This window comes from Polaribacter sp. 2305UL8-11, assembly GCF_058147165.1.
On record NZ_JBYVJW010000007.1, the window covers coordinates 1 to 115,343 of the forward strand.

The 115,343-nt window shown below is 29.5% G+C and carries 104 protein-coding genes and 1 tRNA gene (1 of these 105 running past the window's edge); 36 read left to right on the top strand and 69 right to left on the bottom strand.

Translation table 11 applies throughout. The features are described from left to right. The 15 genes from ACY2RW_RS07760 to msrB all read right to left on the bottom strand — a co-directional run. Window positions 1-240: DUF423 domain-containing protein (locus tag ACY2RW_RS07760; protein WP_490122146.1), on the bottom strand; the 240-nt coding region annotated here is incomplete at its 3' end. A 6-nt stretch (window positions 241-246) separates the two neighbouring features. Beyond that, window positions 247-3,951, bottom strand: a complete 3,705-nt coding sequence (locus tag ACY2RW_RS07765) for a metallophosphoesterase (protein WP_490122147.1) — start codon at window positions 3,949-3,951, stop codon at window positions 247-249. After that, entirely contained in the window at window positions 3,938-4,549 is a 612-nt protein-coding gene (locus ACY2RW_RS07770; protein WP_490122148.1) for a nucleotidyltransferase family protein, read from the bottom strand. Before ACY2RW_RS07770 ends, ACY2RW_RS07765 begins: the two co-directional genes overlap by 14 nt. A 1-nt stretch (window position 4,550) precedes the next feature. Then, window positions 4,551-5,573, bottom strand: a complete 1,023-nt coding sequence (locus ACY2RW_RS07775; protein WP_490122149.1) for an XdhC family protein — start codon at window positions 5,571-5,573, stop codon at window positions 4,551-4,553. A gap of 3 nt (window positions 5,574-5,576) precedes the next feature. Continuing rightward, window positions 5,577-7,727 (bottom strand): xanthine dehydrogenase family protein molybdopterin-binding subunit, encoded by a 2,151-nt coding sequence (locus ACY2RW_RS07780; protein ID WP_490122150.1) that lies wholly within the window; start codon window positions 7,725-7,727, stop codon window positions 5,577-5,579. Between the two features lie 3 nt (window positions 7,728-7,730). Further along, a complete protein-coding gene (locus ACY2RW_RS07785) occupies window positions 7,731-8,204 on the bottom strand; it encodes a (2Fe-2S)-binding protein (protein ID WP_490122151.1) in 474 nt (157 codons plus the stop codon). Window positions 8,205-8,220: 16 nt separating this feature from the next. After that, entirely contained in the window at window positions 8,221-8,853 is a 633-nt protein-coding gene (locus ACY2RW_RS07790) for a hypothetical protein (RefSeq protein WP_490122152.1), read from the bottom strand. Window positions 8,854-9,037: 184 nt separating this feature from the next. Further along, the gene (locus ACY2RW_RS07795; protein ID WP_490122153.1) at window positions 9,038-9,310 is read right to left on the bottom strand and encodes a hypothetical protein; all 273 of its coding nucleotides are present in this window, start codon (window positions 9,308-9,310) and stop codon (window positions 9,038-9,040) included. 230 nt (window positions 9,311-9,540) lie between these two features. After that, on the bottom strand, window positions 9,541-10,758 hold the full coding sequence (locus ACY2RW_RS07800; protein ID WP_490122154.1) for a bifunctional alpha/beta hydrolase/OsmC family protein: 1,218 nt from the start codon (window positions 10,756-10,758) through the stop codon (window positions 9,541-9,543). 14 nt (window positions 10,759-10,772) lie between these two features. Beyond that, a complete protein-coding gene (locus ACY2RW_RS07805) occupies window positions 10,773-11,291 on the bottom strand; it encodes a peptide-methionine (S)-S-oxide reductase (protein ID WP_490122155.1) in 519 nt (172 codons plus the stop codon). Further along, window positions 11,282-12,226, bottom strand: a complete 945-nt coding sequence (locus ACY2RW_RS07810) for an aldo/keto reductase (protein WP_490122156.1) — start codon at window positions 12,224-12,226, stop codon at window positions 11,282-11,284. The genes ACY2RW_RS07805 and ACY2RW_RS07810 overlap by 10 nt, the downstream gene beginning before the upstream one ends. 144 nt (window positions 12,227-12,370) lie before the next feature. Then, window positions 12,371-13,933 (bottom strand): protein adenylyltransferase SelO, encoded by a 1,563-nt coding sequence (locus ACY2RW_RS07815; protein WP_490122157.1) that lies wholly within the window; start codon window positions 13,931-13,933, stop codon window positions 12,371-12,373. Between the two features lie 40 nt (window positions 13,934-13,973). Continuing rightward, window positions 13,974-14,216: a glutaredoxin family protein gene (locus ACY2RW_RS07820; RefSeq protein WP_490122158.1), complete on the bottom strand. Its 243-nt coding sequence runs from the start codon at window positions 14,214-14,216 to the stop codon at window positions 13,974-13,976. Between the two features lie 40 nt (window positions 14,217-14,256). Beyond that, window positions 14,257-14,793 carry a peptide-methionine (S)-S-oxide reductase MsrA gene (gene msrA, locus ACY2RW_RS07825; protein ID WP_490122159.1) on the bottom strand — a complete coding sequence of 179 codons (537 nt, stop codon included), beginning with the start codon at window positions 14,791-14,793 and terminating at the stop codon, window positions 14,257-14,259. Window positions 14,794-14,891: 98 nt separating this feature from the next. Continuing rightward, window positions 14,892-15,338 carry a peptide-methionine (R)-S-oxide reductase MsrB gene (gene msrB, locus ACY2RW_RS07830; RefSeq protein ID WP_490122338.1) on the bottom strand — a complete coding sequence of 149 codons (447 nt, stop codon included), beginning with the start codon at window positions 15,336-15,338 and terminating at the stop codon, window positions 14,892-14,894. Between the two features lie 226 nt (window positions 15,339-15,564). Here msrB and ACY2RW_RS07835 point away from each other — a divergent pair, with 226 nt between their 5' ends. Next, complete coding sequence (locus tag ACY2RW_RS07835; RefSeq protein WP_490122160.1) at window positions 15,565-16,767, top strand: Pycsar system effector family protein; 1,203 nt, start codon at window positions 15,565-15,567, stop codon at window positions 16,765-16,767. Here ACY2RW_RS07835 and ACY2RW_RS07840 read toward each other — a convergent pair. Then, the gene (locus tag ACY2RW_RS07840; protein WP_490122161.1) at window positions 16,764-19,151 is read right to left on the bottom strand and encodes a GAF domain-containing protein; all 2,388 of its coding nucleotides are present in this window, start codon (window positions 19,149-19,151) and stop codon (window positions 16,764-16,766) included. The genes ACY2RW_RS07835 and ACY2RW_RS07840 overlap by 4 nt on opposite strands. A 77-nt stretch (window positions 19,152-19,228) precedes the next feature. Then, window positions 19,229-20,539, bottom strand: coding sequence for a ribosome biogenesis GTPase Der (der, locus tag ACY2RW_RS07845; protein WP_490122162.1), 1,311 nt, complete (start codon window positions 20,537-20,539; stop codon window positions 19,229-19,231). Window positions 20,540-20,621: 82 nt separating this feature from the next. Here der and ACY2RW_RS07850 point away from each other — a divergent pair, with 82 nt between their 5' ends. Further along, window positions 20,622-21,146, top strand: a complete 525-nt coding sequence (locus ACY2RW_RS07850; RefSeq protein ID WP_490122163.1) for a GTP-binding protein — start codon at window positions 20,622-20,624, stop codon at window positions 21,144-21,146. Here the strand turns inward: ACY2RW_RS07850 and era are convergent. Beyond that, window positions 21,143-22,027 carry a GTPase Era gene (era, locus tag ACY2RW_RS07855; RefSeq protein ID WP_490122164.1) on the bottom strand — a complete coding sequence of 295 codons (885 nt, stop codon included), beginning with the start codon at window positions 22,025-22,027 and terminating at the stop codon, window positions 21,143-21,145. The two genes, ACY2RW_RS07850 and era, sit on opposite strands and share 4 nt — an antisense overlap. 109 nt (window positions 22,028-22,136) lie before the next feature. Between era and ACY2RW_RS07860 the strand changes: the two genes are divergently transcribed. Then, window positions 22,137-22,209 (top strand) — tRNA-Met (locus tag ACY2RW_RS07860). 104 nt (window positions 22,210-22,313) lie between these two features. On the opposite strand, the gene ACY2RW_RS07865 is transcribed toward ACY2RW_RS07860, so the two are convergent. After that, a complete protein-coding gene (locus tag ACY2RW_RS07865; protein ID WP_490122165.1) occupies window positions 22,314-23,231 on the bottom strand; it encodes a hypothetical protein in 918 nt (305 codons plus the stop codon). 282 nt (window positions 23,232-23,513) lie between these two features. After that, window positions 23,514-24,659, bottom strand: coding sequence for a hypothetical protein (locus tag ACY2RW_RS07870; protein WP_490122166.1), 1,146 nt, complete (start codon window positions 24,657-24,659; stop codon window positions 23,514-23,516). Window positions 24,660-24,751: 92 nt separating this feature from the next. Between ACY2RW_RS07870 and ACY2RW_RS07875 the strand changes: the two genes are divergently transcribed. The 4 genes from ACY2RW_RS07875 to ACY2RW_RS07890 are packed head-to-tail and all read left to right on the top strand — an operon-like array spanning window position 24,752 to window position 30,126. Further along, on the top strand, window positions 24,752-25,261 hold the full coding sequence (locus ACY2RW_RS07875; protein ID WP_490122167.1) for an RNA polymerase sigma factor: 510 nt from the start codon (window positions 24,752-24,754) through the stop codon (window positions 25,259-25,261). Window positions 25,262-25,315: 54 nt separating this feature from the next. After that, complete coding sequence (locus ACY2RW_RS07880; protein WP_490122168.1) at window positions 25,316-26,218, top strand: FecR family protein; 903 nt, start codon at window positions 25,316-25,318, stop codon at window positions 26,216-26,218. Then, the gene (locus ACY2RW_RS07885) at window positions 26,218-28,782 is read left to right on the top strand and encodes a TonB-dependent receptor (protein WP_490122169.1); all 2,565 of its coding nucleotides are present in this window, start codon (window positions 26,218-26,220) and stop codon (window positions 28,780-28,782) included. Before ACY2RW_RS07880 ends, ACY2RW_RS07885 begins: the two co-directional genes overlap by 1 nt. 33 nt (window positions 28,783-28,815) lie before the next feature. Further along, entirely contained in the window at window positions 28,816-30,126 is a 1,311-nt protein-coding gene (locus ACY2RW_RS07890) for an APC family permease (protein WP_490122170.1), read from the top strand. Here ACY2RW_RS07890 and ACY2RW_RS07895 read toward each other — a convergent pair. From ACY2RW_RS07895 to ACY2RW_RS07915, 5 genes are all read right to left on the bottom strand, one after another. Then, window positions 30,123-30,509 (bottom strand): VOC family protein, encoded by a 387-nt coding sequence (locus ACY2RW_RS07895; RefSeq protein WP_490122171.1) that lies wholly within the window; start codon window positions 30,507-30,509, stop codon window positions 30,123-30,125. The genes ACY2RW_RS07890 and ACY2RW_RS07895 overlap by 4 nt on opposite strands. A gap of 7 nt (window positions 30,510-30,516) precedes the next feature. Continuing rightward, window positions 30,517-30,900 carry a cupin domain-containing protein gene (locus ACY2RW_RS07900; protein ID WP_490122172.1) on the bottom strand — a complete coding sequence of 128 codons (384 nt, stop codon included), beginning with the start codon at window positions 30,898-30,900 and terminating at the stop codon, window positions 30,517-30,519. A 3-nt stretch (window positions 30,901-30,903) separates the two neighbouring features. Continuing rightward, on the bottom strand, window positions 30,904-31,350 hold the full coding sequence (locus tag ACY2RW_RS07905) for a DoxX family protein (protein WP_490122173.1): 447 nt from the start codon (window positions 31,348-31,350) through the stop codon (window positions 30,904-30,906). Window position 31,351: 1 nt separating this feature from the next. Continuing rightward, window positions 31,352-32,479: an alkene reductase gene (locus tag ACY2RW_RS07910; RefSeq protein WP_490122174.1), complete on the bottom strand. Its 1,128-nt coding sequence runs from the start codon at window positions 32,477-32,479 to the stop codon at window positions 31,352-31,354. A gap of 417 nt (window positions 32,480-32,896) precedes the next feature. Further along, entirely contained in the window at window positions 32,897-33,712 is an 816-nt protein-coding gene (locus ACY2RW_RS07915; RefSeq protein ID WP_490122175.1) for a polysaccharide deacetylase family protein, read from the bottom strand. Between the two features lie 266 nt (window positions 33,713-33,978). Here ACY2RW_RS07915 and ACY2RW_RS07920 point away from each other — a divergent pair, with 266 nt between their 5' ends. From ACY2RW_RS07920 to ACY2RW_RS07930, 3 genes are all read left to right on the top strand, one after another. Then, a complete protein-coding gene (locus ACY2RW_RS07920; RefSeq protein WP_490122176.1) occupies window positions 33,979-34,824 on the top strand; it encodes an AraC family transcriptional regulator in 846 nt (281 codons plus the stop codon). A 428-nt stretch (window positions 34,825-35,252) separates the two neighbouring features. Further along, the gene (locus ACY2RW_RS07925; protein WP_490122177.1) at window positions 35,253-35,672 is read left to right on the top strand and encodes a hypothetical protein; all 420 of its coding nucleotides are present in this window, start codon (window positions 35,253-35,255) and stop codon (window positions 35,670-35,672) included. A gap of 49 nt (window positions 35,673-35,721) precedes the next feature. Then, window positions 35,722-36,231 (top strand): hypothetical protein, encoded by a 510-nt coding sequence (locus ACY2RW_RS07930; protein ID WP_490122178.1) that lies wholly within the window; start codon window positions 35,722-35,724, stop codon window positions 36,229-36,231. Window positions 36,232-36,445: 214 nt separating this feature from the next. Here ACY2RW_RS07930 and ACY2RW_RS07935 read toward each other — a convergent pair whose 3' ends face one another. The 4 genes from ACY2RW_RS07935 to ACY2RW_RS07950 form a co-directional block, all read right to left on the bottom strand. Further along, a complete protein-coding gene (locus tag ACY2RW_RS07935) occupies window positions 36,446-36,808 on the bottom strand; it encodes a response regulator (RefSeq protein ID WP_490122179.1) in 363 nt (120 codons plus the stop codon). A 129-nt stretch (window positions 36,809-36,937) separates the two neighbouring features. Continuing rightward, window positions 36,938-37,585 (bottom strand): response regulator, encoded by a 648-nt coding sequence (locus ACY2RW_RS07940; protein ID WP_490122180.1) that lies wholly within the window; start codon window positions 37,583-37,585, stop codon window positions 36,938-36,940. Further along, on the bottom strand, window positions 37,582-41,055 hold the full coding sequence (locus ACY2RW_RS07945; RefSeq protein WP_490122181.1) for a PAS domain-containing sensor histidine kinase: 3,474 nt from the start codon (window positions 41,053-41,055) through the stop codon (window positions 37,582-37,584). Before ACY2RW_RS07945 ends, ACY2RW_RS07940 begins: the two co-directional genes overlap by 4 nt. Window positions 41,056-41,388: 333 nt before the next feature. Then, window positions 41,389-42,075, bottom strand: coding sequence for a Crp/Fnr family transcriptional regulator (locus ACY2RW_RS07950; RefSeq protein ID WP_490122182.1), 687 nt, complete (start codon window positions 42,073-42,075; stop codon window positions 41,389-41,391). Between the two features lie 103 nt (window positions 42,076-42,178). Between ACY2RW_RS07950 and ACY2RW_RS07955 the strand changes: the two genes are divergently transcribed. The 12 genes from ACY2RW_RS07955 to ACY2RW_RS08010 all read left to right on the top strand — a co-directional run bounded on the left by ACY2RW_RS07955 (window position 42,179) and on the right by ACY2RW_RS08010 (window position 54,396). Further along, window positions 42,179-44,551, top strand: coding sequence for a heavy metal translocating P-type ATPase (locus ACY2RW_RS07955; protein WP_490122183.1), 2,373 nt, complete (start codon window positions 42,179-42,181; stop codon window positions 44,549-44,551). A gap of 5 nt (window positions 44,552-44,556) precedes the next feature. Next, the gene (locus tag ACY2RW_RS07960) at window positions 44,557-44,907 is read left to right on the top strand and encodes an AraC family ligand binding domain-containing protein (protein ID WP_490122184.1); all 351 of its coding nucleotides are present in this window, start codon (window positions 44,557-44,559) and stop codon (window positions 44,905-44,907) included. Between the two features lie 6 nt (window positions 44,908-44,913). Next, window positions 44,914-45,612, top strand: a complete 699-nt coding sequence (deoD, locus tag ACY2RW_RS07965) for a purine-nucleoside phosphorylase (protein ID WP_490122185.1) — start codon at window positions 44,914-44,916, stop codon at window positions 45,610-45,612. Window positions 45,613-45,691: 79 nt separating this feature from the next. Continuing rightward, the gene (gene hemN, locus ACY2RW_RS07970; protein ID WP_490122186.1) at window positions 45,692-47,056 is read left to right on the top strand and encodes an oxygen-independent coproporphyrinogen III oxidase; all 1,365 of its coding nucleotides are present in this window, start codon (window positions 45,692-45,694) and stop codon (window positions 47,054-47,056) included. A gap of 82 nt (window positions 47,057-47,138) precedes the next feature. Beyond that, window positions 47,139-47,315: a cbb3-type cytochrome oxidase assembly protein CcoS gene (gene ccoS / locus ACY2RW_RS07975; protein ID WP_490122187.1), complete on the top strand. Its 177-nt coding sequence runs from the start codon at window positions 47,139-47,141 to the stop codon at window positions 47,313-47,315. A 10-nt stretch (window positions 47,316-47,325) separates the two neighbouring features. Further along, window positions 47,326-49,524, top strand: a complete 2,199-nt coding sequence (ccoN, locus tag ACY2RW_RS07980; RefSeq protein WP_490122188.1) for a cytochrome-c oxidase, cbb3-type subunit I — start codon at window positions 47,326-47,328, stop codon at window positions 49,522-49,524. A gap of 4 nt (window positions 49,525-49,528) precedes the next feature. Continuing rightward, window positions 49,529-49,696: a CcoQ/FixQ family Cbb3-type cytochrome c oxidase assembly chaperone gene (locus ACY2RW_RS07985; RefSeq protein WP_490122189.1), complete on the top strand. Its 168-nt coding sequence runs from the start codon at window positions 49,529-49,531 to the stop codon at window positions 49,694-49,696. A 13-nt stretch (window positions 49,697-49,709) separates the two neighbouring features. Beyond that, entirely contained in the window at window positions 49,710-50,570 is an 861-nt protein-coding gene (locus tag ACY2RW_RS07990) for a cbb3-type cytochrome c oxidase N-terminal domain-containing protein (RefSeq protein ID WP_490122190.1), read from the top strand. Between the two features lie 46 nt (window positions 50,571-50,616). After that, window positions 50,617-52,038 carry a cytochrome c oxidase accessory protein CcoG gene (gene ccoG, locus ACY2RW_RS07995; protein ID WP_490122191.1) on the top strand — a complete coding sequence of 474 codons (1,422 nt, stop codon included), beginning with the start codon at window positions 50,617-50,619 and terminating at the stop codon, window positions 52,036-52,038. 102 nt (window positions 52,039-52,140) lie between these two features. After that, entirely contained in the window at window positions 52,141-52,587 is a 447-nt protein-coding gene (locus ACY2RW_RS08000; protein ID WP_490122192.1) for a FixH family protein, read from the top strand. After that, a complete protein-coding gene (locus ACY2RW_RS08005; protein ID WP_490122193.1) occupies window positions 52,587-53,285 on the top strand; it encodes a sulfite exporter TauE/SafE family protein in 699 nt (232 codons plus the stop codon). The genes ACY2RW_RS08000 and ACY2RW_RS08005 overlap by 1 nt, the downstream gene beginning before the upstream one ends. A 127-nt stretch (window positions 53,286-53,412) precedes the next feature. Further along, complete coding sequence (locus ACY2RW_RS08010; protein ID WP_490122194.1) at window positions 53,413-54,396, top strand: PorP/SprF family type IX secretion system membrane protein; 984 nt, start codon at window positions 53,413-53,415, stop codon at window positions 54,394-54,396. Here the strand turns inward: ACY2RW_RS08010 and murI are convergent. From murI to ACY2RW_RS08050, 8 genes are all read right to left on the bottom strand, one after another. Further along, the gene (gene murI / locus ACY2RW_RS08015; RefSeq protein ID WP_490122195.1) at window positions 54,393-55,190 is read right to left on the bottom strand and encodes a glutamate racemase; all 798 of its coding nucleotides are present in this window, start codon (window positions 55,188-55,190) and stop codon (window positions 54,393-54,395) included. The two genes, ACY2RW_RS08010 and murI, sit on opposite strands and share 4 nt — an antisense overlap. A gap of 65 nt (window positions 55,191-55,255) precedes the next feature. Beyond that, window positions 55,256-55,762, bottom strand: coding sequence for an OmpH/Skp family outer membrane protein (locus ACY2RW_RS08020; protein WP_490122196.1), 507 nt, complete (start codon window positions 55,760-55,762; stop codon window positions 55,256-55,258). 13 nt (window positions 55,763-55,775) lie between these two features. Next, a complete protein-coding gene (locus ACY2RW_RS08025; RefSeq protein ID WP_490122197.1) occupies window positions 55,776-56,567 on the bottom strand; it encodes an OmpH/Skp family outer membrane protein in 792 nt (263 codons plus the stop codon). A 66-nt stretch (window positions 56,568-56,633) separates the two neighbouring features. Next, complete coding sequence (gene bamA / locus ACY2RW_RS08030; protein WP_490122198.1) at window positions 56,634-59,132, bottom strand: outer membrane protein assembly factor BamA; 2,499 nt, start codon at window positions 59,130-59,132, stop codon at window positions 56,634-56,636. A gap of 7 nt (window positions 59,133-59,139) precedes the next feature. Further along, on the bottom strand, window positions 59,140-59,883 hold the full coding sequence (gene uppS / locus ACY2RW_RS08035) for an undecaprenyl pyrophosphate synthase (RefSeq protein ID WP_490122199.1): 744 nt from the start codon (window positions 59,881-59,883) through the stop codon (window positions 59,140-59,142). 4 nt (window positions 59,884-59,887) lie between these two features. Next, complete coding sequence (porG, locus tag ACY2RW_RS08040; RefSeq protein WP_490122200.1) at window positions 59,888-60,565, bottom strand: type IX secretion system protein PorG; 678 nt, start codon at window positions 60,563-60,565, stop codon at window positions 59,888-59,890. 106 nt (window positions 60,566-60,671) lie between these two features. Further along, the gene (locus ACY2RW_RS08045) at window positions 60,672-61,571 is read right to left on the bottom strand and encodes an NAD kinase (protein ID WP_490122201.1); all 900 of its coding nucleotides are present in this window, start codon (window positions 61,569-61,571) and stop codon (window positions 60,672-60,674) included. Between the two features lie 28 nt (window positions 61,572-61,599). Continuing rightward, the gene (locus ACY2RW_RS08050; protein ID WP_490122202.1) at window positions 61,600-62,253 is read right to left on the bottom strand and encodes a CBS domain-containing protein; all 654 of its coding nucleotides are present in this window, start codon (window positions 62,251-62,253) and stop codon (window positions 61,600-61,602) included. Between the two features lie 66 nt (window positions 62,254-62,319). On the opposite strand from ACY2RW_RS08050, the gene ACY2RW_RS08055 reads away from it, so the two are divergent. Beyond that, entirely contained in the window at window positions 62,320-63,033 is a 714-nt protein-coding gene (locus ACY2RW_RS08055; RefSeq protein ID WP_490122203.1) for a pyridoxine 5'-phosphate synthase, read from the top strand. A 77-nt stretch (window positions 63,034-63,110) separates the two neighbouring features. Next, the gene (locus ACY2RW_RS08060; RefSeq protein ID WP_490122204.1) at window positions 63,111-63,917 is read left to right on the top strand and encodes an HAD family hydrolase; all 807 of its coding nucleotides are present in this window, start codon (window positions 63,111-63,113) and stop codon (window positions 63,915-63,917) included. A gap of 165 nt (window positions 63,918-64,082) precedes the next feature. Here the strand turns inward: ACY2RW_RS08060 and ACY2RW_RS08065 are convergent, their stop codons facing one another. Both ACY2RW_RS08065 and ACY2RW_RS08070 read right to left on the bottom strand, forming a co-directional pair. Then, window positions 64,083-65,033, bottom strand: coding sequence for a carbon-nitrogen hydrolase family protein (locus ACY2RW_RS08065; protein WP_490122205.1), 951 nt, complete (start codon window positions 65,031-65,033; stop codon window positions 64,083-64,085). Between the two features lie 75 nt (window positions 65,034-65,108). Next, complete coding sequence (locus ACY2RW_RS08070; protein WP_490122206.1) at window positions 65,109-65,900, bottom strand: DUF2797 domain-containing protein; 792 nt, start codon at window positions 65,898-65,900, stop codon at window positions 65,109-65,111. A gap of 70 nt (window positions 65,901-65,970) precedes the next feature. Between ACY2RW_RS08070 and ACY2RW_RS08075 the strand changes: the two genes are divergently transcribed. Next, window positions 65,971-67,479: a GH3 auxin-responsive promoter family protein gene (locus ACY2RW_RS08075; protein WP_490122207.1), complete on the top strand. Its 1,509-nt coding sequence runs from the start codon at window positions 65,971-65,973 to the stop codon at window positions 67,477-67,479. 31 nt (window positions 67,480-67,510) lie between these two features. On the opposite strand, the gene ACY2RW_RS08080 is transcribed toward ACY2RW_RS08075, so the two are convergent. The 6 genes from ACY2RW_RS08080 to ACY2RW_RS08105 all read right to left on the bottom strand — a co-directional run bounded on the left by ACY2RW_RS08080 (window position 67,511) and on the right by ACY2RW_RS08105 (window position 75,338). Then, entirely contained in the window at window positions 67,511-69,391 is a 1,881-nt protein-coding gene (locus ACY2RW_RS08080; RefSeq protein WP_490122208.1) for a hypothetical protein, read from the bottom strand. Between the two features lie 61 nt (window positions 69,392-69,452). Next, on the bottom strand, window positions 69,453-70,430 hold the full coding sequence (locus tag ACY2RW_RS08085) for a polyprenyl synthetase family protein (protein ID WP_490122209.1): 978 nt from the start codon (window positions 70,428-70,430) through the stop codon (window positions 69,453-69,455). A 63-nt stretch (window positions 70,431-70,493) separates the two neighbouring features. Beyond that, complete coding sequence (locus ACY2RW_RS08090) at window positions 70,494-71,705, bottom strand: NAD(P)/FAD-dependent oxidoreductase (protein ID WP_490122210.1); 1,212 nt, start codon at window positions 71,703-71,705, stop codon at window positions 70,494-70,496. A 3-nt stretch (window positions 71,706-71,708) separates the two neighbouring features. After that, entirely contained in the window at window positions 71,709-72,749 is a 1,041-nt protein-coding gene (gene rlmN / locus ACY2RW_RS08095; RefSeq protein ID WP_490122211.1) for a dual-specificity RNA methyltransferase RlmN, read from the bottom strand. A gap of 233 nt (window positions 72,750-72,982) precedes the next feature. Next, window positions 72,983-74,032 carry a tRNA preQ1(34) S-adenosylmethionine ribosyltransferase-isomerase QueA gene (queA, locus tag ACY2RW_RS08100; protein WP_490122212.1) on the bottom strand — a complete coding sequence of 350 codons (1,050 nt, stop codon included), beginning with the start codon at window positions 74,030-74,032 and terminating at the stop codon, window positions 72,983-72,985. Window positions 74,033-74,108: 76 nt separating this feature from the next. Continuing rightward, window positions 74,109-75,338, bottom strand: a complete 1,230-nt coding sequence (locus tag ACY2RW_RS08105) for a 3-phosphoshikimate 1-carboxyvinyltransferase (RefSeq protein ID WP_490122213.1) — start codon at window positions 75,336-75,338, stop codon at window positions 74,109-74,111. A 56-nt stretch (window positions 75,339-75,394) separates the two neighbouring features. Between ACY2RW_RS08105 and ACY2RW_RS08110 the strand changes: the two genes are divergently transcribed. Together ACY2RW_RS08110 and ACY2RW_RS08115 are read left to right on the top strand one after the other, a co-directional pair. Further along, the gene (locus tag ACY2RW_RS08110; protein WP_490122214.1) at window positions 75,395-78,502 is read left to right on the top strand and encodes a VPS10 domain-containing protein; all 3,108 of its coding nucleotides are present in this window, start codon (window positions 75,395-75,397) and stop codon (window positions 78,500-78,502) included. A gap of 250 nt (window positions 78,503-78,752) precedes the next feature. Beyond that, entirely contained in the window at window positions 78,753-79,364 is a 612-nt protein-coding gene (locus ACY2RW_RS08115; RefSeq protein WP_490122215.1) for a hypothetical protein, read from the top strand. Window positions 79,365-79,372: 8 nt separating this feature from the next. Here ACY2RW_RS08115 and ACY2RW_RS08120 read toward each other — a convergent pair whose 3' ends face one another. The 8 genes from ACY2RW_RS08120 to ACY2RW_RS08155 form a co-directional block, all read right to left on the bottom strand. Beyond that, window positions 79,373-79,621, bottom strand: coding sequence for a hypothetical protein (locus ACY2RW_RS08120; RefSeq protein ID WP_490122216.1), 249 nt, complete (start codon window positions 79,619-79,621; stop codon window positions 79,373-79,375). A gap of 1 nt (window position 79,622) precedes the next feature. Continuing rightward, on the bottom strand, window positions 79,623-79,949 hold the full coding sequence (locus ACY2RW_RS08125; RefSeq protein ID WP_490122217.1) for a nucleotide pyrophosphohydrolase: 327 nt from the start codon (window positions 79,947-79,949) through the stop codon (window positions 79,623-79,625). Window positions 79,950-80,346: 397 nt separating this feature from the next. Further along, the gene (locus ACY2RW_RS08130) at window positions 80,347-81,120 is read right to left on the bottom strand and encodes an alpha/beta fold hydrolase (RefSeq protein ID WP_490122218.1); all 774 of its coding nucleotides are present in this window, start codon (window positions 81,118-81,120) and stop codon (window positions 80,347-80,349) included. A 116-nt stretch (window positions 81,121-81,236) separates the two neighbouring features. Next, window positions 81,237-82,265 (bottom strand): LacI family DNA-binding transcriptional regulator, encoded by a 1,029-nt coding sequence (locus tag ACY2RW_RS08135; protein WP_490122219.1) that lies wholly within the window; start codon window positions 82,263-82,265, stop codon window positions 81,237-81,239. Window positions 82,266-82,323: 58 nt separating this feature from the next. Next, complete coding sequence (locus ACY2RW_RS08140; RefSeq protein ID WP_490122220.1) at window positions 82,324-83,682, bottom strand: MptA/MptB family glycosyltransferase; 1,359 nt, start codon at window positions 83,680-83,682, stop codon at window positions 82,324-82,326. Next, a complete protein-coding gene (locus ACY2RW_RS08145) occupies window positions 83,682-85,172 on the bottom strand; it encodes a cellulose synthase family protein (RefSeq protein ID WP_490122221.1) in 1,491 nt (496 codons plus the stop codon). Before ACY2RW_RS08145 ends, ACY2RW_RS08140 begins: the two co-directional genes overlap by 1 nt. Then, window positions 85,172-85,864, bottom strand: coding sequence for a glycosyltransferase family 2 protein (locus tag ACY2RW_RS08150; RefSeq protein WP_490122222.1), 693 nt, complete (start codon window positions 85,862-85,864; stop codon window positions 85,172-85,174). The genes ACY2RW_RS08145 and ACY2RW_RS08150 overlap by 1 nt, the downstream gene beginning before the upstream one ends. After that, window positions 85,864-86,325, bottom strand: coding sequence for a toxin-antitoxin system YwqK family antitoxin (locus ACY2RW_RS08155; protein ID WP_490122223.1), 462 nt, complete (start codon window positions 86,323-86,325; stop codon window positions 85,864-85,866). Before ACY2RW_RS08155 ends, ACY2RW_RS08150 begins: the two co-directional genes overlap by 1 nt. A gap of 267 nt (window positions 86,326-86,592) precedes the next feature. Between ACY2RW_RS08155 and ACY2RW_RS08160 the strand changes: the two genes are divergently transcribed. After that, window positions 86,593-87,462: a hypothetical protein gene (locus ACY2RW_RS08160; RefSeq protein ID WP_490122224.1), complete on the top strand. Its 870-nt coding sequence runs from the start codon at window positions 86,593-86,595 to the stop codon at window positions 87,460-87,462. Window positions 87,463-87,490: 28 nt separating this feature from the next. Continuing rightward, entirely contained in the window at window positions 87,491-88,492 is a 1,002-nt protein-coding gene (locus ACY2RW_RS08165; RefSeq protein ID WP_490122225.1) for a fasciclin domain-containing protein, read from the top strand. Window positions 88,493-88,663: 171 nt separating this feature from the next. On the opposite strand, the gene ACY2RW_RS08170 is transcribed toward ACY2RW_RS08165, so the two are convergent. Next, window positions 88,664-90,286: a 4Fe-4S binding protein gene (locus ACY2RW_RS08170; RefSeq protein WP_490122226.1), complete on the bottom strand. Its 1,623-nt coding sequence runs from the start codon at window positions 90,284-90,286 to the stop codon at window positions 88,664-88,666. Between the two features lie 6 nt (window positions 90,287-90,292). Next, on the bottom strand, window positions 90,293-91,642 hold the full coding sequence (locus ACY2RW_RS08175) for an NAD(P)/FAD-dependent oxidoreductase (RefSeq protein WP_490122227.1): 1,350 nt from the start codon (window positions 91,640-91,642) through the stop codon (window positions 90,293-90,295). 166 nt (window positions 91,643-91,808) lie between these two features. Here ACY2RW_RS08175 and ACY2RW_RS08180 point away from each other — a divergent pair, with 166 nt between their 5' ends. The 6 genes from ACY2RW_RS08180 to ACY2RW_RS08205 all read left to right on the top strand — a co-directional run bounded on the left by ACY2RW_RS08180 (window position 91,809) and on the right by ACY2RW_RS08205 (window position 98,262). Then, on the top strand, window positions 91,809-92,681 hold the full coding sequence (locus tag ACY2RW_RS08180) for a hypothetical protein (protein WP_490122228.1): 873 nt from the start codon (window positions 91,809-91,811) through the stop codon (window positions 92,679-92,681). A 27-nt stretch (window positions 92,682-92,708) separates the two neighbouring features. Then, the gene (locus ACY2RW_RS08185; protein ID WP_490122229.1) at window positions 92,709-93,713 is read left to right on the top strand and encodes a glycoside hydrolase family 113; all 1,005 of its coding nucleotides are present in this window, start codon (window positions 92,709-92,711) and stop codon (window positions 93,711-93,713) included. 81 nt (window positions 93,714-93,794) lie between these two features. After that, entirely contained in the window at window positions 93,795-94,628 is an 834-nt protein-coding gene (locus ACY2RW_RS08190; protein ID WP_490122230.1) for a universal stress protein, read from the top strand. Window positions 94,629-94,636: 8 nt separating this feature from the next. Further along, complete coding sequence (locus ACY2RW_RS08195) at window positions 94,637-96,037, top strand: hypothetical protein (RefSeq protein WP_490122231.1); 1,401 nt, start codon at window positions 94,637-94,639, stop codon at window positions 96,035-96,037. Next, window positions 96,037-97,311 (top strand): BamA/TamA family outer membrane protein, encoded by a 1,275-nt coding sequence (locus ACY2RW_RS08200; RefSeq protein WP_490122232.1) that lies wholly within the window; start codon window positions 96,037-96,039, stop codon window positions 97,309-97,311. Before ACY2RW_RS08195 ends, ACY2RW_RS08200 begins: the two co-directional genes overlap by 1 nt. A gap of 219 nt (window positions 97,312-97,530) precedes the next feature. Beyond that, window positions 97,531-98,262, top strand: a complete 732-nt coding sequence (locus ACY2RW_RS08205) for a metallophosphoesterase family protein (protein WP_490122233.1) — start codon at window positions 97,531-97,533, stop codon at window positions 98,260-98,262. Window positions 98,263-98,418: 156 nt separating this feature from the next. Here the strand turns inward: ACY2RW_RS08205 and ACY2RW_RS08210 are convergent, their stop codons facing one another. Next, on the bottom strand, window positions 98,419-100,506 hold the full coding sequence (locus tag ACY2RW_RS08210; protein WP_490122234.1) for a S46 family peptidase: 2,088 nt from the start codon (window positions 100,504-100,506) through the stop codon (window positions 98,419-98,421). A 181-nt stretch (window positions 100,507-100,687) separates the two neighbouring features. Further along, window positions 100,688-101,575, bottom strand: coding sequence for a sterol desaturase family protein (locus tag ACY2RW_RS08215; RefSeq protein ID WP_490122235.1), 888 nt, complete (start codon window positions 101,573-101,575; stop codon window positions 100,688-100,690). 81 nt (window positions 101,576-101,656) lie between these two features. Between ACY2RW_RS08215 and dcm the strand changes: the two genes are divergently transcribed. Continuing rightward, on the top strand, window positions 101,657-102,901 hold the full coding sequence (gene dcm, locus ACY2RW_RS08220; protein ID WP_490122236.1) for a DNA (cytosine-5-)-methyltransferase: 1,245 nt from the start codon (window positions 101,657-101,659) through the stop codon (window positions 102,899-102,901). Here the strand turns inward: dcm and ACY2RW_RS08225 are convergent. The 12 genes from ACY2RW_RS08225 to ACY2RW_RS08280 all read right to left on the bottom strand — a co-directional run. After that, window positions 102,874-103,638, bottom strand: a complete 765-nt coding sequence (locus ACY2RW_RS08225) for an Eco47II family restriction endonuclease (protein WP_490122237.1) — start codon at window positions 103,636-103,638, stop codon at window positions 102,874-102,876. The genes dcm and ACY2RW_RS08225 overlap by 28 nt on opposite strands. A gap of 145 nt (window positions 103,639-103,783) precedes the next feature. Then, window positions 103,784-104,617, bottom strand: coding sequence for a 3'(2'),5'-bisphosphate nucleotidase CysQ family protein (locus ACY2RW_RS08230; RefSeq protein WP_490122238.1), 834 nt, complete (start codon window positions 104,615-104,617; stop codon window positions 103,784-103,786). Further along, the gene (locus tag ACY2RW_RS08235) at window positions 104,617-105,570 is read right to left on the bottom strand and encodes an oxidoreductase family protein (RefSeq protein WP_490122239.1); all 954 of its coding nucleotides are present in this window, start codon (window positions 105,568-105,570) and stop codon (window positions 104,617-104,619) included. The genes ACY2RW_RS08230 and ACY2RW_RS08235 overlap by 1 nt, the downstream gene beginning before the upstream one ends. An 18-nt stretch (window positions 105,571-105,588) precedes the next feature. After that, window positions 105,589-106,407: a purine-nucleoside phosphorylase gene (locus ACY2RW_RS08240; protein WP_490122240.1), complete on the bottom strand. Its 819-nt coding sequence runs from the start codon at window positions 106,405-106,407 to the stop codon at window positions 105,589-105,591. Window positions 106,408-106,523: 116 nt separating this feature from the next. Continuing rightward, a complete protein-coding gene (locus tag ACY2RW_RS08245) occupies window positions 106,524-107,225 on the bottom strand; it encodes a DM13 domain-containing protein (protein WP_490122241.1) in 702 nt (233 codons plus the stop codon). A 7-nt stretch (window positions 107,226-107,232) separates the two neighbouring features. Next, window positions 107,233-107,862, bottom strand: a complete 630-nt coding sequence (locus ACY2RW_RS08250) for a TIGR04282 family arsenosugar biosynthesis glycosyltransferase (RefSeq protein ID WP_490122242.1) — start codon at window positions 107,860-107,862, stop codon at window positions 107,233-107,235. A gap of 106 nt (window positions 107,863-107,968) precedes the next feature. After that, entirely contained in the window at window positions 107,969-108,385 is a 417-nt protein-coding gene (locus tag ACY2RW_RS08255; protein ID WP_490122243.1) for a hypothetical protein, read from the bottom strand. 77 nt (window positions 108,386-108,462) lie between these two features. Then, the gene (locus ACY2RW_RS08260) at window positions 108,463-108,954 is read right to left on the bottom strand and encodes a rhodanese-like domain-containing protein (RefSeq protein ID WP_490122244.1); all 492 of its coding nucleotides are present in this window, start codon (window positions 108,952-108,954) and stop codon (window positions 108,463-108,465) included. 84 nt (window positions 108,955-109,038) lie between these two features. Beyond that, the gene (locus ACY2RW_RS08265) at window positions 109,039-109,866 is read right to left on the bottom strand and encodes a metallophosphoesterase family protein (RefSeq protein WP_490122245.1); all 828 of its coding nucleotides are present in this window, start codon (window positions 109,864-109,866) and stop codon (window positions 109,039-109,041) included. Then, window positions 109,851-111,185, bottom strand: a complete 1,335-nt coding sequence (locus ACY2RW_RS08270) for a sodium:solute symporter family transporter (protein WP_490122246.1) — start codon at window positions 111,183-111,185, stop codon at window positions 109,851-109,853. Before ACY2RW_RS08270 ends, ACY2RW_RS08265 begins: the two co-directional genes overlap by 16 nt. Before the next feature lie 51 nt (window positions 111,186-111,236). Then, window positions 111,237-112,676, bottom strand: coding sequence for a SusD/RagB family nutrient-binding outer membrane lipoprotein (locus tag ACY2RW_RS08275; RefSeq protein ID WP_490122247.1), 1,440 nt, complete (start codon window positions 112,674-112,676; stop codon window positions 111,237-111,239). Window positions 112,677-112,765: 89 nt separating this feature from the next. After that, on the bottom strand, window positions 112,766-115,343 hold the 3' portion of the coding sequence (locus ACY2RW_RS08280; protein ID WP_490122248.1) for a SusC/RagA family TonB-linked outer membrane protein. The gene runs 617 nt beyond the window's last position; the window shows 2,578 of its 3,195 coding nt (coding positions 618-3,195); its start codon lies off the right edge, out of view; it ends in the stop codon at window positions 112,766-112,768.

Consider the following 115,343-nt stretch of genomic DNA (forward strand, 5'->3'; position numbering starts at 1 on the left):
CCTGTTCAAATTAACTTTGGGAATATAACAAATCTTGATGTAAAAATTACCAACCATTTTTTGCCACATTACCAAAATTAGCAAGACAATAGCATGATACATTTGGTATTTTACGCCTGTTTCAAAACTTTGCAATTGCTCTTTATTTAATTTTTTCTTTAATAAATGTGCTCCAAAAGCACCTAAAATAATAGCAGTACCACCCAATAAACTTCCAAAAATTAATGCTGTTTGATACATAATAATTTAAAAATCAAAACCAAAGTTAAATGTTAATAGTGTTCCATCATCACTTTTAAAATATCCAATTCCACCAGAAATCATATTGGCTGCATTAAAAAAGAAACCACCACCATAAGAGGTGTTAAAATTATTGATATTTGAGTTTGGTATTGTAAAAAAGCTTTCTGGTGTTCCCCAAACTTTACCATAATCAAAGCCACCATAAATACCTAAATTTAGTGGTAGTAAAGAGGTTTTTACTTTGGCCATATTCCATCTAATATCCGATGTTTGGTAAAAAGCATTTTTTCCTGTAAATCTTTCGTTTCTATAACCTCTTAAACCTCCTCTTCTGCCACCAATGGTAGAGGCTTGGTAAAATTCAAATTCATCACCAAATATAAATTGTCCATTTAGCTTTGTTGCTAACACTAGTTTTCCATTTGGTATTAGCTTATGAGTAATTGATAATGAAGTTTCATTGTAAGAAAAACTTCTTTTTTCATTTAAATTAGACGTATGTCCAAGTTTTGTTTCAAATGCCATTCCTAAAGTTGGAAATGCTGGGTTGTTAGAATGTTGATAATTGTAGCTAGCCTCTGTATTTACAAATTGTTGGGTGGTAAACAACCTATTATCTGCTGCAAATTGACTCTCTAAAAACCTGCCAGGAGTTCTTTCTGCATCAAAATTTTGATAATTTAAAGCTACTTTAATTTCTGCACCTAAATCTCCTCTCCATTTTACAAATGATCCTAAATTAAATTTACGAATTTTTACCCTGTTAAAATCTCTATCTTCATCTTCTTTTTTTGCTTCTGGATTTGGCGATCCATTTCCATATCCAAAAAAGTTTCTTGCAAAATTAGGACTGTTGTAATTTGCTTCAAAACCTAAATTCCAACGATCAAAAACATTGGCAAATTCGCCATAATAATTTAGCTCAAATCCACTTGTGGCAAAATAATAATATCCAGAAATTAAGTGTTTTGAAGTAAAAGGATTTCTCTCGAAATTTTTAAGTAAAAGGGTGTTTTTAAATCCAACTTTAATCCCATCATCTGGATTGAACCATATTGCTGGAGAAACTACATCTGTAGCGCTTTTTAATTTGGTGTAGTTGTAAGTGTTTGTTTTATAATCGTCTGTTATTTTTTTTCGAATATTTTTGGTGATGAAGGTGTTTTTTTTAGATTTTTGATCATAAACTTTTACATTTTGTTTTTTGTTTATTTCGTAAGTATCGTTATCAAGACCTCCAATAATTTTTAGTTTTATTGCATTATTGCCATTTACGCCATTAACAACAAAAACATCATCATCATCTAAACCATAAATCCAAATTTCTTGTGTAACTTTAAATTTGTAACGTCTTTTTAGTATTAAATCTGCTTTTTTGCCTCCTTTTATCCTATATACAGAAATTTTTGTATCACCATTTGCAAATCGTTCAATATCAAACCAATCATCTTTATTTGTGCCTTTTACTACTTGAAATTTATTTAAATATTTAAAGTATTTATCTGTAATTTTCTGAAGATTTTTTCTTCTGCCCTTTAATTTTCTTTTAATTTCATTAATAGTTTCGTCTTTTACCTCTTTAGGAAACTTTTTAAAAGCATTGTCTATTACCTCATCTGTAATTTGAGTTTGAATTCTGGCAGCTTGTTTAGTCCATACTTCTTTGCCAGATTTAGCTATTAATGTCATATCTAATGGGTAAGCAGAATAACTAAACCATTTTGGACTTTTTAAGTCTTCTTGATAAGAACGCATTCCTTTAAGTCCAGGAAGTGAATTGGTTAAAAACCGGAGTAAAAAACCGTCTCCAAAAATAGAAAAAGCTTGATCTCTATCTCTAGGTACTGGTCTGTACACAATTTTATCATCTTCTTTAAACTCTGCCCATCTCCATTGGTCTTGGTGTCTGTCCCAATCACCAATTAACATATCAAAAAGTCTTGCTCTTATGTATGTTTCTTCGTCTAAAATATACTTTTCGTCCTTTAAAAGGTTTTTTCTTAAATCGTCAGTGCTAATTAAATTGTTAGAGTATCCAAAGTTTTTCTTGTCTCCATGACCTTCATCAGTTCTTTCTTCAATCATATACAACTCATCTCCATAATCTGCATTAAACTCGCCCAAACCTTTTTGTTTTGGCACATAAAATAAGATTGGTTTTGTATGATAAATATCTATGGCTTCTGCTAATTTATCTATGGTAAAAGGAGCATAAGGATGAGAACCTGTAAAGACATCCATTAATAAATCTTCTGTTAAGGTATTGTCAAACTGCCCTTCTACATACTGATCTTTAAAAACAACAGCTTGTAAATACTGTACAGCGTTTTTTCTAAGAGCTCTCATTACATATTCTCTGCCTTTTTTATCTTTTAATCTTAAAGATTTGGATTGATGACCACCACCTCTTCTCATAGGTGTTAAACCACCATAAAGTGTGTCTAGATTAACAGTTGGTGCATCTACTTTAGTGCCAAAATATTTCCTATATCTTTCTCCCCATAAAAAAGTATAAAATTTACTTTTTCTAATTTCATTTTCTTGGTAAACAGATGCTTTTTTGTGTGTTAATTTAGCATTTGGAAAATTTTTATACTCTATAACACTATCTTTTTTGTATACATTAGCTTCAAATACAATTTTTCTGTCTTTTGCTGAGTAAAAATGTACTGTAGAGGCTCCGTCTTTGTATATATCTAACCTTGCAAAACCTTGAGTTCCGTAACCAAAAACACCTCCATTTACGTTTTTTACAGCAGTTATTTTAGAGCCAGAACCACTTACAATTTGTGGCAAATTATCTTTAACAATGTATTGTAAACTATGTTCGTGGCCAGAAACAAGAATAATTTTTTCGTTTTCTTGAGAAATTGTAATAATTCTTTTTCTAAGTTCGTTGTACTTATCATTTTGCTGATCTGTATTTGTAACACCAGCAGTTTTACGAAGTATGTTTAATAAAGATCCAAAAATTGGAACAGGTTTTACATGGCTTTTAAAAGAGTAATACCCTCCATGAGGTCCGTTAGTAAACATAGGATGATGCAATGCAATAATGGTTGTTTTCCCTTGAGATTTTTTAATCAATCCTTCGAATTCATCAAAGAATTTTTCTCTTGTTTTTATATCACAATCGTCATTTATTCCAGGATGTTTATCCCAATTAGTAACATACCAATGAGAGTCTACAACAATAATATTAATATCATCATTTACCTCAATTTTTTCTAAAGGACATCCTTTTTCTGGTTGAAAGGTGTTTTTACCCAAAGCCTTTTCTACCAATTTTTCTTGTCTTTTTAATCCTTTTAAACCATTGTACCAATCATGATTTCCAGGAATTACTAATGTTTTACCAGGAAATTTTTTACCAATATCTGTTTGTACTTTTAAACGATGTTTGGCAAGTTCATAATTTTTTGTTCCTTTTTCTGGTATTCCACTTTCATATACATTGTCTCCTAAAAAAATTAAGGTAGAGTTTTTTTTAGCGTTTAAAATTTCTTGACTCAAATAAGACAATGCAGAATCTCTTTTAAATAAATCAGAATTTCCTGCATCACCAATTAAATAAAAAGAATGCAACACTTTTGAAGAATCTTTTCTTGAAGTATATTTATGACCTTCTGCAACCTGCATTTTTATAGTTGCACAAGATGCTAAGATGGTAAAAATAGATAAATATAGTAGTAGTTTAGGTAATTTCATCTGAATGTATACTTTGTGTAAAGTTTAAAAAATCTTCTTTGGTATCTATATCTGTAAAAATAGCTGGCAAGTTACTAAAAATTATATTTTTCTTATTTTTTATTAGGAGTTCTTTAGCGCCTTTATCACCTTTTGTGTTTTTTAAATTTTGAAATTCTTCTTTTGGGAAAATTGCAGGTACTCCAACATTTCTATTATAGTTAGAAGCAATAATTTTAGAAGTATTTTTTTTGAAAAGAGAAATCATAGAAGAAAAATAGCTTGTTTTTATAGCTGGTTGGTCTGCTAAAGCAATTAAAACACCATCAAATTGATACTTGTTTTTTTCGAAATGATTGATACCAGCAGCAATGCTTGAGCTCAATCCTATATTAAAATTTGGGTTTTCTATGATTTCTATTCCTTCGAAATTTATTTTTTTTTGAATCAGACCCTTATTTGCACCTAAAACGCAAAAAATCTTGGTGTTTTCTATGTCTCTTAATTCATCTAATGTTAATTCTAAAAGATACTTATTGTTAATTTTAAGCAATTGTTTTATTGCTTTCATTCTAGATGATTGTCCTGCAGCTAATATTAAAATAGCAATGTTTATCATTTTAAGAACTATGAATTTTACCATTAAGTTTGCGCAAAGAAAAAGGTTCTTTTTGTCTAGTAACCGATAAAATTTCTGCAATAATTGAAACTGCAATTTCTTCTGGAGTTTGTGCACCAATATGCAAACCAGCAGGTGTGTAAATAGTATCTAAAAAATTTTCTGAAATGTCAGGTACCAACTCAAACAGTTCATTAAATAAACGTTCTCTTCTGCTTGGGGCTCCTAAAATTCCGATATATTTTGGTTGATATTTAGATAACTTAAGTACGTATTTTAAATCTTGCACGTAACTATGATTCATAATTACAATGGCACAGTTTTTAGAAATTTCTGAAAACTGAATTGTTTCTGGACTTTCTCCAATTACAGAATGTGCTCCAGGAAAATCGGCCAATTGTTTACTGTCTTTTGCAGATGTTATTAAGTCTATTTCCCAACCTAAATTGGAACCAATTTTACACAATTTTACAGCATCATGTTCGCCACCAATAATTAGCAAACGAAAAGCTGGTTTTAAAATTTGAGTAAATAATTCTTTTTCGTCTTTTATATTTTCTTCATTACAATTTAAAAATCTAAATTTCTGTTCATTTTGAAAAGTGACTACAGAACCAAAATTGCCAAAGCATTCATCTTCTTTTTTATAGGTTGAATCAATTTTTATGGATTGTCTATTAGAAATACTTTTTTTAAAATTGATAAGAAATGCATCAGAAATAAAAAAGGGTTCAATTAAAATATATAAAATACCTTCGCAACCCAGTCTGTATCTACCATCGTAAGTAATTACTTTTGCTTTTCCATCAGAAAAAACACTTTTTGCTCTCTGTATAATTTCTTTTTCTACACAACCACCAGAAACAGCTCCAACTGAGTTTAAATCTTCAGAAATTAACATTCTAACTCCTGGTTTTCTGTAAGAAGAACCCTCTAAATAAACTACAGAAGCCAACACGTTTTTCAATCCTTTTTGTTGATTGATAACAGCTTTACTGATAATTTCTTTGAATTCGTGAATCAAAATTTATGATAATTTTAATGGCATTTCTGTTAATCTTTTTCCTGTAATTCTTCTAACAGCATTTCCTATAGCTGCAGCAATTGGTCCTAAAGGAGGCTCTCCTACAGGTCCTGGTTTATCTATACCTTGTAACAAATGCACATTAATTTCTTTAGGAGCGTGCTTTATCAAAGCCATATCATAAGGTCCAAAAATAATGGGTTGTAATTGTCCATCTTCTATATACATTTTTTCGTGCATTGCAGCACTCATAGCCATAATCATAGCACCTTCGCACTGTGCTTTTACTTGATCTGGATTCACAGCAATACCACAATCCATTACACAAGTAACTTTGTGTACTTTTATTTCTTTGTTTGTAATAGAAACTTCTACAACTTGGGCACAAGGTGTACCTGTATCTGTAGAACAAGCAAAACCCATTGCTCTTCCATTAACAACTGCATCAGAATAATTAGATTCTTGTTGTACCTTTTTGATTACATTTTTTAATCGAATACCTTCCTCATTGTCTTTTATTTGTGCCAAACGCAATTCAATAGGATTTTTATTTCCTTTTAAAGCCAATTCATCTACAAAACTTTCTATTGCAAAGGTGTTTGCTAATAAACCAAGACTTCTCCACCAACTTGTAGCAAATGGTAAAGTTTTATGCCATTGAATAGCTCTTACATTTTTAATATTACTATAATGAATACTTCCACCTCTTATAGCACCAAAATCTGCTCCTAAAATTTTATTGGCAATATCTGGTAATAAAGCAGAATCTATGGCAACATTTCCGCTGGCAAAATGGTGTTCTAGATTTTCAATTAGACCATCATTATTTAATTTTCCTTTCATGATATGATGTGTTGGTGGGCGAAACATATCATTTTGAAATTCTTCTTGCCTCATAAAAAAATACTTTACTGGACGTCCAATTTCTTTAGACATTTTAACAGCTTGTATGGCATGATTTGTATTTAATCTTCTACCAAAACCACCTCCTAAATACGTAGGGATAATATTAATGTTCTCTTTATCTATATCTAATGCTTTTGAAATTTGATTTTGAGTAATACCCACAACTTGGGTAGATACAATTACAGTAACTTTACCATCTTTGTAAGAAGCAACAGCACCATTAGGTTCTATTTGTGCATGAGCACCTAAAGGACTTTTAAATTCAATTTCTAATATATCTTTGTCAGCATTTTCTAAAATATCTCCTTCTTTTTGAACCAACATTTCATTTCCATTTCCAACAGAAATTAGAGATCTAATATCTTCTTCAGTCCATTTTTTGGGGATGTCCCAATTCACATCAACTTCAAATTTTGCAGCTAATGCTTGCGGATATGATTCTGCAATAACACCCACCCAATCATCAATCTGAACTATTTTTACAACACCAGGCATTTTTTCTGCTTTGCTGAAGTTAGCACTTTTAAATGTTGCACCAATGTGTTGTGGTCTAATTACAACTGCGTGCAACATATCGTCCATTGTTGCATCCATGCCAAAAATGGGGTCTCCAAAAACTTTTGCATTTAAATCTATTCTTGCAACAGGTTTTCCAACCAATTTATATTGGCTAACTGCTCTTAATTTTGGAGTGTCAGGAATTTCCCATTCTGTGACATCTTTTAAAGCTTCCATGTATGATATTTTCTGGTTATTGCCAGAAACAATCCCGTCTTTTGTAGATAATTTTTCAACAGGAATATTTAATTTTTTAGAGGCTTCAATTTTAACCATTTCACGAACTGTAGCTGCCATTTCTCTCATTGGAGTCCACATAGATGCAATAGATAAACTACCTCCTGTACCTAAGCTATCTACAATTCCACTTGCTGAAGCAGCAGCAATTACTTCTATTTGATTGATATTTACATCTAACTCATCTGCAGCAATTTGTGCCAAACCTGTAAAAGTTCCTTGGCCCATTTCTACCTTAGGAGAATGTAATATTACAGTATTGTTTTTTGTGATTTCAAACCAAAGATTAGGCTCGGTTCCAGAACCTGAATAAGGAGAAACAAACGAGTCTGCAAAGTCTATAATTTGTCTTCTAATAGGGTTTCTAAAAACATAAGTACCCACAGCTAAAACTCCTAAAGTTCCTAAGCCACCTCTTACTAAAAATTTTCTACGTGATATTTTCTTGTTCATATCTTAATTTTTAGTTTGTCTTGTTAATTCTGCAGCTCTATGAATAGCTTTTCTCATTCTGTAATAGGTTGCACACCTACAAATATTTATAATATTTTTATCTATATCTTCATCTGTGGGGTTGTTATTTTCTTTTATTAATGCAGCAGTTGCCATCATAAAACCTGGTTGGCAATAGCCACATTGTGGAACTATTTCTTCTACCCACGCTTGTTGCACAGGATGTGGGTTTTTTTCATCACCCAAACCTTCTATGGTTGTAATGTTTTTACCTTCTGCAAACTTTACAGCGTAAGAACAAGAACGAACAGCAACATCGTTTACATGTAGTGTGCACGCCCCACAAGCTGCTTTACCACAACCAAATTTTGTTCCTTTTAAATTTAAAAGATCTCTAACTACCCATAAAAGAGGTGTGTTTGCATCTTCTACATTTACAGAAACTTCTTTATTATTTATTTTAAATGATATATTCATCTTTCTTTTTTAACGATTAATTTTCTGGGATTATGGCTCCGTTTGCAATCCACTCTTTGACAACTTTTTTAAATTCTTCTTCAGAAATTGGTGGTTTTTCTCTTTTAATTCCAGCTGCGTTTACACCAGGATTCCAAGCCCATAAAACCAAAGCATCTTGGGTTAAATGTTTTTCTACTCCTTTTAAATCTTTGCCTCCATTTTTATTTTTGTTGATAATAACAGCAGCAATTTCTTTTCTACTTAGTCCTTTCCAAGCCATAGATTGTGGTGCTAAACCCCAATTTGGAGCACCAGGAACTCCAGCATAATTATTGTTTTCTTTTTGATGGCAAGTAGCACATTTAGTGGCCTCAAAACCATGGTCTTTTTTACCACCTTTCATACCAAAATAATGTGGGTGACTGTCCATGCCTTGTTTTGGAACATTATCACTTGGGTGACAATTCATGCATCTTGGATGTGTTAAAACATCCATCATTTTGTTAAAATTATCTTTATTTTTTGCTAAGCTGCTTACTTTTTTATCAACTGAAATATAATTGACTTCTTTTTTTGATAAGTTGGAGGCTAATAGAATTCCACCAACTAAAAGCAATGGAATAAGATATAAGATTTTAGATTTTTTCATGTAGTTTAGTTCGCTCATCTTTGGCAAAATAGGTTGCCTAGGTTTTAAGCTAAAACTACTACAAATTATTCAAAAAAAATAATTTTAAAGATTCTGATTTTTCTTGATTTTGAAAAGCGACCTATTGATTGATGATTTTTAAAAAATGAAAAACCTTAAAACTGTAAAGATTTTAAAGCTAAAATTGTTTAAGAAGCAAATATTAGTTTTTGTAAGACATCTTACAAGTTTCACATTTATAGGAGTCTTGATTTATTTTTATACCACTAATATTGCTTTCTACGATTTTATTAATAAAGTTATTGTACTTCTGGTCGTTTCCAACCAATTTATTCCCTTTATTTAGTTTATAAAAATCTCCTTCCCATTCTTGTTTTCCCCAGCAATTTGGGCAAATTCCTTCTGGAGTTTTTACTGTTGTGTTCCCTTCTGCTTTAGTGTTAAAGTAATTCTTAAGATTTTTTATAAGATTCATAATTAATAGTTTTTTAAATGATTATAACTCGTTGTGTATTTTGATAAAATTCTGTCAATTCTGTAAAGGTTAACTAATTCGAGTGAATTTTACGATTGAAATGAGTAGAATTTGTATCGAGAATAAGAATTTTAGTTCTTAAAATAGTTCTCGATACAATTTTTCGTTCCTCAAAATCACTCGAACTGACAAAAAATGGTAATTTACATTCAAAATGCACAACAGGTTAATTATAATAAATGAGTGTCTATGATAATTTTACTCTGTAGCGTTTTGTGTACTGGGCATTTAGAGGCAATTTCTTTTAACCTGTTTCTTTGTTTCTCATCTAAATTTCCTATTAATTTTAATTTCTTTTGAAGATGGTCAAAACGAGTTGGTTTTTCTACATCAATATCTAAATCATCACTATGTTTTTTTGAATACGTAATGTAAACAAAGGCTTCTTGTAAATCCCATTTTTTACGTTCTGCATACATTTTTAAAGTCATAACTGTACATGCTGCTAAACCAGCACTTAAAAAATCGTAGGGAGAAGGACCAAAATCATCACCACCAATACTGGCTGGTTCATCAGCAATAAAAGAATGTTTTTTTGTTTGAATTGAAGTTGTAAAATTATCTTCTAACAGGTTTAAATGCCCAACTAATTGTTCTCCTTCAGTAGTAATCATAGTATTTTCTTCTGGTTCGAAATAACGATCTACCCAAGCTCCAATTATGTTACCAACATAGATGCTATCTCTTTTTTCTGATAATAAATGATTAGCATTATCTAAGCTTACAAAACTTTTTGGATGCATTGCATTATGATAAATTTGATGCGCATTTTCTATACCTACAACTTTGTCAAAAGGGGCGTGCATAACTAAAATTGGTTTTCTTAATTCTTTGATAATTTTTGGTAAATCTGTTTTGCTAAAGTCGTTCACAAAATCTTCATTTATTTTAAAAGGTCTGCCTCCAATTTGTACTTCTACTTCACCTTTTTTAGCAATATCTTTTATACCATGAGAAAATAAATGTGTTACATGATTTACTGTAGCTGGTGCACCAATAGTTGCAACCGCTTTTATATTTTTTAATTTGGATGCAGCAACTATAACAGCTGCTCCACCTAATGAATGACCTACTAATAATGAGGGGGTTTTATAGTTTTTTTCTAGATAATTATTTACGTCTAACAAATCTTCTATGTTTGCAGAAAAGTGGCTTTCTGCAAAAGCTCCTTCGCTTTTTCCTAAACCCGTAAAATCGAAACGTAAAACACCAAAACCTTGATTAGATAAAGAGCGGCTTATGTTTTTTACAGCGTTAAAATTACTATTACAAGAAAAACAATGTGCAAAAATTGCAAAATGATTTGGTTTTTGGTTTGCAGGTAACTCTAAATAAGCTTGTAATTTTAACCCTTTTCTATTTTTAATTTCTAATCTTACAGTATTCATTCTCTTTTGATTTTTTAAGTAGTCGATTTCAAGTGAAGAACTTTACTTTGGTCTATTTTGCTAGAAAACTTTTGCAATAAAAATTTTAATTTGGGTGTTATATAATTCTGACAAAAAGGTTTGTTTGGATTTGATTGATAATAATTTTGAAAGGCTTCTGTAGATGCTTTAAAAGTATTGAATTTTAAAGTTTTAGTAATTATTTTTTCTTTAAAAGCTTCTTGTAATTCTGCTATTATTTTTAAGCTTTCTTCTTTTTGAATATCTGAAAAATAATAAATTGCAGACCTGTATTTATTTCTCATAGAATGATTACTTGTGCTTTTATGAGTTAATAAATGAATTTCAATTAAGGTTTTAAGATTAATTTTTAATGTATCAAATTCAACAATAACTGCTTCAGAAAATTGTTCGTTTTCTTTAAAAGAAGAAACCCAACCTTGTTCTACTTTTTTAACACCAATTAAAGATTGAAAAACAGCTTCTGTACACCAATGACAACCACCACCAAACGCAATTTTTGTTAATTCCATTCTAGATTTTTTCTTTCATTCCAATAAGATATTGGAGTTGTTTTAAAGGAATTTAATAGTTCTAAATCTTCAAAAGACAATGTGAAAGAATTTGATTTTAAATTTTCTTTCAACTGTTTAGTATTGCTAGCACCACTTAAAACAATACTTTTAGGAATTGTTTGTGCACAATATTGTAGCGAAATTGCATCTACACCAACCTCGTATTTTTCTGATAAACTTTCTAAAACAGTATACATTTTAGAATAATGTGAGTAATTTTTGTTTCTAAAAACTCGTCCATTTGCCAAAGCTTCTTTAATAACAATTAGTTTGTTTTGATTGATTAACGCATCTGAAATTTCTCGCAAACTTTGGTCTAAAAAATTATAGGTTACTTGAAATAAATCAAAAAGTTGTTTTTCATCAACATAAACATCTAGAGCTTTTTTAATCACTTTTACTTGATTTGTACCTGTTGATGTTATTCCTATTTTTAGATTGTGTTCTTTTTTTAAAAATGCTAAGTGTTTTAAAACTTCTGTATTTTCTAAAACTCCAGTTTCTAATGTTGCAGAATGTATTTGATAAATTTTTAAATAGGGTAGTAGTTGTTTAGAAAAATTCCACTGCTCTTTTAATTTTGCTAAACTGTGCTCTTTTATTTCATGAACTTTTGTACTAGCATCAAAATTTGCAGTATATGTATATCCCCATTTTGTAGCAACTTTAATAGAATTATCTTTTTTAGTTTGTAGCCATTTTAATAATAATTCTTCTGCCAAACCATAACCTGGAGCCGTATCAAAATATCTGACTCCTAAATTATAGGCATCTTCTAAAACCTGAAAACTTTGTTTTTTAAAAGTATCTAAGTTTAAATTATCACATTTTTCTTGACGCACATTAATATATTTTGGTCTTCCTAAAGCTGCTGTTCCTAATCCTAGATTCATAATTTATTTTGTTGATTTAAAACCTAATTTCAGAGGTAATAATAATTTAGTTATATCCTGCAAGGTCTTTTTTTGACCTTGTAAGTATTTGTCATTAACTCAAAATACCTACAAGGTTTTTGAAACCTTGTAGGATTTGTTATTTTAAGAACTACAAGATAACATAGAACAACCTACCTTATTTCTAGCCCATTCAGGTCTTTTGGCAAACCATTTTTGATATTTTGGTTGTTCTTTATAAGGGTTTTTTAAAAGGTTGTAAAACTCACTAATTAAAGAATAATCACCTTTATCTGCTGTATCAATTGCTAATTGTGCCATATAATTACGCAAAACATATTTAGGGTTTACTTTATTCATTTTTTCTTTTCTATCCTTGTTAGAAAATGGTTCTAGTTGTAATCTTTCAAAATAGCTCTGAAACCATAAATTCCATTGACTTTTTACTTCATCAGAAATATCATCCAATTCGTAAAAAGCATTTTCAATAATTTTTAAACCATCACATTTATATATTTTATCAAAATCTGCGAGATTCCTAAAAAAGATGGTCATATCTGTTTCTACCAGTTGTAGATTGTCTTCTAATTTTTGAATTAGATGAATATCATTTTTATTATTGGTATATAAACCTAATTTAGACTGCATCATTCGTAAAGATTGATGTTCAAAATCAACTTTATATTGATTTAAAACTGCTTCTAAAGGAGCTACTTCCTCTATTACTGGATACAAAGCATTTGCTAATTGATACAAATTCCATAACCCAATATTAGGTTGATTTCCATATCTGTAGCGTTTGTGTTGCCTGTCTGTTGTATTAGGTGTCCAACCAAAATCGAAACCTTCTAACCATCCATAAGGGCCATAATCTATGGTTAAACCTAAGATAGACATATTGTCTGTATTCATAACTCCGTGCACAAAACCAACTCTTTGCCAATGAATAATCATATCTAAAGTACGTTCTGAGACTTCTTTAAAAAAATTGATATAGGTTTCTTTGGATGGTTTTCCTAAATGCGAAAAATGATTTTTTACTGTATAATCTACCAAGACTTTTAAATTCTTTACATCATTTCTTGCTGAAAAAATTTCATAATTTCCAAAACGTAAAAATGATGGTGAAATTCTAGAAACAATGGCACCTTTTTCGTAGGCAGGATTTCCATTGTACAATACATCACGCAAAACATCATCTCCAGATAGACTTAAAGAGAGCGATCTTGTGGTTGGTACACCTAAATGAAACATTGCTTCTGCACACAAATATTCTCTGATAGATGAACGTAAAACAGCTAAACCATCTGCAGTTCTAGAATAGGGAGTTTCTCCAGCACCTTTTAATTGCACTTTCCAGTTTTTAGAATTGTGTTCGATTTCAAATAAATTAATAGCTCTCCCATCTCCTAATTGTCCTGCCCAATTGCCAAATTGATGTCCTCCATAACACATGGCATAAGGTTTTGTATTTGGATATACTTTATTACCAGTAAAGACATTTTTAAAGAATTCAGACGTTGTTTCTTCTTCAGAAAGTCCTAATTCTTTAGCCATTTCTTGCGAAGTATGAATAACTTTTGGCGCTTTTGTTTTCTTCGGATTGACATACGAAAATACAGCTTCAGTAACCTGTCTTCTTGAGTTTTCAAGAATTGGGTCTGAAGGTAATTCTTTTATAAAAGTTTCTTTAATATTTAATTTCATATTTAAACTATACCTACAAAGTTTTAAAATCTTGCAGGATTTATATTAATTTATCAATCCATTTTATAAGGTCTTTATCTGAAGGATTTCTTAACTTTTTAGCATTTATTGTAATTGTTGGAAAATTTAATTTTCTATTTTCATACAAGTTACGTAATTCTTTAGCATTTTCTTTATTTTGTTCTACATCTAAAAACGCGTAATCTAAATTACGCGTTTCTAAAAATGTTTTATAATATTGGGTTTTATGGCATCTTTCTGCCCCATATAATTTAATTGGCATACTTTTATTGTAGATTTCTGCATGAACAGGAATGTAATTTTTATTTTAATTTATCTGAATGCAGTTTTCTTAATTTAGCCAATTTGGGTTCAATAACAAAACTACAATATCCTTGCTGGGTGTTTTCTCTGTAATAATTTTGATGTTCTAATTCTGCTTCATAGAAAATTGGTAAGGAACTAATTTCTGTCACAATTTTATCATTGTAATAAGGCTGAATTTGCTTTAAAACTTCTTCAGAAATCTTTCTTTGATTTTCATCATGATAAAAAATTACAGATCGATATTGTGTGCCTCTATCTGCACCTTGTTGGTTTAAAGTTGTTGGATTGTGAGTGGTCATAAATATGACTAAAATATCTTCAAACGAAATTACATCTGCATTAAAAGTTATTTGAATAACTTCTGCATGTCCTGTTAAACCAGAACAAATTTCTCTATAAGTTGGTTTTCCAGGAGCATTACCTCCAGCATAGCCAGAAACTACTTTTTTTACACCTTTTACTTCTTGAAATACAGCTTCTGTACACCAAAAACAACCACCTCCTAAAGTGGCAATTTGTAAGTTTTTACTCATTTTTTTTCTTTGTCTTTGTTTAAAAGAATAACCAAGCAATCTGTGCATTGTGTAGACAGATTGCTTGGTAAACTTGCAATAATTTTTTTAAACTTTAGTTATTTCTTATTTAATTGCATAGCTTCAGAATTAATGCAATAACGCAAACCACTTGGTTCTGGTCCATCAGGAAAAACGTGCCCCAAATGAGCATCGCAAGTATTACACATTACTTCAACTCTAACCATGCCAAAAGAAATATCTTTATGATATTTAATGGCATTTTCTTTAATGGGTTGTGTAAAGCTAGGCCACCCAGTTCCAGAACTAAATTTAATAGTAGAATCGAATAAAGGCGTGTTGCAACAAATACAGTTGTATTGGCCTTCATCATAAATACTACATAAATCTCCACTATGTGGTCTTTCTGTACCTTTTTGCCTTGTAATTCTAAATTGCTCTGATGTTAATTGAGCTTTCCATTCTGCTTCTGTTTTCTCAACTCTTTTGTCTGGAGTTGGATTTCCTTTTACAGAAAAATTGATTACTTCTTTCCAAGTTAGCATCATAATATTTTTTATTTTTTTAAATTTTAAGCAAAAAATATAGCACATCTTTAAAATGCACTATTTTGATTTTTCGCTCGTTTTTTTAGTCGAAAAAACAGTTGTTTCCTTACAAAAATTCATTAATTTGTAGGTTTTGAATGCAATGCCTAAATTTACATCGAATATTGAATAGAAGAAAAAAGATACTATCATTTATTTCGATTCATTTATAAAATAACTTTACATGAGTACATTACTTGTTACTGCAGAAAAATATGTTTTTAATTTACTAAATACAGAGTTAGAAAGAAAATATGTATATCATAATTTAGCACATACACAAAGAGTTGTTGAAAAAACAAAAGAGATTGTAGCTGATTTACAACTAACAAAAACAAATGTAGAAAACTTAGAAATTGCAGCTTGGTTTCATGATGTTGGTTATGTAAAAGGGGCAAAAAACCATGAAGAAGAAAGTGTAAAAATTGTTACTGAGTTTTTAAAAAAACAAAAAATTGGAGCCAAAAGAATTGAAGCAATTTCTAATCTTATTTTGGCAACAAAAATGAATTATGAGCCTAAAAATGATCTAGAAAAAATTATAGCTGATGCTGATTGTGCACATTTAAGTTCTAAAAACTTTTTTGATTATACTTCTTTATTAAGAAAAGAGTGGGAATTAACCGATTACAAAAAAATATCTGATTTAGAGTGGATTAAAGATAATATAGAGTTTTTTTCTACCCAACATCGTTACAATACAGAGTATGCTTTAAAAAACTGGACAAAAAGAAAGGAAAAGAATTTATCTAAACTTATTAAAAATAAAAAAGATTTAGAAGAAGATTTAAAAAAGTATAATCAAAAACAACAAGGGTTAGAGTTAAAAAAACAAAAAGGAGATGTGCCAGAACGTGGTGTAGAAACAATGTTTAGAGTGGCATTAAGAAACCACATTACGTTAAGTGATATTGCAGACACTAAAGCGAATATCTTATTATCTGTAAATGCAATTATTATTTCTTTGGCACTGTCTAATTTACTACCTAAACTAGACAACCCTTCTAACGAGCATTTGTTTATACCAACTATAATTTTTGTGATGTTTACAGTAGCTTCTATTGTCTTATCTGTGTTGGCAACAAGACCAAATGTAACAAGTGGTGAGTTTACTAAAGAAGATGTAGAAAATAAAAAAGTAAACTTATTGTTTTTTGGTAATTTTCATAAAATGAAATTAGACGACTTTGAATGGGGTATAAAAGAAATGATGAAAGATAGAGATTATTTGTATGGCTCTTTAACCAAAGATTTATACTTTTTAGGTTTGGTTCTAAACAGAAAATACAGCATCTTAAGATTAACTTACACAGTTTTTATGGTGGGAATTATTGTAAGTGTAATTGCTTTTGCAGTATCTTTTGCTTTCCAAGGAGTGCCTGCTTAAGCTTCTATTTGTTTAATCAAATCACTAAAAGTAATTGTATTATTTTCATTAAAACCTTTTTGATATAACACTTCTACTCTTAATGCTTTTAAGCCAGAAACTCCCTGTAAATCTTCTAACTCTAAATACTCTAATTTGCCTAATTGTTTTTTAGATTGTAAAAATGAAATGTATTTAGAGTATTCTAAAGCATCTTTTTCTTGCGAATAGACAATGGCAATTTTTCCAGGAACTGTTAAACGATCTTCTGTGCCTTTTATGTGTGCTTTGTCTATACGTTTTTTAATAATTTCATACCTAATATTATAAGCACCATCTACATCAAATTGTTTTTCGTCCATTCTAAATTTAATAGCCATAGCATTGCTATGTACTAAAATTAAAGAGGCAACACGTAAATCATTTTTCATATTCTTACGTTCAAAAAAAGCAACGTTTTCCATTTCGTAGGTAACTTGTAGTTGCCATAAACGAAGGTTGTAAAGGTATAAATTGTCAAACTTTTTAGAGTTTGTAATAGATTGACCTATATACATGTTATACTCTACACCATCTGTTTTGTATCGCTCAAAATAATGAGGAAACATAGCTTGCGCCTGCTTTTGTTTATTATCTAAAAACTTGGCTAATTTGTCATTAATACGTGTTACACTATCTTCGTATTCTTTTCTTCGTTCATAGACAACCTCTAAATTTTTGTCTAAACGATTCATGTATATTTTTACTTTGTGTGATAAATCTAGACTAATATCTTTAATATGATTAAAAACTGGATAGATTTCTCTCTTTAGAAAATCTAAAATACTTATTTCATCACCTGCATTTAAACCCTCTTTTACATCTTTTAAATATGTAGATACTCGAAACATTAACTCTTTATATATTGGTAGTTTTTCTGTTTTGCAAGCATCTTTTAAAACAGATATAGCAAGTGTTAATTGTGTGATTAAATCTTCTTTTATGGCTTTATTTCTAGCATCAGAAGAGCCTTTTATATCACTTTGCCCATATAAAGGAAAAACATCTTTAAAAATAATTTCGTCTAACTTTGCGTTGTTGTTTGTTTGACTTTCTTGATGATATTTTTCTGCAGCTTCATAAAATCGCCATTTTACAGAACTATGTATAGAGGTATAATTTTCTTGAATTGTAGCCTCTAAAACATTTTGATGTTCTTCTGATGTTCTTTTAACAGCAGCTTCAAAAACAGGAATGATGTCTTTTAATTTATTTATATTAACAGAGTTTAAATCATAAGATCTTGGTGATGCTATTTCTAATAAAGCCAAATCTCCATTAGTTGTTGCTTTTATTGGAATAATAATAATACTTTGAATACCAGAATCATATAAATTTTGATAAAAAGGATTTTTATCTGTTTTTAACCCATAATCTTCTACATCAGAAATGATAAATGTTTCATGGTTTTCAAATACTTTTTGCATAATTCTTTCGCAAAAATAGCCTGAGCCACATTTTATCTCAGCTTCTTTGTTTAAAATAATGCTGTTGGATTTTTTTACACTTGTTTCGCAAACTTTTGTATTGATATTATCAAAAATAGAATACCCTAGTTTTAAATCTTTAATACTGTAAAAATCTCTTAAGTTATTTTGAAGTTTAAAAATTAAATCATCATCACCTGCTAATAAATTTGCTTTTATAGATGAAAGCATCTCTTCTGATGTTACATCAAACAAATTAATTAGACCAAAACCTTTAAAAATATAGCTATTTGGTGGGAATTTTTCTTTCCAAACGTTAATATCTTCAAAGTTATTTAAAAGCTCTTTAAAATCATTTTTTGTTAATTTAGGAGCACTTGCTGTTGGGGTTATTTCAGAAAAATCAGCATTAAAAGCTGCTCTGTAATATTTCATTGTTCCTGTTGTTTTATCAGGAATATCAAAATAAAAAGGTCTTTTTATGTCTATATTATAACCGTAAACAAAACCTAAAATAAAAGTACATGCCATAATGTACATACTTTCATCTTCAAAATTTCTTACAACTAATTCATAATCATCACCAGCATTTTCTAAAATATTTTTAAAACGCTCTGTAAATTTAAAAGAAGTAAAAGAAAAAGGTACACTTGCAGCTTTTATCTCATTAAGTAATAATGGCTCTGGAAATAGAGGGTTTAATAGTAAATCTATTTGTTCTTTGTATTTTTCTAATAAAGAATAATCAGAAAAACCATCATTTAATTCTGGATGTTCTTTAAATAGTTTTACCATTTTTTTAGCAGAACTATGAAAAGGATGATTTTCAAAATCTTTTTGAGCATATTTTTCAAACAAAACATATACTTTTTTAAAAGAGATGTTAAGTTGAAGTGGCAATTCTATTTCTTCAATTCTATTTGATTCTATTAATTTCATTGCTCAAAATTTATTAAAAATAGCATGCTATTTTAGACGTTGAATTAAAAAGAAAGTTACAAAAAAATATTTATAACTTATTTTTGTCTAAAATAAATTGTAATTGGTGTTCCTGTAAAGTCGTAAATTTCTCTTAATTTGTTCTCTATAAATCGTTTATAAGGATCTCTAACATATTGTGGTAAGTTACAGAAAAAGGCAAATTGTGGGGTTGGAGTAGGCAATTGCATACAGTATTTAATTTTTACAAATTTACCTTTAGTAGCTGGTGGAGGATAATTTTTTATAACCTCTAACATTACGTCGTTTAACTTGCTTGTAGGTATTTTTTTATTCCTCTTTTCAAAAACTTCTACAGCAGTCTCAATCGCTTTAAATAAACGTTGTTTTGTTAATGCAGAAATAAAAACAATAGGCACATCTGTAAATGGCTCTATTTGTTTTCTAACCATTGCTTCAAAATCTCGCATTGTATTGGTCTCTTTCTCAATTAAATCCCATTTATTGATTAAAATAACAATACCTTTTCTGTTTTTCTCTGCCAACCAGAAAATATTTTGATCTTGACCTTCAAAACCACGAGTAGCATCTACCACTAAAATAATAACATCAGAATATTCTATAGAACGCACTGCACGCATTACAGAATAAAACTCTAAATCTTCTTTTACTTTAGATTTTTTACGAATACCTGCAGTATCTACAAGGTTAAAATCAAAACCAAATCTGTTGTATTTTGTATCTATAGAATCTCTAGTTGTGCCTGCAATATTGGTTACAATATTCCTATCTTCTCCAATTAAAGCATTTATAAAAGAAGATTTCCCAGCATTTGGTCTCCCAACTACAGCAAATCTTGGCAATGCCGTTTTTTCTAAATCTATTGCTTCTGGTTCTGGCATTTTAGCAGCCAAAGCATCTAATAAATCTCCAGTTCCACTTCCGTTAATAGACGCAATTGTGTAATATTCTCCCAAGCCTAGGTTGTAAAATTCTACAGCATCAGGTTCACGCATTGCGTTATCTACTTTATTAACTACTGTAAAAATTGGTTTTTTTACTTTTCTTAAAAGTTTAGCAACCTCAGCATCCATAGGTGTTATGCCATCTTCTACATTTACTACAAAAACAATTAAATCTGCTTCTTCTATGGCAAGGTTTACTTGTTTTCTAATTTCTCCTTCAAAAATATCATCAGAACCCACAATATAACCACCTGTATCTATTACAGAAAATTCTTTTCCATTCCAATCAGATTTTCCATAATGTCTGTCTCTAGTAACTCCGCTAACGGAATCTACAATTGCTTCTCTTCTTTGAACCAATCTATTAAAAAGCGTTGACTTTCCAACATTTGGTCTTCCTACAATGGCAACAATACTATTCATTTTAAGTGATAATTTTTTGCAAAGATACAATTTACTATATGATAAATAATTGTAAATTTATAGAGTTATAAAATGGGTTTTTATGAGTGATAAATCTACAGTTTTAGTTGAAAAAAGAAATAGTGAAGTATTTCTACGCCCAAGATTTACTATTGATTTAGATGAAAATTACGAAAAAGTGATTGAAAGATTTTCGAATACTTTTAATAAAAAAGAATATAATTTTTTAGGAAGTATAGTTGATGGGCATATTTTTATTTCTGTTTCTAAAAAGGATGAACATTTTTGGTCTCCACAATTGCATTTAGAAATCATAGAACAATCAAAAGAAACTTCACTTTTAAAAGGATTATTTGGCCCAAAACCCCAAGTTTGGACACTTTTTATGTTTGCGCATTTTATAATTGGAGTCTCTTTTTTAGGGTTTGGAGTGATGTTATACTCTAAAATCTCATTAAAAGAATCTGTTCTTTTTCCAACAATAATGATAATTATTTTACCTCTTATATGGATTTTACTTTATTTTTTAGGAAAAATAGGAAAAGACACAGGTAAAAATCAAATGAGAGATTTACATGATTTTATGATTAAAATAATTAATCATTAACTTTGATTGTATCCAAAACGTTTTAGTTGGTTTTTATCGCTTCTCCAATTTTTATTGACTTTTACATAGAGTTCTATAAAAACTTTTTTCTGAAAAAAACGTTCTAAATCTTTTCTTGCTTCTGCGCCAACACGTTTTATAGCGGTTCCTTTATGGCCAATAATAATTCCTTTTTGAGTATCTCTTTCTACCATAATAATAGAACGAATTCTAACAATGTTTTCTTCTTCAATAAAACTCTCTGTTTCTACTTCTACAGAATATGGAATCTCTTTTTTGTAATGCATCAAAATTTTTTCTCTAATTTTTTCATTCACAAAAAAACGTTCTGGTTTGTCTGTTAATTGGTCTTTTGGGTAAAAAGGAGGTCCTTCTGGAAGCAGTTCAATAATTTTATAAAAAACAGCATCCACATTAAATTTTTCTAAAGCAGAAATTACATAGACAAAAGAATTTGGTACTTTTTCTCGCCAATAGGCAATTTTTTCGTCAACTTCTTCTTTATTAGATTTATCTATCTTATTCAATAATAAAATGACTGGGATTTTACTATTAATAATTTTATTGAAAAAAGCTTCATTTTTAAGTTCTTTTTCGCCAACTTCTACCATGTAAACCAAAACATCAGCATCATCTAAAGCAGATTTTACAAAATCCATCATAGAAGCTTGTAGTTCATAGGCCGGTTTTATAATTCCAGGAGTATCAGAAAATACAATTTGATATTCGTCATGATTAACAATTCCTAAAATTCTATGTCTTGTAGTTTGTGCTTTAGGTGTAATAATAGAGAGTTTTTCTCCAACCAAAGCATTCATCAATGTAGATTTTCCTACGTTAGGATTTCCAATAATATTTACAAAACCAGCTTTATGTATCATTTTGCAAAGATAGTTTTTTTGTTAACTGACTACAATTTAAGAGAATAAAAAATAAATGAAATAAAGTTTGGAAAATATTTAGATTGTGTTGTATATTTGCAGTCCAAATCGCGGGATAGAGCAGTAGGTAGCTCGTCGGGCTCATAACCCGAAGGTCACTGGTTCGAGTCCAGTTCCCGCTACTAGAAAAAAAGTCAGCTTATTTGCTGACTTTTTTTTATCTAAATCATTTTGATATGATATTTTTTAAGCTGAAATAAAGAACTTTTTTAGAGAGTTCCAATTATTAATGTTGTACTCTACAAACTTTATTTTTAAATATAGTTCTTTGTTTTTGGAGTTTTGAAGCTGAATTACTTTTACCCATTAACCCAAAATTATTTCTTATATAACTACGGATTTCTGTCAACTCTTTGCTATCGTGCATTATAAGTATTTTTTCTTGCGCTTTGGTAGCTCCAGAAGGTTTATCATCATAAACAAAACTTGCAAAAACTTCTGCTATATCCTCTCCAGGAACAGTAGATGCATATTCGCTAACAAATCTATCTTTATATTTATTGTAAAAAGCTTTAGCGTCTTTTGTTGTGGTGAATTCTCCCCAAATATCTGCCCAATACCCTTGATATAATTTGTTTATATGTGATTCTTTTTTGGCACAGCCTTCAGGAGGAGAGTAATTAGTACACTTATCTTCACCAATACTAGGGTCAAGCTGAGTGTTGTTAAGCGTTAAGATATGCCCAAACTCATGTATGGCAACATATTGTAGACCATCTACACCATCTTGATCCGCTATACTTATAGAAAGCCCCAAAACAAACTTCGTTAAATCATCTTTAGAGGGTCCTGCGTATCCTGCATCACCACTTTTTTCTCCGTTAACAATTATAAACTCATCCAAAAATTTTCTATGACTAGGAGGTACTATCTTTTTTACCAACTCCCACATTTCTTGATGCTTTGCAACATCTTTTTGATATTCTAAATCTTTACCTGTTACTTTATAATCCTTGATTTTCTCAATATTATCTCCTTTTACACGGTATACAGTAATTTCTCCTCCTTTGCTATTTTGTTCGCTATTAGAATTTGTTCCTTCGTTGTTATTCATCATCATGTCATCTTCTTTACTACAACCATTAAATGATAATGATACTATGATTAAAGCTAATAACAATTTGTAAATTTTTGTCGACTTCATAATTTTCTTTTTTATTGTTTTAAAAATCGGTTTATTATAAGTGAAACAGTTTTAACAAAAAATACCCTACTTAGATTATCATTTTTTTTTAAGTTTTTTTTTTGTAATGCTATTTTAAGATGATATAAGTATAAATAAAAAACCGACAATAATAATTATTGCCGGTAACAAAAGTCTTTCCCCCAAAAGACAGTTGTCTTATATTTTAGTTACTGGGTATTTTTTTGTATATAATTTAATTATTTATATGTGCTTGTCTATTTGTTATCACTGTTAGAAAAATTATTTTAAGGATGGTACTAATTCAAAAGACATAGTGGCTTTTCCTTTGGTGGCTGCATAAAAGTTATAAATACCATTTACAGGATTTAGTGTTTTGTCTCCCATTTGTTTTATGTGCTTATCGATAAGAACAACAGAAGGGTCACTTAATTTATCATTAGTTTTATTGGTAACTAAAAGAATTAAATTTCTAAAAGATTTTTTAGATTTGGTGTAATCTGGATTACGTTTAAATATTTTAGATAAAACTTTAGGAGTATAAGTGGTTCTTTTTTTTGCTTGAAATACAGCTTTATCTCCACTTTCATCTATTTTTCCTATCAATTCTTCAAACACATCAAAAGGCTCTACATCTTTAAGAGGTATAAGACCCATTAAATAAAGTTCCATTTGCGAATAGGGAAGTGTATTACCTCCATTTGCATTTCTGCCAAAGTGTTCTACAGCATACTTATTAGCTACACCATCTACATTAGTAATAAGAGTAGATTGTTTAAAACCTCCAATTTGTCCTGCAATATTACCTCCTGTTATTCCCCAGTGAGAATTTTCAATATCTATTGAAGAAAGTTTGTAATTCCCCCATTGATGCATAATTTCGTGTAAAAACGGGCCATCTAAAATATAGTTATTGGCTGGGAAAATTAATATAGAGTTAAGATTTCCATCTGAGCCATAATCTGCTGTAAAATTATTAAGCCTTTGGTTTTCTTCTTCAGTTTCTATTCCATCTAGTAACGCACGTATGCCAAATTCATGGTAAGAAATAGAATTGTTAAGACCTGCATAATCGTAGACTTTATTAATTTCGGGGTCTTCTCCAGATACATCTAAGAGTATTGATATAAATTCAAAATCGTCTTTAAAGTACTTATAAATATCTTTTGTAACTCCTTGAACAAATTCGGGTGTAAATCCGTTTTTCTTTCTAAATTTTTGAAAATTGGCATTTGTTAATTGTACATTCACAAAAGTTTTATTTGGTGAAAGAGATAAGCCCCATTTGTTTCCTTTTAGTGTTTGTAAAACAAGATTAGAAGATGTTGTATTTGTTTGAATTGGATCTTCTTTGCTACAAGAAAATAAAAAAGCAACTAAGAGTAATGTTAGATGCAATAAAGTTTTTGATAAAAATGTATTTTTCATAACTTTAATTTTTAAATTGTTTTTATTTTTATGTTTACAGAACAGCTATCTAGAAAAATACCCTACCTTAGTTAAGTCAAGTTTTAAAAAATATGAATAAAGTATTGTCTATCTGTGATTCTAAAACTTTTGAGAAGGTTTTTAACGAACACTCTGAAATTGTTCGGAATTTTATTTTTTATAAATGTGGTGATATGAAACAGGCCGAAGATTTAACACAAGATGCTTTTGTTAAACTTTGGAATAATTGTGCTAAAGTGCTTTTAGAAAAAGCCAAATCTTTTTTGTTTACTGTAGTAAATAATCTGTTTTATAATGAATACAAACATAAAAAAGTTGTTCTAAAATACGAGCAAAGAACAACAGTAAAACAAAATGATGAAACTCCAGAGTTTTTATTAGAAGAGCAAGAGTTTATGGTAAAGTTACAAAACGCTATTGCTGGTTTAACAGAAGCACAGCGTGAAGTTTTTTTACTGAGTAGAATTGACAAAAAAAAGTATTACGAAATAGCAGATTTACTAAACATTTCTGTAAAAGCTGTAGAAAAAAGAATGCATAAAGCATTGATAAGTTTAAGAAAACAAATTAAAAATATTTAAAAAAAAAGTAGGGTAAAAGGATAAAAGTATGTTGTATTATATATTTAGATAGTTATGAATCAAAATTACAAAGACGATACTTTTTTGGCACGTTGGCTAAACAATGAATTAACAACAGAAGAACTTTTAAAATTTGAAAAATCTGAAGAATTTAAAGATTATCAAAAAATAAAGGATGCTTCAGCGCAGTTTTATATGCCTTTATATGACAAAAAAACTGCTTTTAAAAAAGTGAGAGAACAAACAATATTAAAACCAAAAGTAAAGAAACTTATACCAAATTGGGTTTACATTGCAGCAGCTTTTGTAATATTTTTAGGAGGTTATTATTTTTATATTTTTTCTAACACTAAAGTTTCTACAAATTTTGGAGAGCAAATAGCTATTAAACTACCAGATGGATCAGAAGTTTATCTTAACGCAAAATCTACACTTAAGTATAATAAAAAGAATTGGAATGATAAAAGAGTGGTAAATCTTGAAGGAGAAGCTCTTTTTAAAGTAAAAAAAGGAGAAACTTTTCAAGTAGAAACAAGCCAAGGTAAGATACAGGTTTTAGGTACTAAGTTTAATGTGATTTCTAATACGAGTTATTTTGAAATACAATGTTATGAAGGCAAAGTAAGTGTAGAAAGTGGAGGGAAAAAGGATATTTTAACAAAGGGAAAAGCTTTTAGAAATATAGAAAATAAAATTGAACAATATACTTTTAATCAAGACACTTCAACTTGGTTGTTTGGAGAATCTACATTTCAAAATACACCTTTATTGCAAGTAATAAAAGAACTAGAAAAACAATTTAACATTACAATAAAATATGAAAATGTAGATACTAAAAGAAGATATTCTGGAAGTTTTAATTATAAAAACCTTAAACTTGCTTTAAAAACAGTTTTTGTTCCTATGAAAATAAATTATACCTTTAGTGAGAAAACAATTATTCTCTTAAACAATTAATGAAATACTATTTTTGGGGTTTATTTTTTATAATTTGTGTACATTCTTACTCACAAGAAACAACTTCTTTTAATTTTAATAATGAGCCTTTAAAAGTAGTTTTAAAAAAAATTGAAAACACTTTTAATTTACGCTTTTCTTATGCAGAAACAGCTGTTAAGAATAAAAGATTTACTTTTATTAAAAACAACAGTTCTTTAGAGGGTGTTTTACATCAAATTCAGCAAAGTTCTAATTTAATTTTCGAAAAGGTTACAAAGAGGTACTACATTATAAAAGAAGCAGATCAAAAACTAAAAACAATATGTGCTTTTGTTTATGATGCTGAAAATTTTCAGGTGCTAAATGAAGCTAATGTAATAAATATACACCAAGGAACAGGAACTGTTTCTAACGAGAAAGGGTACTTTAAATTAAATAATTTAAAAGATAAAGATACTATAGCAATTCATTACTTAGGGTATAAAACAATAAAGGTTTCTGCCAAAGAATTTATAATAAAAAAATGTAAAAAAGTTTTTTTGCAAAGAGATGATGAGCAATTGGATGAAATTTTTTTAAAAGAGTTTATTACTCAAGGTATAACTTTAAAAAACGATGGAACAGTACACATAAAACCTAATACATTAGAAATATTACCTGGGTTAACAGAACCAGATGTTTTAGAGAGTTTACAATCTTTACCTGGAGTGCAAAGCCCTAACGAAACAGCTTCTGGTTTGCATGTAAGAGGAGGTACTCCAGATCAAAATCTAATTCTTTGGGATGGAATCAAGGTTTATCAAAGTGGTCATTTTTTTGGAATGATATCTGCTTTTAACCCTTATATAACCAATAATATATCTATATCAAAAAATGGCTCTCATGCTAAATTTGGAGATAGAATTTCTGGTGTGATAGATATTAGTTCTCCACATAAAATACCATTAAAAACAACAGGAGGAGCTGGTTTTAATTTAACTCATGCAGATGCATTTTTAAAAACTTCTTTGTTAAACGATAATTTAGGAATTATTATAGCTGCAAGACATTCTTTTAACAATTTGGTAAATACAATTACTTTTAATAAAATAAGTGATAAGGTATTTCAAAATTCTAGAATAAAACAAAATCAACAAGATTCAGAAGCTCAAATAACAAAAAATAATTTTTATTTCACAGATTTTAATATTAAAGCGATAGCAAAACTATCAAAAAAAGATAATGTTATTTTTAGTAGTCTATTTTTTAAAAACAAGTTAGACTATGAAACAATATTTAATTTTGAGGATACTAACGAAAGTAGTAACGATAATTTACAGATAGAGAATAATGGTTTTCAAACTTCTTGGAAAAGAAAGTGGAACTCAAATTTTGAACACAATTTTAAATTTAGTAAATCTAATTACAAATTTAGATATTTAGGATTAGATAGATTTAGCGAAAATAATTTTAAAGAATCCAGTAAAAATAACGATATTAAAGAGTTAGACTTAAATTTATCTGGTACAATAAAAATAAATAATAAAAATAAGTTAGATTTTGGCTACCAATACACAAATAGCAATATCTCATTTTTGTTAAAAAATAATACCACTTTTATTCCTGAAGATAATTACACAATAAACAATTCTGGGTTTAATAATACCCATGCTTTGTATGCTTTTTATAAATACCAAAAAACTCATAAAATTAATTTAAATTTAGGAATACGAGCTCAAAAATATTCGATATCAAATTATTTTTTAGAACCTAGAATGTATATAGAAATGTACCTTAATAAGAATTTGAAAATTAATTTTGCAGGAGAATTAAAACACCAATCTCTAAGCCAAATTATAGAGTTTGGCACTTCAGAGTTTGGGTTAGAAAATCAAGTTTGGGCTTTAGCAAACAATTTAGATTTTCCTCTCTTGTCTAGCAGACAAATAAGCTTTGGATTTAATTATAGTTATAAAAAATGGAATCTAAGTTTAGAATCATACTACAAAAAAATTAATGGACTTTCTTCTTTTACAAAAGGTTTTAATAATACTCAAAATTTTTCTCAAGGAAATAGTTTAAATTATGGTATAGATTTATTGGTAAAAAAGAAAATTAACAATTATAGAACTTGGATAAGTTATGCCTTAGGTTGGGTAGATTTTAAATTTGATAACTTAAATGGAGGGAAACCATTTTCTGGAAATTTTGACATACGCCATAGTTTTAACTGGAATCATTCATTAAAACTCAATAGCTTTAGATTTTCTTTAGGTTGGAAATTTAGAACAGGAAAACCATATACATCTTTAAATAGCTTTTCAGATAGTAATGAACAAGATTTAAATAATACCAATGATGGTAGGTTGCCTAATTATCATCGTTTAGATTTTTCAGCAACCTATCAATTTCAATTTTTGAGAAAATCAAATTGGAAAGGCAAATTAGGTTTTTCCCTTCTTAATATTTACAATAATAATAATAATTTACTAGATCGTTCTTATCAAGTTTCTCAGAGCTCTAATAATGATATAGAAATAATAGAAAATTCTCAAAATGGTATTGGTTTTACGCCTAATATTATCTTTAGAGTTTATTTTTAAAGGTTTTAATAATTTAGTACTATAAATATAAAAATGACCCAACATAGAGAAAGAAATAGAAATTTAGGATTGGCAGAATTAATCGCTATAGCATTAGGAGGTATGGTAGGTGGTGGGATTTTTACAATACTCGGAATTTCAGTTTCGTTAATCGGAAATCTCACTCCAATTGCGATAATTATAGGCGGATTTATAGCTTTTTTAGCAGCTTACTCTTATGTTAAATTAGGTCTATATTACAAAGATGAAGGAGCTACGTATTCCTTTTTTAAACGTACCTATCCAAGTTCTAATTTTTCAGCTTCTGCAATTGGTTGGTTTATCATTTTTGGATACATAAGTACTTTGGCATTATATGCTTATACATTTTCATCGTATGCTATCAGTAGTACCGATTTTGCTGATAATATTTGGGTTCGAAAAAGCATTGCAATAGGAATTATAGCAATTTTTACAATTATTAATATCTGGAGCGTCAATGGTATGGGTAAAATAGAAGACTTGATGGTATACACAAAACTTATTGTATTAACCATTATTTCTGTTGTCTTAATCAATCATGGTACTATGGGTTTTGGTTCCTTTGTAAAAAATATGTCTTTAGATTTGAAACACTCAAACACATTTTCAATTCTTATTGTTGCCTCACTAACCTTTGTTGCTTATGAAGGTTTTCAATTAGTTATCAATGCTGTAAATGAAATGAGGAGTCCAGAGAAAAATATCCCAAGAGCAATCTATGGTGCCATTGCATTAGCTGTACTCATATATGTAGTGATATCTATAGGCGCATTATTTGCAATACCTACAGAAGAAATTATTAAAAACAAAGAATTTGCATTGGCTTCTGGAGCAGGAAATATTTTAGGTTCCTTAGGTACTAATCTTGTTATATTTGGTGCAATATTGGCAACAAGTAGCGCTATTAGCGGCACAGTTTTTGGTTCATCTCGTCAAATGTCTGTTATTGCCAAAGATGGTTTTTTTCCAAAGATTCTATCCAAAAGAAAGAATAATAGCCCACAAAATGCAATTATTGCAATGGCGTTAATTTCCAGTATTCTAATTCTAATTGGTGGATTGGAATTAATACTTGAATTTGGAAGTGTTACTTTTCTTTTGGTTTCTTTATTGATGGCAATAGCAAACTTTAAAATTAGAAAACAGACAAATTCTTCAACTCTGTTGACAATATTATCAATTATCGGTTTGAGTATTGGTGGAATTTTGATTTTATATTATGAATTAACTAACAACTGGCAACAAATGTTAGCAATTGTTGTAATATATTTCCTTCTTGCACTTGGTGCTTGGAAGTTTTCTCAAAGAAAAGATAATATCTAATAATTATATTCTGGAATTTTCTCATTAAACACAGCCTCCAAAATAGGCCCTTTAGGTGTCCTGAAAAAAATGCGCCTTTCATCTAGTTCTGGTAAATCCATTAAAGAATAGGGAATATGTAAACCTTCTAATTTCTGTTTAAAATCTGCATAGCCTTCTAGTTTAATGCCAACGTGGTCGATGGCTTCTGCAGCAAAATCTTGACTTATTCCTCTGCTTCCAATTAAATGCACCAAAGGAGTGTCATTATGATATAACCAATGACCAGGTATTCTCTGAATAGCTTTAGGGCGTGGCTTTTCTTCTAAATCAAAGACTTTTAAAAAGAAATCTTTTGTTTTTTTTAAATCGGTTGTTCTTATAGTAACGTGGTCTAATTTCATTGCTTTCTTATTTTAGAAATTCAACTGTTGTAAAAAGAAGTGTTGTGTCTCCTCTATTTTCTAAGTTATGAATGAAATAATTGGTTTCACTTAAATCATCAAAGTATTTAGTGTCATCTTTATCATATGCCGTGTCTACAATAGAACCGTCATTATAGTAGGAACGTGATTTACCTGTACTCATCGCTGTCCAGAAATAACGATTGGCGTGTCTGTGAAATGGCAGACTTTTCCCTGCTGTTAAATGAATACTCCAGACTCTGAATTCATCATTTTCAAAAACTATTTTTTCGCCAACTTGGGTATTTTTTTTTGAAGCTTCTAATGCTTTTTTTAATTCTGGTGTCCATTGACTCCAATCGTTTGCCTGACTTATTACTTGTTTTTTCATTTGTTAAAATTTTAAAAGATTATCGATAACTAAGTTTCCAGAGCCCAAAATCATTACGACTATGGTTATTCCAATCATCAGTAAATTGAATTGCATTCCTTCACCTTCCATCGTATTGTGCCAATTCAAAAAATACCCATAATGACGGTGTACTTGAATGATAGCACCAATCATCAATACCATAATTCCGAACGCCATAAACCGTGAAGCGAAACCTACTATCAATCCAATAGCACCAAAGAATTCAAAGAAAATGATAAGGAAAGCAATAATGCCAGGGTAGCCCATATCTTCGGTAAAGCGCTTCATTGTTCCTGAAAAGCCTTCGCCACCGTACCAACCGAACATTTTTTGCATTCCGTGGGGAAGCATTATCAAACCGACGGTCAATCTGGCGATGGTTGCTGCCCATCCGCCCGAGGTACTGAATATTTGATTTAGAAGTTCCATCTTATTTTTCTTTAACTGTTTCACTCTCAAAAAAGGGATAATCTGTATATCCTCTTGCGTCTCCGCCTCCAAATAGTGTGTGATTGTCGCTGATTTCATTGAGAGGTGCACCGAGTTCCAAACGTTGTGGGTAATCAGGATTGGTCAAAAAGTTTCTACCGAAACCTATTAAATCCACTAGGTTGTCGTTTAACAATTGCTCGCCTTCCTGTGGTGTTTTATTTCCCGTGGCAATAATTGTATTGCTGAATGTTTTGCGCAATTCCACTCTAAAATCTGCTGGGATTTGTGGGGAATCGTCCCAATCAGCTTCGGAAAGATGTACATAAGTAATTCCTAACTTGTCCAGTTTTTCAGCAGCAATCATTATGGTGTCCAAAATCTCTGGGTCGTCCATATCCTTGAACTTGATGAATGGTGCAATTCGAATCCCTGTTCGGTCGGCACCGATTTCATCTGCAACAGCTTTGGTAACTTCCAATAAAAAACGTGTTCTGTTTTCCTTACTACCACCGTATTTATCAGTTCTAACATTAGAGTTACTTCGTAAGAACTCATCGATTAAATAACCGTTGCCACCGTGAATCTCTACACCATCAAAGCCAGCTTCTATTGCATTTTTTGCACCTTGTCTAAATTCATCAATAGCTTGGTCAATGTCTTCCTGGGTCATCGCTCTTGGTTCATCAACTGGAACAAACGTTGCATCGCCATTAGGTGCGCCGTCGAAAATATAAACACTGGTGTCTTTTGCTATTTTAGCCGATGGTGCAATGGGTTGCATTCCGTTTACCTTAGCACTTCCTACTCTGCCTACATGCCATAATTGCAAAAAGATTTTACTTCCTTTTTTATACACTTCGTCTGTAGTTAATTTCCATCCTTCAATCTGCTCTTTGGTAAAAATCCCTGGTGTTCTTGCATAGCCCATACCTTGTTTAGATACTTGTGTGGCTTCGGTAATAATGATACCCGCGGAAGTTCGTTGTCCGTAGTACTTCGCCATTAATGCATTTGGCACTTCACCATTTTCATCAGCTCTGGAACGTGTCATCGGAGCCATCAGGAATCTATTTTTTAATTCGATTCCGTTCATATTGTATGCGGTATTTAATTTTGGATATTTCATATGTCTATATTTATTGTTTTTTATTGGTCATATGGAATATCCATATCATCATTTTATATTGTGAATTTGAATTCAGACTTGGATGTTTCATTGTTTTGATTTTTAGGTTATTACTTTTTTTTAATACTACAAAGTTAAGGCAGTATACAACTCAATTTTTGGTATAAATACATCTTATATTGGTAAAAATATATTATTAAAATAATGTTAAACGTTTTATGTAATTTTAATTAAATCAAGTAGAAATAAGCTAATCGGAAATACATTTATAGAAAAATTAAACCCCACAGGTCTTCCATGGTTTGTAAACTTTAATGCTTTGACGGAATTCTAGCCCTGATTGTAGCGACATCCTTTTTTTTGTTGCATTTATGCAAAAAAAATATATAGCGGAAAGCAGGTTCTTGGCTCCTAATTTTACTTATTGTATTCTATTTCTGAATTATCGTGAGGTGTATTTGGATCGTCCTTAACCATATTCGCAATTTCATCCTTTCTCATAAATACCACGCCTTTGTGTTTTTTGGCGTACTCGATAAATTCATCAACTACGTGAACAATAGATGGTGCTCCACCGATTCTATCGTGAAGACTTATAGACATCATTCTGCGTTTGTTTGCGCCTTCAGCATACAGTTGGTCGAATTCTGCTTTTAATTGTGCTAAGAATTGGTCGGGCGACCAGTTTCTACCTTCAATATTGGCGATGTCATTATTACGAAGTGTGTATGGTATTATAACAAAATCTTTTCCGCGAACCGAGGTTATAAAAGGTTCGTCGTGGCTTAAATCGTCTATATGATATAGAAAATCTAAATCTTGCAACACCTTTAAAGTATTTGGGCTTCTGCGTAACCAATTAGCGTTATAACCTCTACCACGTTGACCTGTAATGGCTTCAACAGTATCGATTCCTTTTTTGACAAATTCCAATTCTTCTTCATAGCTCATTTTCCATTGGTCATCCCAAGCAATGCCGTGGGCAGCAATTTCGTGACCACCATCAGCAATTGCCTTTGCTACTTCTGGATATTTTATGGCTGCTTCACCAACAACGTGTGAGGTAACGTGGATGTTGTGTTTTTCCCAAAGATCTAACATTCTATAAACGCCTTCTTTTGCACCATATCTAAACCAACTTTCTGCTGGTAAATCAGGATTGCCTTTTGGTAACGGATTTCCCGAAAAAGGGCTTTCTGCGCCTTCGGGTTGCCCACCAGTTTCAAATTGCATGGAAAAAGAAATCACAAGTTGAGCGTTATTGGGCCAGTAACTTGTTTTATTTGAGACTTGTGCTTCTTTATTTGTTTCTTTTTTTATCTCATTTGTACAACTTTGTGCAAATAAGACTATGAATATTATTAGTAGTATTTTTAAATTTTTCATTGTTTTGTATTTGGCTTAATTATCAATTATTTACAGGACAAAGTTATTTATCATTTAGTTATTATTTTGGTAATAATTCATCTTATATTTGTATTTAAATGTTATAGCTAATTATGGGCAAACGTTTTTTTAGTGCATCTTCTTTTAATGTGTTCGAGTTAGATTTGGAGTCTTGGGATTACCCAAAACATAGGCACAACTTTTTTGAACTGGTTTTTATAAAATCTGGAAATGGTATTCATAAATTAAACGAAAGTAGTTTTGGATATGATGAGGGAGATGTATTCTTGTTAACACCTAATGATGAACACGAATTTGCTGTGATCAATCGTACCGTTTTTGGTTATCTTAAGTTTACAGAACAGTTGTTTCTTGAAAAGACAGAACTTGTATCTGATTTTAAGTGGCGAAAAAAGATTGATGCAATCATACTGCATTCTAATAGTATTTCGGGTTCAATTATAAAAAATGAGCAGGATAGGGAAAGTGTGTTTCAGTTGTTTCAACTTATAAAAATAGAATTTGTAAACCCATCAGCCTATGGTCGTTCAATCTTGTTGGAATTATTTGGTGCACTGCTTATGATTATTTCTAGAAACATTACAGGAAATAATCTTGTTGTTTCCTTTACTGAAAAGGATAAGGTAAATGCAATATTGACCTATGTAAGGCAGAATGTGGTGAATAATGAAAAGATTAAAATTTCTGCTATTGCAAATGAATTTAATATGTCACCCAATTATGTGAGTGTGTTTATTAAAAAACACGCAGGCATATCTATTCAAAACTATGTAATGCAGACCAAAATGAAAATGGCGGAACGTTTATTGAGACAAACAAGTTTGAATTTCTCTGAAATAGCTCTGAAAATGGGATTTACAGATTCTAGTCATTTTACCAGAGCTTTTAAAAAGTATATGGGAATGACGCCAAAGGCTTTTAGAATGAAAATTTCTTAAAAAATTATTGAAATATTTTAGTATGTCCGTTTTATGTCATAGACATATTTTAAAGCCTCATTCCGATTTTATTTCAAAATCTTATCATTAAATAAATCAAGTATTATAATGAGAACCTGAAACAAGTTCGGATTGACGAACATCTTTTATGGCTCTGTACAGATAATCAAAAAAATATTTTATTGTTCTAGAATTTTTAGTGAGTATACATGTTAGTTTGTAAAATGATTTTGTGAATAATTTAATGTAAGTTTATTTGTTGTATTAATAATTTTTGTTTTGATGTTTCCTGTTGAGTATTAATATAATTTTAAGGTATTTTTTTATAAATACCTTAAATTAAGGAAAATACCTATTGATAAAACTTTATTTCCTAGATATTTTTGTAGAGTAAAATTAATTATTCAATCATTTAAAAAAATATCATTATGAAAAAAATCCTCCTATTTTCTGTATTATCGGTTTTGAGTTTCGTTATTAAAGCTCAAGATTTAGCAATGATTTCTAAGAACAAATCAACTTATAGAACTGTAAAGCCAGTAATCACTCCTTTATTAGAAGAAGCTCAATATACTTATAGGTACAATGGAGATGACGTCCTTGTAATTTATAAAGAAAATGAACACATAGAATATTTTAACAACAAGAAATACTTTATTAAATCTAAAATAAAATGGGTTTCTAATGATGAATGCTACATGACATTACAAGAGTCTAATTTGCCAAACTTTCCTTTTAGAATGGGTACTAAATTAAACATGAAGATTATTAAGATTAAAAATGGAAAAGTGTTTTATAAATCTACATTAGGTGGGAGAAGTTGGACAGGTAAAATGAAAATTAAATAGTTCTTTTCTTATTAAATAATAAAAATTAATTCTTAAAATTCCCCCAGCTATGAAAAAAATACTATTTATAATTATTATATTATTTACTGTAAATTTTTATTCTCAAAAAAAAGTTGAAATTTCTTTACAACAAGATGTAAGATTACTTTTGGTAGGAGATCAGAAAGGAAATGATCCTCTAACAACTAACCTTCTTTCTAAACTAGAAGTACCTGTTTATAACTTTGAAAAAAGCTATTTACTAACACACCTCTCTGTAGAGTATGCAGATTTAAATGTAAAAAATTATAAGAGATATGCATTAGGAGTTGGTTATGGTATTAATAGTATTTATGGAAAAATAGGTGCAACAGCTTATGTAGATTTTGGGAAAATTTATAGGCAAACAGAAGGCTTTTTTAGCTATAGTTTTAGTGGAGAATTAAACTTTAAAATAAATAACCGTTTAAAATTTGTGTGTACTCAGCAGCTAACTTATAGAAAAGATTTAAAAGAACTTTATAATTCAAAAAATGAGTTTGTAATTAGTGGTTTTGTTGGTTTAAAATATAGTTTATAACATATTTTTTAGCAAACAAAACTTTTTGTTTAACTTAAAAGAGCTAAATCACCCTCAGTGTTTAGCTCTTTTATCATTATATTACTTTTCCTTAAAAGAGTAAAGTTCTCTTAAAATATATTTTTTATGTTACTTTTTAAAGTGTTTTTTAGAGTACAATCAATCTTTAATTTATATGAAAGTGTGTTTAAAAAAGTTAAAAATACTTTAGTAATTAAGCATTTTTAATATTTTCTATTAATTCATCAAAGCCAGTAGACTTATCAAAAAAACCTACAGCACCATATTTTAAACAAAGATCTCTTAGTTCTGTACTAGTAGAAAAAACAAAAACTTTCTTTTTTATTTGGTTTTCAGTAAACCATTTCAAAAGTTCTAAACCATTTCCGTCTGGTAAACTCAAATCAAGCGTAACTAAATCAAAATTAGTTTTATTTAAGAAAGACATTGCTTCTTTTAATGTTTTGGTTAAATGTATACTTTTTATACCATTAACTTTTTTTGCTGCGTTTACGATTTCCTCACCTATATATGGGTTATCTTCTACTACCAATAAATTGTTTGAATTAGATTTCAAATTGTATTTTCTACGGGGAAAGTTAAAACTAAATTATATACAAAAGTAATTGATTTTACTTGTAGTTAAAGTAAGCAATATGCTTATTTATTTTTTATTTATAAAATATTATAAGAAGTATTTTTCTTTTTATAAAGAAGTTAAACCTTTTTTTATAGCATATTTTGTTAATTCTGGAATTGTATAAAGATCAATTTTTTTCATAATATTATTTCTATGAACATCTACAGTTTTAGAACTTAAGAATAATACTTCTCCAATTTCTTTAGAAGAATTACCCTCTGCTATTAATTGTAAAACTTCTTTTTCTCTAGTGCTTAACTTTGCATTTTCTATTGTACCACCACTTTTAATCTTTGTAAGATATTCTTGATTGATGTCTTTTGATAAATATTTTCTTTTTTCTATTACTGTTGTAATAGCAATAATTAACTCTTCAGAATCTCCATCTTTTAATAAATAACCGTAAGCACCTGCATTAAACATTCCTTGTATAAACTGTTTGGTAGAGTGCATAGAAAGCCCTATTATTTTTGTTTCTGGATTTTCTTTTAAAATCTGTTTTGTTGCTTCTACACCATTTAAATCTGGCATTGCAATATCTATAAGGACAACATCTGGCATTAATTTTATGCATAATTTTACAGCTTCTCTTCCATTGGAAGCTTCACCAATTACTTTTAAATTAGATTTTTGTTCTATAATATTTTTTAAACCATCTCTAAGTAATTTATGGTCATCAACTAGTACAATTTTAATTTCGCTTTTATTTATCATTTAGACAGGGGGATAGATAATTTAACCTTTGTTCCTTTATTTATTTTTGATTCAATTTTAAACTCTCCATTTAAGTTGCTAATTCTTTCTTTAACAGTAAATAGCCCAAAACCTGAATCTGTATGATTGTTAATATTACTTAATTTTGAAGTATCAAAACCAACTCCATCATCATCAATAAAAATTGTAATCTGTTCATTGTCTTTTACAATGTTTAAGGTAATTGAAGAAGCATTTGCATATTTTATTGCGTTGGTAATTACCTCTTGCACACTTCTGTAAAGTATGATAGATTTTGTTTCACTAAGCTTAGCACTTAAGACCTTTGTTTTAAGTTTGAAATTAATTTTATGAATACTACCTAAATTTTCTAAAAGCCAATTTAAAGCATCAATTATACCCAATTGATATAAAATTGGTGGAGAGAGTTCATAAGTAATTTTACGACTGTTTTCTAACGCTTTAGAAATGTGAGATTCTATAAACTTTAAATCGTTGTCAATTATTTTTAATTGAGAATTCTTTTTTAATTGACTAATTTTCATTTTAGAAATTACTAGAGCCTGACTCAAGTTATCATGAATATTTGAGGCGATTTCTTTTTTCTGTTTTTCTTCAATTATAGTAATTTCATTAGTTAATTGTTGAAGTGATGATTGGTATTTTTGGATTTTTTCTTTCGCAAGAATCCATTGAGTTATATTTCTAGCAGAGGTAACAAAATAATTAATTTTACCATTTTTATATACTGGCGATGATAAAAATTCTAACCAAATGTAGTGTCCTTTTTTATGACGAGCTCTAAAAGGATATGCTTCTTTGGTTTTACCTTTAAGAATTTTTTCTCTTATTGTATTTTTTAGAGGTAAAAAATCTTCTTTATGTACGATTTTAAATATTTTTTTGCCAATAAACTCTTCTTGTTTATAGCCTAAAATATTTTTTACAGAAGGAGTTATATATCTAAATGTACTGTCTGGATCTTGTATGCAAATAATATCACTAGTGTTGTTTGCTAGCAATAGGTGCATTTCCTGGCTTTTTTCTACTTTAGATCTAATTAGTTTTTGTTCTGTAATGTCTTGAAAAATTCCTCTTATACCAACAACTTCTCCTTTTTCATTAGAAATTGGATAGCCTATAGAGTTTACCCAAAGTTTTTGTTTTTGCTCATTTTGGAATCTTAATTCCAAATCATACTTTTTGTTTTCTCTAACAGTTTCTTCTATGGCTTTTTCAAGTTTTTCTCTGTCACCATCAATAAAGTAACTCATTGCTTTTTCTGAAGGAGGTATTTTACCAATTGGTAAGCCGTAAATATGAAAAACTTGATCAGACCATTTTACTTCTTGGGTAGTAAAATCAGATTCCCATGCACCAACTTTGGCAATTTTTTCGGATTCACTTAAAAGAAATTTACTCTGTTCTACTTCTTTAAGAGCTTTTTCTATTTTTTCTCTGTTTAATTTTTTTTCTGTAATATCTTGTACAACGCCTCTTAAACCTATTACTTCATTTTTTTGGTTGGTTATTGGGTATCCTATGGTATTAATCCAAAGTTTTTCTTTTTGTGCGTTCTGAAATTTTAACTCTAAATCATATTTTTTATTCTTTGAAATACTTTCATTAATAGCATTAGAGAGTATTTCTTTAGAGCCATCTATAAAAAAATCTAAAGCTTCTTCTAGTGTAGGAAGCTTACCAATAGGAAGTCCATGAAGTTTAAAAACTTGGTCTGACCAATTTACTTTCTGTGTGGCTAAATCAATCTCCCAAGAACCAACACTTGCTATTTTTTCTGATTCATTTAGTAAAAATTTGCTTTGCTCTACTTTCTTTAAAGCTTTCTTTATTTCAAACTCGTTTCTTTTTAAATCTTTTTCAATTAGTTTTAAATGTGTAATATCATTCATTACTGCTAGCGCCCCTAATTTGTTTCCATTCTTATCTAAAAAAGCAGCTCCATTACAAATAACAAATCTAGGTTCTTGATTTTTGGCTTTAATTACCATCTCAAAGTTTACAATTTCTTTGTTGTTAAAAGCTTGTATAAGAGGAATTTCATCAGTCTTTAGTAGTGTTTTTAAGTCTGGTTTATAAAGGCTATATTGTTTAGCCCACTCTTCTTTAGGTATTTCTTTAACATCAATACCATGCCATTTTTTTGCAGTTTTATTAAATAAGACCAGTTTACCTTCTGCATTACAAGCTACAATGCCTGCAGGATGGTTTTCTGTCATTGTATAAGCAAAGTTGTTTTGTTTTTTTAATAGTTGCTGAGACTTTCTAACCTTAGTAAGATCTTCAATAATTGCTAAAACATATTCATTTTGGTCTATTATAATAATTTCTGCAGAAATTTTCCAAATAATAATTTTACCTGACTTATGATAAAATTTGGCTTCAAAATCTTTTGCTTTTCTTTTTGTTTTTAATTTGTTAAAGAATTTTATTCTTTTTCTGTTGGATTTCCAAAGAGAAATTTCATTTAATTTATACCCTTTTAATTTTTCTATTGAGTAACCTGTTAATTTAGAAAACGCATTATTACAATCTATAATCTTATAGTTACTTAATTTTGCGAAAACAATAGAATTTGAACTGTTTTTTAGAATTTTAAAAATTTTATTTTCGCTATCTTTTAATTTACTTTCAGATTGTTTTCTTATAGTAATATCTTGTATGAGACCTATAATTTTTAGAGGCTTACCTTCTTTATCATAAATTAATTCTGCTTTAGAAAGAACTGTTTTTATATTATCTGAAGCTTTTGGTTTTATTTTATATTCTAAGCTATAAATACCACCGTTTTCAATGAAATTTATAGTAGAATTTCTCACATAATCTTTATCTATAATACAACTTTCTATAAAGTCGAAATTTAAAAAATCTGTTTTAGGGTTATAACCAAAAATATGATGTGTTTGCTCTGACCCCCATAATTTACCAGTTTTAAAATTAAATTCCCAATTTCCTACATTACCCATCTGTTGGGCTTTTTTATAACGTAACTCATTTTCCTTTAAGAGAATTTCTGTATTTTTTACAATAGTTATATCTGCAAATGTTGTATAAACTTGATAAGGTTTTTTTTCTTTGTTTTTAAATTGAGGAATGGCGTCTATTTTTATCCACCTATATTCTTTTTCTTGAGAGTTTATAACACCCATTACTTTATTTAAAACAGGTTTTCCTGTTTTTAAAGCCAACATACTTGGGTGTGTTTCAGCTAGATAAATAGAACCATCTTCATGAATAGATTTCCAATTAGGGTCAAAAGAAGTTTTTCCTTTCATTTGGTCTAATGAAAGCCCTAAAATTTTTAAAGCAGCAGGATTTGCATCTGTTACCTCTCCTTTGTTGTTTTGGTAGGTAACACCAAGACTCATTGTTTTGAATAATAACTCAAATTTACTGTCTTGTTCTAGAGGTAATTTTTTTACTTTTTCTTTTTCTTCACTATGATGCATTTATTTCTTTTTTTAATTAGGGTTAAAAAAAACTTATTTCTAAATTTTAGCATACATAATAAAATTTAATATATATGATTCTAAAGTTTTTAGATTTTCTATGATTTGGAAAATCATAAAAAATATTCAAAATAATAGTACTTTGTTTATTTACAGTATTTTATGTAATAAATTGAATGCGATTTTCGTAAATTATAGTTTAGATTTTTAGCTTTTTTTTTCAATGTATTTTTTTAACTTCTTAGTGGTCACTAATTTAAGCAATTTTTTTTATTAAAAAAGATTTGTAATGTTTTTTATAAAATTACAAAGGTTACTTATAAAATAGTGTTTCTAAAATTTCTGAGCAATTTTCTCTAACTCTTTATGATTAAGAATAGAAATATCTTTTCCTTTAAAGGCTATGATTTTTTCTTTTTTCAATCCAGATAATAATCTAATTGCAGATTCTGTTGCAGTACCAATAATGTTAGCAATATCTTCTCTAGAAAGATGAACATTTATAGTATCTTCTTCATTTACCCCAAATTTTGCATGTAAGTTTAATAATGTTTCTGCCAAACGTTGTTTTACTGTTTTTTGAGCCATATCTACAATTACATTATCTGCTTGTTTTAAAGTTTTTGCCATATCTTTTAAAACACTCATAGAAAAACTGGGGTTTTTTTCTAGGTCTTTCATAATTTCTTCCTTAGGTATAAAACAAACCTCCATATCATTTAAAGCAATGGCTTTTAAATTAGAAGACTCATCAGAAATTAGACTTCTTTCTCCCAATAAATCTCCTTTGGTAACTAAACTAATAATTTGATTTCTTCCATTTTCACTCATTTTAGAAACCTTGCAAATACCATCTTTAATACAAAAAACACCTTTTAAGCGTTCTCCTTCTTCAAATATAGCTTCGCCTTTTTTAATAACTTTAGAAGTTTTACAATTAGACATTCTTACCAATTCTTCTCTACTTAAATGTTTTAAGGAATTAAATTGACGGATAATGCACTGTTCGCATTTGCTCATAATAAGTTGTAGTGTTAGTATATCAAAGATATTAAAAATGTGATAAATATCATATAATAAAAAGAAATCTTGTTCGAAATTTGCCACAGGCAAAAGAGTAAATATGAATTCTACACAATGTTATCACTGTGGTGATTCTTGTGATGATGGTTTAATTAAGTTTGATAAAAAATCTTTCTGTTGCAATGGCTGCAAAACAGTTTACGAGATTTTTTCTGAAAACGATTTAACTTGTTATTACGATTTTCAAGACAATCCAGGTGCAATTCCTACAGAAATTCAAGGAAAATATGATTTTTTGGACAACCAAGAAATTGTAGATAAATTATTGGATTTTAATGATGGAAAAACACAGATAACAACTTTATATATCCCACACATTCATTGTAGTTCTTGTATTTGGGTCTTAGAAAACTTACATAAATTAAATCCTAAAGTAGTTGCTTCTCAGGTAGATTTTCCTAAGAAAAAAGTAAGAATTACGTATAATTCTGATGAAACTTCTTTAAAAGAAATTGTACTTTTATTAAGTTCTATTGGATACGAACCATACATTAGTTTAGAAGATTACGAAGCTGGTAAAAAAGCAGTTGATAGAAGCCTAATTTACAAACTCGGAATTGCTGGTTTTGCTTTTGGAAACGTAATGTTTCTCTCATTTCCAGAATATTTTGAAGTAGATGGTTTTTGGTTAGAGAAATACAAAAACACCTTTAGGTGGTTAATGTTTTTCTTTTCTTTACCAGTGGTTTTTTACGCTGGTAGAGATTACTTTATTTCTGCATACAAAGGTTTGCGTTCTAAAATTTTAAATATAGATGTGCCAATTGCATTGGGTATTTCTGTATTATTCATAAGAAGCTCTGTAGAAATCATTTTCGACTTTGGAACTGGTTTTTTTGATAGTTTAACAGGATTAGTCTTCTTTTTATTATTGGGGAAATTTTTTCAACAAAAAACCTATAATTTTCTGTCTTTTGAGCGAGATTATAAATCGTATTTTCCAATTGCTGTTACTAGAATTAAGAATGATAAAGAAGAAAATGTACAGATTTACGATATAGAAAAAGGAGATAGACTTTTAATTAGAAACCAAGAATTAATACCTGTTGATGGAATTTTAATCAACGGAAATGCTAATATTGATTACAGTTTTGTTACAGGAGAAGCAGAACCTGTTGCAAAAAAATCTGGCGATAAATTATTTGCTGGCGGAAAACAAATGTCAGGAATTTTAGAAATGGAAGTTTTGGCTTCTGTTTCTCAAAGTTACTTAACACAATTATGGAGTAATGATGTTTTTCAAAAAGATAAAAAATCATCTTTTAAAACAATTACAGATACTATCAGCAAAAATTTTACAATTATTGTTTTATTAATTGCTTTTGTATCAACTGCTTTTTGGATGTTTTTTGATACAAGCAAAGCATTAAACGTTTTTACTGCTGTTTTAATTATTGCTTGTCCTTGTGCAATTGCTCTTGCAGCTCCGTTTACTTTAGGAAATATGTTGCGTATTTTTGGAAAGCAAAAATTCTATTTAAAAAATGCCACTGTTGTAGAGCAATTAGCTGCAATAGATACTGTTATTTTTGATAAAACAGGAACACTTACAACGCATAAAGAAAATACAATTTTGTATGATGGAATTGCCTTAAATGAAAATGAAAAAAGCATTTTAAAAAGCACATTAAGAGCATCTAATCATCCACTAAGTAGAACTTTATATGGTTCTTTTGCTGATGTTGATACTGTTACTATTTCAGATTATAAAGAAATTGTCGGAAAAGGAATTGAAGTAACATATAATGACGTAAATTTAAAATTAGGTTCATCATCTTATGTGAGTAATAATAAAGAAAAATCGGCATTAGATACTTCTGTACACATCAGTTTTAATAAAGTTTATAAAGGAAAATTCACATTTAAAAATTCTTATAGAAAAGGAGTAGAATCACTTTTTAATTCATTAAAAAACGAATATGATTTAGCTGTTGTATCTGGAGATAATGAAGGAGAAAAAGTTTATTTAGAAAAATATTTGCCTAAAGAAACGCAGTTATTATTCAACCAAAAACCAGAAGATAAATTACAAGTGATAGCAAACCTACAGAAAAACCATCAAAAAGTAATGATGATTGGTGATGGTTTAAATGATGCTGGGGCTTTAGCGCAAAGTGATGTTGGTATTGCTTTGTCAGAAAATATTAATGTTTTTTCTCCTGCTTGTGATGGAATTTTAGATGCATCAAAATTTAATAAAATAGAAACATATATAAATGCATCAAAAAAAGCAATCCAAATTATAAAATACTGTTTTATACTGTCTTTATGTTATAATGTAGTAGGATTGTATTTTGCAGTTACAGGACAGTTAATGCCTGTAATTGCTGCAATTTTAATGCCTTTAAGTTCAATAAGTATTGTTGTTTTTACAACAATTTCAACCAATATATTAGGAAATAAAATAAAATAGCAATCATGAAAATAGCTTCGTTTTTAAAAGACCTTAAATTTAGTGAAACCAAACCCACATTATCTTTATTATTAGATACAGAGTTTTCTAAAGAAATAAGAATTGTCTTTAAAAAAGGGCAAGTAATGGAATACCATCAAGCACCTTTTGCCATAATTGTTCAAGTGATAAAGGGAATTATCAATTTTGGCGTAAACAAAGAAATGGAACAAATGAATGCTGGAGATATTATTGCATTAAAGCCACATGAAGTTCATAATTTGACAGCTTTAGAAGAAAGTGTTGTGCGTTTAACACTCTCTAAAACAGATAGTGTAAAAAGAGTTAAAAATGTTATCAAAAGTGATAAAAAATAAAAGACAATGAGTGTTCATATAGAAGCAAAAAAGGGAGAAATTGCAGAAACGGTTTTGTTACCTGGAGATCCAATGAGAGCAAAATGGATTGCAGATACTTTTTTAAAAGACATTAAAAAATACAATGATGTTAGAGGAATGTTAGGTTTTACAGGAACCTATAAAGGTAAAAGAATTTCTGTGCAAGGAACAGGAATGGGCATTCCATCTACATTAATTTATGCAACAGAAATCATTACAGAATATGGAGTTAAAAACTTAATTAGAGTAGGTTCTGCAGGTTCTTATCAAAAAGAAGTAAAAATAAGAGATATTGTGTTGGCAATGGCTGCTTCTACAAATTCTGGATTAAATACCATCCGTTTTAACGGAGCTGATTTTGCACCAACTGCAAGTTTTAAACTGTTTCAAAAAGCCATAGAAGTTGCTAAAGAAAAAAATATTTCTATAAAAGCTGGAGGTATTTTAAGTTCTGATGAGTTTTATGCTGATGATTTTGAGAGTTATAAAAAATGGGCAGATTATGGTGTATTGTGTGTAGAAATGGAAACCTCTGGCTTGTATACTGTTGCAGCAAAATACAATGTAAATGCGCTGTCTATTTTAACCATTTCAGATAGTTTGGTTACCAAACAAAGAACCACAGCAGATGAGAGAGAACAAACCTTTAAAGAAATGATAGAAATTGCTTTAGAATTGGCTTAAAATATAAAATGTTTCCTCGAGCACAGTCGAGAGGTTAATCTGGTCTCGACTGCGCTCGACCTGACAAAGTAATACACAAATGAAAAAATCATTAATACAAAAATATAACATTCCAGGACCAAGATACACCAGTTATCCAACTGTACCTTATTGGAATAAAGCAGGAATAGATAAACAAGATTGGATACAATCTTTTCAAAAATCGTTTATAGAAAGTAATCAATCAGAAGGCATTAGCTTGTACATTCACTTGCCTTTTTGTGAGAGTTTGTGTACGTTTTGTGCCTGTCATAAACACATTACAAAAAGACACGAAGTAGAGGAGGAGTATATAGAAACCGTTTTAAAAGAATGGAAATTGTATGTTGCTTTGGTTGATGAAAAACCGATTGTTAAAGAGTTGCATTTAGGAGGAGGAACACCCACTTTTTTCTCAAAAGAAAACTTACAATATCTAATGGATGGTGTTTTTTCTATTGCTAAAAAACATCCTGAACACGAATTTAGTTTCGAAGGGCATCCAAATAATACCACCAAAGAACAATTGCAAACTTTGTTCGATTGTGGATTTACAAGAGTTAGTTTTGGAGTGCAAGATTACAATGAAAAAGTACAAAAGGCAATTCATAGAATTCAGCCTTTTAAAGCAGTAGCACAAGTCACAAAATGGTCTAGAGAAATTGGTTTTACATCTGTAAGTCACGATTTAATTTTTGGGTTACCATTTCAAACCAAAGAAAATGTAATTCATACTATTAACAAAACCAAAGAATTACAACCTGATAGAATTTCATTTTACAGTTACGCACACGTACCTTGGGTAAAAGGAGTTGGCCAAAGAGGTTTTAATGAGAATGATTTACCAAAAGATGATGAGAAAAGAGAATTGTATGAAATTGGCAAAGAACTCTTTGCAGAATTGGGTTATGTAGAGATTGGCATGGATCATTTTGCGTTGAAAACAGATAGTTTGTATGCAGCAACCATCAATAAAACATTGCATAGAAATTTTATGGGTTATACAGCCAATAAAACACAATTAATGATTGGTTTAGGAATGTCTGCCATTTCCGATTCTTGGTATGCATTTGCACAAAATGTAAAAACTGTAAAAGAATATCAGAAATTGGTTAACAAAGGAGAAATCCCAATTTTTAGAGGGCATTTATTATCTGAAGAAGATCAAATTATTAGAAAACATATATTAAATATGATGTGTCATTTTTCCACTTCATGGAAAGAAGATTCAATGAAAATAAATAATATTGAAAAACATTTAAAATTATTACAAGAAATGGAAAACGATGGTTTGGTTTGTATTGATGAGGATTCAATTTCAATACCAGAAAAAGCAAGACCCTATGTTAGAAATATTTGTATGGCTTTTGATGTTCATTTATTAAAAAACAAACCAAAAACCCAATTATTTTCTATGACTGTTTAACATTTTTTTAAGAATATGATAAATGTCATGTTTTAAGAATACAATCAATATTATTTTTGATGAATTAATTATCAGGCAAGATATGAGCGTAATATACCTACTACTAACACTAAGTATTTTAGTGGCTATTGTTTTTTTTATAGCATTTATTTATTCCGTAAAAAAAGGGCAGTATGATGATTCGTACACGCCATCTGTTCGTATGCTTTTTGATGATGAACTAATTATAGAAAAACAAGAAAAATCAACTTTAGACTAAATTTTATATTATGGAGATGCAACAATTTTATTACGATAATAAAATCGTTAAAAAGTTTATTTATGCAACCTTACTATGGGGAATAGTTGGGTTTAGTGTAGGTTTACTTTTAGCTTTAATGTTCTTATTCCCAAACTTAACAGATGGTATTTCTTGGTTAAGCTTTGGTCGTTTAAGACCTTTACATACAAATGCAGTAATATTTGCGTTTGTTGGAAATGCAATTTTTGCTGGAATTTATTACTCTCTACAAAGATTGTTAAAAGCAAGAATGGCAAGTAATTTTTTAAGTAATTTTAATTTCTGGGGATGGCAAGCAATTATAGTTGCAGCAGCCATTACATTGCCTTTAGGATATACAAGTTCAAAAGAATATGCAGAGTTAGAGTGGCCAATAGATATTGCAATAGCTCTTGTTTGGGTAGCATTTGGTGTAAATATGATTTGGACAATCTTACAAAGAAGACAACGTCATTTATATGTTGCCATTTGGTTTTATTTAGGAACATTTGTAACAGTTGCTGTACTACACATTTTTAATAGTTTAGCATTACCAGTTGGTTTCTTAAAAAGTTATTCTGTATATGCAGGAGTCCAAGATGCTCTTGTACAATGGTGGTATGGACATAATGCTGTGGCATTTTTCTTAACAACACCATTTTTAGGGTTAATGTATTATTTTGTACCTAAAGCAGCAAACAGACCTGTATATTCTTACAGATTATCTATTGTACACTTTTGGTCTTTAATTTTTATTTATATCTGGGCTGGACCTCACCATTTGTTATATACATCTTTACCAGATTGGGCTCAAAATTTAGGAGTTGCGTTTTCTGTAATGTTAATTGCTCCATCTTGGGGAGGTATGATAAACGGTTTATTAACTCTAAGAGGTGCTTGGGATAAAGTACGTACAGATCCTGTTTTAAAATTTATGGTGGTAGCCATTACAGGTTATGGTATGGCAACTTTTGAAGGGCCAATGTTATCGCTTAAAAATGTAAATGCAATTGCGCACTTTAGTGATTGGATTATTGCACACGTACACGTTGGTGCACTAGCTTGGAACGGATTTTTAACATTTGGTATGTTGTATTGGTTAATACCAAGAATGTTTAAAACAAAACTATACTCTACAGCATTGGCAAATTTCCATTTTTGGATTGGTACTTTAGGTATTATTATGTACGCTTTACCAATGTATGTGGCAGGTTTTGTACAAGCTTCTATGTGGAAACAATTCAACCCTGATGGATCTTTAACGTATGGAAACTTTTTAGAAACTGTAAATGAGATTATTCCAATGTATTGGATGCGTGCCATTGGTGGAACAATGTTTATTATTGGAGCCATTGTAATGTTGTACAATGTTGTAAAAACTGTAAAATCTGGAAGTGGAGTAGAAGATGAATTAGCAGAAGCTGCAGCATTAACAAAAGTACCTAAATACAGAACTAAAGGAGAAGGATGGCATACTTGGATAGAAAGAAAACCAATTAAATTAACAATTTATGCAACCATCGCTATTTTAATTGGAGGTGTTGTTCAGATTATTCCAACGTTATTAGTAAAATCTAATATACCAACAATTAGCAGTGTAAAACCCTATACACCTTTAGAATTAGAAGGTAGAGATTTATACATAAGAGAAGGTTGTGTAGGTTGTCACTCACAAATGGTAAGACCTTTTAGAAGTGAAGTAGAACGTTATGGAGAATATTCTAAAGCAGGTGAGTTTGTGTACGACCATCCATTTTTATGGGGAAGTAAACGTACAGGGCCAGATTTAGCTAGAGAAGGGGTTCCTGGAAGAATTTTAGGAGGTAAATCAGATGTTTGGCATTTTCAACATTTATATGATCCACAAAGTACATCACCTGGTTCAATTATGCCATCATATAAATGGTTTATAAGAAGTAAACTTGATAAATCTTCAACTGAAGATAAAATGAAAACTATGGTTTCTTTAGGGGTTCCTTATACAGATGAAGAAATTGCTAATGCTAAAACAAATATGGATAAGCAAGGTTCTGCAATTGCCAAAAATTTAATGGAAGATGAGGATATTAAGAACTCTATGATTTCTGACAAGAAAGATAAAGGAGAAGATTTTATTCCTTTAAAGGAAAGAGAAATTATTGCTGTAATCGCTTATTTACAACGTTTGGGAACAGATATTACAGTAAAAAAAGAAACTGCTAAAAACTAAGATTATGCTAAAATTTGTAAAAAATCACATGGAGAGTATCACAGGTATAGAAATTTACCCAATGATATCGTTAGTCATTTTCTTTACTTTTTTTGTTGCCTTATTTTGGTGGGTTTTTACCGCAAAAAAAGAATATATTAATAAGGTAAGTAACATTCCTTTAGACCATTAAAAAACAAAATACAATGAAAAAATCTTTTCAATCTATATTATATATAATCTTTGTAATTGTTACGTTTATTGCTCTTGCAAAGTCGTTTATGGTGTACGAAAACCCATTTGACGTGTATGAGAATCCATTAGTTTGGTTGGCACTTATTGGTTTTATTTTGGTAATCGTTTTAAAAGAAGTTGTAAACGTAACTGCTCAGAAAAAAGCCATAGAATTACAAAATGAAAAAGAGGGTATTGTACCAGAACCTGAAAATGCTTGGATTCAAAAACTATTAAAATCTTGGACAAAAGCGAAAGCTGTTGAAGAAGAAGAAGAAATTGTTTTAGATCATAATTATGATGGAATTAGAGAGTTAGACAATTCGCTTCCACCTTGGTGGGTGTATATGTTTTATGTAACTATTGTTTTTGCAGTAGTATATTTGGTAAGATTTGAAGTTTTAGACGGAGATAATCAAGTAGTAGAATATAACAAGGCAGTTGCTGAAGCTAATTTAAAGCTAAAGAGTTATAATAAATCTAATAATACAATATCTTACACTGCAGATAATGTAACATTATTAACAGATGTCAAAGATTTAAGTAGGGGTAAAGCAGTTTTTAAATTAAACTGTGCATCTTGTCATTTAGCAGATGGAGGAGGACAAGTAGGACCAAATTTAACAGACGAATATTGGATTTTAGGAGGTGGAATTAAAAATGTTTTTACAACAATTTCTGAAGGAGGTAGAGCTGGAAAAGGAATGACTCCTTGGGGAAAATTATTAAAAAGCGAAGATATTGCTAAAGTAGCTAGCTATGTAATTTCTTTACAAGGAACGACTCCTGCAAAACCTAAAGCGCCTCAAGGAGAAAAGTGGACAGAAGAATAAGGTAACACCAAATAGGAAAACACTAAGTTTTTCAAATCAATAAAAAATGGAAACTCCCAAGGACGAACAATTTAGAGACAGTATAGCTACTGTAAATCAAGAAGGGAAGCGTTCTTGGGTATTTCCTAAAAAACCAAGTGGTAAATTTTATAAATACAGAACGTATGTAAGTTATTTTTTACTGGTTTTTTTATTATCAGCACCTTTTATAAAAATTAATGGAAATCAATTTTTGTTGTTTAATATATTAGAACGTAAGTTTAATATATTTAGTTTTCCATTTTGGCCACAAGATTTTTATTTGTTGGTAGTTTCTATGATAATTGGTGTTGTTTTCATCATATTGTTTACAGTTGTTTTTGGACGTATTTTCTGTGGATGGATTTGTCCGCAAACTATTTTTTTAGAAATGGTTTTCAGAAAAATAGAATATTTAATAGAAGGAGACAGAGGAAAACAAATAAGATTAAGTAAACAACCATGGAATGCAGATAAGATTCGAAAAAAACTATTAAAATGGTTTATTTTCTTTGTAATATCATTCATTATTGCAAATGTTTTTTTGGCCTATTTAATAGGTGGAGATGTTTTGATAAGTTACATTACTGGTAACCCTTTTGATAATATTAGTACACTAATTTCATTAATTATTTTTACTTGTGTTTTCTACTTTATTTTTGCTTGGTTTAGAGAGCAAGTGTGTATTATAGCTTGTCCTTATGGAAGATTACAAGGTGTTTTGTTAGATAATAAAACCATTAATGTAGCTTACGATTACAAACGTGGAGAAGGAGAAAAAGGAAGAGCAAAGTTTAGAAAAAACGAAGATAGAGCTGCTGTAGGAAAAGGAGATTGTATTGATTGTAAACAATGTGTAGTAGTTTGCCCAACAGGAATAGATATTAGAAATGGAACACAACTAGAGTGTGTAAATTGCACAGCTTGTATTGATGAATGCGATCATATAATGGAGAGTGTTGGTTATCCAAAAGGATTAATTAGGTATGCAAGTGAAGATAATATTGCCAAAAAGAAACCTTTTAAGTTATCAGCCAGAATTAAAGGATATTCTGTAGTGTTACTTATCTTGGTTGGTATTTTAATAGGAATGCTGTTTTTAAGAAACGATGTAGAAGCAACTATTTTAAGATTACCAGGACAATTATATCAACATAAAGAAAACAACATTATTAGTAATGTGTATACATACAAGGTAATTAATAAAACATCAAAAGATATTAACGATGTAAGTTATAAACTGTTGTCTCATAAAGGAGAAATAAAACTGGTTTCTAATCATCATTTTATAGTCCCAAAACAGGGTTTGGCAGAAGGTACTTTGTTTATAGAACTAAATGCATCTGCATTAAAAAAAGATAAAGAAAAAATTGAAATAGGTGTTTTTAGTGGTGATAAGTTAATAGAAACAACAATAACCAACTTTTTAGGACCAAGAAGTTATAGGTAAATTAGTAACTTAAATTATCTCCTCGAGCGCAGTCGAGAGGTTTTTTAAAAGGAGTAAAATAAAATAGGTCTCGACTGCGCTCGACCTGACAAATTTGATATTATGAAATTTAATTGGGGAACAGGAATTGTTATTGCTATTGTGGGTTTTATATCATTTATTATGTACTTCGTAATTACGATGAGTACAGACAATTCTTACAGTCATGATTTGGTTACAGACACATATTATCAGCAAGAATTAAAGTATCAAGATGAAATAGATGCAGAAAAAAATGCATTAAAATTAAAAGAAAATATAAAAGTTAAAAAGGTTAAAGAAGGCTTAAAAATACTGTTCCCCTCTAATTTCGCCCCTAAAGAAATTAAAGGAAAAGTGTTCCTATATAGACCATCTAATAAACAATTAGATTTTGAAATGCCTATTTCAATTTCTAATACATATTTGCTCGTGCCTGAGAAACGTTTGTTAGATGGTCGTTGGAACATTATAGTTTCTTGGAACTATAAAAATAAAGATTATTTATTTAAAAAAGAATTGAATCTCTAATGTTTCTATCTGCAATTATATTTGGGTTATTAGGCAGTTTCCACTGTGTGGGCATGTGTGGGCCAATAGCTTTTATGTTACCAATTGATAGAAAAAACAAAACTAAAGGATTTTTTCAGGTTTTAAGTTATCATTTTGGTAGGCTGTTTACTTATAGTTTAATAGGATTGTTATTCGGTTTTTTAGGAAAAGGGTTTTATTTTTTTGGGTTTCAACAACAGTTATCTATTATAGTTGGTGTAAGTATGGTTTTGGTAATTGTTTTTCCAAAACTCTTTGCGAGAGTAAATTTTTCTAAAAGCATTAATAAAATTATTTTTAAAGTAAAAAACGCTTTAGGTAAAGAATTGAAAAAGAAAGGAAATGATACTTTTTTTACCATCGGTTTTTTAAATGGTTTTTTACCTTGTGGTTTAGTTTACATGGCCGTTTTTGGAGCCTTAGCAGCCACAAATGCTTTTTCAGGAAGTTTGTATATGTTGTTATTTGGCTTGGGTACAATTCCGTTAATGACTTCTGTGGTTTATTTAGGTAATTTTACAAAAGGAACGTTAAGAAAAAAAATACAAAAAGCCATTCCTATTGTAGTTGTTTTTATAGGAGTTTTATTTGTTTTAAGGGGTTTAGGGTTAGGAATACCTTATGTTTCTCCAGCACCAGTTTTAGATTTAGTTTCTGCAAATTCTTCATGTCACTAAAAGTTAAATATTAGAGCGCAATAATTAATGTTTTATTTAGTTTTATAAACAATGTTAAATCTTTACCATAAGAAGTATTTATTATAAGAAATATAATATATTTGGTGGGTTAAAATTTTTACCTTTAATGAAGTTGTTTTACACAAGACTAAGTCTTCTTTTTATTGTTTTCTTTATAAGTAATTCTCACGCACAAGAAACTTTACCTATTTATCAAGATTATTTATCTGATAATGTGTATTTACTTCATCCGTCTGCTGCTGGTATTGGTAACTCAAGTAAATTGCGTTTAACAGCTAGAAGACAATGGGCAGGTATACCTAATGCACCAGAGTTGCAAACGCTTAGTTTTCATTCTAGATTTGGTGAGTATTCTAATGCTGGTTATGGTTTTATGATGTTTAACGATCAAAACGGATTTCATTCTCAGAAAGGGTTTCAAGGGAGTTATGCCTACCATCTTCCCATGAGTACAAGTAAAATTTTTAAACAATTGTCTTTTGGGTTGGCATTTACATTTGTTCAAAATCAGTCAGATCAAAGAACTTTTACTGGAGACAGAAATGTAGCTGCTGTTATAGAAAGTACAAGTTATTTTAATGCAGATTTTAGTATGGCTTACCACTTTAAAGGTTTTTCCTCTTATTTTACTGTAAAAAATTTATTTTTAACTGCAAAAAATAATCAGAATGTTTCAGAATCTTTAGATTTAAGAAACTATATTTTATCTGCTGGATACTTTTTCTGGGAAGATAAGTTTGTACAATTAGAGCCTTCTGTAATGATTCAATTAAGAGAAGGAACAGGAGAAAGAATTGCAGATGTAAATTTAAAAGCCTACAAAAACTTTGGCAAGTCTACTTTATGGGCAGCATTATCATATAGAAGAAATTTTGACAGCACTAACTTAGAAGACGCTCAATTTATTTCTCCGATTATTGGGTTAAATTATAAAAACTACATGTTTTCTTACACATATACCCAGCAAATGAATGATGTGGTTTTAACAAACTCAGGTTTTCATCAGATTTCTTTAGGAATTAATTTATGGACCAGAGAGCCAAGAGCTGCAGCTTGCCCAAATATAAACTCACCAACAGGAAGGTTTTAAAAATCTTTTTTACTAATTTTTACTGAAGTTTTTTTATCAATTTTTAACAATTGTTCTAAGATTTTTTTGTTTCTATTGATATAAAAGGTGTGCATACCTTTTGTATTTTGATTATTAAAAAGTACTTCTTTTTCTAAAATATTTTTTGTTTGCCTAGCAACAGCTTCTCCAGAATCTATAATTTTCATTTTGTTGCCTACAATTTCTCTTATCTGTGGAATTAAATAGGGGTAATGTGTGCAACCTAAAACCAAACAATCTATATTTTCTTCTAATAAAGGATTTAAATACTCTTTTAACAAACTTGTCATTTCTTTAGAATGTAGTTTTCCATTCTCTATCAATTCTACTAAACCCTTACCAATAATTTCTTTTCTACTAATATTTTGATTGATTAAACTGGATGTCTTTTCAAACAATTCACTATTTAAAGTGCCTTTTGTAGCTAAAATTCCAATTTTAGAAGTCTTAGTTTGTAAAGCAGCAGGTTTAATGGCAGGTTCTATTCCTATAAAAGGTATAGTGTACTTTGCTCTTAACGTTTTAATAGCATTTGTGGTGGCTGTATTGCAAGCTACTACAATTAATTTGCAGTTTTGTTTTAATAAAAACTCAGTGTTTTTTATAGATAAATCAATAATTTCTTGCTTACTTTTTTCTCCATAAGGAGTATTTTTACTATCAGAAAGGTAAATAGTATCTTCTTGTGGTAAAAGAGTTTTTATTTCTTGCCAAATAGATGTGCCACCCACACCAGAATCAAAAATACCAATAGGAAAATGATTAGATTTCATATACTTGTAAAAATAAAAAAACCTACTTTAAAAAGTAGGTTTTATAAATTATTTTAAAGGTTATGTTAGAAGCCTAATTTAGCTTTTACAGCTGCCATTAAATCTTCACCCTTTTTTACTAACAATCCTTTACCAGGTGTTGAGTCTATTACATAAAGAATACCTTTACTAGCAGCAACTTCTTCAATTGCTTTTTGCGCTTTTTCTATAATTGGGTTTAAGCCTTCTGCTTGTTTCTTCTGCATTTCTTGCATTGCCAATTGTCTTGCCTGCTCAAATTGTTGCCCTAATTGTTGTACTTCTAAAGCTCTTTTATCGTTCGCTTCTTTAGTTTGAGAATTTTGCTCTGCAGTGTATTTTTTTACTTTGTCATCTAACTTTTTCTTCATCCCATCAATTTCTGATCTATAGGTTTTGCTTAGCTTTTCTATGTCAGATTTCAAGGTTTTTGTTTGTGGCATTTCTGCGATTAATTTTTCAAAGTCTATATGACCTACTTTTTGTGCATTTGCAACACCACCTACTCCTAAAGTAAATACAGCAATTAATAGTAACGTTTTTAAATTTTTCATTCTTTGTTTTAATTTAATTATTATTCTTGTCTTCTTTCTTTTTATTATCTTCTTTTTTCTTTCTTGCAGCAGCTTTTTTCTCTCTTAATAATTTTCTTTTTGCTTCTCTTTGTTCTAAAAGTTTTTTTCTTCTATCTGCAATTTGTTTTTTCTTAGCTTCTTTTTCTGATAATTTTTTGGCTTTAGCGTCTTCAATTTTTTTAATAGCAGCTTTTTGATTGCTTGTTAATTCTTTTTTAGGAGCTGCTTTTTTTTCTTTCTTTTTAGCCTTTTTAGTATCAATTAATCTTGTTCTGTCTATGGTAGATAAAACGAGGTCGCTAATATCGTATTTTTTATTGGAAAATAGCATAACTAAATCACTTGTTTTATCAAATACAAAATCATATTTTTTTCGCTTTGCAATGCCTTGTATTGCATTATACACTTGGTCTTGAATTGGTTTTACTAATTGTTTTCTAACTTGAAACAAATCTCCTTTTGGGCCAAAATATAAAGATTCTAATCTTCTTAATTCTACTTGTTTTAAAGCAATTTCTTCTTCTTTTTCTTCGATTAAATCTTTTGTAAGAATTGCTTTTTCATTTGCCAAATCTGTTTTTAAAACTTCTATATGTCTTGCTTGGTCATCTAATTTTTTTCTCCATTTAGCTACTTTAGCATCTAAAGTATTTTGGGCTTCTAGATATTCTGGAACATTTTCTAGAATATAATCCATATCTATATAAGCTATAATTTGATTTCTTTGCGACCAAAAGGTTGTTACCGTAAATAAAAGAACGAGCGTTAAAAATATTTTTTTCATTTGTATAATATGTGTTTAGAAAAAACCGTGCCAAAAAAACTTTAGCATTACAAATGTACAGTTTTCTTAGAATTGTCTTCCAATAATAAAATGTGTTTGCCAACCAGATTTAACAGTTTGTCCAGGTAAAGGATCAAAACCGTGTGCAAAGTCTATACCTAATAAACCAAAGGCAGGCATAAAGATTCTTACACCCAATCCAGCAGAACGTTTTAATTCAAACGGATTATAAGTGTTAAAATTGTCATAAGAGTTTCCTGCTTCTAAAAATCCTAATGTGTAGATAGATGCAGATGGAGAATCTGTAATAGAATATCTAAGTTCTAACTGAAATTTATTATAAATTGTACCTCCTTCTGCAGAAGATAGTCTATTGTTTTCATAACCTCTTAAACCCACAGTTTCTCTACCATCTAATTGAAATTGAGCAATACCATCTCCACCAACAAAGTAACGTTCAAATGGATTTTGACCAAGCTTTGAATTGTAAAAACCTAAATAACCCATTTCTGCATTAGACATTAAAACTAATTTTTTAGCTAACTCTGTATACCATTTTCCTTTAACGTTAAATTTATAATACTCTAGCCATTTGTATTTTTCTTCAGTATCTAAATTTTCATAATCTTTATCACTAAATAAAGAGTAAGGTATGGTTGCTTTTACGCCTATTGCAAATTCTGACCCATAAGTAGGGAATATTAAACTTGGTCCTGAAGAATTTCTAACAAGATTAGCACTATATGATAAGTTATTTAATGTACCTTGATTTAAAACATCTCTACCCACTCTAAAACCATAGTTTTTAAGTCTAAAACTTTGGTAGGCTATTGTTTGAGAAAGTTGAAAATAATCATCTGGCCATTTTAAACGTTGTCCTAAACCTAAAGAAGCACCAATAATACCTAAACTTTGGTTTTTATCTACTTCTCCTGTTTGAAAATTAAATTGATATTGATTTGATGAATAGACAGAAAATGATAAAGATTTTGGTTTTCTTCCTCCTAACCATGGCTCTGTAAAAGAAAAACTATAGGTGTTAAATGTTCTACTAGTTTGTAATCTTAAAGATAAGGCTTGACCATCTCCCATAGGTAAAGGCTTGTAAGCATCTTTATTAAAAATATTTCTAATAGAAAAGTTGTTAAAAGATAACCCTAAAGTACCAATAAAAGAACCACCACCATAACCACCTTGTAATTCTATTTGGCTTCCTCCTTTTTCTACTACAGTAAAGTCTATATCTGCAGTTTTATTTTGGTAATCAGGAACTACATCTGGAGTTACATTTTGATCAAAGAAACCTAATTGACCTATTTCACGAATAGATCTAATAATGGCACTTCTACTAAATAAATCTCCTGGTTTTACTCTTAATTCTCTAAAAATTACGTGGTCGTTAGTTTTGTCATTACCACTTACTGTAACTTTTTTAATTCTAGCTTTTTCATCTTCTCTAATTCTAACTTCTACAGTTATAGAATCGTTCTTAACTTTGGTTTCTACAGCATTTACTTGAGAAAATAAAAACCCATTGTCTTGGTATAATGTAGAAATGTCTTCAGATGTTGGAGTACCATCACCTTTTACACGTTCTTTTAAAACCTCTCCATTATAAACATCTCCTTTATCAATTTTTAAGATGGTTCTTAACTGTTCATCTGTGTATTCTTTGTTTCCTACAAACAGGATTTCTGCAAAACGATATTGTCTACCTTCTTCTAAATCGATGTTTATATTTATAGTATTGTCATCATTCCAAGTAATACCTTCACTTAAAATACGAGCATCTCTATAACCTAATCTGCTGTAGGTTTTTAAGATGTTTTCTAAATCTTCTTGATATTCTTCTTCTATATATTTAGAAGATTTCCAAAAGCGACCCAAAAATTTCTCTTTGGTATTGCTCATTGTTTTTCTTAATTTTCTGTCAGAAAGTGCCTTGTTTCCTGTAAAATTAATATCCTTAATTTTAATTCTTTTTCCTTTGTCTACATATATAGACATATCTACAGCATTCAAATCTGAAGTGTCTTTTTTAATATCTATACTTGCTTTAGCTTTTAGAAAACCTTTGTCTGTATATTTTTTTTTGATGTAGTTTTTTGTAGTTACAATTAAGTTGTCTGTAACCATTACACCTGTTTTTAGTTCGGTTTCTTTAATGATTTCTTTTACTTGACCTTTTTTTAAACCTTTTATATTTACCGTTTTTAATTGTGGTAGCTCTTTAACATCAAACTGTAGGTATACAGAGTTGCCATCTATTTTAGCTAAATAAACATCTACATCACTAAATTGCTTGCTCTCGTATAATTTTTTTATAGCACTAGTAAGTTTGTCTCCAGGAAGTTTAATGGTTTGTCCATTTCTTAAACCTGTAAAAACTCTTACAGTTTCTTCGCTAAACTTTTTTAAACCAGTTACAGATATCCCAGCTAGTATATATTCTTTTCCTTTTTCAAAAGAAATATTGTTAGATATTGTGTCTTTTTTTGTTTGTGCGTTTGCACTAAAAGTAAAAAATAGTGCAATGAACACTATACTTGCAGAAAGTAATTTCATAAAAAATTTATTCTGTAATTTGTTCGCTTGTTTTTCCAAATCTTCGTTCTCTATTCTGGTAATCTATGATAGCATCATAAAAATGCTCTTCTCTAAAATCTGGCCAAAGTATATCTGTAAAATATAATTCGGCGTATGCCATTTGCCATAATAAGTAATTACTAATGCGTTGTTCTCCACTAGTTCTTATCATTAAATCAACATCGGGCAAATTAAACGTATATAAATGGTTATTTATAATGTTTTCGTCAATTTCTTTTAAATCGAGCTGTTTATTAACAACTTTTTTAGATATGTTTTTAATTGCGTTAACAATTTCTTCTCTAGAACCATAACTTAATGCAAAAACTAAATTGATTTTTGTATTGTTTTTGGTTTCATCAATAACTTTTTGAAGAATTTTTTGTGCTTTATTTGGTAATGCAGCAATATTACCAATAGCATTTACTTTGATGTTCTTTCTTTGAAATTCTGGTAATTCTTTTTTTAGTGTAGATACTAAAAGATTCATTAATGCATCTACTTCAAACTTTGGTCTGTTCCAGTTTTCTGTAGAAAAAGCATACATTGTAATTACTTCTACATTTATTTCTGAAGCTGCATCTGCAGTTTGCCTAATTGCAGTCATCGCATTTTTATGGCCAAAAACACGGTTCATTCCTTTACCTTTTGCCCAACGTCCATTACCATCCATAATAATGGCAATATGTCTTGGGGTTCTTTGTAAATCGATGAGTAGTTTTTTATCCATATAATTAAAATCCGTCTTTATAACAAGGTGGTCTTCCAAAGGTATATATTAGAGAAAACCCTGTATACATGTACCAATCATTTCCTATGCCTTCTAAATTTACATTTGGAGTTCTTTTAGATACATAATCTAAATCGTCTTCAAAGGTATATCTAATTTTTGTTTCTAAAGCAAAAGCAAGAGATCTATATAATTTTGATTTAAAACCAAATCCAAAAGGAATAGCTATTGCATTTTTATTGCCAAAGACTACATTTCCTGAAGCTGGATGTTCTTCTACATTTGTGTATTGAAAACCAGCAAGTTCTAATAATAAATAGGGTGTCCAGGTTTTTCCTGGTTCTGCAATATTAAATTCGTAAAAATTATACTCTATACCAACAGCTAGTTCATGTATGGTATTGTTAAAACTAATACCTCTGTCTTTTCTAAATTTTGTGTCTGCATCTGCATCATTTCCTTGAATAGGCAAAAAACTATAAGTAGCTCTTAAAGCAATTCTAGGATTCCAATTAAATTTATATAGTAAAGCTCCAGCAGGTTTGTCTGGGTAGATGTAATAATTTTTGCCTACATCTCCAACATAATTAGAACCTCCTATAGAGAGGCCTATTTCGTTTATTTGCCCTAATAAAATAGAGGAACAACTTATAAATAATATAAATAAAATATGATTTTTCATTCAAAAAAATAGCGTGCAAATATAAGGATTTCAATTTGCTTTATAAAGTTAATAATGTGTCTTTTTTGAATAACAACTATTTTGGTAAATTATTGTAAGAAAATGGTTAAAGATTGGTTTTGTTTCTGATGTCTTCTCCCCATAACAATTTACTTCTTAATGTTTTTAAAAATGATTGATTTTTAGGTAAGATACTTTTTATGGTATATGCAGATTTTTCAACAAATATTTTTGTGTTTTTAGGCACACTAGTAACCCTAGAGTCTAGAGAAATTAAATAGTTTTTTTCTCTAGAATCTACTTCTAATTCAATTTTTGTTCCATCAGAAATTACCATTGGTCTTGCGTTTAAATTATGTGGTGCAATTGGTGTAATTACAATGTTTTTTGAATCTGGTAAAATTACGGGTCCATTACAACTTAAAGAGTAGCCTGTAGAACCTGTAGGTGTAGCTATAATTAAGCCATCTGCCCAATAATTTGTTAAATACTCTTGGTTTAAGTACGTTTTAACACCTATCATAGAAGTGGTGTTTTTTTTAGCAATTGTTACTTCATTCAAAGCAAAATTTAGTTCAGAAAAATCAGATGTTTTTGGAGATGTTCTTACAGAAAGTAAAGATCTTTCTTGTATTGTATATGCTCCATTAATAACCAATTCTATACTTTCTTCTATAACATCTTTTGGTACAATTGCTAAAAATCCTAACCTACCAGTATTAATTCCTAAAATAGGAATGTCTAAATCTCTAATATGTGTTACAGAGCGTAAAAAAGTTCCATCTCCACCAATGGTAAACATAATATCAAAAGAACTATCTAAGTCGTTAAAATTGCTAAAACATTTGTAATTGTCTTTTAAAATTTTACTTTGAATTAAAAGGTCGTAAAATTTATGTTCTATACAAAAATCGATATTATTTTTTTCTAAAACATTTAATAAGGTAAGAATTTCCTTTTCTGATGAAATAGCGTAAGACTGACCGTAAATTGCTGCTTTTTTCACTCTATTTTTTTTAAATCTATTAATAAGATTACATTTCTAAATATTTCTGTAAATATTCTGATCTATTTTTCAAATCCTCTAAATAAATATCATTTTCATGCATAGAAATTATTTTGTAGTCATACCTTCTAAAAGTTTGCATAATTTCATTCATATCTTTAGAAACTATTTTTAAAGTAACTTGTACAAATTCAGCTGCTTTTTCAGAAATATATAATCCTAATAATTTATCTCCATTAGATTCTATGATTTGAACAATTTCGCTCATAGAATAATCGTTTCTTAGTTTTTCTACGATTAAGGTTTCGCTTTCTTCAATCATAAAAGGACTTGTAGAAAATACGTCTAAAACATCACGCAAATCATAATAGCCCATATACTCTTTATTTGCGTTTAGAATAGGAATAATGTTTGTATCATTATCTGCAAAAATCTTTAACAATTCTAAGACAGTTGCTTTTTCATCTACAAAAAAAGAGTTTAACAAATGTGCAAATTCTACCAAATCTACTTCTTTGTTTTCTATAGTTTGTATGTCTTCTTCTGCAAAGTTACCCAATAACTTATTGTTTTCTATAACAGGAAAATGTGTAATAGGATAACTTTTAAAGACTTTATGTGCTTTTTTAACAGGGTCTTTTAAACGAAGTGGTTTGATCTCTTCTAATATGTAATCGTTCATATTCATACAGTACGAATATAGGATAAAATGATTTAATAAATTATATTTGCAACCTAATTTTAGACAATGGCAAAGTTAAGTGTAAATATTAATAAAATAGCGACTTTACGAAATTCTCGTGGAGGAAATGTACCTGATTTATTAAAAGTAGCAACAGATATTCAAGAATTTGGTGCAGAAGGGATTACTATACATCCAAGACCAGATGAACGTCATATTCGCTATCAAGATGCAAGAGATTTAAAAAATATTGTAACTACAGAGTACAATATAGAGGGTAACCCAATAGCATCTTTTATAGATTTAGTATTAACTGTAAAACCTACTCAAGTTACATTAGTGCCAGATGCAATAGATGCAATTACCTCTAATGCTGGTTGGGATACTGTAAAACATCAATCTTTTTTACAAGAAGTGATTCAAGAGTTTCAACAAAATAATATTAGAACTTCTATTTTTATTGATACAGATTTAAAATTGATAGAAGCTGCTGCAAAAACAGGTACAGACAGAATTGAATTATATACAGAAGCATTTGCAAGCCAGTTTGAATTAGGAAATAAAAATGCTGTTAAACCGTATACAGAAGCTGCAATTTTAGCAAATAAGCTAGGTTTAGGCATTAATGCTGGACACGATTTAAGTTTAGATAATATTAAATTTTTTAAAGAGAGTATTCCTTATTTAGCAGAAGTTTCTATAGGACATGCTTTAATTGCAGAAAGTTTGTACTTAGGTTTGGAAAATGTGGTAAACATGTATTTACATCGCCTAAAATAAAGTGCTATTTATTATGGGTTGGTTGCTGCCTAAAATAGTTTTCTAAATAATTATTAAAATGCAACACAAAAAAAGCTATGAATTTATCTAAAGTAAAATTAGTTGTTTCTGATATGGATGGAACACTACTAAACTCTAAAGGAGAAGTTAGTGATTTATTTTTTGAGTTATTCCATCAACTAAAAGAAAAAAATATTCATTTTTGTGCTGCAAGTGGAAGACAATATAATAGTATTGTAGATAAGTTATCAACTATAAAAGATGATATTTATATTATTGCAGAAAATGGTGGAATTGCAAAAAAAGGGAACGATTTATTAGCTTTAAATACGCTTTCTGCCGAAAAAATTAAAAAAGTAATTCCTGTTTTAAGAACAATTTCTGATTCTCATATTGTTTTATGTGGTAAAAATGGCGCTTTTATAGAGTCTAAAAATCAAGATTTTATCAATTATTTTCAAGAATATTATCACTCTTATCAAGTTGTTGATGATTTAACAGCAATCGCAGAAACTGAAGATTTTTTAAAAATAGCGACCTTTCATTTTACGTCTTCAGAAAATTATTTGTACCCAAAAGTGAAAGAATTTGAAGATGAAATGCTCATTAAAATTTCTGGTGAAAATTGGTTGGATATTTCTGATAAAAATGCGAATAAAGGAGCTGCTTTGAGAGAAGTTCAGAAAATATTAAATATAACCAAAGAAGAAACAATGGTTTTTGGCGATTATCATAATGATATAGAAATGCTGCAAGAAGCTGAGTTTAGCTTTGCTATGAAAAATGCGCATACAGATATTAAAGAAATTGCAAATTACTGTACAGAAAGTAATGATAATTTAGGTGTTGAGCGTGTTTTAAAAAAGTTGGTGGAAGCTAAATAGTAGTGATTCCTCAGAGTCACAAAGAATTGTTTTAGTATAGTTTTAGAGAGAAAAGTCTTCGACAAGCTCAGACTGACATTCTTAAATTAAATTGATATAATTAAGAGCAATATTTCACAAAATAATAATCAATCAAAATGTTATTCTGAGCTTGTTAAAGTGTATTTATTCATCAAAAGATACTGTGCTTTGTCTTTCTCTATTTACGTGTAATTTGGTTACATCTGGTCTTGAATAATGACCAACACAATCAAAATTTTGTCTTTCTTCTAAAACGCTGTTAAAATCTAAGGTTTCAATAATTAAACCCTCTTTGTTGATGACAGGTTCAACCAACCATTCTCCATCTGGACTTGCAATACAAGAACCTCCATTTGCCAAAATATCTGGAGCATCTTTTACAATTTTATCATAATGAGGAACCTCTTCAGGAAAATCTGATTTTGCCATTAAACTTGAAACAGAAATTACATAAGAACGAGATTCTCTCGCAATAAAACGTGTAATATCTTTGGTGTTATGATCTGAACCTGGCCAAACAGCAATGTGTAAGTTTTCGCCCAAACCATATAAAGCAGTTCTTGGTAAAGGCATCCAATTTTCCCAACAATTTAATCCACCAACTGTAAAATCTTTTAAAGGATGCACTTGCAAACCATTTCCATCTCCAGGAGCCCAAGTTAAACGCTCATCATACGTTGGTTGTAATTTTCTATGCACAGATTTGATTTCTCCTTCTTGATTTATATAGACCAAAGATGCATAAATACTATGTCCACCTCTATTTTGTGCGCGTTCCATAATGCCTAAATAAATGGCAATTTTGTGTTCTTTTGCCAATTTACAAATGGAATCTAGTTCGCCTTTTTCTATTGTTACTGAGTTTCTAACATAATGCGCATGAATTTCTTTTTGAGTTTTAGAATTCCATGTTGCACCATTGGTTAAGGCAATCCAAAAAGGATAACCAGGTAATAAGGCCTCACCAAAAACAATCAATTCACAGTTTTCTTTTGCAGCATCTATAATCGATTTTTCAATCTTTTTAATTGTTTTTTCTTTGTTTAGCCAAACTGGAGAAATTTGTGCTAGTGCTACTTTTAATAGGTTTTTCATTTTATTTAGTTGCAAAGTTATAAGAGTAACAAAGTCTCAAAGTTGAGCTATTGTTTCATTATATAATTAGTTTATTTATAAATTTATCTTGACCACCAAACCTTCATTGGCTCTTACATTAAAAACAGTCTCATCATCAAAAATTAAATATTGTCCTTTTATGCCAACCAATTTACCTGTGTAATTTGGTGTTTTTATCAAATTTAAACTCTTTGGTTTTGCTGGATATTTGATAACAGGAAAACTTAAATTCGTTTCAGCATTGTTCTCAATAAAGTATTCTTTTGCTTCATCAGGTATGTATTGTTTCAATTTTTCTCTCCACTCAACTAAATTTTCATCTTCAATATCGTTCTTTAGCATTTTACGCCAATTGGTTTTGTCTGCAACATGTTCTTTTAAAGCAACTTCTGTAATTCCTGCTAAATAACGGTTTGGAACTTCCACAATTTCTATAGCTTCATGCGCTCCTTGATCTATCCAACGAGTTGGCACTTGTTGTTTTCTGGTAACACCCACTTTTACATTGCTGGAATTTGCTAAATAGACAATGTGTGGCTGTAATTGCACTTTTTTCTCGTAAGCTAAATCTCTATCTTCTTCATCTAAATGTGCTTTGCTTAACTCTGGACGCATAATCCAATCTGCAGCTTGAGGAATATCAAAAAAACAAGATTTACAAAATCCTTGTCTATAAATTTGTTTGTTTAAATGACAATTTAAACATTCGTATTTTACAAAAGAAATGGTAAATTCTTTATTTAGTAACTGATTCATATTGATAAAATCAGTTTCCATATCTAAATAATACTGAATTGTATCCCCATTTTCTGTCATCATTTTTTTTAAAACTCCTTGATAAATCATATAAAATTTTAGTATTTTTAAAATTCGATTTGTGAACTAAAATCGAACCTAACAAACTTACGAATTTTCTATGGCGTTTCAGATTATCAATTCTATAATTTCTTGGTTTTTAAAGAAACGAAAACATCAAATGGAATTGTTTTTAAAATATCCAGAAGATGTACAGAATGAGTTGCTTCTAAAACTTTTAAGTACCGCTAAAAATACAGAGTTTGGTAAAGAAAATGGTTTTTCATCTATAAAAACATATCAAGATTTCTCAAAAAATGTTCCTATTCAAAAATACGAAACTTTTGAGCCCTTAATAGAACGTTGTAGAAAAGGAGAACAAAATATTTTTTGGCCCACACATATAAAATGGTTTGCAAAAAGTAGTGGTACTACAAATGCAAAAAGTAAATTTATTCCTGTTTCTGATGAAGCTTTAGAGTATTGCCACATGAAAGCTGGTAAAGATATGTTGTGTTTGTATATTAACAACAACCCAAAAACACAACTATTTACAGGTAAGGGCTTGCGTTTAGGAGGTAGCTCTGAAGTTTATAAAGATAACGAATCTTATTTTGGAGATTTATCTGCAATTATTACAGAAAATTTACCTTTTTGGGCAGATTTTAGTTCTGCTCCAAGCCAAGAAGTGGCTTTAATGAGCGAGTGGGAAACCAAAATGGAAGCGATTATTAATGAAACCATTAACGAAGACATTACGAGTTTGGTGGGTGTGCCAAGTTGGATGTTGGTTTTACTAAATCGTGTTTTAGAAAAAACAGGAAAAGACAATATTTTAGAAGTTTGGCCAAATTTAGAAGTCTATTTTCATGGAGGCGTAAATTTTAATCCTTATAGAGAACAGTACAAAAAACTGATTCCGAAAGCAGATTTTCAGTATTATGAAACCTATAATGCTTCAGAAGGTTTTTTTGCAATTCAAGATAGAAATGGATCTAAAGAATTGTTGTTAATGTTAGATTATGGGATTTTCTATGAATTTATTCCAATGACTGATTATCATGGAGAAAACTCTAATGCAATTTCGATAGCAGACGTGCAAAAAGGAATAGATTATGCTTTGGTTATTACCACTAATGGTGGATTGTGGCGTTATTTAATTGGCGATACAATTCGGTTTACTTCTTTAGAACCTTATCGAATTATGATTACTGGAAGAACTAAGCATTATATTAATGTTTTTGGTGAAGAATTAAATATTGAAAATGTTGAAGATGCTTTAAATTTAACTTGTGAGAAAACCAATGCTATCATAAAAGAATATACTGTATGCCCAATTTTTATGGAAGGGAAAGAAAAAGGAGGGCATGAGTGGATTATAGAATTTAGTTTAGCACCAGAAAGTTTGCCTTATTTTACAGAGATTTTAGACAATGCTTTAAAGTCTATTAATTCTGATTATGAAGCAAAACGATACTTGAATATGACTTTGAATTTGCCTAAAATTCATAAGGCCAAAGATGGTTTGTTTTATTCTTGGTTAAAGAAAAAAGGCAAATTAGGTGGGCAACATAAAGTACCAAGATTATCTAATAAAAGAGATTTTGTTGAAGAACTTTTAAAACTTTAAAATTAACTGTATTCGTAAAATAAAGCGAAAATTATTTTTCACAATTCTCACAATACGTTTTTCTTAAATATTCGTTTTCTAAAAGCTGAAAGGTTACCCCTTCATTTAAGGAAGAATTAAACAATTTACAAAATCGTTTTTTGTTCATTTCTATGGCATTTAACATTATAGTTCTATAATTTTGAGAAGCTATAGAGTAGGTGTCTATTAAAGTTAAATTCAGGTAATAGAATAATAAATCTTCATCTACAGTAATGGTTCTTACTTTATCCTCTAGCAATTCTATGGCTTCATCTGTATTTGCATAAAAGGTTAAAAACTGAGCCAAACTTAGATAATCAAAATTAGAAAGTTTAAAGTTTTCATAAGTATCAATAATAAAATCTACAGAGTCATCTTTTTTGTCATACTCTCTACTTCTCATATTTTTTTCGGCTTTTACAATATGAAAATTTACCAACATTCTGTCTATTAAATTTTTTGAAATTCCGTATTTTTTTAAATCTGTAATTTGTTTTTTAAAGTTATTTTCGTTGATTGCTTCCCAGTTATATCTCCAAATAATAAATCTTGTAACGACTAAGTTGTACTTTATTTTTTTGTTTTTAGGATCTAAAATTTCTAACATTTTTAATTCATCAAAAGCAATCTTTGCGTATTTTACATCTATATCATACTTAATAATACTATTTTTATTTAGTATTGAAATGTATTTGGCTTGTTTAGGTACATTTAATTGTTTTAATAAATCTGGAGAATTTTCTTTCTTGATATGCTCAAAAATTGAATTTTGAACTACCAAAGCTTCGCTAATATCATCTTTAGAAATTAAATCTTTAAAAGTAGTTATTAACTGGGTTTTAGACATGTTTTTATACTTGTCTTTCTTTTCTAAATCTAAAATAATTACTGCTTTTCTATGGTTTTTTAGGTAGGTTTCTAGCTCTTTAGAAACTGTACCAACAACTTTTGATTTTATTTCTTTTTTTGATAGCTTTTTAAAATCTTTATACTTTGTTTTGCTTATATCATTTAAAAATTCTACCCAATTTTCTGAGGACGAAATCTCTGTTACAATATTGGGTTTTTGGAATGATTGTAATGAATTTACAATGCTATTTGCTCTTTTTTTCTGAAGCTCTACATTTCTAGTTAAACTACCCTCTATAGATGAATAAGCTTTTATATTTATTTTTTTGATATTAAAATCGGTAAGTTTAAGACTATCATACAAAGGTTTGATATCTTCTGAAGAATATACAGATTTATTCTTTTTAAAGGGGATTACAAACTTTAATGTTTTGTATTTGGTTACAAATTTATCATTAGAGGATATTTTTTTGTCTTTATAAGTTAATGAATCTAAATAGACGCCCATATCTAATAAATCCCATGGATAAGATTCTAAATTATAAGTGCTGTGATACATACAAAAACTCTTATTATTTAAAAATAAAATATTAAATTCTAAGGCTTCATTTTTTAAATTTTCTGGCACTAGACCAACAAAAGTTTTATAATTTTTAGAAGATGTAGTTTTAAAACCTCTTAATAGTTGTTTTGCAAATACGGGTTTTAATAAAGTTCCTCTTATTTGAGCTTTTTCAACAGTTGTATTGCATTCGTATCTTTTTTTAGAAACGACATCTATAGCCAAACCATCTCCAGATTTTTTAAAAATATTTAAAAACCATTTTTTATCATTTGTAGAAAAGTAAAGCTTATTTCCTTCTCTTTTAATACTAAATCTTACTTCTTTAGGTTTGTTTTTGAATGTATTTGTAAAGTAGTTGCACTTAGTAGCTCTTTCTTCATTAGATTTTGGAAAATATACTCCATTTACTAATTGTGCATTTGTTGGTAATAAACAGTATAAAAATAGTGTGAAAAGTAATAAGTATTTATTTTTCATAGCGTAGATAAAATAAAATTTTTAGTTGATAAATTTAATTGAAATAAAAATCTTTTACAAGTTATATTTTACGTTCTACAACATAATCTATCATTGTTAATAGAGAGTCTTTATATTCTGATTTTGGGTAGTTTTCTAAGATAGTTAACGCTTTATTTTTATAGTCGTTCATTTTGGAAATAGTATATTCTATTCCTCCATTTTCTTTTACAAAAGCAATCACTTCTTTTACTCTTTTCTTGTCTTTGTTATATTTTTTGATAGAATTGATAATCCAGGCTTTTTCTTTTTTAGAACAGGTATTTAAAGTATGAATTAGTGGCAATGTCATTTTTTGTTCTTTGATATCAATTCCTGTAGGTTTTCCAATTTTATCATCTGTATAATCAAACAAATCGTCTTTAATTTGAAATGCAATACCAATATACTCTCCAAACTTTCGCATTTGTTGAACAGTATCGTTATTTGCACCTACAGAAGCTGCTCCAATACCACAGCATGCAGCAATGAGAGTAGCAGTTTTTTTACGAATAATATCAAAATAAATAGCTTCTGTAATATCTAGCTTTCTGGCTTTTTCTATTTGTAATAATTCGCCTTCACTCATTTCACGAACTGCAATAGAAATCAGTTTTAGTAAATCAAAATCCTCATTATCAATAGATAAAAGGAGTCCTTTAGACAGCATAAAATCGCCCACTAAAACTGCAATTTTATTTTTCCAAAGTGCATTTATAGAGAAAAATCCTCTACGTCTGTTAGAGTCATCAACCACATCATCATGCACTAAAGTTGCTGTATGAATCAATTCAACCACAGAAGCACCTCTATACGTTCTCTCATCAAAACCACCATTAGAAACCATTTTAGCGACTAGAAAAACAAACATTGGTCGCATTTGTTTTCCTTTTCTACGAACAATGTAATAGGTAATTCTGTTTAATAGCGGAACTTTAGAGAGCATAGCATCTTTGAACTTTTCTTCAAAGAGTTCCATTTCATTTTTAATAGGTTGTTTTATTAGCTCTACAGGTTTCATACAATATCAAAAGTAGAAAAATTTTAACGTACTTATTTTTAATTTGTGTGTTAAAAATAGATTTTACCTTTTTAAATTAAATTTCTTTTTTATGTTACCAGCATAAGAAAGGATTACTCTTGATAATATCTTATCAAATTTAAATTCGAAAAGCGTATTAATAAGTGTATCAATAGTTGTTAGTTTTTTAAACTGAGCTACTCTTTTTTCGATTTTTTCATCTGTGTTCTTGGTGTAAAATCTTCTTGCTCCAAATTCGCTCAACCTCCAACTAAAAAGGTGTTTAGAGCGCCAATTACTTCTGTATTTTTTAAAATTAGCTTTGCCTGTTTTTAAGTAGGTGTCTACATAAACTGCAGCTAAATCTGCACTTTTCATTGCATACCTAATTCCTTCTCCTCCTAAAGGGTTTACTGCAGAAATTGCATCGCCCACAGCAATAACTTGGTCTTTGTAAAAAGTGTCTTGAATGCTACTACTATAGCGTAAAGTTCCTCCATGTACATCTAAAAGCTCGTAATTATCAGCAGAAAGAAATTCAGAAATTACTTTTTTTATAAGTAATTTCATGTTGTCTTGTACTTTACTGTCTTCTTTAAGAAAGATTTTACCAGAACCAACTTTTAAAATGTTTTTTTCCATTGGAAAAACCCAAGAATACCCATTTATTGCCCATTTATGTCCTAGAAAGAATAATAATGTGTCTTTGCATTTTTCATAGACAGTGTCATCTACTTTTATCAAATATTCGATACCAGTTGCAATGTCCATTTCTGGTTGTTCTGATTTAGAATCGTACATTACTTTTCTTAAAGGACCAGTTGCATCAACTAAAATTTTAGCACTAATTGCTATTTTTTCTTTCGTTTTTGTATTTGTAAAATGTGCAATAACTTTATCTGCTTCGTATTTTTTATGAGTGTATTTATGACTCATTAATACCTCTGCACCATAATTTTTAGCCTCATCTGATAAAAAATGTCTTAGTTTGGCAAAATCTAAAACAACTCCTTTGTTTTCTTCTGCTTTCCATTGATGTAGCTCTTTTGTACATTGAATACTTAAGTTTTTCCAATAGGAGCCAATTATGTTTTCTGGCAAATTAAATTCTTCTAAAGGTTTTAATGTCATTCCTGCACTAGAAAAATTATTCTCATCAAAAGAATTAAACCTCTCTACCAACAAAACTTTATGTCCTTTTTTAGAGAGCACTCTTGCACATTGTCCTCCTGCTGGTCCACCACCTATAACAATTACATCATAGTATTCTTTCATTACTTATTTTACTTTATTTGCCAGCTGCCCACAAGCAGCATCAATATCTTTTCCTCTACTTCTTCTTACATTTACTGTAATGTCGTGCATTTCTAAATTAGAAATATAGTTGTTAATGGCTGTATTGCTTGCTTGTTGAAATTGACCATCATCTATAGGATTGTATTCTATTAAATTGACTTTACATGGTACGTGTTTGCAAAAATCGACCAAAGCTTTTATGTCTTCTTTTCTATCATTAATTCCGTTCCAAACTACATATTCATAGGTAATTGCACGTTTTGTTTTTTCGTACCAATATTCTAAAGATGCTCTTAAATCTTTTAAAGGGAAATTGGTGTTAAATGGCATGATAGACGTCCTTACTTCATCTATTGCAGAGTGTAAGGAAACTGCCAAATTAAATTTTACTTCTTCATCTGCCATTTTTTTAATCATTTTTGGCAGGCCAGAAGTAGAAAGTGTTATTCTTTTTGATGACATTCCTAAACCTTCTGGAGATGTAATCATTTCTATAGATTTTAGTACATTTTTGTAGTTCATTAATGGCTCACCCATTCCCATAAAAACAATATTTGTTAATTTATGATTGTGATATAACCTACTTTGCTTGTCAATTACTACAACTTGATCGTAAATTTCATCAGGATTTAAATTACGCATTCTTTTTAAACGAGCTGTTGCGCAAAATTTGCAATCTAAACTACAACCAACTTGGCTAGAAACACATGCTGTTGTTCTTTTTTCTGTTGGAATTAAAACAGATTCTACCACCAAACCATCATGTAATTTTATACCATTTTTTATGGTACCATCATTACTTTTTTGCATTGAATCTACCTTAATATGGTTGATGACAAAATTCTTTTCTAACATTTCTCTAGTTTCTTTAGAAATGTTGGTCATTTCTTTAAAGTTATGCAAAGATTTGCCCCAAAGCCATTCGTAAACTTGATTTCCACGAAAAGCTTTATCGCCATTTTCTACAAAAAATGTCCTTAATTGTTCTTTAGATAAAGCTCTGATGTCTTTCTTTTTACTCAAGTTTTTATTTTTTTAAAAAATTGAACTGCAAAAATACACATATAATTTGAAGTTACTCCTATTGTTAGCAAGTAGGTTGCGTTAGTGATTGAAATGGCATCCTTTTTTTGAGGTACGAAAAAAAAGATATAATTGAAAGCACGACCTTTTAGGTAACGCCCAAACAAAAAACTGATACTTAAATGAGTATCAGTTTTTGAATATTGAACGTTAAATTCTAAATTTTGAATTCTTTATATAATTAGCATTGCATCTCCATAAGTAGAGAATCTGTATTTTTCTTTAATTGCTTCTTTATAGGCTTCCATTAAAAAATCATATCCTGCAAAAGCTGCAGCCATCATCATTAAAGTAGATTTTGGCTCATGAAAATTTGTTATCATTGCGTTTGCAATACTAAAATCATAGGGAGGAAAAATAAATTTATTGGTCCATCCTTGGTAAGCGTTTAATTGTTGATTAGAGGAAACAGAAGATTCTATAGTTCTCATTACTGTTGTACCAACAGCACAAATTTTTCTTTTTTCTTTTTTTGCAGCATTAATTTTATCTGCAGAGCTAGTAGGGATTTCTATTTGCTCTGAATCCATTTTGTGTTTCGATAAATCTTCTACTTCTACTGGGCTAAAAGTACCTAAACCAATATGTAAAGTCATTTCTGCAAAGTCTACACCTTTAATTTCTAAACGTTTTAAAAGATGTTTAGAAAAATGCAAACCTGCAGATGGTGCAGCAACTGCTCCTTCGTTTTTTGCATAAATTGTTTGGTAGCGTTCTTGGTCTAATTCTTCTACTTCTCTTTTAATTGCTTTAGGTAAAGGAGTTTCTCCTAACTCTAATAATTTGGCTCTAAATTCTTCGTAACTTCCATCAAACAAAAAACGTAGTGTTCTTCCTCTAGAAGTTGTATTGTCTATAACTTCTGCAACCAAACTATCATCTTCACCAAAAAACAGTTTATTACCAATTCTTATTTTTCTTGCAGGATCTACTAAAACATCCCACAATCTATTTTCTGCATTTAGTTCTCTCAATAAAAAAACCTCGATTCTTGCACCAGTTTTTTCTTTGTTACCATACATTCTTGCAGGAAAAACTTTTGTATTATTTAGCATCATTATATCACCTTCATCAAAGTAATTAATAACATCTTTAAATAATTTGTGTTCTATGGTTTGTTTTTCTCTATTTAATACCATCAAACGAGATTCATCTCTATGTTCTGCAGGATAAATTGCTAACAATTCTTTTGGTAAATCGTACTCAAAGTGTGATAATTTCATAAAATAATATGGGCTTTTAAAAGCGGCAAATATACGATATCAAGATAGGCGTTGTCAAGTGTTTGCCAATTTATCTTTACAGTTTATTTATTTTAATACCAATCTGTTGCATATCTTCCCAAAATTTTTGATAAGATTTTGTAACTACTTCTGCATCTAAAATTATAATTGGAACTTTTAGTGCTAAAGGAGCAAAAGCCATAGCCATTCTATGATCATTATAGGTTTTTATGGCAATATTTTCTTTTATTTCTGTTGCTTTTTCTAAATGTAAACTTTTATTTGTTACTGTTATTAAAGCGCCTAAATTGGTTAATTCTTCTTTTAAAGCTTCTAACCTGTCTGTTTCTTTAATTTTTAGCGTGTGCAGACCTGTTAAATTGCAAGAAACTCCTTCAGAAAAACAAGTAACTGCAATGGTTTGGGCAATATCTGGCGCATTTCTTAAATCTATTTCTAAAGTTTTTTTGTTAGTTTCTTTTTCTTTTTTTAGCGTGATGAAATTTTCTCCAAAAAAGGTAGAAACGCCAAAGTGTTGATAGATTTCTGCCAAACAAGAATCGCCTTGCAAGCTTTCTTTTTTATATGCAGAGAGTTTAATTTCTGAACCAATTTCTGCAGATGCAACTATCGAATAAAAATAACTAGCAGAAGACCAATCGCTTTCTACTACAATTGTTTGTTTAGCAATTTCTTTTTTAGGAATTACTTTAATGGTATTTCCTTCAAAATTGGCATCAATATTTAATTGATGTAATAAGCTCAATGTCATGTTTATATATGGAATTGAGGTGATTTCGCCAATTAATTCTATTGTTAATCCGTTTTCTAGTTTTGAAGCAATTAATAATAATGAAGAGATATATTGGCTACTTACATTTCCATTAATTTTAACTTTATCTGTAGTTATTTTCCTTCCTTTTATTAGAATTGGTGGATATCCTACTTTATCTTCATAAGAAATAGCTGCTCCTAAATCTTTTAGTGCGTTTACTAAAATTTCAATAGGTCTGTTTTGCATTCTTTCAGAACCTGTAAGAACTGTTTCTCTTCCTTCTTGTACTGCAAAATAGGATGTTAAAAAACGCATTGCTGTTCCTGCATGACCAATATCTACAATTTTTTTATCTGTAGAAAGTGCGTGTTGCATGTGTATAGAATCATCGGAATCTGATAAGTTTTTAATAGAAATTTCTGGAAATAAATTTTGTAAAATTAATAATCTGTTAGACTCACTTTTAGAACCAGAAATTGTTATTTCTTCTTTTATTTTTTTATTCTCTAAAACATTTAACAATATGTCCATTCTACAAATTGATTTTAATTCTTATTTTTAATGCCAAACTTTCTAACTAACCAAATATGAAAAAATTAATTTTTCTTGCTTTTTGCATCTTATTATCAGCAAACGCCAAAGTTAATGCACAAAAAAAATCTACCAAAGTTTCTGAGGAATATTTTAGTGCAATAAAATGGCGAAATATTGGTCCTTTTAGAGGAGGAAGAAGCGCAGCTGTTACTGGTGTTGCAGATAAAGCAAATCTTTTTTACATGGGAGCAACTGGTGGTGGAGTATGGAAAACTACTGATGCTGGAGGAACTTGGCAAAATATTTCTGATGGTTTTTTTGGTGGTTCTGTGGGTGCTGTAGCTGTTTCTGAATCTGATAACAATGTAATTTATGTTGGTATGGGAGAAAAAACAGTACGTGGAAATGTTTCTTCTGGAGATGGAATTTGGAAATCTGAAAATGCTGGAAAAACATGGAGACATATAGGATTAAAAAACGCAAGGCATATTCCTAGAATGCGTATTCATCCTAAAAATCCTAACATTGTATTTGCAGGAGTTATGGGAGATTTGTACAAACCTACACAAGAAAGAGGTGTTTATAAATCTGTAGATGGTGGAGAAACTTGGAAAAAAGTTCTATTTGCCAATGAAAATGCTGGAGTTGTAGACCTAATCATCGACCCAAACAATCTAAGAGTTTTATATGCCACTACTTGGAATGTGAGAAGAACTCCATATAGTTTGTCTTCTGGAGGAGAAGGCTCTGCACTTTGGAAAAGTACAGATTCTGGAGAAACTTGGACAAATATCTCTACCAACAAAGGTTTACCAACTGGAATTTGGGGTATTGCAGGTGTTACAGTTTCACCAGTAAATTCTGATATTGTGTATGCTTTAATCGAAAATAAAAAAGGAGGAGTTTATAAATCTACAGACGCTGGAAAAACTTGGAAACTTATCAATTCTGAAAGAAAATTACGCCAAAGAGCTTGGTATTATACTCGTTTATATGCAGATACACAAGATGAAGATATTTTATACGTATTAAATGTGAGGTATCATAAATCTACAGATGGTGGAAAAACATACAAAACTTACAATGCACCTCATGGAGATCATCATGATTTATGGATTGCTCCTGAAGACAACCAAAGAATGATTATTGGTGATGATGGTGGAGCACAAGTTTCTTTTGATGCTGGCGAAAATTGGAGTACTTACATGAATCAACCTACGTCACAATTTTACAGAGTTACTACAGACAATCATTTTCCTTATCGAATTTTAGCTGCACAACAAGACAATTCTACCATTAGAATTGCCCATAGAACAAATGGCAGATTTATTACAGAATCTGATTGGAGTTCTACTGCTGGTGGAGAAAGTGCGCACATTGCTGTAGATCCACTAAATAATGACATCGTTTATGGAGGAAGTTATGGAGGGTTATTAACTAGAAAAAATCATACAACAAACGAAACTCGTGCCATAAATGTATGGCCAGATGATCCTATGGGTCATGGAGCAGAAGATTTTAAATATCGTTTTCAATGGAATTTTCCAATCTTCTTTTCGCCAAATAATAAAAAGAGATTGTATGCAGCTTCTAACCATTTGCATGTTACCGAAAATGAAGGACAATCTTGGAAATTAATCAGTCCAGATTTAACTAGAAACGACCCAAAAACCTTAAAATCTTCTGGAGGGCCAATTACGCAAGACAATACTGGTGTAGAGTATTATGGAACCATATTTGCTGCTACAGAATTTGCTTTAGAACCAGGATTAATTTGGACAGGATCTGATGATGGTTTGGTGCATGTTTCTAAAAATAATGGTGAAACTTGGGACAATGTAACCCCAAAAAAAATGCCAGAATGGATGATGATTAATTGCATTGAAGTAGACCCTTTTGATAAGGGAAGTGCATACGTTGTTGGAACAAAATATAAAACTGGAGATTATAAACCATACATTTATAAAACAGAAAATTATGGAAAATCTTGGAAACAAATTACTAACGGAATTGCAGATGAAGATTTTACAAGAGCATTAAGAGCAGATCCAAAACGTAAAGGTTTGCTATATGCAGGTACAGAAAGAGGTATGTATATTTCTTTTGATGATGGTAAAAACTGGCAATCTTTTAAACAAAACTTACCTATTGTACCTATTACAGATTTAACGATTAAAGATGATAATTTAATTGCAGCAACCCAAGGTCGTTCTCTATGGATTATAGATGATTTAACTCCACTTCATCAATTAAACAGATCAATTTTAAAAGAAAATGTAGTTTTATTTAAGCCAAAAGACGCTTATAATATGAGTGGTGGTCGTGGAAGAAGTTCTAGAACTGCAGGTACAAATCATCCAGGAGGAGTAGCTATTAATTATTATATTAAAGAAAAAGGAGAAAAAGACGTAGTTTCTTTATCCATTTTTGATTTAAATGATAATCTTATCAAAAAATACAGTACAAAACCTAACAAAGAAAAGAAAGAAGAAAAATTAAAAGTAGAAGATGGAAATAATATTTTTTACTGGAATATGATGTATCCTGGAGCAGAATCTGTAAAAGGAATGATTTTATGGTGGGCGTCTTTATCTGGGCCAATGGCTTTACCAGGAACGTATAAAGTAGAGTTGGCTGTGAATGATAAAAAAATGAACCAGCGTTTTTCAATTTTAAGAAATCCTATGTCTGAAGCAACAGAAGCAGATATGAAAGCGCAGTTTGATTTTATTAATGATATCAACACCAAAATGACAGAAATTCATAAGGCATTAAAAAATGTGAAAAAAATTCGTTCTCAAGTGGGGCTGTTAAAAAAATCAATAAAAGATAAAAAGAAATATAAAGAATTGTTAGATTATGCAGATACTTTGGTAAAAGATATGACTAAAATTGAAGAAACATTATATCAAACAAAATCTAAAAGTGGGCAAGATCCTTTAAACTTTCCAATTCGTTTAAATAATAAATTAGGGCATTTAAACTCGTTAACAAGAATTGGTAATTATGCACCTACCCAACAAGCAATCGACTTTAAAAATGAAATTACCAAAGAAATAAATGTCGAGCTAAATAAACTCAATTCAATTTTTAATATAAGAGTTAAAGAATTGAATAAAAAAGTTAAAGAAAGTGATATTGATTTAATTCAACTAGATTAATTACTTTCAAAAGAATTAGAGGCTGCCTAAAAAGTTAATTTATCTGTCCTTTTGAGCCTTTCGTCTTCACTCAAGACAGGCTTTGTAGAAAAATCTATGTAATTGATTTTGAATAAATAAGATTTCTCCATTACAGTCGAAATGACAAATTTTAATACTTTTCAGACAGCCTCTTTTTTTTGTGTAAACTTTTTCTATTTTAAAAAATAGTAATAGATTTACACTTTTAACCCCTATAAACTTATTTTTGATGAAGAAAAAAATAATCTTCGCAAGCGTCCTTTTCCTTTTAATTACGGCTTCTAGTCAGTTTATTTTTCATTTAGATATTAATAGGCAATCTTACGATTCTAAAATTATTGCTATCTCTGGTAAACAAAGAGTGTATAGCCAGCAAATTACTAAAATTGCATTGTATGCAAACGAGGTAAAAGATTTGTATAGGTATTATATAGATTTAGACTCTTTAGCAACTATTGTTGATGATTTTTCTCAAGATAATTTTTATTTAAAAAACATTACTTCAAAAAATTATAAAAATGATAAGACAGTTGCTCTTTTTAAAGAAAATCAAATTTATTTTAGAAGAATTATAGAAGCTGCAAACAAAACAATAGATTACCCTGATGACCAAGAAATGTTTGAACAATTTGTAAAAGGAGTAAAGAATAACGAAGCAAAATTTTCTGCAACAATGGATGATTTGGTAAATGAATACCAAGCCATTTCCGAACAAAAATTAAGAGGTTTTGAAAAAATATTAACCCTTTATAGTATTGTAACTTTACTTTTTTTAATTCTTGTACTATGGTTTATTATTATTCCGCTTTACAAAAAAGGAAAAGTTATAGATGCTAAATAATTTACAGACTATTTCATGTTTTTATTGGTAATCCATAAACCATAAATGGAACTAAATAATAATTTATAACCAAAGAAAGTTTTCCATTTACCACCTTCAAAATTATTTTTTGAAACTGTTTCAAAATCTCCAGAAAAAATTGCTGAAGCACTATTAATTAAGAGCGAAATTATAATAACTAAAACAAAAAAAGGAATGGTAACTTTGGCAAAATTTGTCCAAAAGACAGGCTGTTTTATTTTTTCTAGGAATGACATTTTATGTTAGTTTTTTATTGTTATGATGGCGATCATGATCGCGCTTGGTTTTAATATCTAATTTCTTTTCAAACGCTTCTTCTAAATTAACACCAGTTTGATTTGCCAAACATAAAACTACAAAAAGTACATCTGCCAACTCTTCTCCTAAATCTTTGTTTTTGTCAGATTCTTTTTCGCTTTGCTCTCCATAACGTCTTGCAATAATCCTAGCAACCTCACCAACTTCTTCTGTTAGTTGTGCCATATTTGTAAGCTCGTTAAAATAACGAACACCATGATTTTTAATCCAATCATCTACTTGTTTTTGCGCGTTTTCTATGTTCATATTTCGTTTATTAAAAGATTCAAGATTAAAAAAACAAAGATAACCTTTATGAAATAATTTGGTTTGTATCTAGTCTTAAAAAAATATAACTTCGCTAACTCATCTTAAAGTGAATTAAATCTCACTTTATCATTAGAGTTGTGCAACAATATGAAAAAACGAAATCGAATAATATTTATCATAGGAATTACATTGATTTATACATCGATTGTTTTATTCATTTACCCTAAAGAATCTGAATTCTATTTAAAAAGTGACATTAAAGAATTTGAGAATTTTTTAATTCCTATTTCCGCAATTTTTTCATTTGTAATTGTCTTTTTAGCATTCCTTGACAAAAAAGATTTTACTAAATTAGTTGCTCAAACATGCAACAAAACATACACACGTTAACAAATTACCCCAAAAACTCAGAAACCACCTCATAAAAATCTTTTGGGTTTTCTGCATGCAACCAATGCCCTGCATTTTTAATTTCTACAATTTTTGAATTAGGAAAATGTGCTTCTATAATTGGCTCTTCTTCTTGAGTGATATAATCTGACTTGTCACCCTTTAAAAACAAAGTTTGTTTCTCAAAAACTGTAAAAGGAGGCAAAGCTTCACCTACTTCTACGTTGTTTTGAGTTAAAGATTCTAAATTAAAACGATAGGCTAATTGCCCTTTTTCTTTCCAATATATACTCTTTAATAAAAACTGACGAACTCCAAATTCTGGTATCAATTCAGATAGTTTTTTATCTACCAGTTTTCTAGTGTTTTGTATAGAAAAATCTATGGAATTTAATCCCGCTAAAATGGCATTATGATGAGGTTCATATTTTCTTGGAGAAATATCTACAATTATGAGTTTATCTATAAAATCTGGGTAAGTAACTGCGAATAACATCGCTGTTTTTCCACCCATAGAATGCCCTATTAAATAGATTTTTTCTAATTGATGATAATTAATATAATTAAATAAATCTTCTACTAAAACTTCATAATTAAATTCATCTTCATGAAAACTACGTCCATGATTTCTTTGGTCTATAAGATGTACTTGATAATTTTTAGAAAACTGATTTCCTAAGGATTTCCAATTATCAGACATGCCAAAATAACCATGTAAAATTAATAAAGGCATCCCTTCACCTTTTATTGTGGCATGTAAAATTGATTGATTAGACATTTAAATAGCTTTAGTTTATCAATTACCAATAAAGTTTTATTAGTAACTGATTTTATATATTTTTATAATTTTTGATGCTTTGTAAATTGAATAATTTAATTGAAGTAAATAAAAAATTATAAGATTTTTTTGGTAGAATTTCTCTCAACCAAATCTGTTTTTACAACAATGGTTTGTGGTTTTTTCTTAATATCAGATTTGTCTTCCAACCTATCAATTAAAAGTGTTGCAGCAGTTTCTCCCATAATTTCTCCATGTTGGCTAACTGTACTCATTCTTGGACTTGAGTGTCTTGCTAAAATTCCGTTAGAAAAAGAGATGACAGAAAAATTTTCGGGTATTTTATGCCCCAATTTTATAGCTACTTTCATGGCTGCAATTGCAGAAGATTCATCAGTAGCTAAAACACTATCAATTGTGTTATTTTTTAAAATGGGTTCTAATATTTTTTCGTAATTCTTGTAATTATCATCAATATTAATAATTAAGTTTTTTTCTACTTTAATATTGTGGTCATCTAACCCTTTTAAGTAGCCTAATTGTCTTCTTCTACCAATTTCTAAGTTACCAATTGTAGAAATAAAAGCAATGTTTTTATGCCCTAATTTTACCAAATGTGCAACTGTACTTCTAGCACTATCAAAATTATCGGTTACTACTTTGTCGCAATTTAAACTGTCTGCAACTCTATCAAACATTACAATAGGAGTACCATTGTCTAACACTTCTTGTATGTGTTTGTTGTCATTTTTTTCTACAGTTTCTTCTGCTAAAGACAATATAAACCCATCTATACTACCATTAGAAAGCATTTCTATAGTTTCTACTTCTTTGTTAAAAGACTCGTTAGAAATACATGAAATAATTTTATAACCTCGCTCATTAGTAACTTTTTCGATACCATTAAAAACTTGAGCAAAAAAATAGTTTAACATATTAGGAATGATAATTCCGATAGTTTTCGTTTGCCTATTTTTTAGACTTAATGCATTAAAATTGGGTTTGTAATTATGCTCTTTTGCATATTTCTGAATTTTTTCTTTTGTACTTACGCTAATTTCATAGCTATCATTTAAGGCTTTAGATACTGTAGAGATAGAAACGCTAAATTCTTTGGCAATGTCTTTTATGGTAAGTCTTTTCATATAAAAAAATATTGACCCCTAAAATACAAAAATCTGCCTAATTAAAATAGATTATTAATTATTTTACAATTTGATAATCTATATGAGATTTTCTAAGTTCGTAAATTAAATATCCATACAAGACAACATATTCTAAAGCTACAAACCAAAGATTCTCTTTCCAAGGTAGGTTTGAATAAGCTTGATAACTAAGTATAATAACAATAGACCAAATTATTGGAAATTTGTATTTTGTAAAAACAGACAAAACTAATGGAGTTGCCAAATACCAAGGATGCACAGTTGTAGCCGTAAAATAATAAAAACACAAGCCAAATATGAGTGCAGTTATGAGCTGTATTGTAGTTTTGTTTTTTCTAAAAAAAGTAATAACCAATAAAAATAAAATAGTTAAAACTGGAGTAATTTTACCAATAATAGCAATTTCATTCCAACCTCTAAATTGATACCCAATTTCTCTAAAAATATAATAAAAACTGGCATTAAATTCAAAATTCCTGAACCATAACCCTACAGAATTTGTGTAGTTAGCAATTAGGCTTGAAGAATAAAAAGGAAGAAACAATATAATTACAGTGGCTAAAACAATAGTGTAAAAGGCAATTAATTTTTTAAAACCTAAAATCCATTTTTGCTCATTTTTTATAAACCATTGATAAAATAAAGGTAAGAACAAAAGCGGAATTAATTTTACAGAAACAGAACAAGCTAATAGAATAGCAGCCCAAACCCATTTTTGTTGATGTAGTTTATACAAACTCCAAATTAAAAAAAATAGCATTACAGGCTCAAAATGTAAATTGCCTGTCATTTCTATAATGATAAAGGGATTTAAGGCGTACCAAAAAATATTTTTAATTGGCAATTGTAGTTTTTCTAATAGTTTTTTTCCAAAATAAAGAATACCAATGTCTGCTAAAATAATAATCAGCCTTAAAACAATAACAGATCCAAAAATACTTTTATTCGCAAAAACAGCTGCAATTAAAAAACATAACTGATTTATAGGAGGATAATTTGTGTAATGGCTTCCATTCATTTCACCCATTCCATCGTATAAAATAGTTGCATCTGCAATAGGGTTTAAATTTTGTTGAACAAATGTTTCTGGTAAGGATAAATAAGGATTAAAACCTTCAAGAATCATTCTTCCATCCCAAATAAATCTGTAAAAATCTTGAGATAAATTAGGGGTTGCAAATAAAAAAACCAACCGAAAAAGAATAGCAAAACCAATTAAAGTTTGGATTTGAATGGTTTTACTTTTAATTAAAAAAAAGTAACAACCAAATAACGAAAACCATAAAAAAAGGAGTTTGTTAAACTCGGTTCTTTCTAAAAAATACGCAAAAATAAAGTAAAGAATTATGCTAATTACAATTAGAAAAACGTCTTTATATTTTGATAAAAAAGACATTATGCTTTTGAAAAAATCGATTTAAAAAAAACATAACTAAAACCAATAAAAAGCATCAAATGGAAAGGAAATAATCCAAAATCTCCTCCTTGATTTCCGACAATAAATGCACTGTACATACCAAAAACAAAGTAGATGGCTAATAAGCCTTCTAAAATAACATGTACAGAAGGTTTTTTCTTGATATATTTATTGTTTTTCCAACCATCTTTTAACTTTGTAATGTTAAATTTTGGTGTTCTTACAAATTCACTTTTTTTACCAAAATGCCCTTCTAAAACTGCAATTGTATTGTGTAGTGAAAACCCCATTGCAATAGAGAAAAACGTAAAAAAGGAGCCAATATATTTGATAAATTTAATAAAACCACCACCATAAATATTTTTAAACATATACCAATAGCATATAAAAAAGATGACAGAACTAATTACAAAAAAGCTCATTACATAAAAATAGACTTTTAAATGCTCATATTCATTTTTAATATACAGCATAGGTATGCTTAAAACTGCTACTAAAAAGATACAAGTAAACATAGAGCTGTTTAAAAGATGCAACAAACTATGAATTTTTGTTTTAAGAGAAACGTTTTTACTTTTAATTACACGTTTCATCATTTTTTGAAAATTTTCTGCACCACCTTTGTTCCACCTAAATTGTTGCGATCTTGCAGCACTTATTACTACAGGCAATTCTGCAGGAGTTTCTACATCAACCAAATATTTAAATTTCCAGTTTTTTAGTTGCGCTCTGTAACTTAAATCTAAATCTTCTGTAAGTGTGTCTCCTTCCCAATTACCAGCATCATAAATGCATTCTTTTCGCCAAACACCTGCTGTACCATTAAAATTGATAAAATGTCCTTTGCTATTTCTACCCACTTGTTCTAGTGTAAAATGAGCATCTAAAGCAAACGCCTGAATTTTAGTAAGTGTAGAATAATTTCTATTGATATGACCCCATCTAGTTTGTACAACTCCAATTTCTGGATTTTTAAAATAGGGTACAGTTTGCCAAAGCCAGTCTTTTTGGGGTAAAAAATCGGCATCAAAAATGGCAATAAATTCACCTTTTGCAATTTCTAAACCTTCTTTTAAAGCACCAGCTTTAAACCCTTGTCTGTTGGTTCTTTTAATGTGTAAAATGTCTATCCCTTTTTCTTTAATTTCTTTTATGAGTGATGCAGTTATTTCTACAGATTCATCTGTAGAATCATCTAAAACCTGAATTTCTAATTTTTCTTTGGGATATGTTATTTTTTCAATATTTTTTAATAATCTTTTCATTACATACAACTCATTATACACTGGTAGTTGTATAGTAACAAAAGGGATTTCTTCTGAGTTTGAAAAATCGAACTTTACAGAATTGTCTATCTTTTTTTTAGCTTTTAAGTAGTTAAAAAGCAAATTTAATTGTGCTAAGGCATACATAAAAATAAGCAATAGCGATATTGAGTAAATAACAATGATGATGTATGCTATAATCATTATTTAAAACTGTATTTAAAAATCCAACCTAAAATTTTAATTCCTGCAAATATAGTTCCTTTTACGGTTCCAGAAACTTTAGAAACTCCAATTCTATTTCTGTATTTCATAGGTATTTCTGTGTAAGAAAGATTTTGTTTTAAAGCTTTTAACTGCATTTCTACAGTCCATCCATAAGTTTTGTCTTCCATTTCTAAAGCTAATAATTTATCATATTTAATCGCTCTAAAAGGGCCTAGGTCTGTAAATTTTGCACCAAAAAACAGTTTCATTAAAAAAGTTGCCAACCAATTTCCAAAAATTTGCTGTGGAGTCATAGCTCCAGGTTCTCGCAAATGTTTTACTCTAGAACCTATTACAAAATCTATATTTTTTTCTACAATAGGTGCTATTAGTTCTGTTAATTGTTCTGGATAATCAGAATAATCTCCATCTAAAAAGACAATTATATCTGGTTTTGTTTCTTGTTTGCTAATGTAATCCATTCCTTTTAAACAAGCATAACCATAACCTTTTCTGTTTTCTAATAAAACTGTGGCACCTGCATTTTTTGCATTGATTTCTGTATTGTCTGTAGAATTATTGCTAATTACTATGATTTCTTGAACAATTTTAGGGATGTCTCTTATAACATTTCCAATAGAATCTTGCTCATTATAGGCAGGGATAATTACTTTAATTTTTAAATTCATTAAAATTTTGCATTTGGATTGTCTTTCTTAAAACTAAAATAAGAAGTCCATTCTCCAATTTTTTTATTAGACTTGTAGCGTTCAGTTTTCTTTAATCGGTTATTGTAGTATATTAAAGAATAACCATCTTTTTTACCATTTTTATATTGTGTTTTTGTTTTTTTATTTTTAGAATAAAAAATCCACCAACTGTCAGCTTTGTTATTTTTATAACTTCCTTCTTTAAGTAATTTATTATTTTTTGTGTAAAAGTACCAATAACCTGTTTTTATATCCTTATTAAAGTGTCCTTTTTTTTCTACTGATCCTTTAGAGTAATAAAATGTCCAAAAATCTACCTTTTGTTTGTCTTGCATCCATCCTTCAGATTTTAAATGCCCATTATCATCATAATTTCTAATAAATTCTTTTTGATTTATTGATGAAAATAAAAATAAAGCGATTACATATTTTAAAAACATACTTCTTAAATTTTTAATGTTTTTTAAAGTATATATTTATATAGATTGCTACAAAAATAACTTTCTACATTTAATAATACTTTTTAAGTCTTGCTTGTCTTGTTTTTTTATTGTCGTTTTAAATAAGACAAACTTTCAAACCTTACTTATTTATATACGTGTTTTTTAAATTTTTGGTTTTTTTTAAAAAAAATAAAACCGCAAATAGTTTTATCTCGTATATAGAGTGTCACTAACAATTAAAAACTAGAAATTATGACGAATAAAATGAAAATGCTTATAGGTTTGTGCCTATTTTTATCGAGTATATGTATTGCTCAAAGTCCAGTAAATGGTTTTATGAAGAAATCTGGAGAAGGTTCTGTAGTCTTATCCTATTCTAAAGAAACTTATAGTAAAGTTTTTTTAGTACCTAATGAAGTAGATGGTGTTCCAGTCTTTAATGATGTATCAAAAAGTAGTGTGTCATTTTTTGGAGAAATTGGTATTTCTGATAATTTTAATGTAGTCTTAAATGTACCTTATGTTAGATCTGAAGGAAATGCCTCTGAAGCTGTATTAACTAATAATGGTTTTGAGAACCAAAGAAAAGGGATACAAGATTTAAAAGTATATGCAAAGTATAGGTTACATACTTTTAATTTTGAAAAAAGCTCATTAGATTTAATTGCATCTGCAGGTATAGAAACACCTTTAGGAAATTATAATGCAAATGAAGGCATACAATCTATAATTGCAATAGGTAATGAGGCAACTAGTTATAACACTTTTGGTATTGCTACTTTCAAATTAAAATCAGGACTTTTTACAACTGGACAATTGGGGTATAGTTTTAGAAATAATAGTGTTCCTAATGCACTCTTAAGTGAGTTAAAAATTGGTTATGCTTCTTCTAAATTTTATATAGATGCTTTTGTCGCAAATCAATTATCAGATGATAGTGGTGTAGATATTTTAGGACAAGGTTTTACAGGTTTTTTTCCTGCAACTCGTGTAAACTATACAAGAATTGGTGTAAATGCTTTTTATCCTCTTACAGAAGAATTTGGTATTACAGCAGGAACAAATGCTTATGTTTCTGGTAGAAACATAGGTAAAGCTACAGGATTTTACGGAGGTTTAGCTTACTCATTTTAATAAAAAAAACTTAATAAAACTTAATATTATGAAAAATTTACATACTTTAAAATACATGCTAATTTGTATGGTTACAATTAGCTTTCTATATTCATGTCAAGGAACTTCAAGTTATGAAGATGAACTACCATCTATTGCAGGTGTTGCAGTAGCAAATGCAAACTTTAGTACATTAGAAACTGCTGCAGTTGCAGGAGGTGTTGTTGGTGTTTTAAGTAACTCTAACCCTAATGATCCTAGTGGAGATTATACTGTTTTTGCACCTACAAATGATGCTTTTGCAAGGTTAGGATTAAATAGTGAAACTCTTGGTGTACTTCAAAAATCTTTTTTAACAAATACCTTATTGTATCATGTTTCTAATGGAAATTTAAAAGGAAGTTCTATTAGTGCTGGAGCTACTTCAACTTCTGCGCTATCTATAGACAGACGCTTTGTTTCTCGTGGAAATGATACTTATATAAATGGGTCAAAAATTATTGCTACAGATGTTATGGCAAGCAATGGTACTGTTCATGTAATAGATAAAGCAATGATTGCTAGTGGTGCAGATATAGTACAAACAGCAATCGCCTTACAATCTGCAAATGTATTTACAAATCCAGAATTAACTTATTTAGTAGAAGCTGTGGTTTATGCAGAATTAGTAGATGCACTTACTGCTTCTAATGGAAGTCCTTCTTTTACAGTATTTGCACCTACAGACCAAGCTTTTGTTGATTTAGGAAAAGCGTTGGGTTTAACTTTTGAAAAGCCAGCTGATATCCGTCAATTACCTAAAGAAACCGTTCAAAAAGTACTTTTAAACCATGTAGTTGCAAATGGTGGTAAATTTACATCAGAATTAAATGCAGGTACAATAACTCCTTTAGGGGGAGATGATTTAACTTTAGGGGCTTTTACTAATGGAACACTTACAGTTACTGGAGTAGGAAACTCAGGAAATGCAGCAAATATGGGTATACCAGATGTACAAACTACAAATGGAGTGGTACATGTTATAGATAGAGTATTGCTACCTAACTTATAAGATATTTTGATTATTTGATTAATTTAGTTATTTAAGCCACAGATAAAATCTGTGGCTTATTTCTTTTAAGAGCTTTTTTAATAAGAGAATTAGTCTAATGTAAAAGGTTTATTTTCTTTATTAATAAGAATTTTAAACTTGATATAAATAGTTATCTAATATCCAAAGTAATTATTTGTCATTTACCAATTCCATTAAATCTACGTCATTTCCTAGTAGAATTTCTGTAGGATTAATTCTGCCTTCTTCTGGACCGTTTTCTAATTTTAAAACACCTCTTGGACAAACTGCAGAACAAATACCACAACCTACACAACTTGCTCTAACAATATTTTCTCCTTTTTGGGCATAAGCTCTTACATCTATTCCTTGTTCACAATAAGTAGAACAATTACCACAAGAAATACATTGTCCACCATTTGTAGTAATTCGAAATCTTGATTTAAAACGCTGTACTAAACCTAAATACGCTGCTAATGGACAACCAAATCTACACCAAACTCTATTACCAAAAATAGGGTAGAAGCCAGTACCAATAACACCAGCAAACCAAGCACCAATTAAAAAGCTATAGGTGTCTTTAATCCATTGAGATTTAATGCCAATAAAAGATTCTGCACCAGAAAAATAACAATATAATGTTACTACTGTCATTAGTAAAGAAAATAGTAAAACAGAATGAATTAACCAGCGTTCTAATTTCCAGGCATTTAAACTTTTGTTAGAGTGTTGTCTGTAAGGATCACCTAACGTTTCTGCTAAACCACCACAACCACATACCCAAGAACAATACCATCTTTTACCAAAGAAATAGACCATTACAGGTACAATAATTAGGGTTAAAATAACCCCCCAGACTAAAATAAAAATTCCAATTCCACCACTTTGTCTTAACGCATCTAAATTCCACTCAAAGAAAAAATCATAATCTAATGGAAACGCATTTTTAAAATCATAACCAGGCATATTTAGACTAGTCATAATTTCTGGTATTAAAAAAGCAAATACAATTTGAAAAAATAAAACAGAAATTGTTCTTACAATTTGATATTTATTGTGTCTATATTTAATAAACATTCTTGTACCCATTACCAACATAATTGTACAATATAAAAAACCATATACAAACCATTGTGAAGCATTTCCACCGTTTAAAAAGTTGCTTATTGGGTCTAAAATATAGGTCCAGTTTACTACATAATCTGGCATAAAATAAAGGACTAAATAAAAAGAGACAAGGTAAATTAAAACCAACCATGCAATCCAGCCTCTGTTTGTTGCAGCTTCTAAATAAATACCATTATTTTTAATTCCTGGTTTGCCTAAAAGAATAAGATTAGGTAGTATAAATAGTAGTGCTCCAATAATTCCTAATCCAAAAGTTAGAAACCAAGCTAAACCAGGATTTTCTTTTGTAAAACCTTTACCTGCTTTTTTAGCTAATTCATAACTTAATGTATGTGGTTTACCATAAATTTTATATTGATATTGTTCTCCTTTTTTATCCCAATTTTTTTCTGCATCATACTTTGCGATTAAATTGTCATAAAAATTATTTGACTTTTCAAAAGCTTCACGAACGCGACTAGAAAATTCGAAAATATTTAAAGATTCGTCTGTAACTATTGCATTTTGTAGCTGCGTTTTTATAATTTCACTTTTATAGCCTTTTTCTTGAATATGCTTATTTAATTCTGATTGAGTAAGATTGAAAGAACCTGTAAAAATGGTTCCTGTAAAAATGGCTAATCCAATTAAAAATATAACTAAACCTGAGTATTTTATTGTTTTCATGTTTTTTTAGGCTTTTGAAAAAATTCGTTTCCAACTTTTTTTCTTTAGTTGAATGTTTGTGCTGTTTTCTTGATTAAATTTTTTAACAATTTCTGCTTCGTGTAATTTGTAAAATTCAGGATCAAAATTGGCATCAGCTAAATACTCTAAGATATGTTCTACTGATTTTTTTTGAGTAAGCCACTTGTCAAAAATTTCATGACGCATTCTTATTCCAAAAGTATTTATTCCTAAAAATTGGTGTGTATTTTTATCAAAAGAAATAGTAATGCATTTGTATTCATCTGGATGTTTCCACTGGAAATAGGCTTCATTTTCTTTTTTGCTTTTTTCACTAAAAACCCATCCATAGGTTTGGTATTCTATGTCTAAAAACTTGGCAGAATTAAACCAATGTCCTGGTTTGTATTCGGTTTTATTACCACAAATTGTTTGTGCAACAGTTTCGCCCATCATTCTTCCTGTATACCAAACAGCTTCTATGTTTCTACGTTGTCCAATAGCTTCATGTTGTTCTGCACAATCTCCAATTGCATAAACGTCTTTTATATTTGTTTCTAAGAAACGATTTACCAAAACGCCTCTTTTGGTTTCTATATTTGTTTCTTTTAAAAAATCGATATTTGGTGTAACACCAGCAGTTAAACCAACAACATTACATAAAATTTCTTCTCCTGTTTCTTCTATAACAATCGATTTTACTTTTCCTAATTCATCAGATTTAATTTCTTTTAGGTTGGTATTTAGACGTAAATCTATATGATGGTCCTTAATATGTTTGTTAATCATTTCAGATTCTTGAGCAGGCAAAACTCCATTCCAAAAACTAGATTCTCGTACTAAAAAAGTTACAGGAATATCTCTACTTCTTAACATTTCTGCAAGTTCAATACCAATTAAGCCACCACCAACAATTACAGCTCTTTTACAGGTTTCTTTGTTGGGAGCATATTTTTCTAGTTTTTCTAAATCTTGTTTATGGTACATGCCCATAACCCCATCTAAATCTTGTCCTGGCCAACCAAACTTATTAGGTTTAGAACCTGTTGCAATGATTAATTTATGATAAGAAAGGTTTTCTCCATTGGTAAATTCTAATATTTTTTTATCAGTATTAATATTACCAACAAAAGCTTCTTTTAAGTCGATATCGTTTTTCTCCCAAAACCAGTTTTCATAAGGTTGCGTATGTTTAAACTTCATGTGTCCCATATAAACATACATTAAAGCAGTTCTAGAGAAAAAGTATTTGGTTTCTGCAGAAATAATAGTAATTTTAGAATCAGTATTTTTTCTAATATGTCTAGCAGCAGTAATTCCCGAAATTCCATTACCAATAATTACAATGTGTTTCATAGTTATTTGATTGTTGCATTTTATGTCGCAGCTAAAGTTAAGAACTTAAAAACAAACTTTAATTTAGAATGATTTTAAATAATAAAAATTTAAAAAGTTTGTAAGTAGTCTTAAAAAGTTTAGACTTAAATCGAAATTAAAATATAATCCAATTAAAACTTATAAAATGAAAAATAGTATTTTAAAAACTGTATTTGTTCTTTTGCTAATTGTTAGTGTACAATCTTACGCACAAGAAAATGATGACTCAGATAAGAGTAATATACAAACGTATACACCTTCTAAATTATTAGATAAAGGACAATGGGATATAAAGTTTTTTAATAATTTATACACAGAAACTAAAGGAACTTTTAACGGAGTAAAAGCAGATAAAGCCAGAGAAACATATTTTACATCTACGTTAGATATTTTTACAGGTGTTTCAGATAATAACCGATTAAATATTGGTTTATTATTAGAATATAGATCTAATGTAATTAATGGTAAAAGCGCAACTTCGGTTTTTAATTTGGGTAATGATGTAAACTCAAGAAAAGGGTTATCATCATTTGCACCAGCTTTAAAGTGGCAACCTATAGAAAATGTTGGTAATTTTTCTATACAAAGTGCATTTCATATACCAATAGAAAAGAATGAAAAAGATGCAAATGGAGTTTTTTTAGATCAAACAGCATATACATTTCAAAATCGTTTTTTTTATGATTATACTCTACCAAGTGGCAATTGGCAGTTATTTACAGAGCTAAATACAGAATATAATTTTGGAGATAAAACTAGTTTTGCAAATAATACATTTGTTTTAGCACCTGGTGTTTTTATGAGTTATTTTCCAAGTGATAAATCTACAATTTTAGGTTTTGTACAACATTTTCAACGTTTTGGAGATTTTACACAAGATTTTACGTCTTTAGGTTTTGGAGGAAAATATCAATTAACAGATGTTTTAAACTTAGAAGTTTTGTACAGTAAGTTTGTAAGAGGAGAAAACACAGGGTTAGGACAAAGTTTTAACATTGGTTTAAGAGCCTTGTTTTAAGAAAAAGCATTATTTTTAAGGAGATTTATGAAAACAAATAAACTCCTTATACTATTGCTAATAGCATGTCAACTATCATGCAATAGTCAACATAAAAAAATTAATGGAATCAGTTTTGTAGCATCAGGAGATACTATAAATAGAGTACATACAGAACCAGTATTAAAGGCACAAAGCAATTATGTTGCATTGATGCCTTTTGGTTTTATTAGAAAGCTTGTTTCTCCTAAAGTAATTTACAATACCAAAAGACAATGGTTTGGAGAAACCAAAGCAGGGTTGTTACAATATGCACAAGAATTTAAAAAGCATAACATTAAAGTTATGATTAAGCCACAAATTTGGGTGTGGAATGGACAGTACACAGGTTTAATTGATATGGATTCTGAAGAAAACTGGAAACTATTAGAAGAATCTTACACCTCTTTTATACTTACTTATGCTAAAGCTGCTCAAGAAATGAATGCAGATATTTTATGTATTGGTACAGAATTAGAAAAATTTGTAGCTAAAAGACCAAAATATTGGCAAAATTTAATCCTTGAAATTAAAAAAATATATAAAGGAAAACTCACTTATGCAGCAAATTGGGATGAATATAAACGCATAACTTTTTGGGATAAATTAGATTACATTGGTATAGACGCTTATTTTCCTTTAAGTGATAAAAAATCGCCAACAATTTCAGAGTTAGAAGAAGGTTGGCAACCTCACAAAAAAGAAATTTTAAGAATTCAAAAAAAATATAATAAGCAAATACTATTTACAGAATTTGGGTATAGAAGTGTAGATTTTACAGGCAAAAAACCTTGGGAATCTAATAGGATAGAAGGTAGTGTAAATTTAGAAGCTCAAGTTAATGGTTTGCAAGCTATTCACAATCAATTTTGGAAAGAAGATTGGTTTGCAGGAGGTTTTATATGGAAATGGTTTCATAAACACGATAAAGTTGGTGGTAAAAATAACAATAGATTTACACCACAAAATAAACCAGCAGAAGAAACTCTAAGAAAATTATATCAGCAAAAATAGAATGCTTAAATATGATAAATATCTTAAAATAAGTAAAATAGTGTTGTTAAATTTGTAATAACAAAACAAAACTCTATAATCATGAAGAAAATTATTGTACCAGTAGATTTTTCAAAACACTCTGAATATGCCTTAAAAACTGCTGCTTTGTTAGCAAAAAAATACAATGGAGAAGTGTATGCATTACACATGTTAGATATTCAAGAAGTAATCCTTTCAGAAAGTGAAATTTACCAACAAGAAAAAGCCGTGTTTTTTTTAAAGCTAGCAGAAAAAAAGTTTACAACTTTTTTACAAAAAGAGTATTTAAATGAAGTAAAAGTAATACCAATTATAAAGCATTACAAAGTGTTTAGTGAGGTAAATGCTATTGCAGAAGAGATACATGCAGATTTAATTATAATGGGATCTCAAGGTGCAAGTGGTCTCAAAGAATTTTTTGTAGGCTCTAATACAGAAAAAGTGGTTAGATATGCAACTTTACCAGTATTGGTTATAAAAAATGAAATACAAAATACAGATTTTTCAGATATTGTAGTTGCATCAGATTTTTCTGAAGAAAGCATTCCTGCGTTTCAAAGAATGTTAAAAACAGTAGATGTTTTAAATGCTAGAAAACATATTTTGTACGTAAATTTACCAAATGAAGATTTTAAAACATCTTCAGAAATGGAAGCAATGGCGAATGATTTTTTAATGAAAGTAGAAGGCAATGTAGACAGACTAATTAATGTAAATTATGTTTGTGACAGATCTATAGAAAAAGGAATTTTAAATTTTTCTAATGCAGTTGGTGCAGATTTAATTTCTGTAATAACACATGGTAGAAAAGGATTGTCTCATATTTTTTCTGGTAGTATTGCAGAAGATATTACAAATCATTCTACCTTACCAATTATGACTTTTAAAATGTAAAACTTTTAATGAAGCACACAAATTTATTACTAGTACTGTTTTTTTTATTTTTTATCTTTTCTTGTGCAGAAGATAAAGATCTTACAGTTCCTAGAAATTTACAAGAATATATAGACGCTACATCAAACAAAGATTTAGGAGAAGTAATTGCTTGTGCAGCAAGTGCTAATGCAAATACAAGTTTATCATATATTTTTTATTATCCAGTAGAAGGTGCTACAGATATTAGGTATTATGAAGCTGAAAACGTGCAAATAGATAAAAACGATTTCTCTAAATACAGAAGAAAAAGTTTACCCATGCAAGATGTTTTTGGCGGAAAATTACAGCGTTTTTCTAGAACAAGTTCAGAAGAAAATTGGTGTTTGGTAACTTATGTTGTTAACGGAAAGTTACATAAATCAAATCCAATTAGATTAAAAAACACATCAAAATCAACTATTTGGACAGATAAAGTTACCATTGATTATACTACAAGTCTAGAACCAAAATTTACATGGACAGACGATGCTGTTGGAGATAATGATATCTATTTTCAGGTAATTTCTGAAACAGAAAACGATAAATTTTTATCAGGCACATATACAAAAGACAACTTTTTTCAATATTATGATACTTCTAATGTAGTTTTAAATATAAATGAAGAAGTTGCTCCACCAAGTTTAGTCATAGACAAAGAATACAAGTTTACATTAATGGATGTAAGCAAAGATAACTGGGTGAATTTAGTAATAGAAGAAAATTTTGTTCCTGGTAATTTGCAAGAATATTTAGACAAAAGCACTGTAGACAATTCTAAAAAAATTACATCCTTTGCAGCAAGTGAAAACGGAAATTCTAGTTTGTCTTACATCTACTACCATCCACTTACAAATGCAAGAGATTTTAGGTATTACGAAACAGTAGATACAAGTTTAGATCCAACTATTCTGTCTAATTACAGAAGAAAATATTTAACAGATGCAACTGCTTTTGGCTCAAAACTAAGAAGGTTTTCTAGAACTGATGATGAAGAAAGTTGGGTAATTGTTACTTACGAGGTTGATGGAAAAATTTACACCTCTAATCCAATCAGGCTAAAAAATAAAACACAAGAAACAAAATACGAAACACAAGTAAACAAAACTAAAGTAAACACTACACAATTACAATTTACTTGGGAAGACTTTGGCACCACTAATGTGCGTTATTTTCAAGTAATGACAGACAAAAGCAACACTTTTTTATCTGGTACATTTACACAAGAAAAAACATTTACTTATTATAATACTTCAAATGTAATTTTAAATATTACTACAGAAACACCTCCAGATTTAATTTTAAATGAAGAATATAAATTCACCTTGTTTGGATTAAGTGATGATAATTGGGTAAATTTAGCCATCGAACATACATTTGATTTTAAATAATGATTTTTAAAAAAATACTCTTTGTGCTTTTCTTGTGCTTTGCATCTAATTTTAATGCACAAATAAAAAGTATAGAAGATGTTAAAATTAAAGGAACAAAAAAAATAAATAGTACATTTTTAAAAAGCCTTTTAACAACAAAAAAAGGAAATATTTTAGACTCTATAACATTAGAAAAAGATATTATTTTTTTAAAAAGATTGCCAGCAGTAAGCCACGCTTATTATCAAGTTTTTTATTCGCATGACAATGCTTACAATGTATTTATACATATAGAAGAAAATTTTACTATTATTCCTGAAATTAATTTTTGGACAACCACCAACCAACAATTTTCATACAAAATAGGTTTGTTTGATTACAATTTTTTAGGCAGAAACATTGCCTTTGGCGGATTTTACCAAAACAACGGATTCGATTCTTATGGCATAAACTTTAGAGCTCCAAATTTGTTCTCAAAAAAATGGGGTTTGGCAGTAAACCATCAAAATTGGAAAAGTGAAGAACCACTTTATTTTGGTAGTAACACTGCCAATTACTTGTACAATAATATTTCTTTCGAAGTTTTAGGATTGTACCAAATTAATTTAAAAAATAGTATCGACTTTGGGTTGAATCTCTTTTCAGAAAAATATCAATATTTATCAGGAGACACAGACCCATCTGTACCACAAAAATTAGATTTAGACAAAAGACTATTAAAACTAGTCTATAAATACGATAATTTAGATTACTATTATCAATATGTAAAAGGCTTTAAAAGTATTTTATACGCACAATATGTAAGCAGTACAACCAAACATCAAAACGATTTTTTTATAGCTTGGAACGATTTTTTCTATTACAAAAGAGTAGGAAACAAAGGTAATTGGGCAAATAAATTACGTTTAGGCCTGTCATCTAATGAGAATACCCCTTTTGCACCTTTTGCGTTAGATAACAATGTAAATATTAGAGGAGTTGGTATTTTGGTAGATAGAGGCACAGGAGTTGCAGTTTTAAATACTGAATACAGATACACCATTTACGATAAAGATTGGCTAGCAATACAAACCAATGTTTTTACAGATGCAGGTTCTTGGAGAGATCCAGGAGGAGAATTAGGAGATTTTTTCAAACAAGAAAAACTAAGAATTTATTCGGGTATTGGATTGCGCTTTATCAGTAAAAAAATATACAATGCCACTTTTAGAATAGACTATGGTTTTAAAATTTTCGATAAAAAAGAAACCACTAAAGGAGGTTTTGTATTTGGTATTGGGCAATATTTTTAGGGCGTTTTAACAGGCTATCCATTATATCTTTTTTTGCAAATAAGTTTAGTTTACATACATATACAATTCATTTTATGTTTTCGAATCTTAATGTAAAATATTAAATAAGCAAAAAAAGGATGCCATTCCTATCCTTAACGCAACTTACTTATAAAATTTAGGCAACATAAAAAGTAATTCTATCCTTAAAAACTTTAGTTTTGTAAGCAAAACAAGAAAATGAGAACATTTGCAATTGGCGATATTCATGGAGGCTTAAAAGCGCTGCTTCAAGTTTTAAATCAACTTGAAATTACAGAAAAAGACAAACTCATTTTTATGGGAGATTACGTAGATGGCTGGTCTGAATCTGCACAAGTTATTCAATTTTTAATAGATGTATCAACAAAATTTGATTGTGTTTTTATCAAAGGAAACCACGATGTTTGGTGCCAAAATTGGTTAAAAGACAATAAAGACGTAAATCCATCTTGGTATCTTCATGGAGGAAAAGAAACTATAGAAAGCTATGAAGATTTTTCTTTAGAAGAAAAAAAGCAACATTTAATTTTTTTCGAAAATATGCCAATGTATTATTTAGATAATGAAAACCGATTGTTTTTACATGCAGGTTTTACATCTATGCATGGAGTAGAAAAAGAATCATTTCCTCATAAATTTTGTACAGATAGAACTTTGTGGGAAATGGCTTTGGCAATGGATAAAAAAATAGATTTAAATCATAATGCATACCCAAAAAGGTTAAAACACTACAAAGAAATTTACATAGGTCATACACCAACCACAAACTATGCAGAGTCAGAGCCTATGAATGCCATTAATATTTGGAATGTAGATACAGGTGCAGCTTTTACAGGCAAACTAACAGCAATAAATATAGATACAAAAGCCTATTTTCAAAGTGATGATTTACCAAGTTTATATCCTCATGAAAAAGGTAGGAATAAATAAAAAAAATGAGGCTGTCTAAAAAGTAGTTAAGTATGTCAAACTGAGCCTTTCGTCTTCGCTCAAGACAGGCTTTGTCGAAGTTTTATAATTCATTGATTGTCAATTGTATTTCGACAAGCTTAATATGACAAATAGTTAACTTTTTTAAGAGTGTGTTTATTTTTTTGGATGTACCAATTTCATCTCATTAATTAAGTGAGTTGCACCTGCATATTTATCAACAATAAATAAAACGTAACGTATATCTACCATAATATTTCTACAAATTTCAGGGTCATAATTCATATCACTCATTGTTCCTTCCCAAACTCTGTCAAAATTTAATCCAACAAGATTTCCACTTGCATCTATTGCAGGACTTCCAGAATTACCACCTGTTGTATGATTTGTTCCTAAAAAACAAACAGGAACTTTACCATTTTTATCTGCATATTGGCCATAGTTTTTGTCTTTATGTAGCTGACGTAATTTTTCTGGAACATCAAATTCATAATCTCCAGGAACATATTTTTCTATTACTCCATCTAAATAACTAACAGGGTTATAATACACAGCATCTCTAGGAGAATAGCCTCTTACTTGCCCATAAGTTACACGTAATGTACTATTTGCATCCGGAAAATAACGAGCATTTGGTAATGCTTCCATTAATGCTTTCATATATTTTTTTTGAAGCGCAACAATTGGAGTGTTTTTTTGTTGATATGCTGCATTTATTTTATTAAAAAACTCTTCTATCATTGGTTTTGCATATTTATATGCAGCATCATTATTTAATTTTTTTAGTATTTTTTCGGGTTTACCATTAAATAATTTTAGTGAATTGTCAAGATTTGTAAAAGCTGTTTTATTATAAATACTTGCATCTACATTCGTATTAAAAAAAGGCATTACATTTTTAAAAACTCCTTTATCTACACCAATATCATAATTTTTATGAATTCTTTTTAATGTGTTTATGATGTTATTTTTTGCTTTCTCAAAAGATGCAGGGTTTCTTTTAATTGTTTGTTCAAATTGATAAGCTCTAAATGTCATAGACATCAATTCGTTTGTTACTAAAAAAACTTCAATAAAATTTCTTCGTTTTATATTTACAGGCGCAAAATCTTTGTATAAACGATCGAATTCTGGCAAAATATTTCCATATTTTTCGGTTAATTTTTTTTCTTGTAACGCTCTTGTAAAACTAGCTTCGAACTCACGTCTTTTTTCTACGGCATTACTTTTTTGAATTCCTAAATTCTCTCCAATCCATTTTTTCCAAGCATTAGCAATTCTAGCTTGCTTAGAAGCGTATTTAATACGAACATCATCACTAGCTTTCATCTTAGCATCAATTATCTTTAATGCAGCTTCTCTAATTGCAATATTTGTTGGGTTGTATTCTTTTGTAATATGTTCTATTGCAACAGCAGGTAAATACTCGTTAGTACTTCCTGGAAAACCGAAAACCAATGTAAAATCTCCTTCCTCAACTCCGTCTAAAGATATTGGTAAAAAATGTTTTGGTTTATAAGGCTTATTTGTTTTACTATATTTTGCAGGACGATTATTTTCATCAGCATAAATTCTGAACATAGAGAAATCTCCTGTATGTCTTGGAAAAACCCAATTGTCTGTATCGCTTCCAAATTTACCAATACTTGTTGGTGGTGCACCTACTAAACGAATGTCTTCAAAACGTTCTGTTACGAATAAAAAGTATTGATTTCCTTGATAAAAAGACTTTACTTTTGTGTTTTGCCACTTTTCTTTTGAAGTTGACTTTTGTAGAGCGTTACTGTTTTTTGTGATTAAAGACTGCTTTTCTTTTTCAGTTAAAGCATCTGTAACTCCAACAAATACTTTGTCTGTTACATCTTCAATTCTAACAATAAACTCTATATATAAACCAGGATTTGGTAATTCTTGATTAAAGTTTTTTGCCCAAAATCCGTTTTTTAAATAATCATTTTCTAAAGAAGAATGCGACTGTATTTGCCCAAAACCACAATGATGATTTGTAAGAATTAAACCTTTGTCAGAAATAATTTCGCTAGTACAACCACCATTAAAATGCCCAATTGCATCTTTAAGACTTGAATTGTTAACATCGTAAATGTCTTTTGCAGTTAATTTACTTCCAAGAGAAGTCATTTCTTGTTCGTTCATCCCTTCTAAAAGTGAAGGAATCCACATTCCACCTTGTTGTGCAGATATTTGAACAACAAAGAATAATAAAATTATTTTTAAGTATTTCATTTTGATTAAAATTAAGTCCCATAAAGATACGAAAAGCTTTATTTTTATATAAAACTAAAGTTACTTACTTTTATTAAATTCAATAAAAATTAGATTTATCAATTGTTCATACTCCACTTATTTCTAAATAACAGTTAGTATGTTATTCCAAAAGAAGAATGAGAAGGAATCTTAAAGAATTTTACTTCTTTCTTCCTAAAGGATAAAGCTCTTGTTTAAGAAAATCTTTTGGGAAATCTTCATCGCCTTCAAACCCCAATTCAATATCTCTACCTGAATGTGGAATGTAGTTGGTTTTAAAAAGATAATCCCAAATACTTAATGTCAATCCAAAATTTACTCCATATTTTCTTTCTTCAGGTAAATCTTTAGAATGATGCCAAATATGCATTTTAGGGTTGTTTAAAATGTATTTTAGCCAACCATAATCCCAATTAATATTTGCGTGGTTTAAATGCCCAATTGTGATATTAAAAAAGTGAACAAATGCGACATCTTGTGCAGAAAAACCGCCAATAATAGCCAAAGGAATATATCTTAGAGAGTTGTAAACAACTGGTTCCATCCAATGATAACGCAAATGTGCAGCAAACCCCATTTGTTTTACAGAGTGGTGTACCTTATGAAAATTCCAAAGAAATTCAGATCTATGTAGTAATCTATGTGTCCACCATTGTACAAAATCTACCACAATAAAAAAGATAAAAATTCTTGCAAAAAAAGGTAGTTTGTTAATTTCTAATAATTGAAAATCAGAAACAGATAAATTAATAAATCCTAAAATATCATTAAATAATTGTGCTGCTGAATTTGATAAAGCAATCAAAACAATTAAGTTTAATAAAAAGAAATTGAAAAACATATAAAAGGTGTCTAACCAAAAGTCTTTTCTGAACAAAGATTGATTTTTACGCCAAGGAAAAATAGCTTCTAGCCCCCAAACAACTAAAGAAATTATAATTAATCCGTAGAAATAATTCTCCCAATTCAGTTCCATGAAAACCGATTGTTTAATATAATTCCAATAACTAGAATACGAATTTTTTATGATGTCTAGGTATTTGTTCAAGAGGTATAAATTTTAATATTGTAATCTTTTTTATTCGATATTTTATTATATTTTTGTAACCAATGTATAAGGTTGTGTAATATGGTTACAAAAGAGTATTATTCTTTAAATGAAGTTTCTCAAATTTTAGGAAAAAGTAAAGAAACTCTAAGACGTTGGGATAGAGAAGGTAAATTTCTTGCTGTAAGAGAACCTATTAGTAAATATAGGATCTACAAAAAAGAACAAATAAACACTCTTTTAAAACAACTATCTATAGATTACGAAGATACAATAGATAATTCTGTAAAACCAATTCAAGAGTTTAAAGTTTTAGAGTTGTTTGCAGGTGCAGGTGGTTTGGCAGTAGGTTTGGAAAAATCTGGAATAAAATGCGTTGCTCTTAATGAGATTGATAAATGGGCATGTAATACATTAAGAGAAAATAGACCCAATTGGAATGTTCTAGAAGGAGATATTAAATCTTTTAATTTTTCAACATATAAGAATCAAGTAGATATTGTTACAGGTGGTTTTCCTTGCCAAGCTTTTAGTTATGCAGGAAAAAAATTAGGTTTTAAAGATGCTAGAGGAACGTTGTTTTACGAGTTTGCAAGAGTTGTAAAAGAAGTAAATCCTATTATGTGTATAGGTGAAAATGTAAAAGGATTGTTATCTCACGAAAAAGGAAAAACTATTGAAGGAATGATTTCTATATTAGATGAAATTGGCTACAATGTTGTTCCTGTACAGGTATTAAAAGCAATTAATTATAGAGTTCCTCAAAAAAGAGAACGCGTAATTTTAGTTGGAATAAGAAAAGATATTGATTTGAAATATGAATATCCAAAACCTCATAATAAAATTTACAACTTAGTTGACGCTCTAAAAAAAGGGGAATTATATGATAGTAACGTTCCAAAATCTATAGGTTCAAAATATCCTGAGCACAAAAAAGAAGTTTTAAAATTAGTTCCTCAAAAAGGTTATTGGCGAAATTTACCTATAGATATTCAGAAAGAATATATGGGCAAAAGTTTTTATTTGGGTGGAGGTAAAACAGGAATTGCAAGAAGAATTGGTTGGGATGAACCAAGCCTAACATTAACTTGTAGTCCAGCTCAAAAGCAAACAGAAAGATGTCACCCAGAAGAAACCAGACCATTTACTGTAAGAGAATATGCCCGAATTCAAACTTTTCCAGATGATTGGAAATTTATGGGGTCTGTTTCTCAGCAGTATAAACAAATAGGAAATGCAGTTCCTTGTAATTTAGGCGAAGAAATAGGATATTCTATCATAAAATTTTTAAACAAATATTATTTAAGTTTATCAAAACCTAAATAGTAACTGTAATTTTCAAAAGTAATTTCATCTAAAATACTTCTTTTTGAGATATGAGAACTTGCTGAAATTTCTTCTAGAGCCGAATTTGTTTGAACATCTTTATTTTCTTGTAAACTTAAATAGTTTTGAATAGCTTTAGGTAGAACTTGATACAATTCAAATAAAGCATTTTCTTTTCCAGAAAGTAACTTATAAAATTGATCTCCAGAAATTTTATAAACTCTGCTATGGCTGTATTCTTTTCCATTGATTTCTCCAAACCACTTTTCATTAAAACTATTTTTGGCTAAAATTTGAACCCAATAGCATTTTGCTTGTTTGTAAGTGTCTGCATAATTCGCTAATTTTTGAAATAAACTTTCAGCAGAACTACTGTTCATTGTATTATGCTTGTTTTTTATATCTGCAAATAAAGTATTGTCTTTAGCTTTCACATCAAAACCACTTAAATTACCAATTTCAAAACCTTTAATACCACCTAAAATTTGTTCATGAAAAGTACCAATAGAATTATTTATAGATTTATCTACTTGACGATTGATTTCTGTTTTAATCAAAGTTTCTTCATCTAAATCATTAAACTTAGCATCAAAAGTTAATTTTATAGTATCAATTTTGTTTTTATAAAACTTCTTTTTGCTAACATTTTCTTTGGCTTTTAAATATGACTTATGCAGATTTTCTATACACCACATTAAGTGATCATCAGATATATAACTTAAGTATTCATTTGCCATTTTTCAATTTCAATTTTATTAATGACGAATTTAGATATTAAAATTGGTTTTTAAAAATCAAATAACCTTGATTACCTCTTTAAAAAGTGTTATTATTCTTTAAAAGATTTCAACATTAATAGCAAAAATTTAGATAGTTGATAAGTTATTTATCAAAACTTAAATTAGCATAATAAATCCCTTTATCATTCATAAAAGTACTTTCTTTTGCGTTTAAATCTAACTGACCACCCTCAAAATTTGTAGCAATAAAACCCAGCTCTTTAAAAATACAAGCAGTGGCTGCATAATCCCAAATACTTCCACTACCTTTTTCTTTTTTAGGAAGTTTTAGCAATAAAGCAGGTGCGTTTTCAGCAACCAGAATAGCATTTAACACAGACCCAGCACCAGAAATTTCTTGATAATCTTGTAAGCCTAATTCTTTTACTTTTTTAAGTAAAATGTTTTTTATTTTATTTTGATTTGGGGTGTTAGACAATGTTTTGTCTGTTACATAGGTCAAGTAGTTTTTCGGTTGTTGCAATTGCCAAGGTTTTCCGTTTTTAAAAGCTCCTTTAGCATAAATTGCATGATATACAATTTTTGTTGATGGGTTGTAAACAACTCCAATTTTAGGTATCCCATCTTTAGAAACCAAAGCTATAGCAACCACAAATCCAGGATATTTATTAATAAAAGCCAAAGTGCCATCCAAAGGATCTATGCACCAGAAAAAATCTTTAGTCAATCTACTTTTATCATCTTCTGTCTCTTCTGTTAGAAGTCCCAGATTATGGGTTTTACAAGTTGGAACAAGGTGTTCTAAGATAATGCGTTCACATTCTTTATCAACCTTAGTAACTACTTGAGATGCATAAGTGTTGCCACCTACTTTTTTTTCTACATCAATATCTTTATCAATATATTTTTGGATGCTTTTCCCTGCTTCTAAAGCAGCTTGTATTGCAATTCGTGAGAGTTCTTGAAAATCAGCCATTATAAATTTTGAATTACAGTTTTAATGATTCTTTCACTATAACTATTAATTTTCCAATGTTCTGGACTCCATCCTTTTAAAAAACGATGAAAATCTGCCCAAGCAAAGTGATATAAATTACGCCATTCTTCTTCAAGTGCTTCGTTTTTAACACCTAAAGCTAGGTGCAATCTTTTAAAATAGGTGTCTAAGATTTTGGTTTCTAAACGTTCAGAATCTTCTTCGAACAAACAACTTCCAACAAAGTAAGCAACATCTTTCATTCCACAACCACCACCTACGTACTGAAAATCTACACCAGCAACTTTTCCATCTTCAGAAAAACAAAAATTTGCCAATTTAGCATCACCATGTACAAAGGTTTTGAATTGGCAATTGTTTAAATACTCATCAATTTTTGAGGCAGCTTCTTTAAGAGTAACATCACTCAAAACTTCTAATTCTTGAGATCTTGTAGCCAAATGCCAATATGTGCCAGTTTTCCAAAGTCCTTTTGGTGTCTTACCCAAATAGCTGGCATGAAAGTTTGCCAACCATTTTAAACAGCTTTCAATAGCTTTCCAATCTATCGTATTTTTACGAATAGGAAATCCAGCAGTATCTAAATCTTCTAAAATAATGAGTACTTCATCATCTTTTTGTGTAACTCCAAAACATTTTGGTAAACGTGCAGTACTTTGGTTGCTATAATTTTGATACCAATAAGTTTCTACTTGATAGGATTTTAGTTTTCTAAGATGACCAATTTCAGAATTCCAACCTCTTGGGTGATGAGTTTGGTTAGGTAATTGTACATTTTTAACCACTACACTTTTTAACTCAGCACCTTGTAGTTGAATGCGTTTAATTTTTCCATAACCACTCCATAATTCTTGAATAACTTCTTTTTCATTTAGAGTTGAAGCACCTGTTTTTTCTAATATAAATGATTGAAAGTGTTCATTCAAACCCATAAGTAATTGTGTATATTATTACAAAAGTTCAATCACCTTTTTAAAAAGCGTAATCATGTTAGGTTCTGCTTCTCCAGCAATGGCAATAATTTCTGCAATATCTACAGGTTGTAAATTTTTAGGATCACATTCATCTGTTAAGACAGAAACAGCTGCACATGGTAAGTTTAATTGTTTGGCAACAATTACTTCTGGTACTGTACTCATACCTACTGCATCAACTTCTAAAATTTGTAACATTCTGTATTCGGCTTTAGTTTCTAATTGTGGACCTAAAACACTAGCATACGTTCCATTATGAAGTTGTATTTTTTGTTCTGTAGCAATTAAATTTAATTTTGTATTGATTTCTTTAGAATAAGGTTCTAGCATATCAGCAAAAATATTTCCGAAATTATTTGCACCTTTAAAGGCTAGTGGAGAAGTTCCTTGAAGATTAATATGGTCATCAATTAACATTAAATCTCCTTTTTCATAATCCAAATTTATAGCTCCTGCTGCATTAGATATTAACAAGTTTTTAATTCCTAAACCATGCATAGTTCTTATTCCATAAGTAACTTCCCAAGCATTGTAACCTTCGTATAAATGAAAACGACCAGACATAACCAACACTTTTTTGCCTGACAATTCTCCGTAAATTAATTTTCCAGAATGAAACTCTACTGTGGCTTCTGGAAAATGAGGAATATCTGCGTACGGAATTTCTTTTTCAATTGAAATTACACCTACTAATTTACCTAAACCTGTGCCTAAGACAATTCCTGTTTCTGGATGCGTAATGCCATTTGATTTTAAAAAATCGATGGTTTCTTGTAGTTGATTTTGTTTGTTCATAGTTGATTCTAATTAACTTTGTCATTTCTGACGAAAAGTGAAATCACAAAATACAGATTTCTCGATACAATTTTCTCGTAAACTCAAAAATCATTCGAAATGACAGAATAGAGGTTTTACTGAATTACTAATTTTTGTGTTTTAGATTTTCCATCAACATCAATTTTAACCATATAAATTCCTTTATTTAAAAAAGAAATATCAACTGTTTTTTCGTCGATTTTAGATTGATGAAAAACTTGTTTTCCTAAAACATTAAAAATACGAATTTCAGCAGAAACTCCATCAATATTAGAAAACTGAATTTTATTTTTTGCAGGATTTGGATAAAAATAAATTTTATCAACTTTAAAATTGTTGACATCTAAAACAGAACAATTGTTGGAGGTAAAAGAATTAAATGTACCAACATCCCAAAAAGCTGTAAATTGTAGACAAAAGAAAAAAACTGTGTCATATTTTGAAATATCAACACCATTAGGTATTGCAGCTGTATAACTTTGTGCACCAGAAAAACCAATTAATCCAAAGGAGATATGATCTAAATTTTCTGGATTTAAACTTTTTAATTCAGCAATAGATTTTCCATCAGATTTTACCAAATACAATCTTACATCTGGACCAGATGCAGTACTATAATTGCTTGCAAAATTTACTGTAATTGTTTTATTGGTATTTAAAACGACACTAATATCACCAGAAACATTATAAGATGGTGTAGAGGTGTTGTTACCAAAATTTGATGCATTTTCAGTACATTGAGCACTAATTTGTAAAGTAAAAAGACTTAAAAAAGCGAAAAGTAAAAGTGTTTTCATTGTAAAATTATTTAGAGTTGATAAATGTTGACATAATTTCTGGGATGTTTTTAATATCCTCATATACATCTATGTCGTTTTTAAACTCTAATAATTTCACTTTTTTATCAATTAAATCTTGTAAAGTATCTTTTCTAACGGTTTCTGTACCCCATTTTTTGTTTTTGAAGACTTTTTCTTGTAGAGAATTCATTCCCAATAAATAATAACCACCATCTTCTGCAGGTCCCAAAACCACATCATTTTTATCTAACTCAGTAAATGCTTGTTCTATGTTTTTTGATGATAAATCGTATAAATCACTCCCAATAATTAGCACTTTTTTGTAACCAGCATCAAACCCATTTTGGAAAGCATTTTTCATTCTAATGCCTAAATCTTCACCAACTTGTTGGTTTTTTTGAAAGATATTCTCATCCCAAATATCATTTTTTCTAATTTTTACGGAATAATAAACAGCTTTATCAGCGGTTTTTACTTTGGAAGAAATATCTCTGGTTCTTTTTAGTAAAAATTTATAGATTTCAAGAGCTGTTTTATCTCCAACAGTTTTTGCCAAACGTGTTTTTGCTTTTCCTAATTCTGGATTTCTAGTGAAGATTAGTAAGAGGTTTTCAGACTGCGTTCGGAATGACATAAAATTTGTAATTTTCAACGTTTTGGTATAAGCTTTGTTACTTTTTTGTTAGCTTAAAAATAAGAAAAATAATGTAGCAATAAATTTTATATAGTGTTGGCTTTAGTTATTTGATTTCAACTGGAATTTTTACTAATCTTTCAATAGTGTCTTTATTATTCAGTACTTCAGTCAAGTATATTTCATAAAAATTATCTTTAATATTATCTTCTTGAGCATTTATTGTCATATGAAACCCTTGTTCAGAAGAATATGTATTTGAAAAAGATGATTTTCCTCTTGATGTAATTTTCAGAAGTCTATCTCCTAAATTTTTTGAATGTAAAATGATTTCAGAATTTTTCCCAATTTCAAGATGTTTTTTGTCATTTGTTATTGAGTATTTTAATTCTCCACTTTTGTCAATTCCTTCTTTATTATCTTTACAAGAAAATGAAATTAGCAAAGTCAAAATCATATAATATTTAAAAAACTTTTTTTCTTTCAGAAATTTCACAAAATTCATTTTTAATTTAAAATCCATATTCAAATGATAATTACCTCTTATCAAACAATTTGCTTGCAAGAAAAACTTTTCCACTAATTAAAGCCAACTAACAATTAATACACCTTCTTACCTTTTTTTAACCATTTGCCCCAATTTTTACTAAAAGTATGGACTTTTTCAGTATTGTTGCCTAAAGTATCTACAACCTGAAAATTAGCATTTTTCCATTCAAAAATACCACCATATAAATTGTATACATTGGTATATCCTGCTTGTATAAGTTTATGGGCAACTGTTTCAGAACGAATGCCTAAAGAGCAATACACTACAATTTTTGCATTCTTATCTTTTGGTAATTTGGCAATAGTTTCTTTGAGTTTGAAATTGTCATAGCCAACACAAATAGCATTTTTTAAATGACTAACTTTATACTCTTTTTCTTCTCTTGCGTCTAATAAAATTGCTTTTGTTTTTGGCAAAGCCAATGTTTCTACAGACATGTAAGGAACATTTCTTTTGTTCCATTTATTCAACAATTTATCTAATTTTTTTTGTGCAGAAACAGTTGAAGTAACTACTAATAAAAAGATGAGTATTTTTTTCATTTTGATGAATTTTAGTGGAGTTAAAAAAAAAATGTCAGGTTGAGCGCAGTCGAAACCTATTTTTACATTATCAAATTATAATTTTTACAATTGAATACCAAATCCTTGCAAACCAGTTTCTATGGGTGGTAAAATTTCTGTATTATCCCAAATACCTGTAACAATTGTTCTCGAATATTCTTCAGGAAGTAAACCATTTTGCATTAATTTACTTGTTAATTTATAATTGTATGCTAATGTTTTATGTGTAAAGTTAAAATTATTATCTGAATCGTCTAAAATTACATACCAAACAGTTGGATTTCCATCATTTGCAGGCATACCAATTACTCCAGGATTCAACCAAAGTTTCTTTTTTTCTTGATGATTGAAAGGCAAACCACAATGTCCGCCAATAATAACATCACTCTTAGTAGCTTTAAAATTTGGTTCTTTTATTGCCCAATCTGTAGATTTAAAAATAAATTCTGATACATTAAAATAAGAACCATGCACTACAGTTACGCTCTTTTTAGCATATTTAAATGAAATATGATTGGGAATTGTTTTTAAAAATTCCATCGAATTTTCAGACAATTTACTTTGCGCATAAGGATACCAAAGTTGAGAAAAATCATCACATCTGGATCCTTCTCTAAAATCGCAACCACAATCTGCTGCATTTTCTCGTAACTGAATTTCTACATTTCCAGCAATGCTATTTACTCCCCATAATTTTAATAATTGGACAGTTTCTTCAGGTTGTGCACAGTAACCCACAATATCTCCAGTGCAAATGCAGTTTTCTGGCGGAATATTTTCCTTCTCAGCAATTTGTTTTAAAGCTTCTAACGCTTGTAAATTGCTGTAAACACCTCCAAAAATGAGTGTTTTATCAGATATTTTGCCTAAATGTTTTATTTCTTGATCCATTTTGGAATAAAATATAAAATGATACAACTTAAAATACCCCAAAGATTTACCCAAAGCAAATCTGCATATTTTCCTTTTGTAAAAACTAACGATTCTGGAAACGTTTTAAAAACTAACAAGATTCCAAAAAACAAACCACAAATTACACTTGCATAGAAACTAATTTTTGGCACTTTTACATTCCAAAAAATAAAAACGGGAGTTAATCCAATAACCATCGTTCCAGAAATGGTGGTTGCAGATAAAATTTCTGCTCCAAAAAATACAGGTAATGTTCCTAAAACAGCAACAATTATCATGGAAATTCTTCCAAAAGAAACTGTTTTTCCTAAACCTAAATCCACAGATAACAATTTAGAAAATGAAGAGAAAGTAGAGTCTAAAGTGGATGCTGCAGAAGTTATCATAATAAAGTTAATAACTAATAAAATTACAATTCCTAAAGCTTTACCAACTTCTACAGCTGCTTGTCCTTCCATTCCTTGCGATTGTGCATACACACCAATTACACTGAATAAAATAATACAAATTGCGCCCAAAACACTTGCCCATAAAAAGCTTTTACGAGTTACTTTTGGCGAACTTATAAAACCTCTGTCCGTTAAAACAGGGTCGTGAAAAGGGTAACTAAAAGATTGAATAATTGCAGCGAAAAAGAGGTTTAAGCCCAACTCAAAACTCCAAGTTCCTGATGTAATTATTTCTTTTGTAGTAAATTCTTCCGCAGAAAAAATAGTTGCTAAAATAATGATTAACAAAACAGAAAATAAAACCATTTGAATTACATCTGTAAAAATAGAACTACTTAAACCACCTTTTAAAGCGTAGCCTAAAGTTAAAATTGTAAATACAAGAATAGACCAATAATAGGAAGCGCTTTCTTGTTCTCCAAAATAACTTCCAATAACCATAGTGTTGCTCCAAACCTCATTAAAAAGCCTAAAAGCAATCAGAATAGAGAAAACTGCCATCGCTTTTTTTCCAAATCTGGAAGTTAGAAATTGATGAATACTCTTAAAACCACCTTTAACTCTTAACTGATAAATAATAATACCAGCAACTGCAAATGAAAGATAATAACCAGCATAAGCAACTCCACCAACAATACCAAAAGACAATCCTAAATTGGCGGCGTTTGTAATGCTTTTTGCAAAAATCCAAGAAATGATTAAACTCCCAGTTAATACCAAAGTATTAGGCGTTTTTTTTTGGTTTACAGCTTTAAAAAACTGATCTGTTGTTTTTGCAAGTGGAGATAAAAAAAATAGTATCAAACTTGATGTTATGACTAAAATCCACTGATAATTTATTACTTCCATATTTTTTATGAAAAACCCTTCAGGTTTTTAAAACCTGAAGGGTCTGTTTTTCTATTCGTTCCACCAAACTTTTACGTTCAAACTATTTCCATTTGTTGCAGCTTCTGCAACTTTGTAATTTTCTGCATTTAATGCACTTGCATCAGCAGGATAAGGCATTCTCTCAGGAATTAATCCATTATTTAAACTTGCAGCAACATTTTTTAAAGCAGGAAATCCTGTTCTTCTATATTCAATCCAACTTTCGTAACCGTTAATTGTATTTGCAATCCATTTTTGCGTGATAATTTGCTCTAAAGGTGTTTTTCCTATTGCATTTAAATTGGCATTTCCAGCCAAATAAGTGGCAGGTAAATTCGTATTCCAATATTCAAAAGCTTGTGCAACTCCATTGTTATATAAAGTTTCTACATTGGTGGTAATCAAACCTTTTTGAGCAGCTTCTGCTAATAAAAAACTGGTTTCCCAAGCTGTCATAAAATTTGCGTCTAAAGTAGAGGTATCTTCTCTAAATATTTTTCCAACTAAAGAATAATCATTTGGAGATGGAGTAGTGGTAGATGCATTAATCCCATTAATTAAACCGTTAAATTCGTTAGAATTAGAGTTTTTAAAAGGTTGATAAAAAGTACCAACTCTATTATCATCTAAATCTTTAAAAATTTCTTCAGCAGTTTCCGACATTACAAAATTGGTAAAATCTCCATTTCTTAATTGTGCAAACCTAAAACTATTTGGAGCTGTGTTTGTAAAATCGAAAGTGGCATTTTCACTATTATTTTTGATGTAATTTCCACTCGTAAAAATGGTTTGTAACTGATTGGAAACATCAACTTTACCAGAAATACGAATTAAATATTTAATTTTTAAAGAATTTGCAAAACGTTTCCAAGCCTCTAAATCTCCATTAAATAAAATATCTCCTTCCAATGGGATTGCAGCAGTGTATTCATTTATAGCAGCGATTCCTTTGTCTAAATTATCTAAAATTCCTTTGTCTTTTTGATAAATGTCTTCCTGTAAATCGTATTTAGGAGTTACAGTTCCATCCACACCATTAAAAGCTTCAAAATATGGAACATCACCAAAAATATCTGTCAATGCTGCAGCCATATATGCTTTTAAAATTAATGCAGGACCTTCATAAACAGCAAAAGCAGGTGTTTCACGAGATTTTTTTAATAGAATTTCATTATCACGTAAATTTGTAAAAAATATTGGCCAAGGATTTCCACCTAATTGTGGACTTTTTAAATCGTGTCTGTCAAATAAATTGAAATCTAAAAGTGCATAATGCTGTGATAATAAATTTCCTGCAGCAAAACCTTCGTAACTCATTTGTTCTCCATAATCGTAGATAACCTGTCTTAAAAGTAGACTTGGTTGTACAGAAACTGGCGAATTTTGGTTTGTATTAATTTCTTCAAAATCTTTGGTGCAGCTTGCAAACGTAATTGCAAAAATTGCGATGGTATATATATTTTTTTTCATTTTTTATGTTTTCTGTCATTTCGACCTTGTGGAGAAATCTTTTATATACGTTAAGATTTCTCCACAAGGTCGAAATGACAAATTTGTTTTTAAAAATTAAACCCTAATTTAAACCCTAAACTTCTACTGGTAGCGTAACTCATGTCTTCTACACCACTTACAAAACCATTTCCTTGAACCGCTAATTGTTCTGGATCGAAATGAGGATTTTCTGTAATTACAAATAAATTATTTCCAATAACAGAAAGGTTTAATGTAGATGTATCTTTCAAGCCTAAAAAGCCTTCTTTTAAATCTAATTTGTAACCAATTGAAAACTGACGTAATTTTAAATAAGAAGCATCATAAACATTATTTTCTTCGTGATTTCTGTCGTAAAATTGTCTGTAATAACTTTCTGCACCAACTGCAACTGTGTTTGGTTGTCCAGAATTTACATTAACTCCTTGTGCAACAATTCCTGCATCTGGTCTATAAACGGTTTCTGCTAATTGCCCACCAACATTCCCTAAAGCTCGTGTTCTTGATACAATTTCTCCACCTTGTCTCCAATCGAATAAAAAGCTTGCATTCCAATTTTTATATTGGAAACTATTGTTCCATCCTAAGGTAAAATCTGGATTGTAATTTCCTAATTTTTTTAAGGTATTGTCTGCAATATATCTTCCATCGTCTGTAATTAGAAACTCTCCTTTATCATTTTTTAAATAGCCAGTTCCATACATATCTCCAACTCTTCCACCTTCTTCTACTTGAAAAAATACAGTTTGGTTTGCGCTGTCGTAAATTCTACTGTAAGCCAAAGTTAAACGACCACCTTCTTGAGGTAAATCTTTAATAACAGACCTATTTGTAGCAAAGTTAAAAGTAGTATTCCATCTGAAATTTTCATTTCTAATTGGAGTTCCTCCTAAAATAACCTCAAAACCAGTTGTATTTACTTTTCCGCCATTTACAACTTGTTGATTATATCCTGATGAAATGGCAATTGGCAAAGAAATAATTTGATCTTTGGTTGTTGAATTATAATATGTAAAATCTACATTCAATCTGTCTTTAAAGAATCTTACATCTGCCCCAAATTCATAAGAAGTAGTAGTTTCTGGTTTCAAATTTGCATTCGGAATAAAATCTTGATTGCTAAAAGTAGGTTGTCCATTAAATGCAGTTTGTGATACAAAAGCACCAGAAGTTTGATACGGATTTGTGTCATTACCAACCTGTGCAACACTTGCTCTTAACTTCGCAAAAGAAATACTTTTAGGCAATTCTGTAACGTTCGATAAGATAAAACTTGTAGAAACAGACGGATAAAAGAAAGAAACACCATCTACAGAAAAAGGAGTTGCCAAAGCACTTGACCAATCATTTCTTCCAGTAATATCTAAATATAAATAATCCTTGTAACCAAATTTAACGATTCCGTATAAAGAGTTGATTCGTTTTTTAGAATTAAATTGAAAAAATTCAACAGGCGAAGCAGCATTGTTTAAACTAAAAATTCCTGGTTGTGCTAAATTAGTAGTTTGTGCTTGTTTTGTAGAAGCAGTTTGGTCTAATCTGTTTCCTCCAAATGATGCATCAAAAGAAAAATCGCCAAAATTATCTGTATAATTTAGTAAGAAATCGGTATTTATTTCTCTATAAAAAACATCGTGTTCTGCATACGCTCCATTTGCAAATCGGTTTGAGCTAAAATTACGATTAAATTGCCTTTTTTCTGAAGAATAATCCATTCCAGATCGAAAAGAAACACTTAATTTATTGGTAAATTTATGGTTTACAGCAATGTTTCCAAAAACACGATCTCTATTAAAAGAATTGGTATTTTCATTTAAAATGAAAAAAGGATTGTCAAAATATCTATAGTTGAAATTATATTGTTGCACTCCTTCCAAACCTGGTTGCCAATAATCTCTTAAACTATTAATGTTTAAAGATCTTGGTCCCCAAGCCACTAAAGAATAATTTACATTTTCACTTCCATAACCGTTAGAAGGTCTATTATCACTACTTGAATTTACATAATTTATGGTAGAAGTAATTCTTGTTTTTTCTGTCGGATTAAAATTTGTTTTTAAAGCCACAGTTTTACGTTCTAAATTAACTCCAGGAATAATAGATTTACTATCTAAATCCGTAAAAGACAATCTGTAAGAACCTCTCTTGAAACTATCATTTATAGAAATATTATTGATTGTTGTAACTCCAGTTTGATAAAAATCTTTCAAATTATCTGGGTTCGATTTGAATAAAGTAGGTGTAATTGTATTTCCACTATATAGAGAAGTATCTCCAGCACGAACTATAGTTCCATCTGCTAAAGTTACTGGAGAATCGAATTGAGGAACTAAAATTCCAGCATCTAATCTGGGACCCCAAGAATATGAAATTACATCATTAATTCCTCCTCCAAGTCCATTGCCATAAGCAAAGTTACCACCATTTCCTTGTCCATATTCATTTTGAAATTCTGGCAAACGAAAAGCAGTATCTAAAGTTAAAGAAGTATTAATGCTAATTCCCAATCCTTTTTTCTTACTTCCGTCTTTTGTATTAATTACAATAACTCCGTTTGAAGCTCTTGTTCCATACAAAGCAGCAGCACTTGGTCCTTTTAAAACAGTTACAGATTCTATATCATCTGGATTTACTTCCATGGCTCCA

What these genes read in the sequence shown, in the direction of transcription:
- ACY2RW_RS07765 (WP_490122147.1), bottom strand. Translation starts at nt 3,951, where the DNA reads ATGAAATTACCTAAACTACTACTATATTTATCTATTTTTACCATCTTA.
- ACY2RW_RS07770 (WP_490122148.1), bottom strand. Translation starts at nt 4,549, where the DNA reads ATGATAAACATTGCTATTTTAATATTAGCTGCAGGACAATCATCTAGA.
- ACY2RW_RS07780 (WP_490122150.1), bottom strand. Translation starts at nt 7,727, where the DNA reads ATGAACAAGAAAATATCACGTAGAAAATTTTTAGTAAGAGGTGGCTTA.
- ACY2RW_RS07785 (WP_490122151.1), bottom strand. Translation starts at nt 8,204, where the DNA reads ATGAATATATCATTTAAAATAAATAATAAAGAAGTTTCTGTAAATGTA.
- ACY2RW_RS07790 (WP_490122152.1), bottom strand. Translation starts at nt 8,853, where the DNA reads ATGAGCGAACTAAACTACATGAAAAAATCTAAAATCTTATATCTTATT.
- ACY2RW_RS07795 (WP_490122153.1), bottom strand. Translation starts at nt 9,310, where the DNA reads ATGAATCTTATAAAAAATCTTAAGAATTACTTTAACACTAAAGCAGAA.
- ACY2RW_RS07800 (WP_490122154.1), bottom strand. Translation starts at nt 10,758, where the DNA reads ATGAATACTGTAAGATTAGAAATTAAAAATAGAAAAGGGTTAAAATTA.
- ACY2RW_RS07805 (WP_490122155.1), bottom strand. Translation starts at nt 11,291, where the DNA reads ATGGAATTAACAAAAATTGCGTTTGGTGGTGGTTGTCATTGGTGTACA.
- ACY2RW_RS07810 (WP_490122156.1), bottom strand. Translation starts at nt 12,226, where the DNA reads ATGAATCTAGGATTAGGAACAGCAGCTTTAGGAAGACCAAAATATATT.
- ACY2RW_RS07815 (WP_490122157.1), bottom strand. Translation starts at nt 13,933, where the DNA reads ATGAAATTAAATATTAAAGAAACTTTTATAAAAGAATTACCTTCAGAC.
- ACY2RW_RS07820 (WP_490122158.1), bottom strand. Translation starts at nt 14,216, where the DNA reads ATGCCAATTAAATTATATGGGGCAGAAAGATGCCATAAAACCCAATAT.
- msrA (WP_490122159.1), bottom strand. Translation starts at nt 14,793, where the DNA reads ATGAGTAAAAACTTACAAATTGCCACTTTAGGAGGTGGTTGTTTTTGG.
- msrB (WP_490122338.1), bottom strand. Translation starts at nt 15,338, where the DNA reads ATGCTAACTTGGAAAGAAGTAATCAATTTTTCTGTAAAAGGAAATCCA.
- ACY2RW_RS07835 (WP_490122160.1), top strand. Translation starts at nt 15,565, where the DNA reads ATGAGTACATTACTTGTTACTGCAGAAAAATATGTTTTTAATTTACTA.
- ACY2RW_RS07840 (WP_490122161.1), bottom strand. Translation starts at nt 19,151, where the DNA reads ATGAAATTAATAGAATCAAATAGAATTGAAGAAATAGAATTGCCACTT.
- der (WP_490122162.1), bottom strand. Translation starts at nt 20,539, where the DNA reads ATGAATAGTATTGTTGCCATTGTAGGAAGACCAAATGTTGGAAAGTCA.
- ACY2RW_RS07850 (WP_490122163.1), top strand. Translation starts at nt 20,622, where the DNA reads ATGAGTGATAAATCTACAGTTTTAGTTGAAAAAAGAAATAGTGAAGTA.
- era (WP_490122164.1), bottom strand. Translation starts at nt 22,027, where the DNA reads ATGATACATAAAGCTGGTTTTGTAAATATTATTGGAAATCCTAACGTA.
- ACY2RW_RS07865 (WP_490122165.1), bottom strand. Translation starts at nt 23,231, where the DNA reads ATGAAGTCGACAAAAATTTACAAATTGTTATTAGCTTTAATCATAGTA.
- ACY2RW_RS07870 (WP_490122166.1), bottom strand. Translation starts at nt 24,659, where the DNA reads ATGAAAAATACATTTTTATCAAAAACTTTATTGCATCTAACATTACTC.
- ACY2RW_RS07875 (WP_490122167.1), top strand. Translation starts at nt 24,752, where the DNA reads ATGAATAAAGTATTGTCTATCTGTGATTCTAAAACTTTTGAGAAGGTT.
- ACY2RW_RS07880 (WP_490122168.1), top strand. Translation starts at nt 25,316, where the DNA reads ATGAATCAAAATTACAAAGACGATACTTTTTTGGCACGTTGGCTAAAC.
- ACY2RW_RS07885 (WP_490122169.1), top strand. Translation starts at nt 26,218, where the DNA reads ATGAAATACTATTTTTGGGGTTTATTTTTTATAATTTGTGTACATTCT.
- ACY2RW_RS07890 (WP_490122170.1), top strand. Translation starts at nt 28,816, where the DNA reads ATGACCCAACATAGAGAAAGAAATAGAAATTTAGGATTGGCAGAATTA.
- ACY2RW_RS07895 (WP_490122171.1), bottom strand. Translation starts at nt 30,509, where the DNA reads ATGAAATTAGACCACGTTACTATAAGAACAACCGATTTAAAAAAAACA.
- ACY2RW_RS07900 (WP_490122172.1), bottom strand. Translation starts at nt 30,900, where the DNA reads ATGAAAAAACAAGTAATAAGTCAGGCAAACGATTGGAGTCAATGGACA.
- ACY2RW_RS07905 (WP_490122173.1), bottom strand. Translation starts at nt 31,350, where the DNA reads ATGGAACTTCTAAATCAAATATTCAGTACCTCGGGCGGATGGGCAGCA.
- ACY2RW_RS07910 (WP_490122174.1), bottom strand. Translation starts at nt 32,479, where the DNA reads ATGAAATATCCAAAATTAAATACCGCATACAATATGAACGGAATCGAA.
- ACY2RW_RS07915 (WP_490122175.1), bottom strand. Translation starts at nt 33,712, where the DNA reads ATGCAATTTGAAACTGGTGGGCAACCCGAAGGCGCAGAAAGCCCTTTT.
- ACY2RW_RS07920 (WP_490122176.1), top strand. Translation starts at nt 33,979, where the DNA reads ATGGGCAAACGTTTTTTTAGTGCATCTTCTTTTAATGTGTTCGAGTTA.
- ACY2RW_RS07925 (WP_490122177.1), top strand. Translation starts at nt 35,253, where the DNA reads ATGAAAAAAATCCTCCTATTTTCTGTATTATCGGTTTTGAGTTTCGTT.
- ACY2RW_RS07930 (WP_490122178.1), top strand. Translation starts at nt 35,722, where the DNA reads ATGAAAAAAATACTATTTATAATTATTATATTATTTACTGTAAATTTT.
- ACY2RW_RS07940 (WP_490122180.1), bottom strand. Translation starts at nt 37,585, where the DNA reads ATGATAAATAAAAGCGAAATTAAAATTGTACTAGTTGATGACCATAAA.
- ACY2RW_RS07945 (WP_490122181.1), bottom strand. Translation starts at nt 41,055, where the DNA reads ATGCATCATAGTGAAGAAAAAGAAAAAGTAAAAAAATTACCTCTAGAA.
- ACY2RW_RS07950 (WP_490122182.1), bottom strand. Translation starts at nt 42,075, where the DNA reads ATGAGCAAATGCGAACAGTGCATTATCCGTCAATTTAATTCCTTAAAA.
- ACY2RW_RS07955 (WP_490122183.1), top strand. Translation starts at nt 42,179, where the DNA reads ATGAATTCTACACAATGTTATCACTGTGGTGATTCTTGTGATGATGGT.
- ACY2RW_RS07960 (WP_490122184.1), top strand. Translation starts at nt 44,557, where the DNA reads ATGAAAATAGCTTCGTTTTTAAAAGACCTTAAATTTAGTGAAACCAAA.
- deoD (WP_490122185.1), top strand. Translation starts at nt 44,914, where the DNA reads ATGAGTGTTCATATAGAAGCAAAAAAGGGAGAAATTGCAGAAACGGTT.
- hemN (WP_490122186.1), top strand. Translation starts at nt 45,692, where the DNA reads ATGAAAAAATCATTAATACAAAAATATAACATTCCAGGACCAAGATAC.
- ccoS (WP_490122187.1), top strand. Translation starts at nt 47,139, where the DNA reads ATGAGCGTAATATACCTACTACTAACACTAAGTATTTTAGTGGCTATT.
- ccoN (WP_490122188.1), top strand. Translation starts at nt 47,326, where the DNA reads ATGGAGATGCAACAATTTTATTACGATAATAAAATCGTTAAAAAGTTT.
- ACY2RW_RS07985 (WP_490122189.1), top strand. Translation starts at nt 49,529, where the DNA reads ATGCTAAAATTTGTAAAAAATCACATGGAGAGTATCACAGGTATAGAA.
- ACY2RW_RS07990 (WP_490122190.1), top strand. Translation starts at nt 49,710, where the DNA reads ATGAAAAAATCTTTTCAATCTATATTATATATAATCTTTGTAATTGTT.
- ccoG (WP_490122191.1), top strand. Translation starts at nt 50,617, where the DNA reads ATGGAAACTCCCAAGGACGAACAATTTAGAGACAGTATAGCTACTGTA.
- ACY2RW_RS08000 (WP_490122192.1), top strand. Translation starts at nt 52,141, where the DNA reads ATGAAATTTAATTGGGGAACAGGAATTGTTATTGCTATTGTGGGTTTT.
- ACY2RW_RS08005 (WP_490122193.1), top strand. Translation starts at nt 52,587, where the DNA reads ATGTTTCTATCTGCAATTATATTTGGGTTATTAGGCAGTTTCCACTGT.
- ACY2RW_RS08010 (WP_490122194.1), top strand. Translation starts at nt 53,413, where the DNA reads ATGAAGTTGTTTTACACAAGACTAAGTCTTCTTTTTATTGTTTTCTTT.
- murI (WP_490122195.1), bottom strand. Translation starts at nt 55,190, where the DNA reads ATGAAATCTAATCATTTTCCTATTGGTATTTTTGATTCTGGTGTGGGT.
- ACY2RW_RS08020 (WP_490122196.1), bottom strand. Translation starts at nt 55,762, where the DNA reads ATGAAAAATTTAAAAACGTTACTATTAATTGCTGTATTTACTTTAGGA.
- ACY2RW_RS08025 (WP_490122197.1), bottom strand. Translation starts at nt 56,567, where the DNA reads ATGAAAAAAATATTTTTAACGCTCGTTCTTTTATTTACGGTAACAACC.
- bamA (WP_490122198.1), bottom strand. Translation starts at nt 59,132, where the DNA reads ATGAAATTACTTTCTGCAAGTATAGTGTTCATTGCACTATTTTTTACT.
- uppS (WP_490122199.1), bottom strand. Translation starts at nt 59,883, where the DNA reads ATGGATAAAAAACTACTCATCGATTTACAAAGAACCCCAAGACATATT.
- porG (WP_490122200.1), bottom strand. Translation starts at nt 60,565, where the DNA reads ATGAAAAATCATATTTTATTTATATTATTTATAAGTTGTTCCTCTATT.
- ACY2RW_RS08050 (WP_490122202.1), bottom strand. Translation starts at nt 62,253, where the DNA reads ATGAACGATTACATATTAGAAGAGATCAAACCACTTCGTTTAAAAGAC.
- ACY2RW_RS08055 (WP_490122203.1), top strand. Translation starts at nt 62,320, where the DNA reads ATGGCAAAGTTAAGTGTAAATATTAATAAAATAGCGACTTTACGAAAT.
- ACY2RW_RS08060 (WP_490122204.1), top strand. Translation starts at nt 63,111, where the DNA reads ATGAATTTATCTAAAGTAAAATTAGTTGTTTCTGATATGGATGGAACA.
- ACY2RW_RS08065 (WP_490122205.1), bottom strand. Translation starts at nt 65,033, where the DNA reads ATGAAAAACCTATTAAAAGTAGCACTAGCACAAATTTCTCCAGTTTGG.
- ACY2RW_RS08070 (WP_490122206.1), bottom strand. Translation starts at nt 65,900, where the DNA reads ATGATTTATCAAGGAGTTTTAAAAAAAATGATGACAGAAAATGGGGAT.
- ACY2RW_RS08075 (WP_490122207.1), top strand. Translation starts at nt 65,971, where the DNA reads ATGGCGTTTCAGATTATCAATTCTATAATTTCTTGGTTTTTAAAGAAA.
- ACY2RW_RS08080 (WP_490122208.1), bottom strand. Translation starts at nt 69,391, where the DNA reads ATGAAAAATAAATACTTATTACTTTTCACACTATTTTTATACTGTTTA.
- ACY2RW_RS08085 (WP_490122209.1), bottom strand. Translation starts at nt 70,430, where the DNA reads ATGAAACCTGTAGAGCTAATAAAACAACCTATTAAAAATGAAATGGAA.
- ACY2RW_RS08090 (WP_490122210.1), bottom strand. Translation starts at nt 71,705, where the DNA reads ATGAAAGAATACTATGATGTAATTGTTATAGGTGGTGGACCAGCAGGA.
- queA (WP_490122212.1), bottom strand. Translation starts at nt 74,032, where the DNA reads ATGAAATTATCACACTTTGAGTACGATTTACCAAAAGAATTGTTAGCA.
- ACY2RW_RS08105 (WP_490122213.1), bottom strand. Translation starts at nt 75,338, where the DNA reads ATGGACATATTGTTAAATGTTTTAGAGAATAAAAAAATAAAAGAAGAA.
- ACY2RW_RS08110 (WP_490122214.1), top strand. Translation starts at nt 75,395, where the DNA reads ATGAAAAAATTAATTTTTCTTGCTTTTTGCATCTTATTATCAGCAAAC.
- ACY2RW_RS08115 (WP_490122215.1), top strand. Translation starts at nt 78,753, where the DNA reads ATGAAGAAAAAAATAATCTTCGCAAGCGTCCTTTTCCTTTTAATTACG.
- ACY2RW_RS08120 (WP_490122216.1), bottom strand. Translation starts at nt 79,621, where the DNA reads ATGTCATTCCTAGAAAAAATAAAACAGCCTGTCTTTTGGACAAATTTT.
- ACY2RW_RS08125 (WP_490122217.1), bottom strand. Translation starts at nt 79,949, where the DNA reads ATGAACATAGAAAACGCGCAAAAACAAGTAGATGATTGGATTAAAAAT.
- ACY2RW_RS08130 (WP_490122218.1), bottom strand. Translation starts at nt 81,120, where the DNA reads ATGTCTAATCAATCAATTTTACATGCCACAATAAAAGGTGAAGGGATG.
- ACY2RW_RS08135 (WP_490122219.1), bottom strand. Translation starts at nt 82,265, where the DNA reads ATGAAAAGACTTACCATAAAAGACATTGCCAAAGAATTTAGCGTTTCT.
- ACY2RW_RS08140 (WP_490122220.1), bottom strand. Translation starts at nt 83,682, where the DNA reads ATGTCTTTTTTATCAAAATATAAAGACGTTTTTCTAATTGTAATTAGC.
- ACY2RW_RS08145 (WP_490122221.1), bottom strand. Translation starts at nt 85,172, where the DNA reads ATGATTATAGCATACATCATCATTGTTATTTACTCAATATCGCTATTG.
- ACY2RW_RS08150 (WP_490122222.1), bottom strand. Translation starts at nt 85,864, where the DNA reads ATGAATTTAAAAATTAAAGTAATTATCCCTGCCTATAATGAGCAAGAT.
- ACY2RW_RS08155 (WP_490122223.1), bottom strand. Translation starts at nt 86,325, where the DNA reads ATGTTTTTAAAATATGTAATCGCTTTATTTTTATTTTCATCAATAAAT.
- ACY2RW_RS08160 (WP_490122224.1), top strand. Translation starts at nt 86,593, where the DNA reads ATGAAAATGCTTATAGGTTTGTGCCTATTTTTATCGAGTATATGTATT.
- ACY2RW_RS08165 (WP_490122225.1), top strand. Translation starts at nt 87,491, where the DNA reads ATGAAAAATTTACATACTTTAAAATACATGCTAATTTGTATGGTTACA.
- ACY2RW_RS08170 (WP_490122226.1), bottom strand. Translation starts at nt 90,286, where the DNA reads ATGAAAACAATAAAATACTCAGGTTTAGTTATATTTTTAATTGGATTA.
- ACY2RW_RS08175 (WP_490122227.1), bottom strand. Translation starts at nt 91,642, where the DNA reads ATGAAACACATTGTAATTATTGGTAATGGAATTTCGGGAATTACTGCT.
- ACY2RW_RS08180 (WP_490122228.1), top strand. Translation starts at nt 91,809, where the DNA reads ATGAAAAATAGTATTTTAAAAACTGTATTTGTTCTTTTGCTAATTGTT.
- ACY2RW_RS08185 (WP_490122229.1), top strand. Translation starts at nt 92,709, where the DNA reads ATGAAAACAAATAAACTCCTTATACTATTGCTAATAGCATGTCAACTA.
- ACY2RW_RS08190 (WP_490122230.1), top strand. Translation starts at nt 93,795, where the DNA reads ATGAAGAAAATTATTGTACCAGTAGATTTTTCAAAACACTCTGAATAT.
- ACY2RW_RS08195 (WP_490122231.1), top strand. Translation starts at nt 94,637, where the DNA reads ATGAAGCACACAAATTTATTACTAGTACTGTTTTTTTTATTTTTTATC.
- ACY2RW_RS08200 (WP_490122232.1), top strand. Translation starts at nt 96,037, where the DNA reads ATGATTTTTAAAAAAATACTCTTTGTGCTTTTCTTGTGCTTTGCATCT.
- ACY2RW_RS08205 (WP_490122233.1), top strand. Translation starts at nt 97,531, where the DNA reads ATGAGAACATTTGCAATTGGCGATATTCATGGAGGCTTAAAAGCGCTG.
- ACY2RW_RS08210 (WP_490122234.1), bottom strand. Translation starts at nt 100,506, where the DNA reads ATGAAATACTTAAAAATAATTTTATTATTCTTTGTTGTTCAAATATCT.
- dcm (WP_490122236.1), top strand. Translation starts at nt 101,657, where the DNA reads ATGGTTACAAAAGAGTATTATTCTTTAAATGAAGTTTCTCAAATTTTA.
- ACY2RW_RS08225 (WP_490122237.1), bottom strand. Translation starts at nt 103,638, where the DNA reads ATGGCAAATGAATACTTAAGTTATATATCTGATGATCACTTAATGTGG.
- ACY2RW_RS08230 (WP_490122238.1), bottom strand. Translation starts at nt 104,617, where the DNA reads ATGGCTGATTTTCAAGAACTCTCACGAATTGCAATACAAGCTGCTTTA.
- ACY2RW_RS08235 (WP_490122239.1), bottom strand. Translation starts at nt 105,570, where the DNA reads ATGGGTTTGAATGAACACTTTCAATCATTTATATTAGAAAAAACAGGT.
- ACY2RW_RS08240 (WP_490122240.1), bottom strand. Translation starts at nt 106,407, where the DNA reads ATGAACAAACAAAATCAACTACAAGAAACCATCGATTTTTTAAAATCA.
- ACY2RW_RS08245 (WP_490122241.1), bottom strand. Translation starts at nt 107,225, where the DNA reads ATGAAAACACTTTTACTTTTCGCTTTTTTAAGTCTTTTTACTTTACAA.
- ACY2RW_RS08250 (WP_490122242.1), bottom strand. Translation starts at nt 107,862, where the DNA reads ATGTCATTCCGAACGCAGTCTGAAAACCTCTTACTAATCTTCACTAGA.
- ACY2RW_RS08255 (WP_490122243.1), bottom strand. Translation starts at nt 108,385, where the DNA reads ATGGATTTTAAATTAAAAATGAATTTTGTGAAATTTCTGAAAGAAAAA.
- ACY2RW_RS08260 (WP_490122244.1), bottom strand. Translation starts at nt 108,954, where the DNA reads ATGAAAAAAATACTCATCTTTTTATTAGTAGTTACTTCAACTGTTTCT.
- ACY2RW_RS08265 (WP_490122245.1), bottom strand. Translation starts at nt 109,866, where the DNA reads ATGGATCAAGAAATAAAACATTTAGGCAAAATATCTGATAAAACACTC.
- ACY2RW_RS08270 (WP_490122246.1), bottom strand. Translation starts at nt 111,185, where the DNA reads ATGGAAGTAATAAATTATCAGTGGATTTTAGTCATAACATCAAGTTTG.
- ACY2RW_RS08275 (WP_490122247.1), bottom strand. Translation starts at nt 112,676, where the DNA reads ATGAAAAAAAATATATATACCATCGCAATTTTTGCAATTACGTTTGCA.